Raw genomic sequence first — 115343 nt, 5'->3', positions numbered from 1 at the left:
AATGATTTTATCAGCCATCCGGTGCAGCCAAAACACGCACTAGCGTCGCATCAGCAGTAGACCAACGCCCGCACCCCCGAGCACCGCTGCACAACCGCGGTTAAAACGACGACGAAATCTGATTTCAGTAAAGCGGCGACGAAGATATGCGCCCACATAGGCATACACCGCGATGGCCAACCATTCCAACAGCAAAAACACACTGCCTAAAATCAAAAATTGCAAACCACTGGAGGCGCTGGTATCAATAAATTGTGGTAAAAAAGCGGTAAAAATCAACATTGCTTTAGGATTGCCCGCCGCCAACCAAAATTCCTGCCGCATCATCCGCCACAGTGAATGTGTGTGGCTATCAATGGCAGGCGCAACCGAGGTATCGGCATGCCACAGTTGCCAAGCCATATAAAACAAATACAGCGCACCACCTATTTTGATGATGTAAAACGCCATCACCGAGGTTTGCAGTACCACAGCCAAGCCCACAGCAGTCAACGCAATCATCATGACAAACGCAGCTAGGCGGCCTACGCCAGCCCAACAAGCTGGCAGAAAACCATAACGGCTGGCCAAGCTCACCGACAACAAATTATTGGGCCCAGGCGCCAGATTAAGCGCAAAACACGCAGGGATAAACAACAAAAGTGTGGTCCAATTCATGCTTAAATCCTCATTAACCGCCCAAAACTTTGTACTACATCATGTTATCAAACAGGGGAGACACCTGAATATCAGCATCCACCATATCCAACACCATGTCATTGACGTCTATGCTAAAAAAAGTCCAAAACGTCTCCACATTCAAGTCTTTAGGCCATTTGGCTTTTTCAATTTCCCAACCCGCCAATTCGGCTTCGAAAATAGGCTGAAAATGCTCGCCTACATAGCCTACCACTTCCTCAGGTGTATCAAATTCTGGCACCAATAGAGTGGTGCAATTGCTTTGTAATTGTGCCAAGGTAATCTCAGGCATGTCTTCGTCTGTGGTGAATAACCAGTCCAAAAAAACCTGTGTGGGTTTCAATACCACTGCACTGCGGTCAACAAAATACATCATTCGTCCCTCAACCAAAATCAGCCACCATTGTACTTGACTTAACTTCAATCTGGGCAGATTCGCAGCGATTTCAAGCAACCAGCGACCATTGGCAAGTTAGCGTACAATCCCAACCACTATATCCACGAGAACCACCATGGAAGCGCACATCCATTTGGCCGCCATGCAAGCCTGCTTGGGCGAACCCGACATCCTCACCAAGCCAGAAGACATGGCACCGTATTGTATTGACCAACGCCGGCGCTATAAAGGCAATGCTTGGGCGGTTTTACTGCCACGAAGCGTGGCACAAGTGCAAACCATTTTGCGTTATTGCCATACACATAACATCCCCATTACCCCACAAGGTGGCAACACCGGCTTGTGTGGCGGCGCTACCCCACTCGCGTCTTTAAACGGAAAGGGCTTTCTCTTGGCCATGGGCCGGCTCAACCGCGTGCGCGAAGTAAATACAGCCGACAACACCATTACCGTAGATGCAGGCATGATACTGGCTCAGGTGCAGCAAGCTGCACGCGCGGCAGACCGTTATTTTCCGCTTAGTCTGGCCAGTGAAGGAACGTGTCAAATTGGTGGCAACATAGCCTGTAATGCGGGTGGCTTGAATGTGGTGCGCTATGGCACTGCGCGAGATTTGGTACTGGGTCTGGAATATGTCTTACCCAACGGCACTTTGGTCAGCCATTTACAGCCTCTACACAAAAACACCACCGGCTATGAATTACGCCAGCAAATCATCGGCAGCGAAGGCACTTTGGCAGTGATTACCGGTGCCACTTTAAAACTCTATGCCCAGCCGCAAAGCGTGCAAACGGCTTGGATAGGTTTAAACAGTATTCAGGCAGCTGTGGCTTTATTGGGCGCAGTGAAAAACCGTTTTGCAGAACGACTCAGTAGTTTTGAATTAATCAGTGATCAAGCTTTGGCACTTTCGGCCCAATACAGTCAACACACGCCGCCCGTGGCAGCAGCATGGCACGTGTTACTCGAACTAACCGACAGTCTGCCGCAAGCGGCCTTGGACGATCCGCTTATTGAAGTGCTGAGCGCAGGTAACTGGCTCAATGCGGTAATTGCCCAATCCGACACAGAACGCCAGCACCTATGGCTGCTGCGCGAAAATATTTCGGCTGCACAACGTCATCTTGGCGCCAGCATCAAACACGATATAGCGGTACCCATTGCACAAGTCGCCGATTTCATCGAAACCTGCGCACAGGCCATGGACAAATTACACCCCAATACGCAACTGGTGATTTTTGGCCACTTAGGGGATGGTAGCCTGCATTACAACGTATTCTTGCCCCATGTCCTCAATAACGCCGTATACGATTTTGAAACAGACATCAATGCCACGGTTTATGAGCAGGTTTTGGCGCACCACGGCACCATCGCTGCGGAACATGGCATAGGCCAATTGAAAACCCATTGGCTCACTAAAGTGCGTAGCACTGAAGAAATAGCATGGATGCGCGCACAAAAAGACCATTTTGATCCGCATCATGTATTAAACCCAGGTAAGGTCATTCCAGCCACAGACTGACAATAACCAAGCTATATTAATCGTAGACAACACGCTGCTTTTCAGGCAGCCTCTCCCCCTCATTTGATGACACCACATTAACTTCATGAACAAACCCAAAGTTACCCTTTATACCGATGGCGCCTGCAAAGGCAATCCAGGCATCGGCGGTTGGGGCGCACTCTTAAAATATGGCGAACACGAAAAAGCCTTATTTGGTGGCAACCCCGACACCACCAATAACCGCATGGAACTCATGGCGGTCATTGAAGGCTTGCGCACCCTCAAGCGCCCCTGCATCATTGATATTTACACCGATTCCAAATACGTCATGCAAGGCATGAGTGAGTGGCTTGTTGGATGGAAAGCGCGCGGCTGGAAAACAGCGAATAAGCAACCAGTCAAAAATGTGGACTTGTGGCAAGCACTGGATACTGAAGCAGGCAAACACGAGATTAAATGGCATTGGGTTAAAGGCCATGCAGGCCACGATGGTAACGAACGGGCCGATGCATTGGCCAATCAAGGTGCAGCCTCCATAACCCGCCCCTGATGGCAACCAAAAAAAACCGGCTTCATTACAGAAGCCGGAACAAAACAAACACAAATTGTCGCACCACCAAAATATCCATCGAAGTCCATTTCAGTAGTACATATAAATTAATGCAAGGACCATGCCAAATAATAATTTCAACAATTTCAATACTATAATTTAAAAACATCAATAACCAAATAAAAGGCCTGCCACAAAACGTGTAGTTTCCTGCCGTAAATTGTCAGTCACCCAATGTATAACGCCAGCACAGTCGCGCATCCACCATAGGCATGATGCTATCACGCAGTCAATTCACCTACTGAGCACCAGCCTCATCCCCAAACCTCTAAAGTACAGCAACATCCCAACAACATCGCTACCGTTCATATTGAATGCACAGCAACAACACCCAAATAAAAACTCATCTTATTGTTTTTAAATTTATTTAATCCACATTTATTTAGCTATTACACCTCATTTTACAATCTACTTTGATTTTTATTAAGAAATTATATCAAAACCATTCTCAAATAGAATTTATCGGCGTATATTGATAACAGGTATCATTAATATCCAGTAGTTACAAGCTGTCTGAAACCAATTCAGGCAGCCTTTACTGGGTATTAATCCTAATATTGATTGAGTCTAACCAAATCGGGAAAAAAATGAATATTTTTCAAAAAGCAGCTATTGTTAGCGTGGCTATGGTATCTACTGCGGCCTTTGCCCAAGAATACCCTATGGGCAAACCTGTCATCAAAAACGGTATGGAAATCGCCGGTGTATATTTGCCACCGATCACCATGGACACAGATGGCATGAATCACATGAATATGCATTTGCCCGCCAACAAATCCGACGTGCACATGGAAGCTGACATTCACGCCACCGAAGGCAACCCAAATGGTTTTGCGGAAGGTGACTGGATGCCAAATTTGAATGTGGAATACACCGTAACCAAATTGGGCGGCAGCTTCAAACATTCAGGTAAGTTTATGTCTATGGTCGCCAGCGATGGCCCACATTATGGCGACAATGTTAAATTAGATGGCTTGGGCAAATACCGTGTGACATACCGAATTGCTCCGCCATCTGCTGATCAAATGGCGCGCCACATTGATAAAGAAACCGGTGTAGCCCCTTGGTTCAAACCATTTGAAGTCAGCTGGGATTTTGATTACGCAGGCGTTGGCCGAAAAGGCAGCTACTGATTGTAAATAAAAGTGAATGGGGATTATGGTCGCTTCTTTACGGTGCGGCCTAATCCCTATTAGTATTTTTGAGATGGCATTTAATAAGGAGTTTTATGTCATGAATAAAAAAATAATAACTGCCGTAACCTTAGTGGGTATGGCTTTATCTTCTCTGGCTATGGCAGATGACAAGCATACCGTAAATCTCAAAATGAAAGACGGCGATATGATGCCCCTAACTCTTTACGCACCAGCCAATAAAATTATCCGCATCAATGTCAGCAATGTTGGCAAAGGCCCTGTGGAATTTGAAAGTACCCAACTGGTGAAAGAAAAAGTACTGGCGCCTGGAGCCAGCTCAGTTGTGGTGATTGCGCCAAAAAAACCAGGCACATATATCTTTTTTGATGATTTTCATCTTAATAAGCCCAAGGGCAAACTCATCGTTAAATAAACGAGGAATCGGTAATGGGACAAGTTATATTCGTGGTATGGCGAGAATGTTTTGAGGCACTCTTGGTCATCGGGATTATTTACGCTTGGATTAAGCAAAATCCAGACAGCAAAAACGGCATGCGTTATTTATTGGGCGGCGTGGGCTTGGGTGTTTTGGTGTCAGTGATATTGGCCATGGTCATTTATGGCGTATTTAATGTATTACAAGGCAACAACCAGACTTTATTTATGATGGGCATGTCATTTGTGGCCTGCGCATTGATTGTGCAAATGGTGTATTGGATGAACAAGCACGGCCGCACCATGAAATCTTCTCTGGAGAGTGAGATGGCGGCCCATGTTGAACATCATTCATGGTGGGGTGCACTGTTTATTATTGCCATTGCCATCGCTCGCGAAGGCAGTGAGATTGTGGTATTTTTATCCGGCCAAATCATGCAGTTGAATCACACCAATTACATGAGCTTCCTATTGGCCGTGTTGATTGGCGTGGCCGTATCTGCACTGACTTTCTATGCTTTTGTACTTACCAGCCGCGTCGTGCAATGGAAGAAATTTTTTACGGTTACCGGCATTATTTTATTGTTCTTGGCTGTATCATTACTTCTGAAAGGAGTTGAAGATGGTACTAATCTGCTTCTCGAACAAGATGTAGCTGTGCCCGATTTCCTCATTAACCCAGCTTGGGATACATCTCATTTGATGGATGACAGCAGCTTGATTGGTGACTTTGCGTCTTCTTTCTTTGCTTATCGTTCACAGCCCATGTGGATTAGCGTCATTACTTTCGTGGTTTATTGGGTAGTGATGGCCTGCTTATTTTTGAGAAAAAAAACCAAATGAATCGCTCGACAACCTATTTAGGTGTGCTCTTGGCGTGTGTGCTGATGTCTCCTGTGTATTCATCGGCACACGGCTTGCGTGCGCCCATTATTAATGATGCTAATTTTGTTGCCGCCAAAGGCGACATCCCCACGCCGACCAAATACCAACCGGCTATCCGCGCCTATTTGCAAGAAGTACAGCAGCAATTAAAAAACTTGGATGATTTAGTAGGTGATGTGGTTCGATACAGCAAAGCTGGCCACCTTCAGGCAGCGCAGCAAGCTTATGTCAAAGCACACCAAACGTATGAGCGCATTCGACCGATTGTGGTTTTGTTTGGTAATGCGGATAGAACCATCAATTCACGTGCCGATTATTATATTGATGGGGTGAATGATCCACGTTTTGTGGGTTTTCACTTGGTTGAATATGATTTATTTACATTGAAAGACGCCCAAAAAGCACATGATGACGCGGTTCCACTACAATATGAAGTGGGCGATTTGCGCAAACGCATGGCCGTTGAAACCATTGAGATTGCCAAAATGGTGCAATCGTCAGCGGATTTCATGGAAATGATTCTGCAAACCAAACTATTGGGGCAAGAAAACCAGTTCAGCCACAGCGATATTGCCGATATGGAAGCCAATGTGGTTGGTTCACAAATGATCATTCGCCACTTGCGCCCGTTTATCGCGCAAGCCCAATTGCAGCCGATTGAAGAAAGTTTTGCTCAAATCCAAACCATCTTGCAAAAATATAGGCTGTCTGACCAGCAATACCGGCCTTTTGATCAACTGAGCATGGCGGATCACAATAAATTGTATTCATTGGTCACGGAACAAGCTGATCGATTGGCACAGCTACGCGCTGACCTAAATGTGGATATTTATTACAAATATCGCCGTTGAGACAAACAACATGACCAAAATTAACCAAAACTCTGTAGCACAAACGACGAGCCACAGCGATGTCGATACCCCTTCTAATTTGAGCCGCCGTCAAGGCATGAAAATGCTGCTGGCGGGCGGACTGGGCGTGGCCAGTATCAATGCGCTGGCCAAATCATCAGGCACTTCTGCCTCCAGCTGCATCCATGATTACAATCAGGCCGTTGACTATCGCGGACCGCACCAAGCTGGCGTCATTACGCCTGATACCAAAGAAGCCATTTTTATGGCTTTCAACCTCAGCATCACCACCGCTGATCAGTTGCGGCAACTATTTAAAACATTGTCTGCGCGCATTGCTTTTCTGACGCAACCACAATCATTTCCCACACAAAAAAACGACAAATTGCCACCGCCAGAATCGGGTATTTTGGGCGCCCGCTTGGAACCAGATTCCCTCACCATTACCTTGTCTTTGGGTGCACCTTTATTTGATCAGCGTTTTGGTTTAGCCAAAAAGAAACCCAAAAAATTGGTTACCATGACGCGATTTCCCAATGATCGCTTACAAAAAGAATGGTGTGGTGGTGACTTGGTGTTGCAATTTTGCGCCAATAGCCGTGAAAGTGTGATTTATGCCTTGCGTGACATTGTTCGTCACACCAGCGATCAAATGATGCCCGTGTGGAAAATTGATGGTTTTTTACCCGCACGAGACATTGATCGCCACTCTACTGCCATTAATTTATTTGGCTTTAAAGATGGTACTGGCAATGCACCAGCCACCGACAAGCAACAAATGGATGATTTGGTTTGGATCACTGAAAACAATCACGAACCTGATTGGTGCTTGGGCGGGAGCTACCAAGCCATACGCTTGATCCGCTTTAATTTGGCTTTTTGGGACAGAACCCCATTGGAAGATCAAGAAAATGATTTTGGTCGCTATAAAGACAGTGGCGCGCCCATCGGCATGAAACACGAAATGGATGATCCACAAATGAATCAGGATCCCCATGGCGACCGTATTTTATTTGATTCACACATGCGCCGCGCCGAACCACGCAATCCAGAACGACACGTAGCCAAATTGCGTCGTCGAAGCTTTAGTTATTCCTTGGGCGTGTTGCCTTCCGGCGAAATTGACATGGGCTTGGTTTTTATCTCATACCAGAATGATTTGAAAAAAGGTTTTATCGATACCCAAAATCGCTTGAATGGCGAACCGCTAGAACGCTACATCAAACCTTTTGGTGGTGGCTATTATTTTGTACTGCCGGGCGTGAATAGCACCAAGGATTATTTGGGCCGTGCTTTATTAGAAAGTTAATACTGCCAACGAGCAAAGGTTGTCTAAAATACCAAACAGCCGAGATGGAATTCATCTCGGCTGTTTTCTACATGGCTCACAGTTGGACTAAACATCCATAAACTTATTTGATTCGGTGGGTTAATACTTCATCAACCAAACCATATTTGCATGCTTCTTCAGCCGACATAAAATTATCACGATCGGTGTCTTTTTCGATTTTCGCCAATTTTTGCCCCGTGTGATCCGCCAGCATTTGATTCAATTTTTGCTTCAATTTCAGCAACTCACGTGTATGAATTTCAATATCTGAAGCCTGACCGCCTAAGCCACCGCTAATCAAAGGTTGATGAATCATGACACGGCTATTGGGTAGCGCAAAACGTTTGCCTTTAGCACCGGCAGAAAGTAAAAATGCCCCCATACTGGCCGCCTGACCCAGACACAGTGTAGCCACATCGGGCTTCACAAAATTCATGGTGTCGAAAATCGACATCCCTGCACTCACCGAGCCACCTGGAGAATTGATGTATAAAGAAATATCTTTATCTGGGTTTTCGCTTTCCAAAAACAGCAATTGTGCGACCACCAAATTAGCAGTGTCATCGGTTACGGGGCCCACCATAAACACAATGCGTTCTTTTAAAAGGCGCGAATAAATGTCATATGAACGCTCACCGCGACCGCTTTGCTCCACCACCATGGGTACCAGCCCCAAATTGTCTATACTCGGCATCATCATCGTGCTCCTGTGTATTCGATAAAAAAGCACCCAAGCAGCGACAAAACCACTTTGGTGCTTTTCAGTTTCAGGCAGCCTATTTAGGCTTGGCCTTGTTGACCCATGACTTCATCAAAAGAGAGTTTTTTCTCTTCCACTTTGGCTTTACCCAAAATGTATTCAACCACATTATTTTCTACCGCCAACGCAGTTGGGCCTTGTAGATTTTTCTTGTCACTGAAATACCAATCAACCACTTCTTGTGGGTCTTCATAGCTTTCTGCAAACTCATTCACCACAGCTTTAATCTGATCTTCAGTGGGGTCCAATTTTTCATCTTCAATCAACTGAGCCATCACCAAGCTAATGGATACACGGCGTTTAGCAGCTTCTTTAAACATGTCCAACGGCAAATCCAAATTTTTCGGATCCATGCCTTGATTGGTGAAATTTTCCTTCATTTGTTCGGCCAAATGACGCGCTTCTTGCTCAACCAAAACACCGGGAACATCAATCGGTGTTGAGGCCAATAAAGCGTTCATCACGCTTTCTTTGGTCATTTCGCCCACACGACGGTTCACTTCGCGAGACACGTTTTTCTTCACTTCTTCGCGCATTTTGGCCACATCACCATCGGCAATACCCAAAGATTTAGCAAACTCAGCATCGACTTCTGGCAATATAGCCTCAGCTACATTTTTCAAGGTAATGGTGAATACCGCAGTTTTACCCGCCACGTCTTTGCCATGATAGTCTTCAGGGAATGTCACATTGACTTCTTTAACATCACCCTCTTTCATGCCGACAACACCCGCTTCAAATTCAGGCAACATTTGACCTTTGCCCAACAAAAACGGGTAATTTTCAGAAGAGCCACCTTCAAAAGCCTCGCCGTCTACTTTACCGGCAAAATCAATGATCACACGATCACCTTCTTTGGCTTCGCGCTCCACGCGGTTAAAGCGGGTGCGTTGCTGACGCAAAATATCAATGGTTTTATCTACTTCAGCATCGCCGACTTCGGTACTGACTTTGGTAACTTCTTGTGCAGCCAAATCGCCAACCGCAACGTCAGGATAAACCTCAAATACAGCAGCAATTTTGAAATTTTTGTCGTCGTCTTGCTCTTTGTCATCCAAAGCATCCAAACGCTGCAAACCAGCGACCTTCAATTTTTCTTCCACCACGGTGTCATAAAACGCTTTTTGCGCCGTTTCATTCAACACTTCATCACGGATACCTGCACCATACATAGAATCAATCATTTTCAATGGTGCTTTACCTGGACGGAAACCGTCGATGCGCGCGCGCTTTTGTGTGTTTTGCAAACGTGCACTGACTTTGGCATTGATGTCATCCCAAGGCAAAGCCAAAACCACTTTACGCTCCAGATTGTCCAATTTTTCTACCGTTACGCTCATCGTAAACCCTTAATCTTTCCGTTAATTCAAGTGTTGGTTGATTCACCCATCGGCATAGCCGGCGCAATAGTGCCTGCCAATTCAAGCCAATGAATGCAAAAAATGAAACCGCAAGTGTACCATAAGCCGCTTTAAAAAAATACGCATTGCAGACGCCTAACGCATTCAGGCAACAACACAAACACTGCCTGTCATACCATTCAAGGTGCTTCTGTTTTCATCAGGCGCATCACTTCATGCCAATACTCATCAGCCCGTTGTTCTAGTACCGCTACCATGCCCACTGATATCGTATGCTCAACTTCGTCCCAAAGCAGTGGTTCTGCCGCTTGGCGCAACGGCGACAATTGCGCCAGCCGCGGTACCGAAGCAAACCGTAATGAAGAAATATTTTCTGGTAATTGCGTTGCCAACGCTGCCCATTCGCAACCCCAGCCACCTTGCCAAGCCAATCGATTAATGGGGGCAATAGATGGCAACGCAGGCGCAAACAGCATACCGCGCAAAACCGTGGCACGGTGTATTGGTTCGTCATGAATGCCACATGCCATTAAGGCTACCTGAAATGCTGGATGCTGCGACAAGCGCAATTGTTGTTGAATCTTCTCAATCTTATTTTCCATCGCGTCTTGTGGGTTCAAGCCCACAAAATCGCCTAAAGATCGGCCACAACCACCGTAATATTTGCAGGCCAGCTCCAAGTGATACAGAACCCCATTTAAACGCACCATAAAATCAGCAGCACCCACCGTTTGCGTAGGCGTGCGCAGCGCCAAATTGTGTGCCAACAATATCGAATGTGGTGCATGGGTAAACCAAAACGCCAATAAGGACTCAGCATACAAACCCAATCGCTGACCAAAAGGCGCTTTGGATACCAACCAATCATGCATCACAGAAGGTTCGTCATCCAAAGCCAATAAATAACGAAATCCGCCATCACCCAACAACACCGAAACTGGCAGCTCACAACCACTTAGCCACGGTGCAGGTGCCGTCAATAAGCTAGCCAAATCACGCACCATGGGTGTTTTCAAGCGCCACCACAAAGCGTCCAAAGCATAATTCATGGATTCGATACTCGGTGTTTTTCAGCCTCAAATGCCGTCACTGCGGCGTTTGCTTGATGCATGGTCATGCTTGGAAACGCTTGGCGCAATTTTTTGACGAGCTCCACGCGATTCGGCGAATAATGCTGCACGATATAGGCACGAACATGCTCTGCTGCTACAGATCCGTCATGCGACGAACGCTTTTTGGAGTGATGCGCCAGTGCACGTCGAAGCCACAACGCCACCGCTATCACCAGCAACAAGCCCATGATGAGTTTCATGCATTACCCCTCAGATAATTACATTAATGAATGGTTATTGGCTGCGCTCAACTTGTTTGCTGACGGTTTTAAAAAAACCCCGCAAAATATCAATGTCTTCTGTATTGACTTGCGCCCGGTCAAACAAAGCGGCCATGCGCCGCATCAAACGCGCTTCATTGCGTCGTTCAAAAAAGCCCAGTTCCCCCATCACATTTTGTAGGTGCGCTACCATACCTGCTACCTGTTCATGGGTAGCCAAATGAGCGGCTTGTTGGAGATAATCCATGGGCACGTCTGTGTGGCTAAACAATTCATAAGTCACCACTTGGACGGCTTGGGCTAAATTGAGTGAGAAATAATGAGGATTGCCATTGATGGTCATCAGGCGATTGCAACTTTGCACTTCTTCAATGCTCAGGCCAAATGTTTCATTACCAAACACCAGCGCTACTTGTTCCCCCGCAGCAGCAGTTTGCAGCAATGCAGGGGCCAATTCGCGCGGCGTGTGCATGGGCGCGGTTAACTCACGCTTGCGGCTGGTGAGCGCGCAAGACACCACTGTATCGGCCAATGCCTCATCCAATGAGGCCACTATGCGGGCCTCTTCTAATACGTCACGGGCGCCTGAAGCCAAGACGAAACTTTCTTCAGGCAGCCTGAAATCCTGAGCATGATCCGCATCAAACGATGGTGGTTCTGGAGTCATAGGCGTCGCCATTAAATGAGGTGAGACCAATGTTAATCGGGTTAACCCCATCGTTTTCATGGCGCGCGCCGCAGAACCGATATTGGCAGGATGGCTGGTGCGTGACAGCACCACGATAATATTGTCTAAACAAGACGGTAATTGCGGTTTTTCCATGGTCTTTCTGTCCAAATACCGTGCCCGCACTGGACACAGCAAAACGCGGTTATTGTAGCAAAGCATAGCCTGCTTCGCTTGTTCCAGAATGAGCCATTTACGTACATCCTCTTTAGCCAGCACTGAATTTCCCGTATAATTGAGCCATTATCTGCCGCGCGGCTTGGCCTGCGGCTTTTGTTCTTTAACAGCACCATCTGGCAGCACCATGCTTGCCTAAAATCACCATACGAGTACGCACCATGAATCCGATTTTGAATACCGCCTGGAAAGCTGCGCGCAAAGCAGGCCACATGATGACCCGCGCTGCGACCAATTTAGGCGCCATTAAAGTAGACAGCAAAGCCTACAATGATTTTGTTTCCGATGTTGATCGTGAAGCCGAAAATATTCTGATTCAAGCCATCAATGAGGCCTACCCCCACCATGCCATCGTGGCAGAAGAATCTGGCTTACATGGCCATGAACATGCCGAATACCGATGGATTATCGACCCTTTGGATGGCACCACCAATTTCCTTCACGGCCATAAGCAATACGCTATTTCCATGGCGTTGCAGCACAAAGGTGTGCTCACCGAGGCATTGATCTATGCGCCAGAATACAATGACTTGTATACAGCCAGCCGCGGTCAAGGCGCTTTACTTAACGACAAGCGCATACGCGTCAGCAATCGTATCGACCTACCACGCTGCTTGATTGCCACTGGATTCCCAGTTGTTGACCAAAGCATGATGGATAGCTATTTGGCCATTCTGAAAGAGGTTTTGAGTAAAACCGCAGGCGCACGTCGCGAAGGCTCAGCCGCTCTGGATTTGTGTAATGTAGCCAGTGGCCGTGTTGATGGTTACTTCGAATTCAATCTGAAGCCTTGGGATATCGCTGCTGGTGCCTTGCTTGTGCAGGAAGCAGGCGGTTTGGTGACCGATATGCAAGGCGAGCAAAACTGGCTATCCAGTGGCGATATCGTAACCGGCAACCCCAAGGTGCTGGCGCAACTGCTGCAAATCATCGCCCCATACATCAAAGCATAATCAACAGCGCTAATGGTTTTATATCCCTTGTATTCAGGCAACTCATGCTTTTAGGTTGCCTGAATATAGCCATATTTCATATTGAGTCATCGTTTTTATCAAGAGGAAAACACACAACATGAAGATCAAATCATTATTTTTCGCTGCCAGCCTGCTCAGTAGTACTGGTTTGACCCTGGCTCATGGCATGACAGCCGAGCAAGCCTGGGCCCGTTTTACGGTACCGGGTGTCACCATGGGTGGCGTGTTTATGAATTTAAATAATCACACCGGCAAAGATGATGCTTTGGTTTCAGTAAGCACGCCCATAGCCACTCAAACTGAAATACACGAAACAATCAACATCGATGGGATGATGAAAATGCGCCCCGTGCCACAAGGCGTTGCTTTGCCCAATGCCAAAATCACAGCCTTACAGCCAGGCGGCCACCACATTATGCTGATGGGTTTGAAACAACCTTTAAAGGTAGGCACCCAAATCCCGCTCACACTCACCTTTAAACACACCCACCCCATTACCATTCAGGTTCCGGTACGCAAAGAAGGCTTAGGTGCCACGTCAACGGCGCCGATGATGCATTAATCCTTACTACACCAGCCAAGCCTGCAACGATATTAGACCTTTGGTTGTGGGCCTGGCTACAACGTGCTGGTTTGCCGAAAACCGCACTCTACCGATACAATCCCTTCCCTTCATCTCAATTGCGGATACCCACATGCTTGCCATACTCAGCGGCAGCGGTTTAAATACGCTGCCTGAATTTGTGATTCAACGCCGTGAAGTCGTGCGCACGCCCTACGGTTTGCCATCCGCACCAATTTACTTTGGCCACTTGGGTGAATGGGCAGTGGCTCTGCTGGCTCGACATGGTGCCAATCACGTTTGGGCACCACATGAAATCAACTACCGAGCCAATATATGGGCCTTACACCACATGGGCGCACAGCAAATCATTTCGGTGAGTGCCGTGGCCAGCTTGGTCCATGAATTGCAACCAGGTTCGCTGGTGGTGCCGCATGATCTCATTGATTACACCCATAACCGCGCACACACTTTTTTCGAAGGCCAAAGCCAAGAAGTGGTGCACACCGACTTCAGCGAACCCTATGATTCAGCGCTACGCCAGCGCATCATTCAATTGGCCAGAGACACCCATACGGCCATTCATGCACAAGCTGTTTACGCCTGCACACAAGGACCGCGCTTAGCCACCATGGCAGAAGCCAAACGTTTTGCTCAAGATGGTGGCGACTTATTGGGCATGACCGGCATGCCAGAAGCGATTTTGGCAAAAGAATTGGGCATGGCCTATGCACACGTTTGCGGCATCATTGGCTACGCGGCCAACATCCAACCCATAGATGACCGACCCGACTTTCGTCGACAACACACCCATCAAGCAATGGCGTACATCAGCCGTTTGCTGAGTGCGTTGACGCCCGATAGCTGATTTCCCTGAACGGGTATTCCGCCATTCTTGACACAAAATTGCCTGCTATCGCCTTTTCAAGATGTTTTAATGTGGTGTACCCTCTAAGAATTGTTTCACCCATGGACCTGTTTAACCACATGACCGTATCTCATGATTTCGCTTCTCCACTCCGGTAAATTTTGGCTCAAAACCCTGGTTTACGGCAGCATTGCTATGCTACTCTTGCTGGTAGCCAGTGCAGCGACTTTGCACTATGTATTCAACCCCATTAAACTGGATCAGCACCTCAATGGCATCATCGCCCAAACGGGGCGCCAAATCCGTTTTGATCACAACATTGATCGTGGCTGGTTCCCTCGCCCAACCGTAACATTGTCTCAAGTCGACATCAGCAATCCCACCCGCACAGGGACTGACTTGCATGCAGGCAGCCTAAAAATTGGCTTAGGCTGGTCAAGCTTATTGGGTACAACCCACATTGAAAAATTACAATGGCAAGACGTAACTGCTCAAGTGCGCATCAATGCTCAGGGCAACACCAATTTTGCTGATCTACTGCAATTATGGCGAGAACCAACCCAACCAACCCAAATCAACCGCGTCCTCATCAACAACGGCGATTTCAATGTAATTGATAGCGCAGGTCAACGCCAAGAGTGGCGCCAATTACAAGGTAAAATAATTGATTTAAACGACGTCAACAGCCCTTTTGAACTCAGTGGCATTTGGCAAAAACAAGGCTGGCCAGCCATCGATTGGCAAATCAGTGGCAACCGACATCAAGATAAGCAATGGGTCTGGCAAAATCTTGCAGTCGTGGCCGAAGGCCAGTTGCCTTATTTGGGCCACACCCGTGCAAAATGGGGATTTGATGGTACCTGGCAACCGGAAACCCATCGTTTGCGCACAGGCGACGTGCAGTGGGAGTGGCAAAGCGAACGGGCGGCACTTCACGCCAGTGGCACGGGCAAAGATTGGCAGCTTAACGGGGCGGATTTCATCATTCCTCAACTCAATGCTGTTATTACTGGACAAGAACAAAACCATGCCCTCAATGCCACCATCAACCTCAACCAGCTGCGCTGGCAGCAACAGCGCTGGCAAATCGGTCAATTCCAAATAGAAAGCAGCTGGCAAAACGGCATTCGTCAAGCCGCTTTATCCTTATCTGGGCGACTGTTGTGGCCCAACAACCAACAGTGGGTATTGGATGATTTAACGTTTAGTAGCCATCAGGACACCGTTAATCGACTACCCAATCCCCGCTGGCTAAGTGAACTGAGCGGTCGTATCAGCGGCCAAGGCTTGAACAAGGCACACATGCAATGGCAGGGTACATTAGACAACCAACCGGTCCATTTGGCCGCTGATTTTCAACAACAGCCAGATGGACAACGCACGCTTTCAGGCAACCTGAGCTTAGACCAATTCAATCTGGGCCCCTACCTTCAAAACGCACAGCCACTGCAAATTAACCCTCAATGGCTTCAACGCTGGCAGCAATATCTGCACAACTGGCACTGGCAATGGCAGCTGCAAATTGGGCGCATCATCACCCCCATGATGCAATTGAGCGATATCACCACGCAAATCCAACTGGATGAGCACAGCTTAGTGGCCAATCCTTTGCGCGCTAGCCTCTATGAAGGCCACAGCGATGGCATGCTGCGCATCGACAATACTCAACCATTACAATGGCAGATACAACAAAATTTCAGTCAAGTGCAAATCAAGCCGCTCTTGCAAGACAGTTTGGGATTTCACAACCTTGATGGCCAGGGCAATGCGCAGTTTAACTTGCGTAGCCAAGGGCTCAACAGCCGCGATTGGTTGGCTCACTTAGCCGGTACTACACAATTAAATCTACAGCAAGGCAGCATGCGTGGTATCGACATCAATAACATCTTGCAAAACAATGCCCTCACCCAAACCACATTGGCCTACAACGAACTCAGCCAAACCCCTTTTCAAAGTTTGCAATTAATCATGCCTTTAGAACAAGGTCTAAGCCGAAAAAGCACCATCAGCGTACATGCCAAAAATTTCGATATCAGCGGTTTGGGGCTGGTTAATTTAGGCCAAAAAAGCATGAATTATGATGTACTCATCAACACACGCCAGCCCGGAAGCCGTAACCGCTTGCCACTAAAGATGAATGGCAGCCTCATGCGCCCTTCGTTCAGTGTTGATTACCAACGCTTAACAGCCGGACTGCAAACCCCACAGCAAAAACAACAAACACTCAGCCAAACCCTGAAAAAGCAGTGGCAATGGATGAACCAAGGCGGTGCCTCTGCACCCAAAACGTGGCCACCTAAACCATGATGGGCATCAATCAATGCTGGCACCACTGGCCCAGTATGCGCGCGTTATGGGAAGCGCATCTACAAGCACCCATGCAGCATCAAACTTGGCTTATCATCAGCGATCACTGGCTGCCTGAAGCAGCAAACGCATCACCAAACACCGCTCCGGAGCCATTGCAATCCGCGTTGCAGTTGGCTCAAACGCTGTATCAGCACCAACCTGTATTCTGCATACCCCAATTTTTGTCCCATGTTCGTTTATTGCTGATTCATCCCGATCATCTTGATGACTGGCAGGCAAATTTTGCTGCAGATGCAGCGCCCAAGCCTTGGCTGCATCTGCCTCACCCTACGCCTATGACACACGTCATGGTGGTGGGTGCTGGCATTGCGGGTGCAGCTACTGCTTATGCTTTGGCTGTTCGTGGTATTTCGGTCACCGTCATCGACAGCGGCGCAGTAGCTCATGCGGCCTCAGGCAATCGCCAAGGCTTACTCTATGCCAAAATCTCTGCCCACAACACCATTCAAAGCGAGTTACTGCTTGCGGGTTATGCATACAGCCGCCAACTACTAAGCCACATTTTACCCATGCAGCAAGAATGGCAAGCTTGCGGGGTTTTGCACTTGGATTACAACGAACAAGAACGCCGACGCAACCAAGCTTTAGCCACACAATCACATTCAGGCGCATTGTATGACTATATTAATGCAGCAACGGCCAGCCAATTGGCTGGCATCCGCATCCACCAAAATGCCTTATGGTGGCCGCAAGGCGTTTCCCTACACCCGCCTGCATGGGTACATGGCTTGCTCAAACACCCCTTGATACAGATGTTTGAGCATACCCGCATGGAACACATGAGGTGGCACAACAATGAGTGGCTGGTACACACCCAAACGCCTTCAGGCAACACACATATAGCCGCATCACATGTGGTGCTGTGTACCGGCGCACAAAGTGGCCACATCGGACCGATGCTGGGTTGGCCTTTTCAGCGCATTCGCGGGCAAACCACCGTGGCCGCAGCCCTCCCCGGCCTGAATGGCCTGCGCTGTGCCCTTAGTGGTGCCAGTTATGTCAGCCCGCCCTGGCAAGATAAAATATGTTTTGGGGCCAGCTTTGCGCCCGGGAATGACAGCGATGCAATGAGCCAAGCGGATAATACGGAAAACTGGCAACAACTCAGTCATCTGATCCCAGATTTGGCAGCAGAATGCCAAATGGCGCAGGCCAAAACATCCCCATTGGCAGGCCATGCCGCTGTACGCTGTGATGCTTATGACCACCTCCCTGTGGTTGGACCCATAGGGGATGCTGCGGCCATGCGGGCGGTATATGCAAAATTGGCGAATGATAAAAACCTACCCCTTCAATCGCCTTGCCCATTTGTCCCCAATCTCTTCGTTAACAGCGCCCATGGTAGCCGCGGCTTAGCCACTGCACCTTTATGCAGTGAAGCCCTAGCCGCGATGATGCTGGGCGAGGCCAGTCCATTGTCGGCCCGTGTACAGCAGGCCTTGCTCCCCAACCGTTTGGTTATTCGGGCGCTCACTCATCATACGTCTTGGCCGATTTAAAACCAGTTTGTCTCGGATCACCCTGATTCAACAGCGCCCCATCCGCTTGTTTTCCGGGTAAAAAAAACCGCCAGAAATGATTCTGGCGGCCAAGTCAGGACAAACGCATCTTATTTCATGGCACGGCTCAGCTGTGCCACATTGTGTCGAAACATATTGGCATAGGTATTGGCCTGAGCATTTTTGCTCAATGCATCTGAATATAATTCACCTTTGATGGCAGTGCCCGTTTCACGCGCGATTTGCTGTACTACGCGTGGGTTTTTGATGTTTTCAAAGAAAATGGCTTTGATGCCTTGCTGTTTTACTTGGCGGATGATGCTGGCGACATCTTTGGCAGAAGGTTCGGCTTCGGTGCTCACTCCTTGTGGGGCAATGAATTGAATCTGATAGCGACGACCCATATAGCCAAAGGCATCATGACTGGTGAGCACTTTGCGTTTGGCGACGGGAATGGCGGCAAAAGACTTTTGCGCATAGGCATGCAAGGATTTGAGTGTGTTTTCATAGCTACCCAAACGTTGCTGATAATAGGCTTTGCCTGCAGGATCCACTTTAATCAAAGCATTGGCCACGTTGCGCACATAGGTTTGCATCAGGACGGGGTCGTTCCATACGTGTGGGTCAAACTCACCGTGATCATGACCTTCATGGCCATGATCATGCTCCTCTTCTTCCGCTTTGGCTGCTTTGATGCCACTACTAGCATAGGCCACAGGCACTTTTGCTTGCTGGGCAGCACGCACTTCTGCGGCTTTTTCCAAACCCAAACCATTAAACACCACCAACTTGGCGGTACGGATTTTGCGCACATCTGCAGGCGTTAATTGGTAGGTGTGTGCATCTTGGTCTGGCCCCACGATCGTTTGCACCGATACTCGGTTGCCCCCTATTTGATGCACCACATCACCCAATACGCTGAAGCTGGCCACCACCGGCAGCGGTGCCGCCATCAGGCTGCCTGAAAATAGCGCAGCTACGGCGCCCAATTGCCATTGTTTCATTGTTGTCTTCCTTGTAAAAGCGGCCGACGCGCACCATGCGTGCAGCCAAATTGTGTATTGCCCACAGCCTCAGTGAACATGGCCGATCTGGAATGTCAGCGTGGCATAATTAGCAGAAAATTGACAAATCTTGGCATCTCCATATGCCGCTTTGTGCACCACCCTTACTTTCCAAAACCCTTGCCGCAGCGGAATTACACCCACTTTGCCCTGGCCATCGGTGGTAGCCGAAAAAGCTTGCGGTTCCAAATCGTGATTGTGTTCATCAGCATCACGTTGAGTGAAACCATCAAAGGTGGCGACAACGGTGGCATTGGCTAAGGGCTCGCCTTGATACAACACTTGCACCGGCAATGATTTGCCCACTTGCACATTAGCTGGGTTATCCAAAGGAACAATTTCCAGTGCTTGTCCCGTGGGCTGGGTAATAATTTTGGTATCCGCACTGTCATGGCCTACATTCAGTACATTCTTGCCAAACATACGTGTTTCTTCACAATAAGTGGCATCCGGCATTTGCTGCAAATTAGCGCGGCGCCAACCTTGTGCATTTTTAGACCAAAACGTGGGCGCATATTCTGCCAACACCAAATAGCTACCTTCTGGCAAAGGTTTTGCACTTTGATAGCTGTAGTTATGCAGTCCTTTTTGCAGCAAATTTTGCTTGCCTTGAGGCCCAATCAACTGCAATGGTTTTTTGAAAATATCTTGCCGTTCGGCACTGATGGTCATGGCAGCAGGAAAATGACCATAAGCCAATTCCGCTTTCAATGTTTCGCCGCCATGGGTGTGATCTGTATTTACCCACACTTCATGCGCCCACACTGGCACTGAACCCATCCAGCTACCCAATACTGCCACTGCTAAACTTGCTTTCCAAGCCTTCATCTGGTAACACTCCCTTAGTTTGCTTGATCACTCAGATCACTTAAAAATGATTATTTATCGGCATCATGAATTGACGTTGATGAGCTATCACCATAAACCTGGATTTCAGGCAGCCTCATGGTGGCGCCATTCATCAAATGGACATGGCCATTGTTGCCATGTCTCTACGCCCGCAGCCATTTCCGCATCTGTGAGCAAGCAGCCGTCGAACCCTGAGCGCAGCGCGGCTTCATCCATATCCATACCAATCATCACCCACTCTTGGCGCGCATCACCCACCTCTTCATCCCAATGGCTGCGAATAAACGCCAAAGATTCGGGATCTTGCGGCCATTCAGTGCGTTCCACTGCGGCCCACCAATATCCAGCCACGCCATGGCGTGCCACCGCACCAGCTTGTGACCAAGTGCCAGCCAAAGCAGGCTCGCTGGCTAACCAAAAATAACCTTTAGAGCGCACTACCCCAGGCCAATCAGTATTAATCCAATCCCATAATCGTTGCGGGTGAAATGGCCGCCGCGCCCGGTAAACAAAGTTAGTAATCCCATATTCCTCCGTTTCTGGCGTGTGCGTACCACGTAATTCTTGTAGCCACCCTGGGGCCTGTGCGGCTTCATCAAAATCAAACAAACCCGTATTCAAAACGGCGTCCAAAGACACTTGACCAAACTGAGATTCCAGAATGCGTGCCCGTGGATTCAATTGATGCAACAGCGAATGCAGGTAGCGGCGATCTGCCTCATCAATCAAGTCCGTCTTATTCAGCACCAACACATCACAAAATTCCACTTGGTCTACCAAAAGATCAACCACAGTACGCTCGTCGCCATCGCCCAGCGATTCCCCTCGAGCCTGAAGTCGATCACGACTTTCATAATCCCGAAGGAAATTGCAAGCATCCACCACTGTGACCATGGTATCGAGCTGGGCGACATCGTTCAGACAGCGACCATCTTCACCTGCAAAGGTAAATGTTTCCGCCACCGGCAATGGTTCAGCAATCCCAGTAGATTCAATCACCAGCTGATCAAAACGTCCTTCTGCAGCCAAGCGCGCCACTTCGGCCAATAAATCCTCGCGTAGGGTACAGCAAATGCAGCCATTACTCATGGCCACCAATTTTTCATCGGTGCGCGACAACTCAGCCCCACCTTCGCGCACCAGCGCCTCATCAATATTGACTTCTGACATATCGTTCACAATCACGGCCACTTTTCGGCCTTCGCGATTATTCAGAATATGGTTTAACAAAGTGGTCTTACCTGCCCCTAAAAAACCAGACAGCACCGTAACGGGCAGCTTGGTTTGGCCCGTAATGTTTTGTTTGTGCATTCGTGTTCCTACCATGGTGAAATACTGCAGTGATAATCTACCGCTGTTTTATTTATATTTATGTTATACCATAACATTATCAGGATGCAAATTATCTCTCCATCTAGCCACTCAAGGTCAGCTGGTGCGGCTAAAAATGTTATGGTGTATCATTACGCTCTAAATTTTGGTGACAAGATATTCAGCCAGATCAAAGTGCCTGAATTGAACGGGTCATTTCACTTAAACTGAAGGATAAATATGCCATCTTTATTGCTGGCAGGCGTAGGCAAACGTTTGCTATTGGCGTTGGTGTTACTGGTATTGATTTGGGGCGTGTATGCTTGGGCGGTGCAATAATGGGCATTGCCATTGACAACCTCACCGTTAGCTATCGCCACCGTCCAGCCGTGCACCATGTCAGCGCCGATTTTGGTGACAATCAAATGTGGGCGTTATTCGGCCCCAATGGTGCAGGCAAATCCACTCTACTTAAAGCCATTATGGGCCTATTGAAAGCAGACACAGGCCGCATCGATTGGCACGGTCTGCAACGCGCCGATATTGCCTATTTGCCTCAGCAATCAGATATTGACCGCAGCCAGCCATTAAGCGTCTATGAGCTCACGGCCATGGGTTTGTGGTATGAAATCGGTTATTTCAAGGGTTTGACACCGGCCTTGCGAGCACGAATTCAGGCAGCATTAAAACAAGTAGACATGCTTGATTATGCGCGCCGACCAATCGGACAGCTCTCAAACGGCCAATTCCAACGTATTCTTTTCGCGCGCATGCTGGCTCAAAATGCACGTGTTTTGCTGCTCGATGAACCATTTAACGCCGTTGATGCGCGTACCACCTACGCTCTACTCGACATTTTGCGCGAACACCAGCAACGTCAGCATTGCACCGTCATTGCCGTATTGCATGATTATGAGCAGGTGCGGGCCTATTTCCCACACACCTTATTGCTGGCGCGGGAAAAAATTGCGGCAGGAAAAACAGAGGTGGTACTCACTGATGCATACTTGCAACGCGCTGCCGATGCCATGCAACAACACGACAGCAACGAATGGTGTGCTGCCTGAAAAAGGAAATTCCATGCAATGGTTGTATCAAGGGCTGATTGAGCCTTTTGTTGAGTTCGATTTCATGCGTTACGCCTTGGCTTCGGTGGTTTTCTTGGCCTTGAGTGCGGCACCAATGGGGGTATTCCTCATGATGCGACGCATGAGTTTAGTGGGCGACGCTTTGGGACACGCCATCTTGCCAGGTGCTGCTGTGGGTTACATGGTGGCAGGATTGAGCCTGCCAGCCATGAGTGTGGGCGGTTTTGTGGCTGGGTTGCTGATGGCCTTGTTTGCGGGTTTAGCCAGCCGTTTTACCAACATCAAAGAAGACGCCAGTTTTGCTGCTTTTTTCCTCACCTGCTTGGCCTTAGGCGTGGTATTGGTGAGCCGCAATGGTAATAGTGTCGATTTGCTCAATTTACTGTTTGGCTCTATTTTGGCGGTCGACCGTCCTTCGCTGTTGCTAGTAGGCGGCGTGGCCAGCATTACATTGGTGGTATTGGCCGTGATTTACCGGCCTTTATTGTTGGAAAGTATAGACCCTTTATTTTTGCAGTCGGTTGGTGGTAAAGGTGGGCTTTGGCACATCGCATTTTTGGTGTTGGTGGTGTTGAATCTGGTCGCTGGTTTTCAGGCCCTAGGTACATTGATGTCGGTAGGCCTAATGATGTTACCTCCCATCAGTGCTCGCTTATGGGCCAAAACCATGGGCGGCTTAATGACGCTAGCGGCATTGATTGCCATGGTGTGTGGTTTGACCGGTCTGCTTTTTTCCTATTATGTTAATATTCCATCAGGGCCTGCAATTATTTTGTGTTGCGGCTTGGTATATTTGGCGTCTATCTTATTGGGATGGGAAAGTGGAATTCTACCTCGGCTTTATCGTCGCGCTCGCCACCACACCGCATAAACCTTTTTCTGATGATTCATTGACCATTGAGATAACTTGCATGAGAACCAGCTGTTTAAAACGTCTTTACTTCGGCATATTGGGTATTTTCCTTTCAGGCAGCCTATTTGCAGCACCCATACCGGTGGTGGCCAGCTTCAGTATTTTGGGTGACGTAACCAAGCAGATCGGCGGTAACAGGATTACAGTGCACACCCTTGTCGGCCCACAACAAGATGCCCACGTGTACCAACTTAAAACCAGCGACATTCGCCAACTGCGTAATGCCAAGCTGGTTTTGCTGAGCGGTTATGGCTTTGAACCTGCCGCCGTACAGCGAGCAGCGCAACAGAGCAAAGTGCCACTCGCGTATGCGGCACAAGGCATCCGTCCCATGGTGGTGAAAGATGCTGATGATCACGGCCATACACATGGCCGCTATGACCCGCACGTATGGAATGACCCCGTTCTGATGCAAACCTATGTGCGCAACGTGGCCAATGCTTTGATTAAAGTGGATCCTGCAGGCAAAGCCTATTATCAGCAACGTTTGGGTAGCTATGAAAACACGCTCAAATCCTTGCATGCCTATGCGCAAAAGTCTTTTGCCGCCATTCCAGTAGCTAAACGCAAAGTGCTCACCAGTCATGATGCCTTTGGCTATATGGGTCGGCGCTATCAGATTCAATTCATTGCCCCACAAGGAGTGAGCACCGAAGCCGAACCTTCTGCCAAAGATGTCGCCAGCATCATCCGCCAGATCAAGCAGCTGCACATCAAGGCCGTATTCAGCGAAAACATCAAAGACCCACGGATGATTAATCGCATTGCCCAATCAACAGGCGCGCACGTGTCTGGCAATCTCTATTCTGATGCGCTAAGCCAAGGGAATCCGGCCGGTACGTATGTCGATTTATTCCGACACAATATACAAGCGTTGAGTGCGGCCATGAAGTAGGCAAAACAACAAGCCGAAAAGACCATCAGAAACTCCGTCTTTCCCTCTTTTTGAGCCGTCCATCAACGACCATTGCCAACATTTATTGAAATCGCTGCTTTATGCCCACCATCACCGCAGATTCACCGCTGTGGGATCGCTTACAACAATCCTCATTTCGCCGCCGCTTCAAACTCAGCGGCCAAGATTTAATTTATGCTCAAAAAAAAGGCCCGCACGTTATCGCTGAGCACGCCGCCGATTTTATCCAACAACGTCTCGCAGCGGCAGACCCAAGGCATGATGGCAAACAAACACCTTGGCGTGGTCATCCCGTTTTTGTGGCCCAACATGCCACTGCAACCTGTTGTCGTTCGTGTATGGAAAAATGGCACCACATTCCCAAACACACTGCATTAAGCGCCGAACAACAACAGTATGTCCAAAATGTCATTATGATGTGGCTCGTTCGACAGCATGGATTTGACACGGCACCAACCACCAACCCTACCACCCAGCCTGATTTATTTGATTCATAATACACACTGGTTAAGGGTTATTGAATGCGATGTAAAGAATCAATTGGCTTGCACCACCTCAAACCCACTTCAATAGAAAAACGCAGCCACATGGCTGCGTTTCATTTTAAAAAATCTTTTCACATACGCTGCAAACGCATGATTCGATTGTCTAAAGAAGGATGCGTACTGAGCAGGGAATCACGACTACTTTCACTGGCAATCCCCAATGCCATCATTTCCTGCGGCAATTCACTGGTTTGTCCTTTCAAACGCTGCAAAGCCGCTATCATTTTAGGAGCACCCACCAATTTAGCGGCACCTGCATCAGCGCGGTACTCACGTTGGCGACTGAACCACATCACGATTAAACTGGCCAAAAAACCAAACACCAACTGCAATACCATGCTCACCACAAAATAAGTACCCTGCGATACCTCACCATTATCATTGCGCGCCACCATGCCTGAAATTAGGCGTGATAAAAACACCACAAATGTATTCACCACCCCTTGAATCAGTGTTAACGTTACCATGTCTCCGTTACCCACGTGCGCCATTTCGTGCGCCAAAACTGCTTCAACTTCATCGCGCGTCATGTTGCGCAATAAGCCGGTGCTAACCGCCACCAAAGAATTATTGCGGCTCGCACCTGTCGCGAACGCATTGGGTTCTGGCGAATCGTAAATCGCCACTTCTGGGGTTTGCAAATTCCACTGCCTAGCCAAATTTTGCACAGTATTGAGCAACCAGGCTTCCACTTCACTACTGGGCTGGGTAATCACTTGCGCGCCAACGGAACGCTTGGCCACCCATTTGGAAGTCAACAGTGAAATAATCGAGCCGGTAAAACCAACCACGGCAGAAAACACCAGCAGACCACCCATGCCACCGGATTGCCCATTCACCCCCAGAAGACTCAAGATGATGCTGATAACGAGCAATACCGCCAAGTTGGTAGCAATAAACAGCAAGATGCGTTTCACAATGTGTCCTTATTAATGAATTGCGTTTTTAGATCGTTATTCATGTTTCAGGCAACCTGTCATTATTTCAGGTTGCCTGAAAGCTTTATGGCGTCATTGTCGCAAAATCAAAGAGGACATCCCAGTAATTTTCCTGCAAATTTGTGCAAATTCGCAGAAAATAGCATCACCCTTGTTGATTCTGAATTTAAAGGCGTACTTCGCCATGCCCCAATACCACCCATTTCTGACTGGTGAGCCCTTGCAAACCCACTGGGCCACGTACATGAATTTTATCGGTGGAAATGCCGATTTCTGCACCCAATCCGTATTCAAATCCATCTGCGAAACGAGTGGATGCATTCACCATCACGCTCGCCGAATCGACTTGACGTAAAAATTGTTGGGCACGGGGATAGTTATTGGTGATGATGCTGTCGGTGTGATGGCTACCATAATGGTTGATATGGGCAATGGCTTCATCCACGTTCGCTACCACTTTAATCGACAAAATGGGGGCCAAATACTCTGTCTGCCAATCCGTTTCGGTCGCCGGCAAAATTTTGTCACCCAGTATCGCCTGCGCTTGCGCACAACCACGCAGCTCAACACCCTTAGCCTCATAAGCTACCTGCAATTGCGGCAGCCATTCGGCGGCGCGCTGCTGGTGAATCAATAGGGTCTCCATCGTATTGCACGTGCCGTATCGAGAAGTCTTAGCATTGATGGCCACCTGAATCGCCATGTCGCCATCCGCGTCCTCATCCAAATACACATGACAAATGCCATCCAAATGTTTAATCACCGGTACCTTAGCCTCGGCGCTGATGCGCGCTACCAGGCTTTTGCCGCCTCGCGGAATGATCACATCAATATATTCAGGTAATTGCAACAACATGCCTACGCCATCGCGATCAGTTCCGTAATGAGCTGGATGGCCTCTTCAGGGAGCCCTGCGTGACGCAGACCTTGGGTAATAACCGCGGCGATGGCCCGATTGCTGCGAATGGCTTCACTGCCGCCCCGCAATACACAAGCATTTCCTGATTTCAAACACAATGCTGCCGCATCAATAGTGACATTTGGCCGCGATTCATAAATGATACCAATGACGCCCAGCGGCACGCGCATCTTGCCCACCGTGATGCCTGATGTTTGCGTGCGAAAATCATCCATCTCGCCCACAGGATCAGGCAAGGCAACAATTTGGCGCAAACCTTCTACCATGGCAGCGATGGTATGCTCATTCAGTTGTAAGCGATCCAACAAGGCGCTATCCAGACCCTTATTACGCGCCGCAGCCATGTCTTCGGCATTTGCCGCCAACACAATGTCTTGCTGTTGCAATAAACCATCCGCCATAGCCAATAAGGCTTGATTTTTCTGTGTACTATTGGCACTCCCCAGTGCAAAATAGGCGGCTTTGGCCTGTTTCGCCACATTTTCGATATATTGGGCTAGCTGATTCACAGACATTCCTTTAGAGACAAAACACTTTGCTTAAACACAAGCTCGGTTTGACGCAAATATGATTGATGAAGTATGTGCATCATATTAATGCACCCAAATCCAATTGCAAAGATGAACAGCGCAACCAACCATGAAAACTGATACCACCACACCGATACTTCAATTGGCTGACACACAAAAAAACAGCACAAAATCAATTATACAAAACACTTTGCCACAATGATGGCAGTTAGGGTCGCGGTTGCTGCGCACAGCCCTTCAAACAAGGTACGGTACAAACACAGCAGAAGGTCTGCCCTCGTTACTGAACAAGACAAAGCAGCAATCTGTGTAACAATGCACTTATGGCGCGTATTCATCTTGGCTTTTTTGGCTTATCCAGTTGCAATCAGCACAGCAATATCCAAGCCGTCTTTAAGCAGGCAGTACCACCATACGTACGCAGAAGAATATCCGTGAAAATGCTACAATAAAACATCTTGTGGTTACGCTAAGGCACCCAACTCATGCTTAAAATCAGTACCCAGTTCGACGGCGGTCATGTTGATATTATTGACGCCACCGACCCAACCAATATCCAGTTGAATTTGCCCAAAGACAATGCTGCTGAATTTCATCAATGGTTTTATTTCCGCGTACAAGGCGCCGCCTATCAAAACCTGCACATGCATTTTCTCAATGCAGCCTCATCGGCTTATCCAGAAGGTTGGCCTGATTACCAAGCCACGTGCTCTTATGATCGTGTTAATTGGTTTCGCGTACCCACTGATTACCATAATGGAATTTTGAGCATCAACCATACCCCGCTAGGCAATAGTGTCTATTATGCATATTTCGAACCTTATTCATATGAACAACACCTCAACCTTTTAGGGGAAGCACAAGGCAGTGGTTTGTGCCAAATTGATGACTTAGGCAATACCCACCAAGGGCGGGACATCAATTTACTCACCATTGGCAATCAAGCGGCCAGTGATTTGAAAATCTGGGTTATCGCTCGCCAACATCCGGGAGAAACCATGGCGGAGTGGTTTATCGAAGGTTTGCTCAATAGGCTGCTTGACCACCAAGACCCCACTGCCCGTGCCTTGCTCGACCAAGCCACATTCTATATTGTGCCCAACATGAATCCTGATGGAGCGGTTTTAGGCAACCTGCGCACCAATGCCACAGGCGCCAACCTCAATCGCGAATGGCTAAGCCCCACACTGGAACACAGCCCTGAAGTGTATTGCGTCCGCGAAAAAATGCATGAAACAGGCGTTGATTTGTTTCTCGACATTCATGGCGATGAAGCCATCCCTTATGTATTTTTAGCAGGCACCGATGGCGTACCCGCATTCAACGAACATATTGCCAAACTTCAACAGTCGTTTACTCATGCCTTTAAGCTTGCTAGCCCTGACTTCCAAGATGAGCATGGTTATCCCATAGACAAGCCAGGAGAGGCTAACTTGAGTATGGCCACGGCTTATGTCGGCCAGACCTTTGGCTGCTTGGCTTATACGTTGGAAATGCCGTTTAAAGACAACCATAATTTACCCGATGATGATTTTGGGTGGAATGGGCAACGCTCATTGCGCCTTGGCGAAAGCATTTTGAGTGCCATTTATGCCGTGAGTGATGGCATTCGCTGACTGCGATTATAGAAACGATTCTTCTGCATGAAAAAAATGGGGTGTATGTTCATTCCATCCAGACAGTACGCGACTGGAATACTTATTTTATTCAAATAACACTGGGTTGCTGCTGTTGATTAGGTGTATTAAAACAGTTGTTTATAGATACATATCCCCAACAAGGTTCTACGCTTGCCAAACAGAAACCTGTTTATTTGAATCGGATGAAAAGTGAAGGCTGCCTGAAAGGCATGAAGGTTGCTTTAAGATTCACACTCATTGCTACTTGATTATTCCCCTATTCATGTAGCATCCTTAGCCTCACCACAAGATGGATTGCATACTATCCGCTATAGAAGTTAAATCGATTGTTTTTCAACACAACATACCAAACCAACAATAAAAAAAAGACACTGCATGCAGTGTCTTTTTGATGGCATAAATCAATTATTTGCTTTTACCTGAAGCCGCAGCCACAGCCAAATTTTCATGGCGACGCAAAGCCACGCTGGTAACACCTTCTGGGTAAGGCAAATCAGACAGATGACGAATTTCACCGCCATTGATGGCACTCACATCCAAGTCCAAAGAAGCTGGGATGTCTTTCGGCAATGCAGTAACTTCAACAGTTTGTGCCAACAAAGCCACACGGCCGCCTTGCAATTTTTCTGCAGGAGATGCAGCCGCATTCAACAAATGCACCGGTACACGGATATTAACCGGTTTATTGGCATCCACGGCTTGAAAATCAATATGCTGAACTTGGGGTTTAAAGGGGTGAATCTGGAAATCACGCACAATAACATCGTGCACTTTACCTGCCACGTCCAATTTGATGACCGCGGTATGGAATGATTCTTTATCCAAATCAAACCAAATATCGTGGTGATCAACGGCAATGGCCAAAGGTTCAGTAGCCTCACCGTACAATACGGCCGGTACCTTGTTTTCACGACGCAGGCGGCGGCTCGCACCAGTGCCCTGAGCTTCGCGGATTTCTGCTTTAATTTCGTATGACATAACAACTCCAAAAGTAAAAAACGTCGTCATCGGCCGCGACCAGCTTAAGACGACGGGGGTTACGGGAGAAACATGGCTCCCGGTGCGACCAAATCTTCATTGAAAAGATAGGACACAGATTCTTCATTGCTGATGCGGCGCACGGTCTCAGCCAACAAGCCCGCAATGGTTACCTGACGGATGCGGTCGCATTGCTTGGCTGCGGCAGACAACGGTATGGTATCAGTTACAACCACTTGATCGATATCAGATGACGCAATGCGGCTTACTGCCTCACCAGAAAACACAGGGTGTGTGGCATACGCCAATACCCGTTCAGCACCACGCTCTTTCAGCGCAGACGCCGCTTTGCATAGCGTATTGGCGGTATCAATCATATCGTCCACGATAAGACAAGTTTTGCCCTGAATATCGCCAATCACATTCATGACCTCAGCCACATTGGCTTTCGGACGGCGCTTATCAATAATAGCCAAATCGGCATTCAACATTTTGGCCACCGCGCGGGCGCGAACTACGCCACCAATATCGGGGCTAACCACGGTTAAATTATCAAAGCGTTGCTTTTCAATGTCGTGAACCAAAATCGGCGTGGCATAAATATTGTCCACAGGAATATCGAAAAAACCTTGAATCTGGTCGGCATGCAAATCCACGGTCAGTACGCGGTCAATGCCAGCCGAATAAAGCATATTGGCTACCAACTTGGCAGAAATCGGTACCCGCGCAGAGCGCGGACGACGATCTTGGCGTGCGTAACCAAAATAAGGAATGGCTGCCGTGATTCGGCCAGCAGAAGCGCGTTTCATCGCATCCGCCATGGTCAAGATTTCCATCAAATTATTATTGGTGGGTGCACAAGTTGACTGCACAATAAACACATCCCGACCACGTACATTTTCCAACAACTCAATGGCAATCTCGCCATCAGAAAACTGGGATACGCTGGCACGCCCCAAAGAGATATCCAAATGCTTGACCACATTATTGGCCAAATCGGGGTTGGCGTTACCGGTGAACACCATCAAACTGTCGTATGCTGCCATGTCTTCTGTACCTGCGAAATGTTTTGCATGATGTAAATGGAACATTGTGCGTGCTCGAATCTGAATGTACACAAAAATCACGATGTTGCCGTGCAGCGCGCATGATACCACTTTTGCCACGAGATGGCTGCCTGAAATTCACGCCACACTCAAATACCAAAGAAGCGTGTAAGGTATCTCACACGCTTCTTTCATTGGCTGGGGAGGTAGGATTCGAACCTACGCATACCGGAATCAGAATCCGGCGTCTTAACCACTTGACGACTCCCCAAGAGAGTCTTTATTCGTAATGCATTGATTGGCTGGGGAGGCAGGATTCGAACCTGCGCATACTGGGATCAAAACCCAGTGTCTTAACCACTTGACGACTCCCCAACACACCACACATCAAGCATAAAAAGGATGGCGATTTAAGCCAGCCACACAATAAGCCTGATGCGTAGGAAAAATGTCCTGATAAACCTTGCGCGCGGCTGTTTCGTTAGCAAAGCGCAGAAACACGCAAGCTCCAGAACCAGTCATCATTGGCTCACCATAACGAGCCAACACATCAAACGCCGATTTAACTTCAGGATATTCAAACAAAACAACAGCTTGCATGTCATTTCTGCAAGATTGTGGCGTTTGAAAGACTGGCATTATGCTGGCTTCGGAATCGCGTGTCAAGCCCCCATGATCGAAAACCACTGCCGTACTCACATGCACCGCGGGTTTAATGATGACATACCATTGTAAAGGCACAGTAATCGGCGTCAATACTTCACCAATACCCCGAGCAAAAGCAGGTTCGCCAAACACAAAAAACGGCACATCGGCGCCCAAGTGAACACCCAAATTAATCAACTGTTGCCGATTCAAGCCGCATTGCCATAACTGATTGAGTGCCATCAACATTAATGCCGCATCGGAGCTTCCACCACCCAAGCCACCGCCCATGGGAATGTGTTTTTCTAACCAAATATCCACCCCTTGTTTGCTGTGTACCGCAGCTTGCAAACTGTGTGCGGCGCGACAACACAAATCGTGCTCAGGCAGCACCCCTGCTGTGGGCGTATGCAGCCGAATTTGACCCTCCGGATTCGGCTGTAACCACAGACGATCATACAAGGCAATCAACGTAAAAACACTTTCCAATAGGTGATACCCATCTGGACGTCGACCCACTATGCGTAAATCCAGATTCAGTTTCGCAGGCGCCAAGTAAGCATGAGCAGTTGCGGGTATATTACTACTGGCCGGCACGGTCAATGCCCTTCCTCTTGGCGCAATGCACATACGCCATTCGCTTCGGCTGATGTAGACCCATATTCATCAAACACCAAGCGAATATTAAAGCGGGTATTGCTCAATTCCACGCGCTTGGGCGCGGCACGATTGGCATTCAATTCCCGCTCAATAACCCAACCGGATTGGCGGAGCCGACCATCTGGCAATAACTGATAAGGCTCACCCACCGCCCAATAGCCCTTCACCCATTGATTTAAATGATCAAAAGGCAAAGCAAAACCCAACATCCGCTCACTCAAATCCGCCACACTGGCTGCCTGAACAACGCGGCCAGCACTGTCTTGCGCAATCACACCCATCCCATCTTGACACAAAACCCCTACACTGTTTCCCAGCGGCGTTTTGACTTCTAGATTCTGCATGCCACCCATATCTTGCCAAGCAAAATTGGCATACGAACCTTTACCCTCATCTTTCACCGCCAATCGACCTTCAGCATCAAACCCTGATTCAGTAGTAGGCGCCGGACGCCAAAGTGAATCGGCCACCGCATTTTGTTTTGGAGGTTGAACCGTGCTGCAGGCAGCCAATAATACACTGCCGGCACACACCAACACCCATCGGCGCATGAAATGTTTTTTTTTAATGCGATTCATGGAGACACCTCAGCATTCACTTGTCCTACTGCTGCATCCATGGATGCAGGCTTCAACAACACACCCAAACGCCGCAAAGTGGCGCGCAAGACTCGCTGATCGCCTTCGCCATTCAAGCCTTGCTGCCAAATCACCTTGGCTTCATCCCGTTTACCCAGTTGCCAAAGTACCTCGCCCAAATGAGCCGCGACTTCTGGTTCAGGATCTTCGCGGAACGCAAATTGCAAATACGGCAACGCCCGTTCGGCATCGCCATTGAGAAAATAAGCCCAACCCAAGCTATCATTGATGGCAGGTGACTGGCTGTCTAACTGATAAGCCTGCTCAATCCATTGCTGTGCTTCTACCCAATGGGCCTTGGACAAGGACAACATAGAATACCCAAGCGCATTCAATCCGGCCGCGCTATCGGGTTTCAATTCATTATAACGGCGCAAATCAGCCACGGCTTTTTGCGGCTGACGAAGTTCATCAGCATAAATCAGCCCCCGCTGATAAAGCAAAGATGCTTCGTGACTAGCTTGCCCAGTACGCTGAGCTTCTGCCAACCAACGGTTGATCTGCGGTAACATTTGCGCAGGCTTGGTGGTTCTACTCAACAACAAAAACTGCAAACGCCACAAATCATCTTGATCAAAAAATACCCCTTTGGCCATTTTTAAACGACGCGCTGCATCCAATTGTTGCTGGGCTGCCTGAAAATGTTTTTCTTCGCCTTCCAAAGACGCTAACAATAGGGCTTTATCAAAACCATAACTGGGGTCTTTGATTTTATTGGCCCAGCCACGTGCCTCACGGGTTTCGTGCAAATCCAGTAAGCGCATAGCCGCCAAAAAAGCCGCTTTACTTTGCTGCGCGCTGTTACCTAATGCATAAGCCTTGCTTAAATAATCCAATGTTTTGGCCACAGGCTCTTTTTGATTAACCGACAAAAAGCCAGCCTGTAAGTACAAATCGGCACTGCTGCTCGTGGTCAATAGGGGTTGAATTTCTTGATAGGCTTTGGCCAACTGGTTGCTGCTCATCAAACCATCGATGTATAAGCTCTGCCACATAGGCGAAAGCGAGCGGATGTCGGTCTGGCGAAAAAAAGCCTGCAACACTTGTGGCTGACGCACATTGATCAAGCCCAATGTTAATTGAGTGGCCGGTTGCAATTGGCTATCTAAATCAGCCAAATGGCGCAACGCCACCACCGCATCCTGCTGGTGCCCACTAAGTGCAGAAAACAGCGCATCTGCAATCATTGCCTCTGGCATATCAGTATGACTACGGGCACTTTTATGGATATTGGCATAAGCCAGCTCGGCCACCGATTGATCGCGCAAACTCAATTGCGCCATTTGTAGAAAAATGCGCCGCAATGCATAATCGTTGGCTTTTTCCAAAATGAGGGGCAACCCAGCCGTTACTGATGGTATATCACCCTTCGCCACGGCAATTTGCCAGCGCATGCGCTCAAATACAGCACCCGTATCATCAGGTCAATTTGCTGCCACCTGGCCCAAATGGCATCAGCCTGGGCAATGGCACCTGCATTGACCGCAATATCCAAAGCACGTTCTGCCACTTCAGGGTCTTGTGTGCGCTCCATCATCACCATATAGGTCGACAACGCGGTACCCACTTGACCGTGCGCCAGTGCCAATTCGCTGGCATACAGAGTAAACACATTATTGGCACGTTGCGCAATGTCTAGGCGGCGTTGCATGGATGCTTCATTGGCCTTCAATACCTGCGTATCCACCTGCTTGATATTGGCATTGATATTCGGTACTGCGGCCGTATCCGAATGACTTTGCGCCCACAAAGGCGTTGCCGATAATGCCATCACCAGCGGGATAAAACGGTGTAACCAAAGGGACATCGACACATTCTCCGTAATAACCAAAAGGCAACACAGGCTGCCTGAAAAGCGCTACTTTATCACAACCGAATTTGTCTGCGTTTCGGGGTTGTGTGGTCTTTACCGCTTCTTACCCAGTCTCCTTATTAGTACCATTGGGCTGACAACTGTTCAGCTATCGTGTGTTGTGTTATGGTTGCCCCCACTCCACTGGCAGTAGAAACCGCGCCAACCATGCCTGAATTACCCGAAGTTGAAACCACCCGTGCTGGCATTGCACCACACATCACGGGGAAAACCATCCAACAAATCATCATTCGCCAAGCCCAGCTGCGCTGGCCCATTCCCGCGTCACTAACCAAGACACTACCCGGACAAACCATACTCAGCGTCAACAGACGCGCCAAATATCTGTTACTCCACACGGCGCAAGGTCATATATTGATGCATTTGGGCATGTCTGGCAGCTTGCGTATTTATGCTCATGATGCCACCCCTGCGGCACAAAAACACGACCATGTAGATTTGGTTTTCACTGATGGCACCGTGTTACGTTTTCACGACCCGCGTCGGTTCGGAGCCATTTTGTGGCATCCAGGTGCGCCAGAACACCACCCACTATTGGCGCATTTGGGGCCAGAGCCATTCAGTGATGAGTTTAATGCAGGCTACCTGAAAGCCTCATTACACAAGCAAAGCCGCGCCATCAAGCTGGCGCTAATGGACAACCATGTAGTCGTGGGCGTGGGCAATATTTATGCCAACGAATCGCTGTTTTACGCAGGTATTCGCCCCACAAAAGCAGCCCAACGGCTGACTAAAGCCGAAACTATCCGCCTAGTGGAGGCGGTGAAATCGGTGTTACAACGCGCCATTCTAGCCGGCGGCAGCACCTTACGCGACTTCGTCAACAGCAATGGCCAAAGCGGTTATTTCCAACAACAATACATGGTTTATGGTCGCAGTGGCGAAACCTGCCGCGTGTGTGGCAGCTTAATCATGAAAATCACCCAAGGCCAACGCAGCAGCTTTTACTGCCCCCATTGCCAGCATTGAGTACATCATTTTATGCAAAAACGCCCCTACACTTCTTTGACAACCCGTTTTTGGCGCCTAATCCGGATGGCCGCATGGCTGTGGTCCACCACATGGATTGTTTATGGCTTTAAGAAACGCAATAAAATTGAACGCGATCACGCCTTAACCGGCATTGCCGAACGCATGTTGCGTATCTTGAATATTCAACTGCACATCAATCAGCACGCTCAATGCCCCAGTAATGGGCCTATTCTGGCGGTGGCCAATCATGTCTCGTGGTTGGATATTTTTGTATTGATGTCGCAATACCCCAGTGGTTTTATTGCCAAAGAATCCATTCGGCGATGGCCGCTAATTGGCACCTTGGCCACCCATGTTGGCACAGTATTCATCAACAGACGATCACACCGCGACGTGGATACCGTGAACCGAGCCATTGCTGATGCATTGGCACACCAGCGCAGTGTGACCTTTTTTCCAGAAGCACGTACATCCAACGGATTAGAAACGCTGCCGTTTAAAGCCGCCTTGTTTCAGGCAGCCATTGATACTGGAGCACCGGTGCAAGCCATTGCGCTGCGCTATTATTATCCACAAGGAACGCGCACAGCCGATGTAGCCTACGTGGGACAAACGCCGTTATTGATTACCCTATGGCGTATTTTAAAGCTGCCTGAAATCCATGTGAACGTAGATTATGCGCCTTTGGTGGGTGGCGAAATCACGCGCCATGCCGACCGATTTCAACTCAAAGATGCGGCAGAACATTTCATTGGTAGTAAAGTCAACCAGCGCGACTAGGCCCTTCTCTCAATCAATAATCTGTTCATCCCGTTGCCACAGACCAGATTTGCCGCCTTCTTTGCGCAACAAAGCCACTTGTTGAATAACCATGCCTTTATCAACCGCCTTGAGCATGTCATAAATGGTGAGCAACCCCACACTGGCGGCGGTCAAGGCCTCCATTTCTACCCCTGTTTGACCCACCGTCTCCGTCTGCGCACGGATATGTATACTCCGCGCTGCCGCATCGGTTTCAAAATCCACATTCACCCGTGTCAATGCAATCGGATGACACAGAGGGATCAATAACGCAGTTTGCTTCGCCGCCTGAATGGCCGCAATCCGCGCCACACCCAAGACATCGCCTTTTTTGCTGTCGCCTGCCATTAATTTGGCAAACGCCACTTCATTGACCACAATGCGCCCTTCCGCCACGGCCACACGTTTGGTTGAGGCTTTCTCACCCACATCCACCATGTGCGCTTCGCCGCGACCATTAAAATGAGTCAATTCTTGTTGATCCATAGCTTACTTGCTCCATGACAGACAAAGAACGCTATATTACAATACCCATCTTTGTTTTGCTGCAAGGGGATGCATCATGACTGCTTCTTTGGCTACATTAAAAATCGGCTTGGTCTCCATCAGTGACCGTGCTTCAAAAGGCATTTACCAAGATTTAGGCTTGCCGGGTTTAAAAGATTGGTTGGCGCAGGCGGTGCTGAATCCCTTGAATTTCGTTGAACACCTAATCCCAGATGAACAACCGCAGATTGAACACACGCTCAAGCAACTGGCTGATGAAGATGGGTGCCCACTTATTCTCACCACCGGTGGCACCGGCCCTTATTTGCGCGATGTGACGCCAGAGGCAACTTTGGCTGTGGCCGATCGGGTGATTCCGGGTTTTGGTGAATTGATGCGCCAAATTAGCCTGCACTTTACACCTTCTGCCATTTTATCGCGCCAAGTCGGTGTGCTGCGTGGCCATAGCCTCATTCTAAATTTGCCGGGCAAACCCAGTGCCATTGCAGAAACTTTAGGCGGCGTTAAAAACCAAAACGGCGAACAAATTATCCCTGGTATTTTCGCATCGGTTCCCATTTGCGTGGATGCGGTAGGCGGTCCTTTGGTGGAAACCGACCCGGCTATTTGCCGATCCGTTAGACCCAAAAAATAACACAACACCGTGCACATAAAAAGGCCCGACAACCATCAATTATCGGGCCTTTTTTTATGGACAATGTCGCCGCATAAAACATTGCTGACATTCATCATTGGATAGGCGAGTTTACATGACTGGCGCAAGACTACCGCAATCGAATAAACCACCCCAGTACGTCAACCCAAGCCAACAGCGCGATAGCAATAAATACCATGGCTCGAATGTGCTCAGGCAGCCTGAAAGGCATTGCCTGTTGCTTTTATTCATCCAAATGGCTGCTACTGGGTGCCAATACCGTGCGGTTACCATTGCCTTCAGCCGCAGACACAATGCCATCTGCTTCCATTTGTTCAACTAATCGGGCTGCGCGGTTATAGCCTATGCGCAATTGGCGCTGTACCGAAGAAATACTGGCTTTGCGTGTTTTCACCACCAAAGAGATGGCTTCGTCATACAAAGGGTCTTGATCACCATCGTTACTGCGCGCACCATTGGCGTTGCTGAACATATCGTCCTCACTCACACCTGCGGTGAGGATATCATCGATATAATGAGGTTCCCCAAATTGTTTCAAGTAATCCACCACGCGATGCACCTCTTCGTCAGCCACAAAGGCACCATGTACGCGTTGCGGATAGCCTGTACCAGGCGGCAAAAACAACATGTCACCTTGGCCCAGCAAGTTTTCCGCACCCATCTGATCCAAAATGGTGCGGCTATCCACTTTACTAGACACTTGAAAAGCAATACGCGTAGGAATATTGGCTTTAATCAAGCCTGTAATCACATCCACACTGGGGCGTTGGGTAGCCAGAATTAAATGAATCCCCGCCGCCCGGGCTTTCTGTGCTAAGCGTGCAATCAATTCTTCAATCTTCTTGCCTGCCGTCATCATTAAGTCGGCAAACTCATCCACCACTACCACGATGTAGGCAACTTCTCCAAAGGCTCGGGATCATCGGGGGTAAGCGAAAATGGGTTGGCCAATTTTTGGCCACGCGCGCCAGCCTCTAGCACTTTTTGGTTAAACCCAGCCAAATTGCGCACGCCCATGTGGCTCATCAATCGATAGCGTTTTTCCATTTCATTGACACACCACGTCAACGCATTGGCAGCCAGTTTCATGTCCGTTACCACAGGGGCTAATAAATGGGGAATGCCTTCATAAATACTCAATTCCAGCATTTTCGGATCAATCATAATCAAGCGCACTTCTTCCGGTGTGGCTTTGAATATCATGGACAAAATCATGGCATTCACACCCACCGATTTACCTGAGCCGGTGGTACCAGCCACCAAGAGGTGCGGTGCTTTGGCCAAATCAGTGACTACCGGCTCACCAGTGATGTCTTGCCCCAGCGCCAGTGTGAGCTTGGAGCGAGATTGCTGGAACACAGGCGCATTGAATATTTCACTCAAACGAATAATCTGACGCTTCGGGTTAGGCAATTCCAAGCCCATGCATGTCTTACCCGGAATGGTTTCCACCACACGAATCGAAGCAAAACCCAAACTGCGCGCCAAGTCTTTTTCCAGATTCACCACTTGGCTACCCCGAACCCCTTGCGCTGGCTCAATTTCATAGCGGGTAATCACAGGACCAGCAAACGCATCCACCACATTGACCTTCACCTTAAATTCGGCCAGTTTCTCTTCAATGGTAATGCCGTTTTCCAGCAAAGCTTCATCAGATTGATGCGCCGTCTCGTCATACTGAGGCGGTAACAACAAATCCAATTGCGGTAGGGGTGGCTGCATTAGGGACTCAGGTTGAGCAGAAGGTGCATTATGCAAAGCACTTTGCAAAGCCATGCCCATGGCTGTTGGCGATCCCGAATGAGACGTCAACACAGAAGGTGTAGGTATAGGCGAAGCAGCTGTAGGCGCCTCTGTTGATTTTTCTAGGGCACTGGCCATCCCCGATTGCAGTAATGAATTGCCGCCAACCAAAGCGGGCTGTTGTGTCTGCTCACTCGTCACAGAAGCATCAGGCACGACACTGGGTACACGCTTGCTCTGCCAATTGGGGGCCAAAGCCGTATCCGGCGCCGTCATTGCCTCATTCAGCGTTTTCTGCCATTCAGGCACCGCCGCTTGCGCCTCATCAACAATGGGTGCGGACGGCCATGTTGTGGTTTCAGTGGCTTGGTACTGATGCTGAGATGGTGTCAATGACGATAATAAAGACCCATCCGGCTCTGCCATTGCAACATCCATACGCTCATTTGGCACAACCGATTCATCTAGCAAGGTGGCATGACATCTAAACCATCAGAATTTGCCTGCGTTTCTTCAACCCAATCAATCGGGGATGGCTGTTGTAAACGGTCATGAATCGACCACTGCGGCGCATCAGTCATGTGCAGAACAGGAGCAGCTTCTTTTTCAGGCAGCCTATGCCCCATCGCAGCACCAACACCAGAAGGCAAGGCTGCGGCGCTATTGATACCTGTTTCAGCGCCACTCAATTGGTGATCGAAAGGTGTAAACCGGGTTGAAATGGGGGCGCTCACCGCAGCCGTTGGCAGCGCCGCTTGACTGAACGCAGCTGCCACGGGGGATACATTAACCGCATGGCTTTGCCCAATGCGAGCAGCAGCCGGAATCACGCTCTCCCGCACAGTGGTTCGGCGAAATTTGTGCTTATTCACGGGGGAATCGGTTTTGGACAAATTAGCCAACACCTCATCTTCGGCAATCACCGACAATTCAACCCCAGCCGTTTTTAGCGTGACTGGTTCGGTACGCCGCCTAGCTAGGCGTTGGCGCAATAGATTGCTGCGAATATCCTCGGCGCCAATAGTATGCACACTTTCATCAGTATGCGATTCATGACGAATTGTATGAGACGGCGGCACGACCATCATCGCTGGATCAGTTTGTGCTTCGCGCAACGCCAATCGTTCCGCTTCGGTACGAGAACGAATGCGTGACAAAGCTGGGTCAGCCAAGGTGATTTCCGGTTTGATTGGTTCTTCAGGCTGACGCACGACTTCTGGCAAAGGCCAGTTCAGCTTCACCGTTTCCAATGGCGCTTTGGTTGTTGGTGTGTCATCCGCTTTAACCAAAGTAGCAACTTTGCGTGTGGCTTCGGCCAACGTAATCACTTCCCAATGGGTGGCTGGGATGGACGTCTTTTCAGAGGCGGAATGCTCATTCTGCCCTATCGCTGCTAATGGTGCTTCGGTTTCAGGCAACTGAGTAGGCGTTCCGTACGTTTGAAGGGCGCTTTGAGCAAGGACTGTATTTTCTGGCGTCAAATTTGTAGGTGATAAAAAGGGCCTACCCGCAGGCAATTGTTCATCCAAAACCGGTGCAAAAGCAGGTACGTCAGCGACCATTGGGTGGTGACCATCAGATTCATTCAGGCTGCCTGAAACCACACTCTCGGCAGGCGTATCCGCAATGGATGCCTTGGGCGTAGCGTGCATGTGTTTAAGCGGGCTCGTTACTGTAATGCCATCTGCTGCTGCGGATCCAGATTGCGCATCTTCAGCAGGTGCAGTCGTTGCGATTTCAGCCTGCGATAGGGATTCTGATTCATAGCTTTGGGCAAAAATAGGCAGTTCTGCCAATGCTTCATCGCTGGCCAAACGCTGCTTGTCTTCATCAGACAATATTGGTGCTTGTTTGTGACGCGGGTTCAATGCCCGCATTTTGGCCTGCAAACGTTCACTTAAGGCTTGGTGGTGTTGCTGATTTTGTACTTGCTCACGCATATTGGTAAGCACAGGTGAAACTTTGCGCAAGGTTGGCGCTGGCGTTTGCAATTGAGCACCTTGTGCGTCGTCTTCTTTTTGGTGGCGTGACAAATAAGTCAACTCCATGCGCCACTCGCGTTCTTGCTTACCTCGCCACCACAATAACGCAGCTATGGCCAACATTAATAAAAATAGCAATATCCACCACATAAATACGTCATCCTGCCTTGCTGTCGTTTGCTCGATGCCGCCGACCTCAACATCGGCTGCTCCGTGATTAAAAAGCGGCTGTTACTTCGATATTATCAATTAATCGGGTATGGCCCAAACGTGCTGCACCCAATACCACCAAGTGGCGATCGCTACATGCGCCACTGCCAATGTATCGGCGTGGCGTACCTCAATGTAATCCACCACCCACCCTTGCCGTTGCAATGCATCAATAGCCGCACGTTCTAGCTCAGCATAATCCCCATTGCCCGCAACAATGCCTTTGGCCACTTGAGACAGTGCCGCATACAATTGCGGCCCTTGGGCGCGCTGTGCCGCCGTCAAATACGCATTACGGCTAGACAATGCCATGCCATCTGGAGCGCGGCCCGTGTCTACCGGCAAAATTTCGATATTGGCATTCAAATCAGCCACCATGCCTCTAATGATGGTGAGCTGTTGGTAGTCTTTTTTGCCGAAACAGGCTACATCCGGCGCCACAATATTAAACAATTTGGTTACCACTGTGGCCACCCCGCGAAAATGGCCAGGCCGAAAACGGCCGCACAATTCATTTTGCAGATGAGGCGGCATGACATTGTAATCTTGCGACACATGTGGATAAAGTTCGCGCTCATCAGGTGCAAACAAAACAGCTACACCCGCATGGCTTAATTTACTGGCGTCTTCTTGTAAGGTGCGTGGGTATTGATCAAAGTCTTCCCCTTGTCCAAATTGTAATCGGTTGACAAAAATACTCACCACCACTTTATCGGCTGCCTGCTTGGCTGCCTGCACCAACGCCAAATGGCCTTCATGCAGATTGCCCATGGTGGGCACAAATGCCACACGACCGACCGTTTTCCGCCATTGACGCAAGTCATCAATGGTATGAATCAATTGCATAGTGACTCACCTTTTCGCAACACGCACAGAATGGCTGCCCAAAGACCTTCAGGCAGCCTAAGCACGCCAAAGCACGGATTATAGCACCCTCGGCGGTTTTTTCTTACCGCACAAAACCCCGGCCCAAGCTTCTGTGTATATTTATGTTAAAATACAACGAAATTGATGGATTTCGGCATTATTTTTGATAAAACAACCAGCATTTGCCAAATATCATCTGAATTTAACTTTTTACTGTGCTGAAAGGGATAGCGCCAATGAACATCAAAATCAAATTTACAGCTCTGTGTGCCGCAGCAGGTCTGGCATTGGCCGGATGCGGCGGCCAACACGAAGCGTCAAGCGCAGATGCCAGCGCAACGCCATCTGCTGGCAAAACCTATATTGTGGGCACCAACGCCGAATTTGCACCTTTTGAATCACAAGGTGCCAATGGCCAATTGACTGGCTTCGACATTGACCTAATGAATGCGCTGGCTAAAGCGGGCGGCTTTAAAGTCACCTTTAAAGATCAACCTTGGGATGGCCTATTTGCGAGCTTAAACAACGGTGATATCGACATGGTGGCCGCAGCCGTGACCATCACGGATGAACGCAAACAAACCATGGCCTTTAGTGAGCCTTATTTTGAAATTACCCAAGTTATTCTGGTGCCGCAAGGCAAAGAGCTGAAATCGGCTGAAGAATTAAAAAATATGGCACGCATTGGTGTGGCTACTGGCCAAACAGGCGATTTAGCTGCCCAGAAATTATTGGGTGCCACCAGCCCCAAAATTGCCCGCTTCGACAGCGTGCCACTGGCTTTGAAAGAATTGGAAAGTGGTGGCGTAGATGCGGTAGTGAGTGACAGCGCCGTGGTCGCCAATTATGTTAAGAACAATGGCGATAAGGGCTTTCATATGGTAACTGTGCCCGATTTTCCAGCAGAGCACTATGGCTTTGCGGTACGCAAAAACGATGAAGCTGCACTGAAAATGCTGAATGCAGCGTTAGAAAAAGTGCGGGCGTCAGGTGAATACGATAAATTACACGACACCTATTTTGCCAAAACCAAATAAGCCACTGCATAGACTTTGATGCGCGATTAAGCATTTCACATTTTATATAGGCTGCCTGAATGTGCTCGACTTGGCTTTTAACCAAGGCAGCGCTAACATGGCAGCCTTTATTGATTGAGGCAGTTCTGCTGACATTGCTTATGTCTTTTCACGTCACGGTTGAACCGGCACAGGAAACATTCACCGTTAACGCCGATGAAACCATATTGTCCGCCGCCAAGCAGCAAGGGTTGCCACTGCCGCATGCCTGTCAAAGCGGCACCTGCGGCGCCTGTCAAGCGCATTTAGACAGCGGCCATGTCAGCGTTTTACAGGTGCAACAGGCCTTGAGTGAGGCCGACCTAAATCATGGCCAAATCTTGCTTTGTTGCACTGCTGCGCAAAGTGATGTGGTTGTCACTATGCCAAAATATCAAGGTGCGCAAGCCATTGTCCCGCACATTATGCCTACCAAAATCAGTGGACTTGTCATTTATGGCAATTATGCCGTGTTGACATTGGCGTTACCCAAGAACAAATCACTTCACTTTCATCCTGGTCAATATGCAGATGTCTTACTGCGCCAACAACAGCGCCGCAGTTATTCCATTGCCGCTTATGATGAAACCAATCACACCCTCGAATTACATGTACGACGCCATGCCGATGGGGTGTTTTCGGAACCGCTATTTTCAGGCAAGCTGCCCATCAACAGCATGCTGCGTCTGCAGTTACCTCTAGGCTCTTTTGCTCTGCAAGAAAACGCCAAGCCACTGCTAATGCTCGCCACAGGCACCGGCATTGCACCCATCAAAGCCATGCTCGCCCAATTGGTGCGCACTGCATCACCGCGTCCACTTGCCCTTTACTGGGGCATGAGCCAAAACGAATGGTTTTATGACACCGCCGCCATCATGGCTTTGATGGGCGCTATGCCTCATGCGCAAATCCATTTGGTGGCCTCCCATCCTTCTGCTGCTTGGGCGGGCTTGAGCGGTCATGTGCAAGACTGCGCCATTCGTAACCATCCTGATTTACACAATCATGAAGTGTATGCCTGCGGCAATCCCCACATGATTGATGACGCTTACATGCGCTGCATTAATGAATGTGGGCTGCCTGAATCTGCTTTTTTTGCCGACCGCTTCACCCCCACCACCCACAACGCTTAAATAACCCATCTCGCCACCACCGTGGCCAACGCAGGAAACGCGCATGACAGTATCACCGAAACTTCGTTACGCCATTTGGTTGGCTTGGCTCTTGGTATTGAGCGTCGCCAGCATATACGCGCTGGCCTATCCACCCAATCCGAATCGCATTGTGGAAACTTGGTTTTTCCTAATATTGCTACACCGTTTTTGTCCTCAAATATTGGCATGGGTATTATGGTTACTGGCGGTGATCATAGCGCTCTACCACCCCACAGCAGCTTTATATGGTCGACCCAGTTTTGGTATTGTGGCCTCGCTGCTCAGCACCAGCGCCAGCGAGGCCCAAGAATATTTAAGCGCCATTGGTTGGTCAACCTACTTGGCGACTGTGGTATTGGCATTCATGGCAGGCTTCAGCGCCGTCTGGGTCAAAAAAATACCTTCTGCCCATTTTCATTGGCTGTGGAGTGCCGTCATGCTGCTCGCCATCGCCATCATGACGTTATCAACAGCAAAGAAAGGCTATACCGTAGGCGGTTTTCCGATGCGAGTGATGCCTATTGAATTTTTGGCCGATGCCTATTTTCAACCCAAAGCCTATTTCGCTGAATTAGCCAAACTCAAAGCAGACTTAGCTCAACCCGATAACTGGACCGTTACCTCTGTTCATCAACCCTATCGAAACTATGTATTGGTGGTGGGTGAAAGCATGCGCAGTGATTACATGCAGCTCTATGGTTTCAAGCAAGCAGATACACCTTTCTTGCAGCAACATGCCAACGTGGTATTGGATAATATGTATGCTGCGGGTCCCAATACCCCCATTGCTTTACTTTATGGTCTAAGCCTGAGCAACCATCAAGGCTTTAGCCTGCAAAACAACCTTATGTCTCTGGCCAACAAAGCCGGCATGCAAACCGCTTGGCTATCCAATCAGGGAGCCTTAGGTCAATACGACACCACCATTTCCGCCATCGCACATCAAGCCCATTATGTGCATTTCTTGAAAACCACTGGCTACGATTTTGGTCAGGACACCTATGATGATCAGCTGATTCCTTGGCTCAAACAAGCATTGGCGCAACCAATACAATCAGGCCAAAATAGATTAATTGTGCTGCACTTAATTGGCTCTCACCCCAATCCTTGCGACCGCATTCGCTCAGCGCCACACCATTATGTTGAAAACAAAAATAGCAATTGCTACATCGACAGCATCGCGTTTACTGATCAGGTATTAAAGCAGATTTACCAAACATTGGGTCAAACACAGCAACCATTTAGCATGCTGTATTTCAGTGATCATGGTTTAAGCCACGACAAAGACACTTACGAGAAAAACGAATTGGTGAAATCATCCAGCATCTTGCGCCACAATGACCGTTATCGGCAGAATTACCACATCCCACTGGTGGTGGTAAACAGCGATGGTCAAGGTGTCAAACACATCCGCGCAGACCGTACTGGCTTCTACTTGATGGATGGGTTGGCCGCTTGGTTGGGCTTAAGCACGCCGCAATTACCCCACAGCCAGACATTTTTTGGCGAAACCACACAAAAAGACCATATGGTTTTGAATTTTAATAAGCAAGTACAAGCTGTTGATGCGTTACCCAATGATCCATTGCCAGCTGACTTGCAATAAATCAAAACAAAAAAAAGGTGTGACTTGTCGTCACACCCAAACACACACACATCAAGAGGAAACCAAATGTTTCGGGATTCATTATAATCAAATGCCCATTCCTGACTTTGATGCAAGTCAAGATTTTGCGCTTTGTATGCTGATTTCATATTCTCAAAATTTTATGATGTATTTTACCCAAACTGGATGACAAAGATTGCCATGAACCCCTATACCGCGATGAAATTGTGTCATCTGTTTTTTGTGGTGACCACTTTTGTGTTATTTAATTTGCGTTTTGGCTTGCGTTTGGCCCTGCCACACAAGCCATTGCCACGATTTTTGCACATTCTCCCCCACATCAATGACACCCTTTTGCTGCTCAGCGGCATCTCATTGATCATCATCACCCACTACATCCCATTTGAGAATGCCAATTGGCTCGGGCTAAAGCTGATTTTATTGGTGGTGTATATTGTTATTGGTGCCATTGCCTTAAAATCGGTGCCACGCAGCGGGCGCAGCCTGATGACATATGTTTTGGCGCTCCTGTGTTTTTTAAGCATGGCTTTACTGGCCGATTTCAAGCCCCTACTGTAAATAAACCCCAACACACCCAACAAAAGAACATCATGAAATTAAAATCTTTTTTACGTCAATCCGCGTCAATATTGCGACGGCTTGATGCGTGGCTACCACCCGAGACACACGAGCCCGATTGGTCAGCGCTGGCCTATCGTTGGCAAAAAATCGGTAATAAAGGGGTGTTGATGGGATTACCCAAACCCCATACCTTTGCGCTCAGCCGCTTGGCGGCCATAGACACACAAATGCAGCAATTGGTGCGCAATACCCAACAATTTTTAGCAGGCCGCCCCGCTAATAATGTATTGATGACAGGCGCTCGGGGCACGGGCAAATCATCGCTGGTCAAAGCGCTGTTACACGAATATGCAGCACAAGGGTTGCGGCTCATCGAGGTAGACAAAAGCGACTTACTCACATTGCCTTATCTACTCACGATTTTGGCCAAACGACCGGAGAAATACCTTATTTTTTGTGATGACTTGTCTTTTGAAGATGGTGATGATGCCTATAAGGCATTAAAAACCACCTTGGATGGCGGTTTATCCGTACGTTGTGCCAATGTGTTGGTATATGCCACATCAAATCGACGCCATTTGATGCCCGAATACATGGCTGATAATGAAGCAACTACTGGCCACAAAGGTGAAGTGCACCCCAAAGAAGCAGTAGAAGAAAAAGTATCGCTGTCAGACCGATTCGGTTTATGGCTGAGTTTTTATCCATTCGACCAAACTGCCTATTTACAAGCAGTGGCAAACTGGCTGGAGGATGCTGGCTTACCGTTTGACGAAACGGCACGTCAGGCAGCTTTAAATTGGAGCCTAAGCAGAGGCAGTCGCTCCGGGCGTGTGGCTTGGCAATTTGTGTGCGACTGGGCAGGACGAGAAGTAGATCAGCGTGTCGTAGAAAAAGGACGCTAATCAAGGCCATCTGCGCATTAAAATGGTCGAACTTGTGGCTGCCTGAACGGCTTCAGGCAACCACAAATTTTCACTGCCCAGCTGCGCCAAATAACAAATACGCCCCCACACTGAATACCCCTACATCGGCCAAGGCATGGCACACAAAGCCAGGCCAAATACTGCGATAACGCGCATACAAAGCCGACCATATTGCGCCGGCCGTAAACACCCCCAAAGAAGCCAACACATTTTGCTGCCACGGCACATAGGCAGCCAAGGCTAAGGTATGGTGAACCGTAAAAAATAAAGCCGCCAACAACACCGCGACCCAATTGCCATGCCCCACAATGGTTTCGCATTGCCGATACAGAAAAAAGCGAAACACATATTCTTCCAACAATGAATTAACCGCAATCCAATATAGGCACACCCAGCCATAGCGCCAGGGATCAGTCAGACCAACTACCTGCATTTTGTGCCGCAATTGCCCCAAATCAATGTATTGCAGACCCCAAAACCAAAATCCGCCCCAGATGACCAGCACCATTACCAGGCCTAAAACAACCGCCACACCAAAGCCACCCAATTGCGGCGGTGACCAACTCCATGGTTGGCGTTGCACACACAACCACCACAGCGCCGGTCCGATAAACAGCCATAATTTAGCCAACCCCCACAACAGCGTACCCAGCTGCCCCATTTCCGCATGCAAGGCCACCATCACCCCAATACTGGGCGCCGGTACAAACAAGCATAGTGCCACCACTGCCCACAACCGCGATGAGGTCCAACCCTCATGATTGTTTGCCACAATTTGCTCCTTATCTGACTACGCTTGTGCCAATGCGGCCAATACTTGTTCTGTATCGCTCACCTCACCCAAGCGCGGGAAAATACGCGTAATAGAATGGTGATGACTGTCGGGGTGACGATCGGTCATGGCATCGACAACAAAAGCCAAGTTGTAGCCCAATACGGCCGCATCGCGCGCCGTCCCTTCCACACCCACACTGGTAGACACCCCCGCCAGCACCAATTGGGTAATACCACGGTCTTGTAATTCAGCGTGCAATGATGTGTTAAAAAAGGCCGTCCATTGGTGTTTGCGCACCAATAAATCATTTGCCGTGGGCTGTAGCGCTGGATCCAACTGAGCAAAGTCACCGGGTATATGAGGTGGCCGTGCGGACACCATTTTGCGGGTGCGCACCCAAGCACCATCAGGGATGACCGTCACAAACACAACAGGCTGATGGGCTGCCTGAAAGGCCTTCGCCAGCAATGCCGATTGATGCACAATGGTTTCGGCTGGATGCACCAATGTCCCTTGTAAAATACCGGCTTGTAAATCAATCAACACCAACGCACTATGTGCATCCAGTTTCGTCAACATAAGCATCTTCCTTTTCATCAACCAGAACATGCTGATTGCGCTCATTTAACCACCGACCGCACGCAAAAATGGCCCCTCAATATCAAATCCAGCCACTCACGTCAAAGCGTCAGGCAGCCCACCACCTCAAAAAAGCCATGAGTACAGCCACATATCCATGTTTTTCAGAGCCTGCTTTCATGGCAGCACCCAATCCAATTACAACCCCAGCATCCACTCCATGCTGTTGTCCATGGGCACACATAAACCGCTACCACAGCGCTCATAATGATCGAAAATGTGCGCCACGATCGCATCTGGATCGTCCATGACACACAACAAATCCAAATCTTTTTCATGAATGTAGCCGTGGCTCAATAATTGCGTACGTACCCACTCAATCAAGCCACCCCAAAATGCGCTGCCTACCAAAACAATGGGTCGCATTGGGCTTTTTCCTGTCTGCACCAGCGTGAGACTCTCAAACAGCTCATCCAAAGTACCGAAACCACCGGGCAAGGTGACATAGGCAATCGCGTGCTTCACAAACATGACTTTCCGCGGGAAAAAATGCTTAAATTTCACCGATAAATCTTGATACGCGCTGGCATGCTGTTCATGTGGCAATTCGATATTCAGCCCCACCGCTGGGCTTTTGCCGTAGAATGCGCCTTTATTGGCCGCCTCCATAATGCCTGGCCCACCACCCGAAATCACCGCGAATCCCGCATCTGAAAGTTGGCGTGCTAAGGTTTCACACAAGGCATAATATGGGCTGCTGACCGGTGTACGCGCACTGCCGTAAATACTCACGGCCGGTTGAATGGCACGCAGCTCTTCGCCCGCTTCCACAAACTCAGACATGATTTTGAGTAAATGGTAAGACTCGCGCGAACGAATGGTATTGACGGTTTCTTCGGGCAGCGGCGGCTGTGGCAATTTGGCCTGCAAGGTCATGATTTTCCTTTTATATTCGCGTTCAGGCAGCCTGATGCTACCCTGGGAACACACAATGCAAAAAACCTTATTACTGGTTGACGGTTCATCGTACTTATATCGAGCGTATCACGCCATGGCACAGCTCACCAGCCCCAGCGGCATGCCCACCGGTGCTTTGTATGGGGTATTGAACATGCTGCGCCGTTTGCGTTTAGATGTGGCACACGATTTTGCCTGCTGCGTCTTTGATGCCAAAGGTGAAAATTTCCGCCACACACTGTATCCGGCCTATAAAGCCAACCGTCCTCCTATGCCCGATGACTTGCGCCCGCAAGCTGAAGCCTTACCTGAATTGGTGCGGCTGATGGGCTGGCCAACCTTGGCGATCAGCGGCGTGGAAGCCGATGATGTCATTGGTACACTCACGAAACAAGGCGAAGCAGAAGGCTGGCAAGTGGTGATTTCTACGGGCGACAAAGACATGGCGCAGCTGGTTGATGATCAGGTTACGCTGGTCAATACCATGTCCAATGAAACATTAGACATCGCGGGTGTAGAAAACAAATTTGGCGTGCGCCCCGATCAAATCATTGATTATTTGAGTTTGATTGGCGATAAGGTCGACAACGTGCCCGGCGTCGATAAATGCGGGCCCAAAACCGCCGTCAAATGGCTGGCAGAATACGGCAATTTACACAATGTCATGGAGCACGCCCACGACATCAAAGGCAAGGTAGGCGAAAATTTGGTGGCCGCTCTGCCGCACCTGCCACTGTCTTATGAATTGATCACCATCAAAACCGACGTGGATTTGCATCACACCCTCCCCAACGGACTCCAAGATTTGGCACGCCAAAGTCCAGATTGGTCCAAGTTGGCGGTGCATTTTCAGGAATTGGGTTTTCGCACCTGGCTCAAAGAAGCACAGCAGCGCTTAAACGAGCCCGTACCAGCCGCCCAATCACCGATACAGGTCGATGACTTGTTCACCGCTGAATCGATCCAGCCGGTTGCACACACCGCACCTACACCAATCGCGCCAGCAGGTTTGCATTATCAAGCCATCACCACAGAAGCCCAGCTGAGCGAATTACAAGCACGTTTGCAGACAGCAGACACCATCGGTTTGGACACCGAAACCACCAGTTTGGATGCCATGAATGCGCAATTGGTGGGTATCAGCATCGCCTTTGCAGCCGGTGATGCAGTGTATATCCCAGTGGGCCACAGCCTTACCGCCGCCCCTGAACAATTGCCGCTAACCACCGTATTAGGCTGCCTGAAACCTTTTTTGGAAAGCAACCAGCTTGGCAAAATCGGCCAAAACCTGAAATATGACCAGCATGTTTTGGCCAACTATGGCCTCCAAATCAACCACATTGTGGGCGATGCTATGCTGGCTTCCTATATTGTGGAAAGCCATTTGGGCCACGGCTTGGATGAACTGGCGCGTCGGCATTTGGACTTACCCACCATCACCTACGAATCATTGTGTGGAAAAGGCGCCAAACAAATTGGTTTTGGCGATGTAGGCCTTGCGGATGCCACCCGTTACGCAGCAGAAGACGCCGATTTTGCATTGCGCATTGAGCGCCATTTACGGGCGCAAATGGATGAAGCGCAATTAACAATGTACACAAAGATGGAATTGCCGGTAGCCCAAGTTCTGTTTGTTATGGAACGCAATGGCGTACTCATCGACAAACAAGAATTGGCTCAACAAAGCCATGAACTGGGTAGCGAATTGATGCGCTTACAAGAGCGTGCCTATCAATTGGCAGACCAGCCGTTTAACCTCAACTCACCCAAGCAATTGCAGGAAATTCTGTTTGATAAAATGGGTATTCCCACCTCCGGCCTGAAAAAAACCGCTTCCGGTGGCATTTCCACCAATGAGAGCGTTCTAGAAAAACTGGCGCCAGACTATCCCTTGCCTCAACTGATTTTACAAACACGTAGCTTGGCCAAGCTCAAATCAACCTACACCGACAAATTACCGCAACTCATCAACCCCAAAACGGGTCGCGTCCACACGACTTATGCGCAAGCAGTTGCCATTACAGGGCGTTTAGCGAGCAATAACCCCAATTTGCAAAACATCCCCATCCGCACCGAAGAAGGGCGTCGGGTACGCAGGGCTTTTGTGGCGCCCGCGGGCGCTGAAGTGGTGTCTGCAGACTATTCACAAATTGAATTGCGCATCATGGCTCACTTATCTGGCGATACCACGCTGATTGAGGCCTTTAAGCACGATCAAGACATCCACCGCCGCACTGCGGCTGAAGTTTTCGGCATTAGCCAAGACGCGGTCACTTCAGAACAGCGACGCTACGCCAAAACCATCAATTTCGGCTTGATTTATGGCATGAGTCAGTATGGCTTAGCCAAATCACTGGGCATCGATGTGGCGCAGGCGAAAAACTTTATTGACCGCTATTTTGCGCGCTATCCGGGTGTCGCTGATTATATGCAGCGCACCCGCGAGCAAGCCCAATTACACGGTTTTGTTGAAACCTTGTTTGGCCGCCGCTTGTATCTACCCGGGTTAAAAAGTAAAAATGGCAATGAACGCGCAGCCACCGAGCGAGCGGCCATTAATGCGCCCATGCAGGGTACTGCGTCCGACCTCATTAAAATGGCCATGATTGCCGTGGCCGACTGGCTGCAACACAACCAATTGCAAAGCAGGCTCATTATGCAGGTACACGATGAATTGGTTTTGGAAGTCCCCAACCACGAGTTAGCACAAGTTAATACTCGGCTGCCCGAACTGATGGCAGGCGTGGCAAAATTGCATGTGCCCTTGGTGGCGGAAGTTGGCCATGGACACAATTGGGATGAGGCACATTAAACCATGAGCGCCGCCCCAATAGCACCACCCAATAAAGCACAAGCAGGCCAACGCTATACTTGGATTTCTGCAGCCATGGCCTTTGTCTTATGGGGGAGCTGGGCGGGTTACATCAATGCCGATCATGGCTTCTGGCGTGGGCTCTTTTCCGGCTTAACTCAAGGTTTGTGTAGCTTGGTGATTACCTTAATCATGACACGCGCGTTGGAATGGCAATACAATGCGCTTTCTATCCGATTTTTGAAAATCGTTTTGCCGCCCATTGCCACGGTCCTGGTAACCGGGACAAGCTTGGTTGCCATTCATTATTTGATTGGCACCCCAAATATTGCCCAAACTGTTACCCCCGCATTGAGTGTGGCCATATTGTTTGGTTTCATGACCACCGCAAGACTGGCCAAACCAACATCGGCTGATAGCCATTAACCTTTTGCTTGATTGAGCCTATCCATGAACTCAAACGAACCCAATTTATCTGGACGCCGTCCCTTAAAAGTACGTAGCAGCCGTTTAGCGCAACGATTTGCACGTTATTTGAGTGGGAAAAACATTACCCCCAATCAAATTTCTTTACTCAGCATCGTGAGTGCAGCCATCGCCGCCTTGGCTTTTTTACTGGTACCGCTGACCAGCGGTATTGGCCGCGATGCCTGTTATGTGGTGGTCGCTTTAGGGATACAAGGCCGCTTGCTGTGTAATTTGTTTGACGGCATGGTGGCGGTAGAAGGCGGCAAATCCACCCCCGCCGGAGAGCTATTCAATGACATGCCCGATCGAGTTTCCGATGCACTGATTTTGATTGCAGCAGGTTATGCGCTCCTGGACATTACTTGGGGCGGCATACTGGGCTGGCTGACTGCCATATTGGCGATACTCACAGCTTATGTGCGCACCTTGGCCACTGCCATTGGTGCCCCCACCCGCTTTTTGGGGCCTATGGCCAAACAACAACGTATGGCCTTGCTAACCGCCGCAGCCATCGGCTGCATCATTGAAAATACCTATGGCGATCACAATTGGACACTGTTTATTGCGTTAATCGCGATGGCTTTGGGCTGCTTGGCTACCCTCTATCGTCGTACACGGGCTGCCTACGAATTTCTTCAGCAGCACCCCTTATAACCCAGCCCAAACCAAATTCATCTCTTATTTTTGTGCACACGCCATCAGCCCATCAACACCACAATATCCAATACTGGTGCATAGAGAACTTCCTAACGATTGCCATTGAGCAAACAATAAGGCTGCCTGAATGATTTCAGGCAGCCTTATTGTTGAATAAATTAAACCATTTAACTTTATTTTATATTGTTTATGCAGCGCCATAACCTTACTTTAAGATAGATTCAAATGCTTTCAATCGCTTATAAATCGACAACAATTCAATAATCGTTTTCCAAGAAGTAATCAAATATTGAAATGATTCGCGCACCTTATCAAACACATTGGCAATTTGATTAATCAACCCCAAGGTCATGGTACCCGCGGCAATCGATGGAAACAAAACCAGCAAACTATACAAAACATCCAGCTGGATATACCACGTACTCACCATGTTGAAATACGCATAATGGAAATACAGCCTAAAGTAATTCACGCGCACGCGACCAAACAATTCTTTTAAGGTTGCCGGCTGAGCTCGGTCATCGTGATCTTCACCATACACAAGCTCTTTGCGATAAGCCGCTTCTACTTTTTGGTTATTGAATTCCAAACCGGGTAATTTAATGCCCACTACCATCAGCAAAAAAGTACCAAACAGCGACCAAGCAATCGCCGCCCACACCAGAGAATGTTTGATTTCCCCCACCAGCGGCAATACAGGCACATGGCTGGAAAGTTGAAACAAGATCGGCAGAAACGCAATCAACACCATAATGGCACGCACAAAACTCACCCCCAAATCTTCCATGGTGGTAGCAAAGCGCATGGTGTCCTCCTGCACGCGCTGGGACGCCCCTTCCACATGCCGCAACTGTGGCCAGTTACCAATATAGTATTGATTCATGGCGGTGCGCCAACGAAAAATATAGTGACTGACGAAAAACGAATTGAGTACAGACACCGTCACGGCCACCATGGCGATATAAAGAAATGTGAGGGTGCCATGATACAAGTCCATGATATCGCCGCCGCCACTGGCCAGCATCTTCTGAATTAAGTCCCAGAATGGGCCATACCAAGCATTGATCACCACACTCACCTGCACACCAAACCAAATATTAAACAAAATCAGCGCTGAACCCCACACCGACCAACGCTGCCAAACATGCTTGCTCAATGTACGCCAAAAAATCGCAAACAACGCCGTAGCCAACCAAAACCAAGTATAAAACCACAAAAATGGCGCCGACCAAAATCGTTGAACACCAATGGGCAGAGGCGCTTGCGCATACCCGCTGGGCCAACCCAGAACGACACCCCATGCCTCACCATGACCGACATACCACAACAACACATTGAGTGCAGCCCATACTGCGGCCGACAAAAAAAACCAGCGTGGATAGGGAAAAAACGATTTAAACAAAGTCCATCCTTTACCGAGAAAAATTACCTGAACACCCAAACAGCCTAGCAATCTAAGAATACGCCAACACCACATAAACCACGCGACCACTTTAGTGATTAGCCATGCATCATGCTACCAAGAGCCCATTCAGTGGCTATGCTGCCAGCATCGCCATCACCATTTGTGCAGAATGGCGCCCGGCAGTTTGCAAAAAGGCATCAAATGACACGCTGGCAGACTCATCGCCATTATCAGAAATGGCCCGAATCACCACAAATGGCACTGATTGTTGCCAGCACACTTGCGCAATCGCTGCGGCTTCCATTTCCACAGCAGCAACATCAGCAAAATTGGCTTTAATGGCAGCAATCCGGGCAGAATCATGAATAAACTGATCGCCACTGACAATCAAACCGCGACCAATTGTAGCCCCTGTAAAGGCCACTGCTGCCCGTTCCGCCGCCTGCATCAACGCTTCATCAGCCGCATACCGGGCAGGCAATTGTGGCACCTGCCCCGGCACATAGCCAAATGCCGTGACATCCACGTCATGATGCGCGGTTTCGGCACCAATAACCACGTCTCCCACCAATAGCCCCTCACGCAACCCGCCGGCACTACCGGTATTAATCAGCGCTTGCGGCTGAAAACGCTCGATCAGCATGGCGGCGGTCATTGCCGCATTCACCTTACCAATGCCGCTTAATGCAAGCACCACGGGTTTATCGGCCAGCCGCCCTTGATACACATGAATACTGCCGATGGTGATGTGCTGTGCATCACAGAGCTGTTGTTGCAAGGCGTCCAATTCCGGCTGCATGGCCGCAATAATGGCAATGGGATTAGATGGCATCATTCCGATTCTCAAAATATTCAGGCAGCCGCTATTGTACACAGGCTGCCTGAAAAAATTCATGGTTCATGCTTAAGCCAATTCAGCCAGTCGTGCTTGCAACGCTGCACGATCAGCACACAGATTTTGATAACCCAAGCGCGTGAGCCATCCCGTGCGCGCCAACAAATCATGCGGCTGCTGGCGCAAACCATAGACCAAAATCGGTACCTGCCGTTCCTGGTAGGCTTCCAGCAACTCTTCCATTGATTCTTCGCCCGATGAATCAATGTAAATAACCCCAGAAAAATCCAACACCAAAGCCTTTTTGGGCACGACACGCACCAATTCATCAATCAATTTCACGGCACCAAAAAAAATTGCGCCTGTCAGCGTAAACCCCACTACACCCGGTCGTGCCAAAGCATCTGGCAATACCCACGGTTCAGCCACAGTCAGACTGGAAATGCGGTAAATGAAAATCAGACAAGAAACAAAAATGCCCACTTCCACCGCCACCGTCAAATCCACCACCACAGTGAGTAAAAACACCGATAGCAAGATAATCCGGTAAGGCAAACGGAATGCCCGCAACCGAGCAAATTCACGCCACTCACCCATATTCCAAGCCACAAACATCAAAATCGCCGAAAGTGCCGCCAAAGGAATGTATTGCGCCAAAGGTGCAGCCATCAACATCACCAGCAGCAGCACTATCGCATGCACCATTCCGGCTACTGGGCTGGCACCCCCATTTTTGATGTTGGTGACAGTGCGCGCAATGGTTCCTGTGGCAGGCATACCACCGAAAAACGGCACCACCATATTGGCAAAACCTTGTGCCAATAACTCCTGATTGGGGTCATGCTTATCCTTAATCATGCTGTCTGCCACACGCGCACACAACAGTGATTCAATCGATCCCAAAATAGCCAATGTGATCGCGGGCATGATCAAGCCTTGAATGTCATGCCAATTAAAATTAGGCACTGTGAATGGGGGCAAACCTTGAGGAATGCCGCCAAAGCGGCTACCAATGGTATCCACATGTAAGCCCAGCATAGGCACCAATACCGTGGCCACCACCAATGCGACAATTGAACCAGGAATCAAAGCCAATGAACCCGATACCCGTGGCAAAACACCCGCCTCTTCAGGCAACTGAATCTTGCGCTGCATGATTTTTTGCCATACCACAATCAGTGCTAAAGACAATAATGACACCCCCACTGCCTGGGGATTCCAACTGGGTAAGGCTTGCCATAATGTGCGAACCAAAGCAAAAAATTCTGCTGGCATCTTACCGTCAATACGCAGACCCAAAAAATCCTTGATTTGCGACAAACCAATAAGCACTGCAATGCCATTGGTGAAACCAATAATGACCGCCACGGGAATAAACTTAATCAACACGCCCATGCGCAAAAAACCCATCAGCCACAGTACAATGCCAGACATAAATGTGGCCAACAGCAAACCACCCACGCCATATTGCTGCACTATTCCATAGACAATGACGATGAACGCACCGGCGGGCCCACCAATTTGAACGCGAGAACCGCTAAACAAAGAAATCAAAAAACCGGCAATAATGGCGGTGAACAGGCCCGATTGAGGCGGCAAACCCGAAGCAATGGCAAAGGCCATAGCCAAAGGCAAGGCCACCACGCTCACTGTTAATCCGGCCCCCACATCCTTAATCAGCCGAGATCGATTATAGCCTTGCATCAATTCATACAGCTTAGGATTAAATCTCGTCGTAAATTTCATGAACAGTAACTTTGCAAATATTATTTAATTTGCGTAAATTATACGACCAATTAACCATTTTTCTCAGGATAATTGCCATCCAACACAATGGATGCTCAGGAATACCCAAACTCATGGCTACCTCTTCTACCCCGTCTCGCCTCAATACCTTTGTTGCGCCACGCCCCAACCCCACGCTGATTCGTCAGATGACTTGGGTCAATCGTTGGTTGAATTTGTATGGTACCCCTTATCTGCGCGACATTCCTTACCTCAACCAGTTACCACTGATACGCGGCCTGTGCGACATCCGTGATTTCGATCTACCCCCAGAAGACGATGCGCGCTTGAAAAGCACCATAAATGGTCAACACAGTGTATTCATCACCCCCAATCACCCTGAATTTTTTACCGATTGGATGATAGACAAAGAACTGGCCGCCCGTTATGCCCCCATGACCGCCAACTGGGCCACCCACGACATTGTTAACGGCATGGGTAAACAAGTACAAAATTTTTGGTTGGCCAATCACTTAATTGCTCAAATCCCGGGGCAAACCGAGGCTGCGCAAGCCTATTCCATCCATACTGCCGAAAGTGGCACGCCAGTATTGCTTCATCCGGAAGGCAACGTCTATTGGCAAAGCGACTACATCAACCCATTGTTTGGTGGTGCCGCCAAAATGGCTTTACAGGCTGCTCACGATGGCACAAATACACGTTCGGTACTCATCCAGCCGGTGGTATGGAAACTCAAATTTCAGCGCGATGAAAGCCCCCATCTACACGCGGAGATGGCACACGTTGAAAGACAATTGGGGATAGAAGAGCAAGCGTTTTTAAGCCTGCCACTGCGATTGGCGCGCCTCTACCGCCAAGTCTTATGGTTGCGCTTTCAAAACATGGGCTTCGCGCCACCACGACACCTGAATTTTTTTGATGCCCAAAATGTACTCATGGAAAAACTATTGGCTTCGTTAAGCGTGTATGGTCATTTTTCAGGCAACCTCACCGAACAAGCCCAACACATGCTCAAAGCCATCCGCCAGTCTGAAAAAGCGGGGGAACCCATTGATCGCATGACCTGTCGCCGCCGCAAGGAACTGCAATTAATCTTGCGCAACCCTCAAGAGGTGTATCATCAACCGCGGTGGCAACAAGAAACCATTGCCGAATGTCTTAAGCGCTTGCGCTGCGACCATTTGGCTTGGGGCAGTTGGATAAATAAGATACATCGCTTTTTGCCCCGCCCAGTCGGCCCACGAACAGCCCACATTCGCGTAGCAAACGCCATTGATGTTAGTGCATTGGTACGCAACCAAGCTGAATTCAACGAAACAGCATTAACCGATTTGCTGCACCATACTTTGCAACAGACTTTGGATGCCTTAAACCAAAGCTTAAACGAGCGTCATCCACAAATTGACTATGCCAATCCTTTTTTGTTGTGACACGCTCAAAAATAGCGGTAAACCTTCACAGCAGGTTCGTATAGAGAAGTGAAACGCTGCCCAATTGGGCAGCGTCCACGCGATTGATTGATTTTGGAGAACAACACCCATGCCCGTGAACCCACAGGTTTTTTCGTTATTGTTTCACCACTATGCTGGACTACCACATTGCGTGGCTCTGGGCATACGTACAGAGAGTGAACAACAAGATAAACCTTTGATGAGCGTTCCTTGGCGTCCCGATTTGGTTGGCAATGAACATACCCAAACCATCCACGGCGGCGTGATTACCACTTTAGTAGACGTGACCTCAGCCAGCGCTGTCGCAGCATTGCTACCTGATTTTGAAGTATTGGCCACCCTAGATATGCGCATCGACTACATGCACCCCGCTACCCCACATGACCGCATTTATGCCAAAGCAGAGTGCTATCGCTTGGCTGGCCAAGTCGCCTTTGTACGCAGCCATTGCTACCAGCACGATGAGTCTGATCCGATTGCATTGGGTACGGCTACCTTTATGCGCACACCACTGGGTGAACGCGAAAAAAAAGCATTACGTGAATACCTGCACCAGGAGCGCAACACATGAATTCGCCCAGCGACCCCGATGTTTTCCAGATTGATACAACGCTCACCCAACGCGCCCACGGGCTCATGCCTTATGCTGGTTTTATTGGTCTGAAAATGGGCTTCGATGAGCAGGAACAGCCTTTATTTTGCCTGCCGTTTGCTGAACAAAACATTGGCAATATTTTTCTACCCGCATTGCACGGTGGTCTGATTGGTGGTTTTTTAGAAAGTGCTTCGGCACTGTTTTTACACCATGTGAACAACATGAACGAATTGCCCAAAATGGTGGACTTCTCGCTCGATTATTTGCGCAGCGGCAAACCGCAAACCAGCTTTGCACGCTGTATATTAACGCGTCAAGGCAGCCGCATTACCAATGTTGCGGCTGAGATGTGGCAAGCCGATATGCACAAGCCCATTGCAGTGGCCCGCGTGCATTTTAAAATGCCACAAGAGGCTGCCTGAAAGGTTCATCATGAAATTTCATACATGCGTTTATGTTTCAGCAGCCATGGTCGCCCTGACTTGTACCAATGTTGCCACGGCAGGTTCGGGCAAAAATTTTGACAGCAAAGACTGGTCATTGGCTTGCGACAACACGCGCACATGTCGTGCAGCGGGTTACAGCCATGGCGATCCAAACGAACACAGCGTTTCCCTATTGCTGACACGTAAAGCCGGTGAGCAAGAGCGTGTTCATGCTCAGGTTCGTTTTCTGAGTTTGGCAACGGCCTCTGCGCCTCACTTATGGATAGGCAAAATTGATCTTGGGACCATCCAGCAACAATCTAACCAAATCTGGCAACTGTCCGATGCACAAACTCAAGCACTGATTCCAGCATTATTGAGTATTGGTCAATCTGTGCGTTTCAGCCAAGGCGACCATCACTACCCTTTATCCAGCAATGGCGCCAATTCAGTATTGTTGAAAATGGACGATTGGCAAGGCCGCATCAATACCCCCAGCGCTTTGACGCGCCTTGGTCACAGTACGAATGCTGTCTTACCCGCTTTAGCACCGGCTAAAGTTATCTACCAAAAACCAGCTATCCAAGCTACTTGGGCGGCCGCAGCTCAATCCATTTCACGGCAGCAAGTACGCGCTGAATTGGCCCAGCAATATGCTCCCCAGCTGAGCAAAACTTGTCCTAATCTAATATCCAAATCAAGCCAAAACGACAATTTCCAACTCCATATCTTGCCGCTGTCGGCCACCAATTCAGTGGCCACTGGTTTATGCTGGCAATCCGGACGGAATCAAGGCCATGGCATCTGGCTCATCAACAACCAAGCCCCATTTCAAGCCATGCTAGTGACCACCGATGCCAATCATTATGCTAATGGGTTGATCATGGTTAGCCAAAAAGGCGATGATGCCGGCACCTGTGGGTGGCATCAAACCTTCGCCTGGGATGGTAAACGCTTTGCCCTTGCTGGCGACAAACAAACGGGGCTATGTCGCGGTTTTGCTGGCGGCGCTTGGTCTATGCCCACATGGGTAAGCACATATTCACCAGCGCACTAACCAATATTTTTCAGGCAGCCTGTTGGCTTATTCAGCAAAACGACCAGCAGTAAAAAAACCTACATGCGAAAAACGGCCACTGATCGTGGCCGTTTACCGATTAACAAACAGACTTATTTTTTGATACCACCATGACCAGAGCAAGCACCTTGAGTGGTTTTGGCAGCCGATTTGCTGCCATCTTTACAGGTAATATTGGCTGCCGTTTTTTGAGCCACTTTTTTGTCTGCTTTGGTTTTGGCCTTTTCTGCTTTGGCCGGAGTCTTTTCTGCCTTGGCAGCAACCTTAGCAACGGGTTTGGTCACGGGTTTTACGGCTGCTTTTTGAGCCGGTTTCACCACCGGCGCAGCGCTTGATGTTGCCGCTGTGGCCGCCATTGCAGACACAGAAGACAAGCCCATAGCAGCAGACATCAGCACCAGCATTAATTTTTTCATGTTCATCATCCTTAGTCAGCGACACCCATGTGGGTGTCTATGAAACATAGCTTAAATCAACAAACTTAGGCCAAACTGAGCCTGATTTTAATCTTTGCAATCCATCATTAAATTTTGTTAAATTCATGCACACTGCCTCAGCATCACCCCACGCGGTAAAATGCCAGACTACCCAACAGGTTTGGCCACAATGACACGCGTCGATTACCGCTCATGACGGCTCTTTCCAATACATTCAGCTGATTTTGCGCGCATAAACGATCAAAATCCTGCAAAGTACACCAATGGATATTGGGGGTGTTATACCACTGATACGGCATACGCTCAGAGACCGGCATATGCCCTTGCAAGCCAATTTGCAATCGATTGCGCCAATAACCAAAATTAGGGAAAGTCACAATGGCCTCTTTGGCCACACGCATCATGTCTTGCAAAATGGTTTCTGTATTCTGCATCGCTTGGATGGTTTGAGAGAGCACAATGATGTCAAAGCTCGCATCTTGGAAATGCCTCAAACCCTGTTCCAAATCTGCCTGAATCACATTGACACCTCGCTGCATGGCGGCCAACACACCATCCATGTTAATTTCAACACCATAGCCATGACACTGCTTCTGGGCCACCAAAGCGGAGAGCAATTCACCATCGCCACAACCCAAATCCAGCACGCGGCTGCCCACCGGGATCCAGTCATAAATCAGTTGTAAGTCATCGCGCAAGGGCATTGCATTGGTTTTCATGCGCCTATCTCCCGTGCGATGTTGTCAAAATAAATGCGGGCAGCTGCCAAATAGGCTGCGTCATCCATCAAAAAAGCATCATGCCCGTGCGTCGATTGCAAAGCCACATATTGCACCGATTTTCTGGCCGCCACCAAAGCATCCACCAATTCTTCCGATCGCTTGGGCGAAAACCGCCAATCACTGCTGAAACTGGCCACAAAAAAATGCGCCTGTGTACCGGATACCGCCTGAATTAAATTATTATCAAAATCGCGTGCAGGATCAAAATAATCCAAAGCTTTGGTCATCAATAAATAGGTATTGGCATCAAACACATCGGCAAATTTATCCCCTTGATAACGCAAATATGATTCCACTTCAAATTCAACATCATAGCCAAATTGATAATCATCACTTCTAAGTTGACGTCCGAATTTTTTACCCAGCCCCTCTTCCGCCAAATAAGTAATATGGCCCATCATGCGGGCAATGCGCAAGCCACGCCGCGGTAGCGTGTGCTGATCGGCATAATGCCCAGCACAAAAATCAGGGTCGGTGAGAATGGCTTGTCGCGCCACATCATTGAATGCAATATTTTGTGTAGACAATTTGGGCGCAGAGGCAATCACCAGTGCATGGCGTAAGCGTTCTGGCAAATCAATGGCCCATTGCAAAGCCTGCATCCCGCCCAAGCTTCCCCCCATTACCGCCGCCCATTGATGGATGCCCAGCCGATCAGCCAACATGGCTTGACTATGCACCCAATCTTTAACGGTGACCAATGGGAAATCAGCACCGTAAGGCTGGCCAGTAAATGGATTAATACTCAAAGGGCCGGTACTGCCGTGGCAACCGCCCAGATTATTGATGCCAACCACAAAAAAACGATTGGTGTCTAAAGGTTTACCCGGCCCCACCATGGTATCCCACCACCCTGGGTGCTTATCATTCGGTGTATGATAGCCGGCAACATGGTGGTTGCCTGAAAGGGCATGACAAACCAATACCGCATTACTTTTGTTGGCATTCAACTTGCCATAGGTTTCCACCATCAACTCAAAATGCGGCAAAATACTGCCGTTTTGCAACGGCAGTGGCGAGTCGAATGCCCATTTTTGCGGCTGGACAATGCCGACACTGTCTGACAGATTCATAGACTCACGACAAACAACAAAATGATGATTATAGCCACTTTGCGCGGATTCTGCGCTCTTGTTTCAGGCAGCCTAAACAAGCATTTTATGCCCGAGTTACGCACATGATTGGCCGCCTGATTAAATTTGCTCTGGTGGTGCTGGTATTGGTATTGGTGATTCAGCGCTTATTCAACCGAAAGCAAAAAAAAGAAGTTCATTTTTGGTTTGTGAGCATTGCAGTTGGTTTGATATTGGCTTCATTGCTGGCGCTATTAGCAGCATGGCTGCGCACACGGTATCCATAAATTAAGAATCAACAGATTAAGATTGATTTCTGCTTAGATTGTTACGCCTCGCATCAGTGCATCCTTTTTTGAACTACACGGTTTGACTTTGTGGCGTGAAATGCAAATTTTAGATTTTAGATAAAGAAAATGTGCTTGCGTAGATGATTGACACAAAATACGTATACTCTTGAATAGAACGATAGACACCTGAACCAGATTCGCTTGACCGCATGAATGAAGCCTAAAAGTATTTTTGTTTTTTGTGGAAAAATGGAGGCGAAAAACATGACTTGGCGTACAAAAGAAAAAGACGCCCTAAATGACGTCTATTGCACTATGATGACACATGTCGCTCTATATTACTCTAACTTATGAGGTTGTATGGTGCCCAGGAGAAGACTCGAACTTCCACACCCTAAACGGGCGCTAGGACCTGAACCTAGTGCGTCTACCAATTCCGCCACCTGGGCTTTCATACTCGCTTGGTTTCGGTTAAAGTATGCGTTCACCGAAGTTGAGCATTATATATTTTCCCAATAGATTGTCAATCGCCCCATGAAAAAAACCAAATCCTTGCGTGCGCAAGACCCATTTCTCACCCGTGAACAACAGCGCTATGAAAACCCACTCCCCAGCCGAGAATGGGTTATTGCCGTATTAGACAAGCGCGGGGTTCCCATGCAAGCAGGCGAGCTAGCCCGCCTTTTGGATATTCAAGAAAACGAAATGCCCTTTTTTGAACGCCGGTTAGGCGCCATGGCGCGCGATGGCCAAGTGTTGATTAATCGACGCGGTGCTGTGTGTGTAGCGGATAAATTGGCGATTGTTAAATGCCGTGTGGAAGTCCACAAAGATGACTTTGGTTTTGCGGTACCCTTAAATTCTGCTGACGGCCCCGATTTTGTTCTCTATGCACGGCAAATGCGCGGTCTCATGAATGGCGATACAGTAACGGTACGTCCGGTGGGTAATGATCGCCGTGGCCGACGTGAAGGCCAGGTGTTGGACATCATTGAGCGCGCCAATAAAGACGTGGTGGGCCGCTTGGCACTGGAACAAGGTGTCGCCATGTTGGTGCCGGAAGACAAACGTTTGGGTGCCAATATCGTGTTGCAACCTCAATCTGTGGGGGCCGCCAAGCCAGGTCAAGTGCTTGTGGCCGCCATTGAGTCCTATCCAGAGGCCAACCGCGCTGCAGTGGGCCGAGTTACAGAAATATTGGGCGACTATGCCGACAGCGGCATGGAAATTGAAATCGCCGTACGCAAACACCATTTGCCACACGAATTCAGCCAAGATTGCCTGAAAGCAGCAGCCAAAATTCCCGACCATGTCAAACGGGGCGAATTGAAAGATCGGGTTGACTTGCGCGATTTGCCTTTGGTGACCATAGATGGTGAAACGGCACGCGATTTCGATGATGCCGTATTCGCCGAAAAAATCGGGCGCAATTGGCGCTTGGTGGTGGCCATAGCCGATGTGAGCCATTATGTGCGCCCCGATGATGCCATTGATCAAGATGCTGTTGAGCGGGCCACCAGTGTGTATTTTCCGCGTCGTGTCATCCCAATGCTGCCTGAAAACCTATCAAATGGAATTTGCTCGCTTAATCCGGATGTGGAGCGGCTGTGTATGGTATGCGACATGGTGGTTACCTATGCCGGCAATGTAAAATCTTACCAATTTTACCCGGCGGTGATGCGCTCCCATGCGCGGCTCACCTACACGCAGGCCTGGGATTGGATCAGCAATGACGAGCTAGCCGACCCCATGAAGCAACATGTACTCAACCTCTATTCGCTCTACAAAATCCTATTGAAGAAGCGGCAACAACGCGGTGCCATGGAATTTGAAAGCACCGAAACACAGATGATTTTTGATGAACACGGCAAAATTGAACGCATCGTACCGGTGGTGCGTAATGAAGCACACCGCTTGATAGAGGAATGCATGCTGGCCGCTAATGTATGCGCGGCTGAATTTCTGTTGACCCACAAACACCCAGCTCTGTATCGCAATCATTTGGGCCCTACCCCAGAAAAATTGGCGACTTTGCGAGAACAACTGGGCTTATTGGGTTTGGAACTCAAAGGCGGTGATAAGCCCACGCCCAAGCACTATGCCGAACTGGCTGCACAGATTCATGACCGGCCCGATTGGGAAGTGTTGCAAGTGATGTTATTGCGTTCCATGCAACAGGCTGTATATGAACCCAAAAATGTGGGCCATTTCGGTTTGGCCTACCCTGCTTACACCCATTTCACCTCACCCATCCGTCGCTACCCTGATTTAACCGTGCACCGCGCCATCAAAGCCATCTTGGCCGGCAACCGCTACGAACCCAAATCATGGGCAGAATTGGGGGTACGTTGTTCCTTTGCCGAACGACGTGCCGACGACGCCAGCCGCGATGTGGAAAATTGGCTGAAAACCTATTACATGCGCGACAAAGTGGGTGAAGTTTTTGAAGGTACCATCTCTGGCATGGCCAATTTTGGCCTGTTTGTCACGCTTGACGGCATTTACATAGAAGGCATGGTACACATCAGCGACTTGGGGGAAGACTACTTCAACTACCACCCAGAACTGATGGCCATGCTAGGCGAGCGTAGCGGTGTGCGTTTCAGCATGGGCGATAAAGTAACGGTCAATGTGGCCCGAGCCGACCTAGACACCAGCAAAATTGATTTGGTATTGATCAGCGGAGGTGTGAAAGGCCGCGCGGGCCGACGAAGCAAATCAGCAGATGATGGCCGTCGAGCCCAAGCAAACTCTGCACGCAAGAATCAGCGTAAAGCGCAAACCGCGCCCAAACGTGCGAGCAGCAAAAGCAACGCCGCAAAAATCGCTGGCAAACCAGCTGGCGCCTCATCGAAAAGCAGTCAAAAAACGTCAGGCAACCCGCGCAAAAAACGCCATCAATCCCGCACCGCGAAGAAATAGATCAATAGAGCGGCGTTAATCCGCCGCTTCATACACCACATACACCTTGCGCGTGGTTTCTAGTACCGCCCAGGTGCCGGAAAAACCAGCCGCAATCATGAACCGATCACCAGGTTTTAAGGTATGGCTTTGGCCGTGTTGATCGACCACTTCACTCACACCACTGAGTATTTCACAATATTCATCTTCAGTGTAATCAATCCGCCATTTGCCCGGCTCGCTTTGCCAAACACCAGCGTGAAAGACGCCGGCCTGATTGGTATAGCAAGGCCACAGACTTTGTTTGGGGTTGCCTGAAATTAATTTTTCGGCGGGCAGGTAATAATCTTCGCGTGCGCTTGCCTCGCTTGGCATAGGCAATCGAATCAGTTTGGTCATGATGAATTTTGGGTAATCAATCAAACAATTGGAGCGAGACTAGCATGTGGTGGCTTATTCCTCAACCCTTCCCACTTGTTGAGAATTTGTTATGATGACGATACTTTCCTGTTTAAAGGATGCGTATGATGAAACCGTTTATTATAGGCGGCAGCTTGGCCATAGCCATGGTACTGGCCGCTTGCTCTGATAAAAAGCCAGAAGCACCACAACTGACATGCGACAACCCGGCACTGGTGCAAACACTTCAACAACAAATACAGCAAACCATCGGCAATAATGCTCGCCAGTTTGCCCAAACCGATGCGCGACAATTCGTCGATGGCGACAAAGTCATTGCGGCAGCAAGCCAATTGGGTGTCAGCATACAAAATGCGCAATTAGACAGCAATACCGCCAACCCTGCGTGTTCGGCACAATTGAATGTAGCCATCCCAACCAGCGTTTGGCAAACCACCCAAGCCAATGCGCCACTGTTATTGGGTAAACGAGATTGGCTGGCAACCATCACGCAGCAACTCAATGGCAGCGGCATCACTTTGGCCGGCAACACCTTCAGTCAAACCATACACTATGCCCCCATCCCAATGGCTGCGTCGGCCGCTCTATCTGCCAGCGCCCCCAGTGCTGGATTGCAAGGCATGGGCATCGAAACACTGAGCGGTATTTTGGCCAACGCCTTGCTCCCCTATGGCATCAAAGACATGGTGGTCATTAATGGACAAGTGTATAACCGCACCGATGCCATAGCCATGACCTTGAACCCCCAGTCCGCACCATTGAGCCCTGACGCGCAAATGGCCAGTGCAATTTTGAATGGTGCCGCAGCAGAAGCAGTGGCACCACCCACGCAAGCAGATTTTTCCGGCACTGATTTACAAGATGCCCGCGACAACAACCGCAATGCCACTGGGCAACTGAATCAAGCATGGCACAGTTTAGATGACACCATCCGCCAAGAGCTGCAAAATGACCAGCGTAAATGGGTGGGTAAAAAAACCACCCAGTGCCAAAAAGAGGCGGCGAAAGCCGAAACCACTTTACAAGCCGAATACTTACGACTGAAATGCGATACCCGATTGACCAATCAGCGCATTGATTACCTGAAAGGCTACAGCATTCATTAACATCACACGAACCGCTTTCAGGCAGCCTTCGGGTTGCCTGAAATTTTTACCAACACACAAACGCGTTGCAACCCAACGGACTTGTCTCATCATGGACACCCAACACATCCGCAAAATCATCCACATCGACATGGATGCGTTTTATGCCTCGGTAGAGCGGCGCGATAACCCAAATTTGCTTGGCAAACCATTGGTGGTGGCCGGCACAGGACCTCGCTCGGTGGTATGCACAGCATCGTATGAGGCACGCCAATTTGGCGTTCATTCGGCAATGGCCGTAACCACAGCCAAGCGGCTTTGTCCTGATGCCATCTATGTGCCACCAGATTTCCCGCGTTATCGTGCAGTGTCTGTGCAGATTCACACCATTTTTGCCCGCTATACATCACTCATCGAGCCATTGTCTCTGGATGAAGCATTTTTGGATGTCACCGACTATGCAGGGCCTTTGATTTACGCACAAGACATTGCCCAACACATCCGTGCCAGCATTTTATCCGAAACCGGCCTCACGGCTTCTGCTGGCATCGCGCCCAATAAATTTCTAGCCAAAATTGCGTCTGATTGGCGCAAACCCAATGGCCAATTCGTGATTGCGCCACAGCAGGTATTGCGGTTTCTACACCACTTGCCGGTGGGCAAAATTCCCGGCGTAGGCAAAGTAACTGAACGCAAGATGCAAGATTTGGGTTGGCATACCGTGGGCGACTTGGCTCGCATAGAGCGGCCAATATTGGTACATCACTTTGGTCGCTGGGGCCATCGACTCTATGACTTGGCGCGTGGGCGCGATGAGCGAGCGGTACAAGCACAACGACAGCGTCAGCAAATTTCGCAAGAAATAACGCTGATCCACGATGAGAATTTGGCACAAATCTGCCTTCGGCTACCAGAATTGGCCGAGCGCTTAGTGGTGCTGATGCAACGAAAACGGATGATGGGCAGCTGCGTGACCTTAAAACTCAAAACCAGCAACTTTCACACCCTCACCCGCTCGCAGACTTTTTCGCACCCGCTGACAGAGGTGTCTGCATTGTTGCAAGCGGCAGACAGCCTCATCACACGCATGCCTCAGACGGCGGCTGAATATCGACTCATTGGTTTGGGCATCAGCCATTTGCAAGCGGAACACAACCAATTGGATTTATGGTCAACCGATTCCTGCCAGCCCTAACCAGCGATGTAAATCATAGGGCCGCAGAGGCCTAGCCCTCAATACGATCAACCCACCAACACCACTACAATCGACTACAAACACTGGCGCAAAACGTCAAAATCAAGCATAATTTTGGCGATTGGCCGTACGCACTGATCGCGGCTGTTTATCAGAAAAAGTTACATCACAGGAGACGCCATGAGTCACATCAAAGTGCCTGCAGAAGGCCAAAAAATCATTCCCGGTCAAGCCATTCCCAACGAACCCATTATTCCGTTTATTGAAGGAGATGGGATTGGTGTGGACATCACGCCGGTGATGATTGATGTCATTGATGCTGCCGTGGCCAAAGCCTACGGCGGCGCGAAAAAAATTCATTGGATGGAAATTTACGCTGGTGAAAAAGCCACCCGCATCTATGGCGACAATGTGTGGCTACCTGAAGAATCTTTGGCAGCCATCAAAGAATACAAAGTAGCCATTAAAGGCCCCATGACTACCCCTGTGGGCGGTGGCATTCGTTCTTTAAACGTAGCCATTCGCCAACAATTGGATTTGTACCAATGTGTGCGTCCAGTCCAGTATTTCACGGGTGTGCCATCTCCGCTGAAAGACCCCAGCAAAGTAAACATGGTGATTTTCCGTGAAAATACCGAAGACATTTACGCGGGCATCGAGTGGTTTGCAGAAAGTGCTGATTGCCAAAAAGTCATCGATTTTCTGCAAAACGAAATGGGTGTCACCAAAATCCGTTTTCCAAAGACATCCAGCATCGGCATCAAACCCGTTTCCAAAGATGGCTCTGAACGCCTGACCCGCGCGGCAATCCGCTACGCCATCGACAATGACCGCGACAGCGTATCAATTGTGCACAAAGGCAACATCATGAAATTCACCGAAGGTGGTTTCCGTGACTGGTCATACGATTTGGCCAAACGCGAATTTGGTGCCACTGAAATCAATGGTGGGCCGTGGTGCGAATTCAAAAATCCCAACACGGGCAAGACCATCATCATTAAAGATGTGATTGCCGACGCCTTTTTGCAACAAATCTTACTGCGTCCGGCTGAATATGATGTGATTGCCACGCTGAATTTAAATGGTGATTACATTTCAGACGCATTGGCAGCCCAAGTGGGCGGCATCGGTATTGCCCCTGGTGCCAATATTTCTGATGACTACGCTGTATTCGAAGCCACCCACGGCACCGCGCCCAAATACGCGGGGCAAGACAAAGTCAACCCAGGCTCATTGATTTTGTCTGCTGAAATGATGCTGCGTCATCTGGGCTGGAAAGAAGCTGCCGACTTGGTGATTACCGCCATGGAAAAAGCCATTGGCGACAAAGTGGTGACTTACGACTTCGCCCGCTTAATGGATGGTGCAAAAGAAGTTTCTTGCTCCGCCTTTGGCAAAGCCATGATTGAACGCATGTAATATGTGATTTAGCGTCACACAAGGCTGCCTGAACCCGTTTCAAGCAGCCTTAATATATTGCCTTTCAGTTAGGTAAATTTTCTGGTTATTCCAAAGTTGAGAGGCGATGTTCGGTCTTATAAACGGCAATTTATCGAATCCATTGAAACTGCTGATATTTAAATAGTTGTCTGTGGTTATTTAAAATCTTTCCATATTTCCTATTTTAGAAATGTGGATTAGATGAATAGCCATCTTTTGTTCATGCCCAAAACCGCAAACCATGATCCCCGCATTCGTTCAACCCGATCTAACACGATCAACCCGTGTGCCGCAATAGCAGTACATGCGCATTCATGACACATTAGGCCCATCAAATGCGCCATCGCCCACATGACAGCAGAACTTATATTGTTTGCCATCGGCGTTGGATACAGAAGAGTGAAACCAAGCACATAACTCAGACCAGCTACACAACCTATCTAGGGGCTTCAGGCAGCCGCATCGGCCAACTCATGTGACTGACGCAGCATTCAGCAACAATGGTACAATATCGACCTATTCGAGATATCAAGACGGCCAAATCCGTCTTGATTTTATTTTTCTTTTCGTTTCTTGCGTTGATTGATTTATGAGCCCCATAGCCGAAGAAGTGGCGCGTCGTCGCACTTTTGCCATTATTTCTCACCCCGATGCGGGTAAAACCACACTCACCGAAAAACTATTGCTGTTCTCGGGTGCCATTTTGTCTGCTGGTACAGTTAAAGGCAAAAAATCGGGCAAATTTGCCACTTCAGACTGGATGGAAATTGAAAAGCAGCGCGGTATTTCTGTGGCTTCATCCGTCATGCAGTTTGATTACCGCAATCATGTCGTCAACTTATTAGACACGCCAGGACACGAAGATTTTTCTGAAGACACGTATCGTGTACTCACAGCAGTAGACAGCGCATTGATGGTGATTGATGCCGCCAAGGGTGTAGAAGCGCAAACCATCAAACTCTTAAACGTCTGCCGCATGCGCACCACCCCTATTGTCACCTTCATGAACAAATATGACCGTGAAGTGCGCGATTCATTGGAATTGCTGGATGAAGTGGAAAGTGTGCTGAAAATCCGTTGTGCACCGGTCACTTGGCCCATCGGTATGGGCAAAAGTTTCAAAGGGGTGTACCACATACTCAATGATGAAGTGTATTTGTTTGATGCCGGTGGCGAAAAGCTGCCACATGAGTTCGATGTCATCCAAGGCATCGACAATCCACGCTTGGATGAATTATTTCCATTGGAAATGCAACAACTGCGCGGTGAAATTGAGCTGGTTCAGGCAGCCTCCAACGAATTTGACTTGTCTGCCTTTCTGGCAGGCCAGCTGACTCCAGTGTTTTTTGGTTCCGCCATCAATAATTTTGGCGTGCAGGAGATACTGAATGCGCTCATTGATTGGGCGCCCGCACCACAAGCTCGCCAAGCATTAGAACGCGTGGTAGCGCCAGATGAGGCGAAATTTTCGGGTTTTGTATTCAAAATTCAAGCCAACATGGATCCCAAGCACCGTGACCGCATTGCTTTTTTACGCGTCTGCTCTGGCCAATTCGAGCGTGGCATGAAGATGAAGCATCTGCGCCTCAACCGTGACATCGCGGCTTCCAGTGTGGTGACGTTCATGTCACACACCCGCGAGTTGGTTGAAGAAGCGTATGCAGGCGACATCATCGGTATCCCCAATCATGGCAACATCCAAATTGGCGACAGCTTTTCCGAAGGCGAAGCACTGACTTTTACCGGTATTCCGTTTTTTGCACCTGAGCTATTCCGCTCCGTTCGCATCAAAAACCCATTGAAAATGAAGCAATTGCATAAAGGTTTGCAACAACTGGGTGAAGAAGGCGCCGTGCAGGTTTTCCGCCCCCACAGTGGTGGCGACTTAATTTTAGGCGCAGTAGGCGTGTTGCAGTTTGAAGTGGTCACGGCACGTTTGGCGGCCGAGTATGGTGTAGATGCAGTATTTGAGTCGGCCAGCATTTGGTCTGCCCGTTGGGTATCTTGCCCAGACAAGAAAAAATTGGCTGAATTCGAAAAAGCCAACATTTTGCATTTAGCCACGGATGCGGGCGGCAATCTCACCTACCTTGCCCCCAATCGTGTCAACATGGGTCTTACTGAAGAACGCTGGCCTGACATCCGTTTCCACGAAACGCGTGAGTTAACCGCTCATTTAAACGAATAGCGTTCTCGCTTCTTGACTAAACAGGCTGCCTGAAGGTTTTCAGGCAGCTTTTTATTGGCTTAATAAAACAATCTCAAATATAGAATATGAACGCCTATCAGGACCGCCCGTGAGTGCTCGAATACAAGTAAATAATATCGGTATCTATGACCGCATCAAATGACCATCAACCAATTCAAGCTTGACTCATCTTGAGGGTACTGTTCAATAACCATTTCCGAAACTGCTGATTAATTTTCTGGCGCAAAGCCAGTGCATCATAAACCAAATAATACGCTAATGTCGCCGCAATCGGAGCTGGTAACGGCACAAGCAATTGTTGCCGGCTTAATTCTCGCACAACCAAGGCCTGACGAACCAACGCCACGCCACAACCAGCCAAAGCTGCTTGTATTACCCCATTGGAATTGGTAAATACAGGTCCGCTGCGAGCATGCTCAGTATCAACATTCATTGCTTTTAGCCACAACCTCCAGTCCTCGCGCTGCTCATCGTGCAGTAAGGGCAGCTGCAATAAATCTGCTGCGCAGTTCACGCCGTTGTTTGGCGCCAACAATTGGGGACTACAAACAGGGATGAGTGGGTCATCCATCAATAATTCAGTTTGCAGACCAGGGTAAATACCGCTGCCATGCCGAATGGCAAAGTCAAAGTTTTCTGTCAATAAATTAACCATACGGTTATCCGTATTCAGTTGAATATCAACATCAGGAAACTGCTGTTCAAACTCAGGCAAATGAGGTAACAGCCACTGTGTCGTAAATCCACTGGTAGTCGTGATGGCAATGCTGCTTTTCTGTGTACTGTCGGTTATTCTATTCGTGGCTTCAGCAATGTGTTGTATGGCATGGCGAACAGATTGTGCATACATATCCCCTTCTGGCGTTAAAACCAAGCGCCGAGGTTGACGATAAAACAGACAAATACCCAGAGCCTGCTCCAATTTTGCCAATTGTTGGCTCACTGCACTCGCGCTTAAATGCAGTTCTTTTGCCGCAGCCATCACGCTCATGTGCCGCGCGATCGCATCAAAAGCAATCAAAGCATTCATTGGAGGCAATTTCATATTAACCCAATCCATGATTAAGTTTTACTAAACTATAGCAAAAAAACCCGTTTGCCATCAGCCTCAATACTGGCCACACTCTTGTTCAGACTCAATGCATCTCATTGCCTTAATAAACAATGACGCTAAGCATTGCCTGAGGCGGTCTAGGGTCATCAACCCAACTCAATTAAAGGATATTGATCATGCGCATACAAGACTGGATACGGTTATTTTTATTAGGCGCTATTTGGGGTGCCAGTTTTTTGTTCATGCGCATAGCGGTCCCGCAATTAGGGGCCATTGGTACTGCATTTTGGCGAGTACTGCTGGCCAGTATCGGTTTGTCTGTTTTACTTTTGTTCCTGAAGGCGCCCATTCATTTTGAGGGGAAATGGCGGCCCATTCTACTAATTGGTGTCATCAATTCAGGTTTGCCATTTTTACTATATTGTTTTGCAGCACAATGGCTGCCCACGGGTTATTCTTCCATTCTGAATGCCACAACACCGTTGATGGGTATTCTTATTGGTTTTCTGTTTTTTCATGAGCAAACACACCGTTGGCAATGGACAGGTGTGCTCCTCGGTTTAATCAGCATCATCGTGATTTCTACCAGCAACGAAATCAAACAAGACCCACGCACCATTGTTGGCTGTTTAATGTGTTTAGGGGCCACGGCCTGTTATGGATTGGCTGGTTTCTTAACACGGCAATGGATTAATCAGGACCGCAACCTTGATCCTAAAACCGTGGCACTCGGTAGCCAAATAGGGGCAACCTTATTCCTACTGCCCTTTTTTGCTTACACCGTTATCGCACAAGATAAATTCACTTGGCCCTCTGCTACCGTAGGGTTATCGGTATTACTTTTGGGGCTGATATGCACCGCATGGGCATACATTATTTTTTTCAAATTACTGCGGGATATTGGGCCCCTCAATACACTCACAGTGACCTTTCTGATTCCACCATTCGGTATCATCTGGGGCTATTTATTCCTAAACGAAACCATTTCATTAACATTTTTCACGGGAGGTATTTTGATTTGCCTAGCAGTTTTTCTGGTGACGCGCCCCACGCAGAGAGCTTAATAAAAATTAATGTGCTTGACTCATAATCGAATCACCATAATACGTAAAAGCAGCCTGAATATTTTCAGGCAGCCTGTGATATTGCTTATCCATAGAAAAACATCAATTCTAAATATCTTTTCGCATGTGATTAAGAATAAACAGCTAATTTAATGAAAATGGATACAATTTTGACAATGCAACAAAACCATTTTGCCAAACCAACGCGGCAAATAGCACGATATTCACCAAGACAGTCCACCAGAAAAACCGCCGAAAAGGTTGTTTTTGTGATTTATGCCGCAATACCCGTTGCGCGATTAAAGCACCCATCCAACCACCCAGCAGGCTAAAAAAGTGTAACACATCCTCTGGTGTACGCTGCAGCCCCTGCCGCGCCGCTCGTTTATCCTTCCAATACAATGCGAATGTCCCAAGGCTCATCACACCATAAAATACCATCACAACAGTCGGTATTTGATGTAGCCACTGTAAAACCAGTAGAATGAAGATAAACAATACGGGCAAACCATATGCCATCAAATTTTGCCTGTGCTGCTGATGCTGATATTGCTGATCAGCTTTGGCTCTTTTTTGGTAATCAATCAAAAATTGCACAGCAACAGCTTGCTTTCTATTTTTACCATCATTACCGACCTTGAATACCACTCGATTACCCACTTGTGGGCGGCGGCCAGCACTTTTAATTTGGTTGATATGTATGAATATGCGCTCATTCGTCTCATCCACCAAAACAAAACCAAATCCTTTATTGTCATCCCATTGTTGAATCGTACCCAGCAGCATAATTACCTTCTTTTCAGTTCAATTCCACCCACAACAAAAACCAGTCAAGCTGCATATCGCTCAATACCTCAATTGATGTTTATGAGCGAAACGATGGCAGCGCCAGTAAGCAATTTCAATCGTCAACGCATTGCCATCCTCATTTATAATGTACATTGTGTTTGTTACGCCATGATAGTTGCATTATGTCCTATATTCTCGCGCTAGACCAAGGCACCACATCCTGCCGCAGCCTGCTGTTTGACACTCAACTGCAATTACAAACTTTGGCGCAACGATCTGTTGATGTGTGCACACCACATCCAGGTTGGGTGGAGCAAGATGCGCGTGCCATCTGGATTGCGCAAATGACTACCATTCAAGAAGCGCTGAGTCAGGCCAATATTTTGGCCACAGACGTAGCGGCCATTGGCGTCACCAACCAACGTGAAACCACCATCATTTGGCGCCGTGATAACGGCATGCCAATTGCCCCTGCCATTGTGTGGCAAGACCGACGCATGCACACTTGGTGTGAAACGCAAACCACTAATGGACTCAGTGAGACCGTACAAAACCGTACCGGTCTGCGCATCGATTCTTATTTTAGTGCCGGTAAGATCGTATGGCTATTGGCGCATATCGACGGTGCACGTGCCTTAGCCGATCAAGGCTTGCTGGCATTTGGCACCATTGACTCATGGCTAATTTGGCAACTCACCCGAGGCGAGCGGCATGTGATTGATGCCTCTAATGCTGCACGCACCATGCTGATGGATTTGGCTACCGTATCCTGGTCATCTGAATTGTGTGCGCAATGGCACATCCCTTGTTCTCTGCTGCCTGAAATCGTGCCTTCTGGTGGGCTAATAGGCACCACTGCTAAGGGTTTGTTGTCGGCGGAAATACCCATTTATGCCAGCATAGGAGACCAGCAATCGGCTTTATTTGGTCACGATTGCACGCTTCCCGGCATGGCCAAAAACACCTATGGTACCGGCTGCTTCATGCTGATGAATACGGGCCGCCATATTGTTCATTCACAACATGAGCTGCTCTCCACCCTCGCTTGGCAGCAGCACCAACAAACCGTTTTCGCATTGGAAGGCAGCGTATTTATGGCCGGCGCCATTGTGCAATGGTTACGCGATGGCTTGGGCATCATCAACCAAAGCCATGAAATAGAAGACTTGGCCGCCAGCGTAGTCAACAATGGCGGCGTCACTATGGTGCCCGCCTTTACCGGATTGGGGGCTCCCTACTGGCAGGCCGAAGCACGCGCCGCCATTCTGGGCATGAGTAGAGGCAGCAGCAAGGCCCACATCGCCCGCGCTGCTTTGGAATCGATTGCATTTCAGGTCGCTGACGTTTTTGAAGCCATGGGCGAAGATGCGCCCGCCCCATTGCGCGAATTGCGTGTAGATGGCGGCGCCTGTAGCAACAATTTGCTGATGCAGTTTCAGGCTGATTTATTGGGGGTGCCGGTGTTGCGGCCTAAATTAACCGAAATCACCGCACTGGGTGCCGCCAAAATGGCGGGATTGGCTGCTGGCTTGTTGCAACCCTGCGATTTAACTGGACTTTGGCAACTGGATCGCGCCTTTGAACCCGGAATCAGTGTTGATGAACGCATGGACAAATTAAACCATTGGCGCCGCGCCGTAAACCAAGTCTGCACCAACATTTAACCTGATTTCAGTCTCTTTCCTGACCACACCCTGCAAGAGGTTTCATAAAATAATAGTAAGCTGCCTGAAATCATCAAATATTCTATTTTCCTCTTGAATCCTGAACACTGCACTTCACTTGAAACGAGACACGCAATGAAAAATACCTCTGTTATTCTGCCCTCACGCTATCCTTTGATTCAAGCGCCGATGGCTGGCGCACAAGACAGCGCATTGGCCATTGCCGTATGTGAGTCAGGCGGACTGGGCTCTTTGCCTGCAGCCATGCTCTCGATAGAAGCGCTGGATGATGCCATAAAAAGCATTCAGGCAGCCACTTCTGCGCCATTTAATGTGAATTTTTTTGCGCACACGATGCCTGAGCATCAACCTAAGCAAATTGAGCGCTGGCACCACCTGTTACAGCCCTATTTTGACCAGTGGCAAATCAATGTCGATGCTCTGGCGCCCGGTATTTTGCGCTTGCCTTTTCATGCAGAACACATGGACGTGATTCAAACCCACCGCCCGGCGGTGGTCAGCTTTCATTTTGGCTTGCCAGAGGCCAAGTTTGTGCAGGCCATCAAAGCCGCAGGTGCATTAATTTTGTCATCGGCTACCACGCTTGCCGAAGGCGAATGGCTGGCGGCTCATGGCGTGGATATGGTCATTGCGCAAGGCAGTGAGGCCGGCGGCCATCGTGCGTCATTTCTACCCGGCGACATGGCATGGCAAATGGGTACATTTGCGCTGACTACACAACTGGCTGCCAAGCTGCCCGTACCAGTGGTAGCGGCTGGCGGCATCAGCAACACTAGAGGGATTCAGGCAGCCTTTGATTTGGGTGCACAAGCAGTTCAATTGGGCACGGCCTATTTATTGTGTTCCGAAAGCCGTATTTCACCGCTACACCGCGCTGCCATTGTGGCTGCCCAACAATCCGCCAATCATGCCCACACCGCCATCACCAATGTATTTTCTGGCAAACCAGCACGCGGCTTAGTAAACCGTTTGATGTGCGAACTGGGTTATTTGAATGAACACGTGGCGCCTTTTCCTTATGCGTCCGTCGAAATCAGTGCATTGCGACAGTCCGCAGAAACACAAGGCAACACCGATTTCACGCCACTTTGGTGTGGTCAAAACCCCCAAGGTGCACAAGCCATCGACGCCAAAAAATTGACCACACAACTCACCCAGATATGGTCTGATCCGGCACGCCAATAAATACAGGCTACCTGAAATCATCAAAAAAGCCCTGCTTGATGCAGGGCTTTTGATATTGAATCATTGGATAGATATTTATGGCTGAGCTGTGCTCGCGGCATTCGGCGCAGAGGCACTGTTGTCCCAATAATCGGGCTCAGGTTCATTAACAAATTTTTTGCCATTCAGCGTGAGCTGGTTGCGACTCAGCGTGACTTGCGATTGAACAACCCCTTTATTGACCCGAACATAGCCATCTTGCGCCATGGTGCGGATGGTACTGTCCACCATCAATCGAATGGTTTCGTCAATGTCGGCCAACGCTTCTGGGCCACCAACACTAGGATCCACCGTAAATAGGTTGCGTGCCTGACTAATGGCAAAACCTTCAAGTAACTTTTGTGGCACAGCAAATTCGAACTGTGCATCGGTTTTGGCCAGCATCGTATTCAATTGTTGCATATCTGCCGCCGTGAGCCCTTTGAATGCCATTTGCCCATGCACATCCACCAAGCCATCAGGCATTTGGAAACGGAACGTGTTCAATTTCAATACGGGATCATGGGTAAACAGCCCCAACCCCTCTGTCTTGGCTGCCTGAATAATGGCCGCTTGTAACGCATCATTGCTGAGCTTTTGGGTGGTCAGTTGGGTTAATTTATTTTTCAAGGCCAATAAACTCTTCGCCTGCAAATGCTCTGCCGACGCTTCAATACTGAGTGGCCCATAGGTCTCTTTGCCATAGATGAGTTTAGCAAAACCAAAATTACCACGGCTGTTAATCCATTCGCCTTGCTCTTGCATTTCGGTACCAAAAGACAAATCATGCAATACAATTTTGGATGGGGGTACACTGCCCGTCGGATTGATAAATGCACCAATTTGCAGATTGGTCACCAAATTAATCAAATCATTCAAGCGCACATCGTAGCTGAGCGCATCATTCCACTGCACTGAAAAACTTTTTAGGTTTAATTTACTGTTACCCAAAGCCAATTCAGTTTGGCCTTCTTGAGTATGCGTATCAATAGTCAGTCCTTCATACGCAATTTGGCCTTTGTCAGCCAACACCAGAGTCAGACCAGGATTGGTGGTATGGGTATCGTATTCATGGTATCCGGAAGCATAATCCACTTGCGTTTGTAAACCTTGCCACAACAATTTGATGCCAGAAAGTTCTTCATAATTGAATTTCGGCACCACCACATTGATTTGACCACTGCCGCTCAAGAAAATGGTGTTGTGCATGGACACTGGCTGTTGCTGACCAAAAAACCGCATCAGAATTTGTTGCACTTCTGGGGTAAAGCGAAACTCAGTATCCACTTGAGCACGCACTGGCCGCAGGCTGCCTGCAAACAAACCATGACGAACATGATTCACCAAGGTAATGGGTTGCTGTAACACTTTTTTCACATTGTCCGGCAATTGTTGCTGAACACTGGCCAAAAAGCTGGGGTTAAACTGCACCACCGTGGTTTCTGTGGAACTGAACCAGCCCCGCTCATAGGTGTGCTGTTTGACCGTTAAAAAAGACGTTTTGGCCAAAATCGATTGCTGATCCTGCAAACTCTGCTCCGCCTTATAACCCATGTAATAAGGCACGGCCAACACCACCACCAACACCACTGCCACTAAGGCAGCAATCACCATACCGACGCGTTTATTCATACCGGTGTGTCTATACAAAATTCAAAGAGCTTAAGGATAACACCAAACACTTTGCTTGTCCGCCTTGCTCAAGTTAAGGCAGGAAAAGGCACACAAACCTTATCTTCGTAAAATTAGAATAAAAACTCCATATTAAGCGGTAAGCGCCATATAATGTTTTCGATTTATACGCAGTCATATCTGTCGATACGGTAGTCAAGTAAGGAGTAATGGAGTAATGATGATGCTTTCATTTTTACAAAACGGATTATTGAATTTGTCTTGGTGGGGTATTTTGTGTACTGGTCTGATACTCACGCAAACCACCATTGCTGCTGTTACCTTATATCTACACCGCAGCCAAACACACCGCGGGGTCGATTTCCACCCCGTGGTGAATCATTTTTTCCGTTTTTGGTTATGGTTAACCACGGGTATGGTCACCAAAGAATGGGTCGCCATCCACCGCAAACACCATGCTCGGTGTGAAACCGAAAATGACCCCCATTCACCGAAAATGGTGGGTTTGGATACAGTCATGTGGCGGGGCGCCGAATTGTATCGTGATGCCGCCAAAGACCACGCTATGCTCAATCAATTTGGCAAAGGCACACCGGATGATTGGTTAGAACGCCATATTTACGCCGCGCATCCCGTTTGGGGCATTGCCATCATGTTGATGGTGGATGTATTGCTGTTTGGTGTGATTGGTTTGACGGTTTGGGCCATACAAATGGCGTGGATTCCGTTTTGGGCAGCTGGCGTCATCAATGGCATGGGTCACTATTTCGGCTACCGAAATTTTGAAAATGAAGATGCCTCCACCAACTTGGTGCCTTGGGGCTTTTGGATTGGTGGTGAGGAACTGCACAACAATCACCATACCTTTGGTACTGCCTGCAAATTTTCCTACCATTGGTATGAATTTGACATCGGATGGCTTTACATCCGCATCCTCAGTACATTAAAGCTGGCCACCGTCCGCAAAACACCACCCAAACTGGCCCTACAAGCACAACATCAAATAACGTTCGATACCTTGCAAGCAGTAATCAGCAATCGTTATTTTCTGGCGGTGCGGTATACCCAGCAGATGAAAGGCGTGTGGCAGCAAGAATTAAAGCATTTACAATCACAAGCAAGCAGCATATCCATACCCAAGGCAAAAATATTGAGCACATGGCTGCAAAAAGAACCAACGTTACTGATCACAACGGAGCAACAACAACTGAAGCAACTCCTCGACAATAGCCCAGCTCTCGCCAAAATATACCAAATGCGCCAAGAGTTAAGTGCGGTGTGGGGACGATCCAACCTCAGCAAAGATGAGTTGCTGCACAAGCTGCAAACATGGTGTGCACAAGCAGAAGCATCAAATATTGAGGCATTGGCGCATTTTGCACACACGCTGCGCCAAGCACGCTTAGCTGCCTGAAATACATTCAGGCAGCCCTTCGAAACACAGAATCTTTTCTTCGATACAAGATTAACCGCTATCTAGGCTTTAATAAAAAACTGCATGCTAAGCATGCAGTTTTTAGTATTCAAACAATAAAATTAGCGCAATGCACGCGCATCGCGCCAACCTTGATTGGTGAGTACCAAAGTGGCACTCTCACGCTGCGGTTCATCCAGAATTTTGGCACTTTCTTCATCGCCTGCTTTGAGTAATTTACTGGCCCATTTTTCCGGTACCAGCTTCGCTTCGTATACGACTTTAGAGACAGTGACCCCATTGGCGGGTGTAGGCTCAGTAAACAACTCTACTTTATCTACTTTAGGTGTGCCCAAACACAACAAGCTGCCATTGGGGCTTGCCACCATTTGCTTATCTCCAGCTTGGGTACGGTAAAATACCGCAACAGGTACCGTTTTATCGCCCTGACCACTGGCTATTTCGGCCTTCTCACCTTCTTCATACAACTTGGCATCAACCAGCACCGCCATTTGCTTTAAGGCAGATTGATTGATTTTGTCACCATCGGCATTTTGAGTGGGAATACGGATTTCTTTGTCTCCCAATAACCGGCGATCCACTGATGGAGCACCTTGATCATCATGGGTAGCCAAGCCCACCGGCAAACACACTTTCTGCTCACCAATAGCATCATTGATGGCTTTTTCAAAATTACTCTTACTGGCTTCTTGCTGGCTACCGCAGGCAGCCAATAAGCCAGTCAACCCCAGCAAGCTGAGCATCGTGATTTTCTTCATGCGGTGTTACTCCATCGCCATTGCGCACAAACGCGTTAAATTGTTAGTCTAGGATACTGCCCACAAGCAGCGATGGCAATGGTCAAATGTGTGTTTTGTTTTCGGCTTTAATCATCCTGGCGGCATCGTTATAATACCTATCCCAAAAGGATTCTCTATGACACATATTTATGGCATCGCCAATTGCAATACCGTCAAAAAAGCACGGACTTGGTTGGTCGAACACCACATTGAAGTCAAATTCATTGATTTCAAGAAAGAGCCGCCTTCAGCCGCTTTGTTGCATCGATGGCTAAAAGTGGTTCCTTGCTCGGTCCTAATTAACCGCAAGGGCACGACATGGCGCAAACTCAGTCCAGAAGAGCAACAACAAGCTACCAATGAGTCAGGCGCATTGGCATTGATGCAGGCGCATCCCAGTCTTATCAAACGCCCCGTTTTGGTAACCGACCAACACACCGAAGTGGGTTTTGATGAAACGCGCTATGCCCAAATTTTCCAACAACAATAAGCCGCTACCATGAACCCGCAAACCACATTATTCATTGCCGACCTCCATCTCTCAGAACAGACGCCAGAACTCAATCAATTATTTGCCCGCTGCCTAAATCAATGGCAAGGCCAAATTGATGCTTTATATATTTTAGGCGACTTTTTTGATGTATGGATCGGTGATGATGACGACAGCCCATTTATTCGCAGCATTAAACAGCAACTGCATGCATTTAGCCAACGCACCCCGATTTATTTTGTTCATGGCAATCGCGATTTTTTATTGGGCAACACCTTTGCTGCTGAGTCTGGTATGCAATTATTGAACGCCCCGCTGAAACTGACTCTATATGGACACGATTATGTGGTGGCGCATGGGGATGAGTTGTGTACCGATGACTTAGCCTACCAACAATTCCGAGCGCAATCACGCAACCCAATGTGGCAAGCAGCTGTTTTGGCCAAACCATTATCAGAACGCCGACTACTGGCAGGTCAAATCCGCCAGATGAGCGAAACACGCAAAACAGCCGAAGGCAAAAGTGAAATTTCCGATGCCACCGAAAATGGTGTTCAATATATGATGGCCGCTTTTTCAGGCAACCCCATGCCAACTTTGATTCACGGCCATACACATCGACCAGCCATGCACCAGCATCAGTTTAACAACCATCCCTTTAAGCGTTATGTGTTGCAAGACTGGCATGGTCAACATGGCGGCTATTTGGCCGTGGATGGTGAAGGTGTGCATATCCATGAATTGAACCTATAGGCGCAATGACATGCCGCAAAAAAACCCTGCTATTGAGCAGGGTTTTTTATCTATTTCAATGTCTTGAAGCATTATTGCAATGGCTTCATGCTCATGATTTCCATCAGAAAATTGGTGAATGCAGGATTGCTGGGTTTATTGCGCATGTTTGGCCAACGTTGTTGCCATCCGCGCAAAGCATTCTGGATAAAATACTTAGATTGCTCTGTGGTAATGGCGCCACGTTGACTGTCTACAGCCGAGCGCAAATAGATGGTGTACATATCGTCATCCACAGGATTGCGGCCCACCAATTGAGTACGGAATTTATCCAAATACTGGGCTGCCTGAACCTTGGTGATGCTACCTTGAGAAACCTGATAGCTCAACCGCGTGGCTTCATCTCGGATTTTAGCCACATCAGACCAATGGCTATTGGCCAAATGATAACTGGTGGTCGGCGCAGTCGACACCGAACCACTTTGCACTGGCAAAACGGGAACGCCACCATCAACAGGCACTTTGACCACTTTAGGGACATACACCGAAGAACAGCCGCCCAAAGCAGCTGCCAAAACAATTAAGCTTAAGGTCTGTTTCATCTTTCATTCACTCAGTGTCTGACAGAACAACGCAACCAGTAAGCGAGGCTTACCGGCTGCGCCAAGGTGAAAACATTCTACAACAGTTTATGCTTGATGGTCACTGTTTTGATGAATCACACTAAATCAGCAAATAAAGGCGTAGACAAATACCGCTCACCATAAGAAGGAATCAGTACCACAATCAATTTGTCTTTGTTTTCTGGTTTTGCGGCCAACTGCAAAGCAGCCCAAACTGCGGCACCAGAAGAAATGCCCACTAAAATACCTTCTTTCGCAGCCATGGCACGAGCTGTTTCAAACGCATGATCACCTGAAACGGGAATCACACCATCATAAACATGGGTATTCAAAATTTTCGGCACAAACCCCGCGCCAATACCTTGAATCGGGTGTGGGCCTTTGGCACCACCAGATAATACAGGCGACGTTTCCGGTTCTACCGCATACACCTGCACACTGGGTTTCTTTTGTTTCAATACTTCACCCACACCGGTAATAGTGCCACCAGTACCCACACCCGCCACAAAAATATCCACTTTTTCATCGGTGTCGTGCCAAATTTCTTGCGCCGTGGTTTCGCGATGAATTTCTGGGTTAGCAGGATTTTCAAACTGTTGAGGGATGAAATATTGATCAGGATTGGCGTCCACCAATGACTGTGCACGAGCAATGGCACCCGGCATGCCTTCAGCACCCGGAGTCAAAATCAGTTCTGCACCAAATGCACGCATCAACATGCGGCGCTCTTTACTCATGGTTTCCGGCATGGTGATGATTAATTTATAACCGCGCGCCGCACACACCATTGCCAAACCGATACCAGTATTACCACTGGTAGGCTCCACAATAGTGGTGTCTTTGGTGATTTTTCCGGCCTTTTCGGCCGCTTCAATCATGGCCACTGCAATACGGTCTTTAACACTGTTACCAGGATTAAAAAATTCCAGCTTTGCCACCACTTTGCCCGGCAAACCTTCTGTCAAACGATTGAGCTGGACCAATGGGGTATTGCCAATCAAATCGGTAATACTGGATGCAATATTCATGTGATTTCCTTTACCTTTTTAGCTGTGGACTTTACTTCAATGGCACATATCTTAGTCGGTGACACATTTAAACCCAAATAATTTATGGCTACTTAGTTACAACCGACAGCTATATTGTTTTAGGCTGCCTGAAAAATGGTATCGCACCATGACTATATTGAAACAAAGAAAATCAACTCATCGTGAAACTAAGGTGATAAGCGCTCTTTATGCCACTGTCCCCCTATCCTGCGATATTGGATGCGGTCATGCAGCCGACTGGGCGCCCCTGCCAAAATTCCACACGTTCTGGCTCAATCACATAGCCACCCCAATGCGGCGGTCTTGGTACATGCAAGGGATATTTAGCACCAACCATTGCTGCCCGCGCTACCAACTCACTTTTACTGCCCAAAACTTCGCTTTGATGGCTGGCCCAAGCACCAATCCGACTGGTATAAGGGCGCGAATCGAAATATACGTCCGATTCTGCTGCCGGCAGTTTTTTTACAATACCTTCAACGCGAACCTGCCGCTCTAATTCTGGCCAGAAAAAGGTCAGGGCAGCAAAAGGATGGATATCCAGTGCACGCCCCTTGCGGCTATGGTAATTGGAAAAGAAAACAAACCCGTGTGGGTTTATTTCTTTCAGTAAAACCATGCGTGCATTTGGCCGTCCTTCTGCATCCACCGTTGCTACATTCATAGCAGTTGGCTCGTTCACTTGGGCTTTCATGGCTTCATCCAGCCACCGCTCAAATTGCACCAAAGGTGAGCCATCGCATTCTTTTTCACTCAAGGTTTGCTTGCTGTAATCCTTGCGAATACCATGCAGATCCAGTGTATCCATAATATATTGATTCTTATCATGATTAATCAGAAATAATCCAATACACGACAACGATTCAGGCATGGTCGTGCTGAATACTGCTGATTTTATGCCAAACAGACTGATGATTAAATATATCAACCATATTTACCGAATCATCCTACCACGGATACGACCCAACACGCACATTACCCATCTGTGGGGCACGCCCAATACAGCTACGCATGCCACACCACAGTCGACACCTCACCAAATAATACCCATTATGGATACACGGGCGTGAATGACCACAACATCACACCTTTTAAAATACTAACTTTAAAACTATCATTGGTTTTATTTATACGCCCTGCATGGTCAGGCCATTCGCAACGGCCAATGAAACCCAAAATAGTCGTTTTGATGTATCTATTTTCACTTCAATTAGCCGCTGTTCATACTCATCAATAAAAAGCGAGATATCACCAAATATTGACCTGGTTTTGTCACTCATCACACCACACCTATGGCGAAAGATTAAAGCAGCACCACACAAGGCTGGATTCTTGCTGCCCAAACCATCATTTTGACGTATAATTCCAGACAATTAGCAACTGAATTATGTATTTTATATTCTGGCATGCGCTTTCAATAACCATTGATTTACTGAATTAAATTCCATCCGTACTTCAGCCAAACTACCTGAGCATCATGTCTTTAACCGTTATTGGACTCAATCATCAAACAGCGCCATTGCGTGTACGCGAGCGTTTGGCCTTTCCGGCAGAAATGCTGGGCGATGCCGTGCGTACGCTGATTGACAGCCAAACAGCAACAGAAGCCATGATTTTATCCACCTGTAACCGCACAGAGCTTTATTGTGTGGGTGATGGTGATGAGGTCGTGCGGTGGCTGGCTTTGTATCACAATCTAGGTACTTCAGAAATCGCCCCTTATTTGTACCGATATACAGACAAACAAGCCGTGCAACATGCGTTTCGGGTTGCTTGCGGCTTAGATTCCATGGTGCTGGGTGAGCCGCAGATTCTGGGTCAGCTGAAAGAAGCTGTACACGTGGCACAGCAGCAATTGGCTTTACACAGTGAATTGAATGCGCTGTTTCAAAAAACCTTTGCCATGGCCAAAGATGTACGCACCCGCAGTGCCGTGGGGGAAAACTCGGTTTCTATGGCGGCAGCATCGGTCAAGATGGCCGAACAAATTTTTCCATCCATCGATAAATTAAATATTTTATTGGTGGGTGCGGGTGAAATGATCGAGCTGGTGGCCACCTATTTTGCAGCCAAATCACCCAAACGCATTACTGTACTCAATCGTACTCTGGCTCGAGCTCAAGAATTAAGCGCTCAGCTGGACGCACCCACTGCTGATGCAGGCCTACTCACGGCCTTGCCTGAAATGTTGCCTCAGTATGATGTGGTGGTGTCTTCTACTGCCAGTCCATTGCCGCTGATAGGTAAAGGTTTGGTTGAACGAGCGCTTAAATTGCGACGCGGTATGCCGATGTTTTTATTGGATCTAGCGGTACCCAGTGACATTGAAGTGGAAGTGGCCAATTTGGATGATGCCTATCTTTATACGGTAGATGACATGATGGGCATTGTACAAAGTGGCAAAGCTGCACGCGCCAAAGCCGCACAAGAAGCCGAAAGCATGGTGGATGAGAAAGTGGCCGAATTTTTGGATTGGCAAGAAGCGCGCCAGGCCGTACCCATGATTAGGGCCTTACGCGACGAAGGGGAAAAAGCCCGCCGCTACGTGCTCGAAAATGCCATGAAGCAATTGCATAAAGGCTTGCCACCCGAACAAGTATTGGAGCGATTGTCACACCAGCTCACCAATAAGCTACTGCATGCGCCTACTCGCACCCTCAATAAAGATAGTCAGCACAACCCCGATTTAGCAGATGCCATCAACCGCATCTATCACCTCGACGAACATACTGAACAACGTTAGCTGCTTATTCATAAAGGCTGCCTGAAAGCATCAGGCAGCCTGTTCCGCATTCCTTTTGGCCCACCCTATTACAGTGAATTTTGTTATGAAACCCTCTTTAATTGAAAAATTACAACAACTGAGCGAGCGTTTAGAAGAAGTCACACAATTATTGGGCGCACCCGAAGCCACCAACGATATGGACCAATACCGCAAACTCACTCGAGAACATGCGGAAATCACCCCTGTCGTAGAAACTTATCAGCAATACAGCCAAGCACAATCAGACTTAAGCGCCGCTGAAGACATGTTGCAGGACCCTGACATGAAAGATTTCGCCGCCGAAGAAATCGACAGCGCAAAAGCACGTATGGCCGATTTGGATGCGGCTCTACAAACTCAGCTTTTGCCAAAAGATGAGGATGATGATAAAAATATTTTCATTGAGGTACGCGCCGGTACCGGTGGTGACGAAGCCGCTCTGTTTGCCGGTGATTTATTGCGCATGTATACCCGCTTTGCCGAACGAATGCATTGGCAGGTAGAGATTGTATCGGCCAGTGAAAGTGATTTGGGCGGCTATAAAGAGGTTATTGCGCGCATAGCTGGTTTAGGCGCATATAGCCAGCTGAAATTTGAATCTGGCGGCCACCGCGTGCAACGCGTCCCCACCACCGAGAGTCAAGGGCGAATTCATACATCAGCCTGTACCGTGGCAGTGATGCCAGAAGCCGACGAGGTGAGCACTGTAGAACTAAACCCCAATGATTTACGCATTGACACATTCCGCGCCTCAGGCGCTGGTGGTCAACACATTAATAAAACCGACTCGGCAGTCCGCATTACCCACCTACCAACGGGTATGGTTGTGGAATGCCAAGATGGTCGCTCGCAGCACGCCAATAAGGCACAAGCTCTGCGTGTATTGGCTTCACGTATTCACGAGCAACAAAAACGCGCTGCCCATGAAAAAGAGGCTGCTGAGCGCAAAAGCTTAATTGGCAGCGGCGATCGCAGTGAACGCATACGCACCTATAACTATCCGCAAGGGCGCGTCACTGACCACCGAATTAATCTGACCTTGCACAAACTCGATTTCATCATGGATGGGGATTTAGTTGAATTGACACAAGCCCTCATTGCCGAAAATCAAGCACAGCTTTTGGCAGAGCTAAGTGCGTAATTGCCAATTTATTTAGAAGGTGAGCAAAAACTAGGTATCGTTAAAAAAGCAATCCGTGAAAATGCGGTCAAGTGGGCCGCTCAGACATCGAAAACACACCGATCCTGCTGGTTACCACCCATAAAAAATACAATTTAAGCAATTGCAGAAAACCACAAAGCCTGCTTAAAATAAGCAGGCTTTTTAATGTGGCGCGGCGGACGGGGCTCGAACCCGCGACCCCCGGCGTGACAGGCCGGTACTCTAACCAACTGAGCTACCACCGCGCATGTTTGAAACCAACAAGGCCTCAAACAAAAACTTGGTGGGTGATGACGGAGTCGAACCGCCGACATTCTGCTTGTAAGGCAGACGCTCTACCAACTGAGCTAATCACCCTTGTCTTTCCGAGCTGCGTATTAAACCACATCGCGCTTTTAACCACAAGGCCTAATCAGCAATATGCGCACTCATTTCGACTAAATCAATGTTTTTAATTTACAAATAAACAAGCGACCATTGACGCCTGCTCAGTTCACAAAATGACCCATCTTTGCCACTTTGGTTTGTAAGTAGCGCGCATTATCCTGATTTTGCCCCACATGCAAAGGCACACGCTCGACTACTTGAATACCAACGGCATTGAGCGTATCAACTTTTTGCGGATTATTCGTCATTAAGCGCAGAGCATGAATATGTAAGTAATCCAAAATATGCTTGGCCAACACAAAATCCCGCGCATCCACCGGCAAACCCAAAGCCACATTGGCCTCAACTGTATCCAAACCTTGATCTTGCAATTGATAAGCACGAATTTTATTGATCAAACCAATACCACGGCCTTCCTGGCGTAAATACACAATCACGCCACGACCGGCTGCCTGAACCGCTTTCATGGCCGCTTCCAATTGGGGCCCACAATCACAGCGCCGCGAAAATAAGGCATCACCAGTCAAACATTCGGAATGTACGCGTCCCAATACTGGCGCGCCATCATCAATATTGCCCATGGTTAACGCCACATGTTCTTGGCCGCTGCGAGTATCTTCGAAACCATGCATGGTGAATTCACCCCATTGCGTAGGTAGGCGGCAAGCCGCCACAAAGCGCAAAGGACTATTTAAAAGAGGATTGGTCATTGAATTTCTTCTTGTTGATTTAAATTGTCTGTGTGTGCATTATTATTGGGCAGCCATTCGCGCATGAAAGGACTCAGTGCCAACGCCAACCCTACCCATGGGATCATCGCTTCTGGATCACAAAATCGGCTTCGTTCATCAGCCACAAAAACCACACCCAATATCTGGCCTTCTTCATCGCTGATGGGCAGTGCCAATTGACTGATGCCGGGCTGCGGCCCAATTAAACTGCCATCAACCAACCAGTCAGCAACATCATCAATAGAAACCAGCCAGCCCGTCTGTGCCACCCGGCTGGGTAAAAACCGCAATGCAGAGTCACCACTAACCGAAATGACTGCCGGCATTGACTGCCCTTGTGCAGCCAGTCTCAATAATGAGGGCAATTGTACCAAAGGCAAGATTTGGGCATCGCCCAACCAATACACAGCAGCACTGGCCGCTGGACTGCGCTGCAAAGTGGCATCCAAAGCCAAAAAAACTTGGCGCAAAGCATGGCCTTGTTGGGCCGCCTCCGGCAACCATTCGCGCAAAACCACCTCATCTTCGGCATACCACAAAATACCGCCATCCACTTCACCTTGGCCTATGGCCAAAACCGTTTGCGCAGCCAACATGGCTACAGCCACATCATCTAAAGACAATTTCAGCCCTTGCGTTTGCAAATAATCTTTGATTACAGCCACATCTGCCATGGATACACATCCTCTGCGGGCATACGCCCATTCCATTAAAACCAAGCTGCTTTTTCAGGCAACCCGAGCATAGTCACTCCACGCGCACTACAAACGTTTGAACGCCATAGCAGGACGCCCCGCATCAGCCAGCAAGGCAGCAGCGGCCAATTGACCACTTTGCACCGCCCCTTCTAACGTACATGGATAGCGATCGTGCACATAGTCCCCAGCCAAATAAATATCATGCTGGCGCAGCCAAGCCTGAGGTATTGGCTGCCGATTCGCACAACAGCTTACGGTTGCGCGCTTTTCCGTAATCACACGCACAGCTACAGGATGGCTCAGCAAAGGACACAAGTTCAACAACTCTTGATGTGCCACTTGCGCCCAATCCACATCTCTATGAGCAGGTGCATCAGCAAGGGAAATCACAGCGGTCACCTCATTGTTGTCACCACCCAAGCGGCCTCGGCCAATAAACCATTGCACTTTTCCATGTGCCAAACCCGTTAAGGTCGCAGGCAAATCTACGTTTTGCTCATAGCGTAAATACACGGTGGTAATGGCATGATAGGCCAAGCTGGACAAGGCTGCGGAGACATCGCCCGGCACATTGCGTGGCAATAATTGGCTGGCGTGATAAGGCGCCACGGCCAACACCACCGCATCAAAATAATCATCATCCACCCATACCCCATGCCCCTCACCAGCATGGCTTAAAGCCGACACACGCCGCGCAGTTTCTACCACCACTTTTTTACGACGCAGCAAGCCTGCTACGGGTTCGACCCAACTCTGGCCCAAATCGGTTTTTGGCAACACCATGTCACTATTGGCGCGGGTTGACCATACGCCATCTTGCAGGACATTACCCAAGCGCAACAAACTGGCTTCACGCAAAGCCGTATTTAGTGCACCCCACACCAAGGGCTGCCAGAATTGCTGCTGCCATTTTTGGGCCACCTGCTCACTTTCCAGCCACTGCGCAACCGTCATGTCCTGACCATTTTCCACTGCGCCACGATGCCAAACCTGCAGTCGGCGCATGTGCTTAAGTAGCTGCCATTTTTCTCGGACCGTGGCACCACGCCCTTTGATGATGCCCACTAATAAATGCCAAGGACTACGCCAGCGAGCAGCCTGAAACCGAAAGCCATCTGCTTGGTACCAACTCATGCGTTCTCGATGCAACACCGCTTGCGCATCCACGCCCGCGCGCTGCAGCAGCCCCAAGCATTGATGATAGGCGCCCAACAACATATGCTGACCATTATCAATAAAAGAAAAGTCATGATGACTTTGACGCACAGCCCGAGCACGGCCACCCAAAACTTTCCCCGCTTCCAAGAGCACCACATCAGTTTTGCCTGCCAACGCTTCAGCTGCCGCCATGCCGGCCCAGCCGCCGCCAATCACCGCTACCTTGCGTCGATTCATGGGTGAAATCCCCAAAGCCAAGTTTTCAACGCGATACGCAATTTTCTGGGCCCTGGTATTGCCAACTTATATTGCAATACATGCCCAGCACCATCGCGGTCAATCTCCAACAATAACGCATAATAAATTGCCGCCAATATCAATCCTACTTTTTGTGCCTTGGCATCGGCTGGTGGCAACAAAGCCACAGCATCTCGATAACACTGTTGCGCTCGGGTCACTTCAAATCGCATCAGCGCATCAAATGTCGTGCCGCCAGTGGCTTGTAAAATCAAGCCTGCCGGCACGTCAAACTGCTGTAAATCGGTCATGGGTAAGTAAATACGACCGCGACGCGCATCTTCACCCACATCGCGAATAATGTTGGTAAGTTGCAAGGCCAAACCCAATTGGTCTGCGTAATCCAGCGTTTGCGGGTGCGTGAAACCCAAGATGCGTGCAGTCATACGTCCAACTGAGCCGGCCACACGCTGGCAATACACTTGCAAATCCGCATACGTGGCATACCGCGCCTGCGTCAAATCCATGCGCATGCCATCAATCACATCTTGCAATTCATTTTCAAGCAACCCAAACGAGCTAACCACTGCAGCCAAGGCCTGCATCACCGGATGTTCCGGCTGTACATTGGGCGCAAACACAGCCAACAGCTCTTGCTGCCACCAATTCAGTGTGGTCATGGCCACATTGGCATCGGAACAGTCATCCACCACATCATCCAGCTCGCGGCAATAGGCATACAACACCGTCAATGCATCGCGCTTTTGTTTGGGTAAAAAACGGAAGCCAGTTAAAAAACTTGAGCCGCTGGCGGCGGCTTTTTGCTGACAATATTCAAGTGCTTGCACAAAAACTTTCCACGCTGGGAAGACCATTGATAAGATGTGTGCATTCTACCGCAGAATGGCACAGACACCAAAAGCATCCGACCTAGGCAATGGCTACCTGTAAAACACCAACCGATTTCCAATAGGGGTTATGGGATGACCATCACGACTAAAGCAAGCCCACAGCTCAGATAAGCATAAGGCATAAAATAGGTTGGCACACCTCGTACCCCATACAGCCATGAGGTACTACAGCCCAAGCGGGCAATGTAGTCCATAAATTGCCTGAAACACAACGAGATAGTGCATGAATATAAGCTCAAACCCCGCTTTTATTGTTAGGTATTGACACCCATGGATTTAACTACCCTGATACACAAAAAAGTGCCATTTGCTGATTACGCCGACTTATTGGCGCGCCATGCCAATGCATTCAGTCCGGCTGAGGCAGCGCTACTGGCAGAGATTTTAAATGGCTTTCATTTTGATGCCATTCAAGCACAAGCTTTGGCGCAAGCGGTGTTACAACAAAGCCGTTTCGACCCCAACGCACAACATTTGATGCTCGATGACGATGAGGATATAACGGGAATTTGCCCCCATTGTTTGAATCCGCCGGTACCGCCACTGCGCGATTATTGGCAATGGCGCTTGCAAACAAGTCCACGTTAGCCACGTTATTCAGCAAGATAGGCATCACTCAGTTAAGGCAACCTTCTCGTTCAGACAGAATAAATGGCTTCATTGAATAAAGTATCAGCCCCAGCCACAGCAAGGAAAAAATGATGAGCGCATTGTGCAGCGTGATGGTGTTGTCAAAAGATGGCAACAGCCATTTGAAAAATCAAATGCAAGTTGCCGCCTCTATGATGGTGGTATTTGAAAATTACCGTTTTGATGAGTGGATGACTGGGCTGGAAGATGCACGCACACAAGCCGTGCTGCTTGATGGCAACAAACTCACACTCAAGCAATTACAAATGATTCAGGCAGCATACACACAAGGTCCTTGGCGTGCGGAAGTATCAATATATTTATGGCAGGCTGGCGGCAGCAAGGCCAACCACTGTCCTGATGCTATTCATTTGGATTACGACCACAAAGACAGTGCGGCAGTGTTGACGCACATTTGCGAAGACTTGCAACACAAGGCGCAAACGCCATTTTATTCAGCCTTAAAAACCTATGTGAACCGCCACACTGATTCATGGCACACACCTGGCCATTCCAATGGGGATTCTTTACGCCAAAGCGCTTGGGCCAGTGATTTTTACCACTTTGTGGGCCAACCCATGTGGCAAGCAGATTTATCCGTTTCGGTGCACAGCTTAGACTCGCTGCTGCATCCTCAAAGCGTGATTGCCGAAGCGCAACATCTAGCAGCTCAAGCATTTGGCGCTCGTCACACTTATTTCGCCACCAACGGTTCTTCTACAGCCAACAAAGTGATTTTACAAAGCCTACTCACTCCGGGCGACACCTTGCTGCTGGATCGCAACTGTCACAAATCCGTTCATCACGGGGTGATCCTTTCTGGTGCGCGCCCAGTGTATCTAGACAGCAGTGTCAACCAAGCTTTGGGACTCTTTGGTTTGGTGCCACAAAAAACCATCTTGCAAGCCATTGCCGAGCATCCGCATGCCAAAGCGCTCATCCTCACCAGCAGCACTTATGATGGCATGTGCTACGATCTTCAGCCCATCATTGCGGCTGCCCATGCCCATCATATTAAAGTCATCATTGATGAAGCATGGTACGGATTTGCCCGCTTCCACCCACAATTTCGGCCCACCGCATTGGAACTGGGCGCCGATTATGTTACCCAAAGCACACACAAAACCATGTCGGCGTTTTCACAAGCAGCATGGTGCACGTCAATGATACCGATCACGACGCCCATCTTCTGCGTGAAACCTTCAATATGCATGCGTCTACCAGTCCGCAATACAGCATTCTGGCGAGCTTAGATGTGGCACGCCAACAAATGGTGATGGAAGGCTATGGCCTACTCAACCATGCTTTGCGCTTCGCCAGCATGTTGCGCAATCAAATCAATACACTGCACCACTTTAAGGTATTGGATTTAACCGACCTGTTGCCTGAAGAAATCCGCCACGATCCCGTGAGCTTAGACCCCACCAAAATCACCATCGACACCCGCTGTAGTGGCTTTTCAGGCAACCAAATCCAGTATTTGCTGTTTGAGCGCTTCAATATTCAAGTCGAAAAAGCCACTTTTGCCACGGTCAGCGTATTGATTACCATCGGCACCACTGCGGAAAAAACCATGCGCTTAGTCCATGCCTTGACCACATTGGATGAAGAACAACCTCGCCGAAAAACCAAGCTGCGTCCACCCCGCTTAACTGTACCGCACTTCAGCCGCTTGGCTTGCCTACCAAGAGATGCGTTCTACCGCACAGGTGAGCGCTTGCCTCTATTGAGGCATCGCAAAGCCAATCCAGCCCTCATTGGGCGGGTATGCTGTGATCAAATTGTGCCCTATCCACCGGGCATTCCGGTATTGGTACCGGGTCAAATCATCACCGCTGAAATAGCCGCTTTTTTGGCCGATATGCTCAACGGCAACGATGACACAGAAATCCATGGTTTGGCCGCTGTGCCCGAAGGCGCAGCCATCCGCGTATTGCAGACTGATGAATATGCCGAGCTGTGTGGCTCATAAACCACCGATCTGGCCGATTAAGCGCAAATGTAATGAATCAGGCCACCAGGCAATCCCATAAGCGGTTGCCTGAAATCGGTTCATCAATCCAAAGGCATACCCAAAGCCGGTCAAACATGGTTTAATAAGCTTCTCTTATCGTTGACCTCTTCATCGGCACAAACATGCTTGCTGAAACACCCCGCCCCACCATTATTCAGTCTTTGCTGGACACCGATTTATATAAATTCACCATGCTGCAAGTGGTCTTGCACCAGTTTCCACAAGCACATGGGGTGTATGAATTTCGTTGCCGCAATAACGACCAAACCCTCTACCCATTAGCCGACATTCGCGAAGAATTGGAATGGGAGTTGGACCGGCTCTGCCAGATGCGTTTTAGCGAAGATGAGCTATTGTATTTGCGCAGCCTCCGTTTCATCAAAAGTGATTTTGTTGATTACTTGGAGCTATTCCAGCTCAAGCGTCGATTTATCCATGTCAGCACCGACGAACAGCAACGTTTGAATATCCGTGTGGAAGGGCCCATCATCCAGGCCATGTTCTTTGAAATATTTGTGTTGGCCATTGTCAATGAATTGTATTTCCGCCGCTTGGAAACGCCGCAAATTTTGGCCGAAGGAGAGCGCCGGCTACAACATAAAGCCGCCCTGCTACACCGCTACGAACATGACCAATTAACGGGTGAGCCACCATTCCTGATTTCAGACTTTGGCACCCGCCGTCGTTACCGTTTTTCTTGGCAAGAGCATGTATTGCATACTTTGTATACGGCCTCCCCCAGTATTTTTCGCGGCACCAGTAATGTCTATTTGGCCAAAAAAATGAACATTACCCCCATCGGCACCATGGCACACGAATTCATGCAAGCCTTTCAGGCGCTGGATGTTCGTTTGCGTGATTTTCAAAAAGCCGCGCTGGAATCTTGGGTACATGAATACCGCGGCGACTTGGGCATTGCCTTAACCGATGTGGTGGGCATGGATGCATTTTTGCGCGATTTCGATTTGTATTTTGCCAAGCTTTTTGATGGTTTGCGCCACGACAGCGGTGATCCTTATGTATGGGGCGATAAAGCGTATGCGCATTACCAAAAACTGAAAATCGACAGCCGCAGTAAAATGCTTACGTTCAGCGACAGCTTGGACCTAGAGCGCGCCTGGGCGTTGTATCAATATTTCAAAGACCGTTTCAAAACCAGCTTTGGCATCGGCACCAACCTCACCAATGACATGGGTATCACACCTTTAAATATTGTGCTGAAATTGGTTGAGTGCAATGGCCAGTCGGTGGCCAAAATCTCAGACACACCAGGCAAAACCATGACCGACAACGATACGTTCTTGGCGTATTTACGCCAAGTTTTTGAGATTCCCGAACCCCAAATTTGAGCTTCAGGCAACCCCCATACAGTGGAGCACACCGCAACAGGCATGAATCAACGAAATCAACACAATCAAAGCGCCATGCGTTTAGACAAATGGCTGTGGGCCGCCCGTTTTTTTAAAACCCGGGCTTTGGCACAAAGACACATCGAGCTGGGCCGTGTACATGTTAATGGCGCAAAAGTCAAAAACAGCAAAAATATTCAGGAAGGGGATATCATTGACCTGACCTTGAATGCATTACCGTATAAAATTACGGTTTTGCAACTCAACCACATGCGCCGCCCAGCAACAGAAGCGCGGTTGTTATACGAAGAAGATGCGGCCGTGGCCAAACAGCGAGAACAACAAAAAGCCTTAGACAAAGCCAGTCGCATTACCGCTGCTTATCCAGATGGCCGCCCCACCAAGCGGGATCGGCGGCAGCTGGAAAAAGTCAAACACGGCTGGGAAGAATAGTTTGTATTGGTTATTTTAGGGAGCCAGCCATGCGTTGGGACAATCAAAGAGAAAGTCAGAATGTAGAAGACCGCCGCGGCATGAGTGCCGGTAAAAAAGGCACTGGCATCATCGGCATTATTGTGCTATTGGTGGGCATGTACTATGGTGTGGACTTATCTGGTGTGGTCGGCACACCACAACTGGGTGGCACTCAAGCCAGCCAGCAATCCAGCCTTGATCAACAAGAAGAACAGCACCTGAATACATTATCACGCAAAGTACTGGCTTCAACCGAAGACAGCTGGTCAGCTTATTTCCAAAAAGTGGGCAAGCAATACACCGACCCAACATTGGTGCTGTACAACGGTGCCACACAAACCAGCTGCGGCACCGGCCAATCAGCCATGGGGCCCTTTTACTGCCCAGGCGACCAAAAAGTGTATCTGGATTTATCGTTTTATGAAGATTTGAAAACCAAGCTCGGTGCAGAAGGCGGCGATTCTGCTTTTGCCTACGTGATTGCCCATGAGATCGGCCATCATGTACAAAACCTTTTGGGTATTTTACCCAAAGTACATCAGGCACAAGCCAAAATGACGGAAGCACAAGGTAATCAATTATCGGTAAAAACCGAATTACAAGCAGATTGTTTTGCTGGCGTGTGGGCACACAACGCTGCTCAGCAAGGGATTTGGGAAGGCAATGACTCAGCACAAGCCATTGACGCTGCTGAAGCGGTTGGCGATGACCGCATCCAGAAACGCAGCCAAGGCTATGTGGTACCCGACAGCTTCACCCACGGCAGTGCTGAACAACGTAAAATGTGGTTTCAGCGCGGCTTCGAGAGCGGAGATCCCAACCAGTGCAATACTTTTGGCTGATTAGTCCATTTCTACTTTACTCATACTCATCATGTCAAAAAGGCTGCCTGAAATATTCAGACAGCCTTTTTTAAACCATGACTTGATGATTAAGCCATACCTTTGCTTTTCAACACATCCATCATGGTGCTGCCCAGTTCAGCCGGACTGCGGGTATAGGCAATACCGGCTTTTTCAAACGCCGCGAATTTTTCTTCCGCTGTACCTTTGCCACCCGAAATAATGGCGCCAGCATGACCCATGCGCTTGCCTTTAGGTGCAGTGACACCGGCAATGTAGCCCACCACTGGCTTGGTCACATTCGATTGAATGTATTCAGCAGCTTCTTCTTCCGCAGTGCCACCAATCTCGCCAATCATAATGATGGCCTCGGTTTTTGGGTCTTCTTGGAAGAGTTTCAAGCAATCGATCTGGTTCATGCCTGGAATCGGATCACCGCCAATACCAATACACGTAGATTGGCCCAAGCCCAATTTAGTGGTTTGCGCCACCGCTTCATAAGTCAAGGTGCCAGAGCGGGAAATAATGCCAATGCGTCCTGGTTGGTGAATGTGGCCCGGCATAATACCGATTTTACATTCTCCCGGCGTAATCACGCCTGGACAGTTTGGCCCCACCATTCGCGTACCATTGCCATTGGTTTCCAAATAACGTTTGGCCTTCAACATATCCAAGGTGGGCACGCCTTCGGTGATGACCACCACCAGCTTCACACCCGAATCCACGGCTTCAACAATTGAATCCAATACAAAAGGAGCCGGTACATAAATCACAGAGGCATCCGCACCCGTTTCTTTCACGGCTTCGGCCATGGTGTTGAATACAGGACGATCTAAATGGGTTTCACCACCCTTACCCGGTGTCACCCCACCCACAATTTGAGTGCCATAGGCAATGGCTTGTTCTGAATGGAACGTGCCGTTTTTACCGGTAAACCCTTGTACCAATACTTTGGTGTCTTTATTGATTAATACGCTCATGATGTCCTCCTTAGGCTTTAACGGCAGCAACGATTTTCTGAGCCGCATCGGCCAAACCGTCGGCAGGAAGCAGTTTCAAACCGGATTCTTGTAAAATTTTGGCACCCAGTTCGGCGTTATTGCCTTCCAAACGCACCACCACCGGCACCGTAACATTGACTTCTTTAACCGCTGCCACAATGGCTTCAGCAATCATGTCACAACGCACGATACCGCCAAAGATATTAATCAATACACCTTGTACCGATGGGTCTTCCAAAATCAGCTTAAATGCTTCCACCACACGTTCTTTGGTGGCACCACCGCCCACATCCAAGAAGTTAGCCGGTTGGCCGCCATACAATTTGATGATGTCCATAGTGGCCATGGCCAAACCAGCACCATTCACCATACAACCAATATTGCCTTCCAAAGCAACATAGTTCAGGTCGAATTCAGACGCTTTTAATTCACGCTCATTTTCTTGTGATTTATCACGTTGATCGGCCAATTTAGGCTGGCGATACAACGCATTGCTGTCGATGCCCACTTTGGCATCCACACAAGCCAAATCACCATTTTCGCGCACAGCCAAAGGATTCACTTCAAATAAAGCAAAATCATTTTCCACAAATGCTTTATAAGCGCCGGTGGCCAATTTCACAAAAGCATTGACTTGCTTGCCGCTCAAACCGAGCTTGAATGCCATGTCACGGGCTTGGTATGCCTGCATGCCCACCAAAGGATCGATGGTTTCTTTAAAGATTTTTTCGGGAGTTTCAGAAGCCACTTTTTCAATTTCCACGCCACCTTCAGTGGAGGCCATGAACGTGACGCGACGGCTTGAGCGGTCAACCACTGCACCCAAATACAATTCTGTTTGTACTGGATACATGTCTTCGCAAATCAATACACTGTTGACCGGCTGGCCATGTGCGTCAGTTTGATACGTCACCAAGCGAGTACCAATCAAACCCTCAGCCACTTCTTTCGCTTCTTCCCGGCTCTTCACCACTTTTACACCACCGGCTTTACCACGGCCACCGGCGTGCACTTGCGCCTTAACCACGGCAAATTTGCCGCCCAACTGGTCAAAGGCGGCCGCAGCTTCCTCACCATTGTGTGCCAAAATGCCTTCCTGCACGGGCAGGCCATAGCTTTTCAGCAATGCTTTTGCTTGATACTCATGTAGGTTCATCAGAGTTTCCTCTATTTTAAGTAAGTTGAAACAAACCGGACAAAACGGCCAGTATTCAATCAGCTGAGTTGAAGACAATCAACACCAGCCTTGTTTTCAGTCAGCCGTTAAAGTAACTAGGCTGCCTGAATCAACGCATTAACCGTGCAAAGCACGCGTATCAACAGCCAAAGCCGCCTCGTGGGTGACTTCCGATAAAGTGGGATGGGCGTGCACAATGCGGGCAATATCTTCGCTAGAAGCCTTAAATTCCATTGCCATTACTGCTTCGGCTATTAATTCAGAAGCCGCGGGCCCGATGATATGTACACCCAATACCCGATCAGTTTCAGCATCGGCTAAAATTTTCACAAAACCTTGGGCTTGCCCCATCCCCAACGCACGGCCATTGGCAGCAAAGCCTGATTGGCCTTTCTTGTACTTCACGCCTTCGGCTTTGAGCTGCTCTTCATTTTTGCCTACCCAAGCCATTTCTGGGTGGGTGTAAACCGCTGAAGGAATGGTGTTGAAATCCATGTGCGGTTGCTGGCCAGCAATACGTTCTGCCACGCACACGCCTTCTTCCGAAGCCTTATGCGCCAGCATAGGACCGCGAACCACGTCACCAATGGCCCACACCTGAGGTAAATTGGTGCGGCAAAGTTCATCAACTTTGATGAAGCCGCGTTCATCGACAGCCAAGCCCACACCTTCCACATTCAAGCCCTGCGTGTTGGGAATACGGCCAATGGCAATAATCAGCTTATCAAACGTGGCGGTTTGCTCCGCCCCATTGACTGCATATTTCACTGTTACATCGTTTTTGGTTTTAACAATTTCCTTGACGTCCACACCCAACTCGATTTTTAAGCCTTGTTCTTTAGTGAAAATCTTGAACGCTTCTTTGGCCAATTGCTGATCGGCCAAGGCTAAAAATGTGGGCATGGCTTCTAAAATGGTCACATCGGCACCCAAGCGATTCCATACCGAGCCCATTTCCAAACCAATCACGCCAGAGCCAATCATGCCCAGCTTGGCAGGAACCGCTTCCAAATTCAAAGCACCTTCATTATCAAGTACATTGATATTGTCAATCTCAGTCAGAGGCAATGGCCGCGGCACGGAACCCGTAGCCAAAATCACATGGCGCGCTTCGATCACTTTTTTATCGCCGTTGTTGTCCACTTCAATTTGCCATAAATCGCCGTTTTGGCCTTTTAAAGCGCCTTTACCAAAGATACTGTCTACTTTGTTTTTCTTGAATAAAAAGCCAATGCCGCCAGTCAATTTGGTAACAATACCGTCTTTGCGTTCAATCATTTTCTTGGCGTCAAAGCCTTTAACCGTCACATTGATGCCGTGCTCGGCAAATTCAGCTTGTGCAGCATGATAATTTTCGCTGGATTGCAACAAAGCCTTAGACGGGATACAACCCACATTCAGGCAAGTACCGCCCAAAGCCGGTGCATCACCCGCTTTATTCACACCCGCATCAATACACGCGGTTTTAAAACCCAATTGCGCTGCACGAATGGCGGCCACATAGCCACCAGGACCCGCGCCAATCACCACTACATCATATTGAGACATGATTTATTTCCTTTTGTATTCTATGAGTTCCGCTCGTCAATTTGGCTCTTGGTACAACAGGCTTTCTAAGTACTCCCACAACGCAGCAACCTGGTCTTCATTTAAAGCCTCGCCATTACGCTGCCAGCCTTTCAGGCTGCTGTCGCCCACCACCTCAATCGCGGCATTACCGTTGTCATACCAAAATGTTTGCGTTACCTGGTGCGCGGCATTACTGCCTTGCTCCATTTGTTTACGCCCTTTTGCATCAAAATAGCGCAGTTCACCCGTGGCCTCGCCGTTGGCGTACGCCTCACTACTGCGCAATCGCCCATGAGGATCATAAACATTTAACCAGCCAGTGGCTTTTCCTCGCTGAAATGCCTGCGTCTGCAACAACGAACCATCTGGTCGATACCACACCACCCAGCCATCCACCACGTCATTGTCAAAATTTCGCAGTCCTTCTGGATGTACGATCACAAATGGATCCGTTTGCTTGGTTTTGGTGGCCTGATAAAAATCCTGCGCCACCCAATTACCCGCCGCAGTTTTACCCAATACCTGTCGATAATAACCACCGGCAACTGGTGTATTACTGTATTGGCCATCAGCGGCAAAATACAAGGCTTCTTGCTGCACAGGTTGCGTGATTAGTGTCTGTACCGCAGCACGATTTTTAGCCATCGCTGCCGATGACAACTGATCTGATGGCTGATGGCTGTTCTGACAAGCAGTCAACCCCAGCAGCACAAATAAACCAACCGCTCTCCAATATCGTTTCATGGACTATCACCCCATCCGATGTTGTGGTACACACAAAATAGGCTGCCTAAATACATTCAGGCAGCCTGAGCCTCCATTAAATATTCAAAATCAAGCGTGCAGGATCTTCCAACGCATCTTTAATGGCCACCAAAGCCAATACAGCTTCACGGCCATCAATCAAACGATGATCATAAGAAAGGGCCAAATACATCATCGGACGAGCCACGATTTGACCATTTTCCACAACAGCTCGTTCTTTCGTGGCATGCATGCCCAAAATGGCGGATTGAGGCGGATTGATAATCGGGGTTGACATCATAGAGCCAAAAGTACCGCCGTTGGTGATGCTAAACGTACCACCAGTCAAGTCTTCCAACGCCAATTTGCCATCTTTGGCTTTGGCTGCATAATCGGCAATGGCCTGCTCGATTTCTGCAATACTCATTTGGTCAGCATTACGCAAAATCGGAACCACCAAACCGCGTGGGCTACCAATGGCGATACCAATATCAAAATAGCCGTGGTAAACAATATCATTGCCATCCACTGATGCATTCACCACTGGGTATTTTTTCAACGCAGCCACAGCAGCTTTCACAAAGAAAGACATAAAGCCCAATTTCACGCCATATTCTTTCTGAAATTGCTCTTTGTATTTGTTGCGTAAATCCATTACTGGTTTCATGTTGACTTCGTTAAACGTGGTCAAAATGGCATTTTCGGATTGTGACTGCAACAAGCGCTCGGCCACACGAGCACGTAAACGAGACATGGGTACACGTTGTTCGGCGCGATCACCCGCTACCGCTTGCGGTGCCGGCTTAGCAGACGCCTGTAATGTGGGTGCAGACGCCAATGCTGCGGCGGCTTTTTCCACATCTTCTTTTAACACTCGGCCATCGCGGCCAGATCCAGGAACCGCAGCCACATCAACGCCCTTTTCGGTAGCCAACTTGGCCGCAGCAGGCATGGCCACACCGGCTGCTGCTTGACTAGCTTGTGCCGCAGCAGGCGCTGCTGCTGGCACTTCCACAGCAGGCGCAGTTGTAGTCGCTGGCGCAGCATCAGCCGCTTTGGCTGAGGTATCAATTTTGGCCAGCAGTTGCCCTGCGGTGACAATCGCGCCATCGGCTTCCACAATCTCCACCAATTTGCCTGCTTGTTGCGCCGGCAATTCCAACACCACTTTATCGGTTTCTAAATCAATCAAGTTTTCGTCACGCGCGACAAAGTCACCTACTTTTTTATGCCATGTCATCAAAGTGGCTTCGGTCACGCTTTCAGGCAGCATGGGAACAGTTACATCAATAATCATCATTCTCTCCTAATGGGAGGCCACACCGAGGTGGCCTATAAAGTTGTCTCGGCGGGCTTATTTCAAATTCAATGCATCATCAACCAACTGATTGAGTTGCGCTACGTGTTTGCTCATGTACCCCACAGCAGGTGAAGCACTGGATGGGCGGCCAGCAAAAATAACTTTTTGCTTGGTGGTAGACAATTCTTCAATGCGGTGACGTAATTGATACCATGCTCCTTGGTTTTTCGGCTCTTCCTGTGCCACATGATTTCCGTGGCATTGGGATAACGACTCAACTCAGCAGCCACTTGCTCATAAGGAAAGGGATACAACTGCTCCACACGAACCAAAGCAATCTCTTTGCCCAAATCGCGTTCTTGCAAGGCTTTATGAATGTCGTAGTAGACTTGACCAGCACACAGCACCACACGTTTGACCGTGTCTTCATTGCCTCCTGTTTGATCACCGATAACAGGGCGGAACTCACTGCCTTCGGTGAAATCAGTCAACGGGCTCATAGCCTCTTTAAAGCGCAGCAAACGTTTAGACATGAAAATGGCCAACGGTTTGCGAAATGGACGCAGTACTTGGCGACGCAGCACATGGAACATTTGTGCCGCTTCAGAAGGCATCACCACTTGGATATTGTGCTCAGAACACAGTTGTAACCAACGTTCCAAACGGGCTGAAGAATGCTCTGGGCCTTGACCATCGTAGCCATGTGGCAAAATCACGGTGAGGCCACACAAACGACCCCATTTGGTTTCACCCGAAGTAATGAATTGATCAATGGCCACTTGTGCACCATTGGCAAAGTCACCAAATTGCGCTTCCCAAATCACCAGCTGATCGGGGGTGGTACACGCAAAACCGTACTCATACGCCAATACCGCTTCTTCGTTCAGAATGGAATCAATCACCATAAATGGGGCTTGGCCATCGCTCAAATTGCGTAAAGGTACGTATGCGCCAGCATCACTCTTTTCACGGTTTTGATCGTGTAAAACAGCATGACGGTGGGAGAATGTGCCGCGACCAGAATCCTCTCCTGACAAGCGCACACCAATGCCTTTGGTCACCAAACTGGCATACGCCAAGGTTTCTGCCATGCCCCAGTCAACATTCAATTCACCTGCAGCCATGGCTGTGCGATTGGCCAGCAGTTTCTTCACCGTATTGTGGGGTACGAACCCTTCAGGCAACTGTGTGAATTTTTCGGTGAGCCGCTGAATATCAGCGGCAGGCAAAGCTGTGTCTGTGGGTTGATTCCAGTGGTTACCCATATACGGCGTCCAATCAACCGCATGCTTGCGCTTGAAATCAGTGAGCGTGGTTTGCTCAACATGTTCGCCTTTGTCCAAAGCATCTCGATAGGCCTGAATAAAACCTTCCGCTTCTTCCAACGTTACCACCCCTTCGCTTACCAACCGATCTGCATACAATGATCGAGTGCCAGGGTGCTTGTGAATTTTTTTGTACATCATGGGCTGAGTCAACATCGGGTCATCACCTTCGTTGTGACCCAATTTACGGAAGCAAACAATATCCACTACCGCATCTTTGCCAAATTCCTTGCGGTAATCCATGGCCAAGCCCATCACATAACACACGGCTTCCGGATCATCCCCGTTAACGTGGAAAATCGGCGCATCAATCATTTTAGCAATGTCGGTGCAATAAACGGTTGAACGGGTATCGCGCAAATCGGATGTGGTAAAACCAATTTGGTTATTAATGACAATGTGAATGGTGCCACCCGTGGTATAACCTCGGGTTTGCGACAGGTTTAACGTAGCCTGATTCACTCCTAAACCGATGAATGCTGAATCACCATGAATCAGCACGGGCAGTACTGCTTCTCGACCATTTTCACCACGACGGCGCTGACGCGCTCGCACGGAACCTTGCACCACTGGATTCACAATTTCCAAATGCGAAGGATTAAAAGCCAAAGACACATGTATCGGGCCATTTTGGCTCACCACATCCGAACTGAAGCCCATATGGTATTTCACATCGCCACTGGGGAGCTTGGTGGTGGTTTTGCCTTCAAATTCACTGAATAAATCGCGAGGAGATTTCCCTAAAATATTCACCAATATGTTCAAACGACCACGGTGTGCCATGCCCACAATAATTTCTTCAGCACCTTGTCCACCACAATGTTGTACCAAGTAATCCATGGCCACAATGGCACTTTCACCGCCTTCCAATGAAAACCGCTTTTGGCCCACGTATTTAGTGTGCAAATAGCGTTCCATGGTTTCAGCCGCTGTTAATTGACGCAGAATGCGACGCTTCTCTTCAGCATTGTAGCGAGGAGTGGACAAATCCTGTTCCACTCGACGTTGAACCCAGCTTTTTTCTTCTGGCCGAGTGATGTGCATGTATTCCACGCCCACTGTACCGCAATAGGTTTGATCCAATTTGCTGATGATTTCAGAGAGTGGCAATTTTTGACTTTTAGAAAAATTGCTGTCGGCATAGAACTGCACCGCCATATCAGCGTCAGTCAGGTTGTGGTGTGCCGGATCCAGTTGCGCCAAATACTCTTTCGGCCGACGGTGCAACGGGTCGAGATTGGCATTGCGCGAACCCAAAATACGGTAAGCTGACATCAGTCGCAGCACCGACACCTGTTTTTGCATCAAATTAAAATCAACTTCGCCTTTGGCTGCTGCACCACCTTCGCCTTTTTCCTTGGCTAATTTAATAAAAGATTCTTGTATTGGTCGATGAGCAACATCTTTGGCGGTTTCTCCCGGCAAAGCACACACCTTCTCAAAAAAATTCTTCCAGTAGGCGTCGACCGAGTCTGGGTCTTTCAGGTAGCTCTCATACAATTCCTCAATATACGGGGCATTGGCACCGTATAAATAAGAAAGGCTGGTTTGTTCGTTCATCATGGCAAAAGCCTTTTACCTAAATATCAATGGTGGCGGGTACAGCAACACTACCCGTTGGCATGTGCATTTATCACGCGTGAATACTGAGTCATTTCTGAATCGCATGCCGATTCGGTATCACCACGCACCATCGATATGCATGGCGATACCGCATAAGCATAATTCAGGCAGCCGCACAGGCTGCCTGAATCCAGATTAACGCTTATCCAAAGACACATAATCGCGTCGTGCTTCGCCTGTGTACAACTGGCGGGGACGACCAATTTTTTGGTGTGGATCGGCAATCATTTCGTGCCAGTGTGAAATCCAACCCACGGTACGCGCCAACGCAAAAATCACTGTAAACATCGAAACCGGAATGCCCAGAGCGCTTAACACGATACCGGAATAGAAATCCACATTCGGATAAAGCTTACGTTCAATGAAATACGGGTCTTCCAAAGCAATTTTTTCTAAAGCCATGGCCAATTTGAATTTCGGGCTGTCAGTCAAACCCAACTCATCCAGCACTTCATCACAGGTTTGTTTCATAATTTTGGCGCGCGGGTCCATGTTTTTGTATACACGGTGTCCAAAGCCCATGAGACGGTAGCGTTTTTCTTTCACGCCTTGCATGAACTCTTCTACGCGTGAAACATCACCGATTTCATCCAACATTTTCAGCACAGCTTCATTGGCACCACCATGAGCCGGTCCCCACAAACAGGCGATACCGGCTGCCATACAGGCAAACGGGTTGGCGCCGGATGAGCCAGCCAAACGCACGGTTGATGTGGACGCATTTTGCTCGTGATCAGCATGCAAAATAAAAATGCGATCCAATGCACGAGCCAATACTGGATTCACCACATATTCTTCTGTGGGCTTGGCAAACATCATGTGCATGAAATTGGCGGTGTAAGATAGGTTATTGCGTGGGAAATTAAATGGCAGGCCTTTAGAATAGCGATAACACATGGCCGCAATCGTCGGAATTTTGGCAATCAACCGATACTCAGCAATACGACGATGTTCTGGATTACTGATGTCCAAACTGTCTTGATAAAATGCTGCCAACGCGCCCACCACACCCACCATCATTGCCATTGGGTGTGCATCGCGACGAAAACCGCGGAAAAACCAAGTTAATTGTTCGTGCACCATGTTGTGGCGCATCACACCGATCTCAAATTCAGCCCGCTGTTCTTTATTGGGTAGTTCACCATACAACAACAAATAGCAGGTTTCTAAATAATCACTTTCTTCGGCCAATTGCTCGATGGGGTAACCACGATAATACAATTGCCCTTTGTCACCATCAATAAAGGTGATTTTGGATTCACAAGAAGCGGTAGAAGTAAAACCCGGGTCAAAAGTAAATACATCCGCACCAGCATACAGCTTACGAATGTCGATCACATCCGGGCCTAAGGTACCTGATAATACCGGCAGTTCTAATGCGTCTTTACCCTCTATTTTCAATGTGGCATTTTGAGACATCTCTACTCCTTTTTTCTTTTCCAAAACAACAAACCAAGGCTGCCTGAACAGCAGTCCTTAAGCCTGTCTGATTTTATCCAACAAAGGAATCCACTTAGGATTGCTGGGTGGTTCTTTTTGATTCACCAAGGCCAAAAATTCCTGGTCAGGCAAATCGAGTAACGCCACAAAAGACGCCAGCCCATCATCGTCTAACTGCTCGAAGTCTTTGGCCATAAAGCGCTCTAACGCAATATCCAATTCCAACAAGCCGCGGCGGGTGAGCCAGCGAATACGGCGTTTGGCCGCGTCATCAAACTGCATTACACCGCCCGGCGCAGCATCAAATCCTTAATCTTGCCGATGGCTCGGGTAGGATTCAGGTGTTTCGGGCACACATCCACACAATTCATGATGGTATGGCAACGGAACAATCGATATGGATCATTCAGATTATCTAAGCGCTCATTGGTGCGGGTATCTCGGGTATCAGCAATAAAACGATAAGCATTCAATAAACCCGAAGGGCCAACGAATTTATCCGGATTCCACCAGAAAGAAGGACATGCAGTTGAGCAGCAAGCACACAGAATGCACTCATACAAGCCATCCAATTCCTTGCGCTCTTCCTGTGTTTGCAAGCGTTCACCTGTCGGTGCAGCATGATCATTCACCACATAGGGTTTAATCGAATGATACTGATTAAAGAATTGTGTCATGTCGACAATCAAGTCGCGAATAACCGGCAAACCTGGCAATGGACGCAAAACAATGGGTTGTTTTAAATCACGGATATTGGTTAAACAAGCCAAACCATTTTTGCCATTGATGTTCATACCATCGGAACCACAAATACCCTCGCGGCAAGAACGGCGAAACGACAAACTATCATCCTTGGATTTGAGCTTAATAATGGCGTCTAGCAATTTCACATCGGTGGGTTCAATGTCGAGCTCATAATCTTGCATGTACGGCTTGGCATCCACATCCGGATTGTAGCGGTACACTTGGAAGCGAATTTTTTCCATGGTCTGTGTTCCTTAGTAAACGCGTTTGGCCGGTTTAATGTATTCCACGCTTAGTGGCTTTGTGTGTACCGGTTTATATGTCAAACGACGATCAGCGGCATAATACAACGTGTGTTTCATCCAATTTTCATCATCACGATCTGGATGATCGTCAGAAGCATGTGCACCTCGTGATTCTTTGCGTGCTTCAGCGGACACCAAAGTAGCCTGTGCCACTTCAATCAAGTTATCCAGCTCTAATGCTTCCAATCGCGCCGTATTCCATACTTTGCTTTTATCATGAATTTGTGATTTAGCCACACGCGCACCAATCTCAGCAATTTTTTCCACGCCATCACGCAAAATTGCATCAGTGCGGAATACACCCGCATGGGATTGCACACAACGCTGCAATTCTTGCCTCAAATCAGAGACTTCTTCGCCTTGGGTTTGGGTTTCCAAACGATTCAATCGCGCCACCGTTTGTGCTTCCGCATCCGCTGGCAAATCTTTAAATTCACCATAATCTTTAATAAATTCGATCATGTGATCACCAGCTGATTTGCCAAACACCACCAGATCCAACAATGAATTGGTACCCAAGCGATTGGCGCCATGCACAGAAGCACAAGCACATTCGCCTGCCGCATAAAAACCGCGCACAGGTGCCTCCAATTCATCACCTTGGGGTATCACCACCTGACCGTGATAATTAGTAGGTATGCCACCCATCATGTAATGCGTGGTTGGTACAACAGGAATCGGGTCCTTAATTGGATCTACACCTGCAAACTGAATGGCAATTTCACGGATACCTGGCAATTTCTCCAGAATTTTTTCAGCACCCAAGTGATCCAGCTTCAACAACACATGATCTTTGTGTTTACCCACGCCACGGCCTTCGTGGATTTCCATGGCCATGGCCCGTGACACGACGTCTCGAGAAGCCAAGTCTTTCACTGTCGGTGCATACCGCTCCATAAACCGTTCGCCTTCCGAGTTCAGCAAAATGCCGCCTTCACCACGCACGCCTTCAGTAATCAATACCCCGGCACCAGCCACGCCCGTGGGATGAAATTGCCAGAACTCCATGTCTTCTAAAGGAATCCCTGCACGAGCAGCCATGCCCAAACCATCACCTGTATTCATATAAGCGTTAGTGGAAGACGCATAAATCCGCCCTGCACCACCCGTTGCAAACAACACGGCTTTGGCATGTAAAATGTAAACATCTCCAGTTTCCATTTCCATGGCAGTTACACCCACCACATCGCCATCGTCATCGCGTATCAAATCAAGTGCCATCCACTCGACAAAAAACTGAGTTTCTGCACGCACGTTTTGCTGATACAGGGTATGCAACATGGCATGGCCGGTGCGGTCAGCCACTGCGCAGGCACGTTCAACAGCCCGTTTGCCATGATCGGCAGTATGGCCACCAAATGGTCGCTGATAAATTTTTCCAGAAGGCACTCGGTCAAAAGGCATGCCCATGTGTTCCAGCTCAATCACTGCTTCAGGAGCACGACGCGTCATAAATTCAATGGCATCCTGGTCACCGAGCCAATCAGACCCTTTTACAGTGTCGTACATATGCCAATCCCAGCGATCTTCCTGCACATTCCCCAGTGATGCAGAAATCCCCCCTTGCGCTGCCACTGTATGTGAACGGGTTGGGAATACTTTTGACAGAACCACGGTATTCAAACCGGCTTTAGACAATTGCAAGGCCGCACGCAAACCTGCACCACCACCGCCCACAATCACGGCATCAAAACGACGAACAGGCAAACTCATGCTAACCCCCAAATGACTTTAACAGAATAAACCAAGCAGCCAACCAACCACAAAATGGTGGCCACATGCATAAATAAACGCAGGCCCAATGGTTTAATGTAATCCATCCATAGGTCACGAACCCCTACCCAAGCGTGCAACATCACAGCAATCACAGCAATTTGAGTAACCAAACGCACCCAAGTTTGCGCAAAGAATGACTGCCAATCAGCATATGTGTTAGGCAAGCAAATAATCGCCGCCAATAAGAACACGGTGTAAACCAACATCAGTACTGCCGTAATGCGCTGCATTACCCAATCGCGCAAGCCATAGTGTGCGCCAGTCAATTTGCGATCGATCATAATATGCACACTCCTGCAATAATGATGGTCAAGACAATGGCCGCAACAAACACCACTTTGGCTGTTATCCGCGCGGTCGGTAAATCCAAACCTTTATGTACATCCAAGAGCAAAAAGCGGATACCAGCCAAACTGTGGTGCAAATAAGCCCACAACAAACCGATGAGAATAATAATAACCAAAGGGTTGTGCACCCATTGCTGGTATGCATCAAATGCAGACTCTTGCGACAGCGTGCCCGAAAATAGCCACAGCACCAATGGCAGGCAGATAAATAGCCCTACGCCACTGACGCGGTGCAAGATAGAAACAATCCCAGGAATTGGCAGGCGTATGCTTGCCACATCCAGGAACTTCGGCCTTTCTTTTTGCATCACAATTCCTCTATTTCTGTAGATTCATTAAACTCAAAACCAGCGACCTTCTAGGGCCGCGCCAACCAATAATTTACAACCGATAACGCACTTCAAACAAGTAAATTCATGCAGGCAACATCATACCTCGGCATGCATTCCTTCCAATTGCAAAGCAATATGACCAAAACACAAAAACCGACGACGCCACTCCACCAATGCCCCATTTTCATTAGTGCTTAAACGTCCCCAGCACACGCAAGCCTCTGACTCACTATGCTTCAGCAATTTTTGCTGGTCTTTATTCAGATACTGCATCCATAGACATTGCTGCACCCCATTCAATACCATTTGGTATTGCTGCAACAAAAAGCCGTAAAAACTACCACGCCGATGGACAAAATGAATATTTAATTCAGGCAAGATCGCCATTGGCAAAAAAGCCTCATCCAAAGCCACTACTTGATAACCATTGCGCCAAAGAGCCACAATTTTCCAAACAGACTCTGCTAATCTCAACTGCAACTGCTGAGCGGTTTCCGCATCAGCGCTCTCGGCAGTTACACTTAGAATCTCCACCACTGGCCAATTGACCATCGGACTCAATTTTGACTGCGATGGCGATGGAACCAACGGATAATCCCCCCAGTCCCAGTTTTTATGTGTAACCAGGGTGCCAATACCTTGCTGGCGCTGCAACAAACCACGCAGTACCAGTTCATTTAGGCCCTTTCGAATGGTTCCTTGGCTAACCTGCCACTGCCGCGCCAAATCCCATTCACTGGGTAAATATTGACCCGGTTTTAGTTGCCCACTAGCCAATTGCTGCATAATCCGCTGCATCACTATCTGATACAGCGCCAAGCGATTCGGCAATGGCTTAGATTTCGCGCTATTGTACGTTTTTTGTGGCATGTGTAAATAAAGTCTTATATAAGATATAAGAATTATAACCTAAAATATACCTAAACATGGGAATTTGCGTACACCAGCTCGCTTTTCTATTGGCATGCACCTATTTTTTGGTATGATGTGGCGGTTTTGAAAGTGAACTCAAATATCAAAATTAAACACTTCATTTGGTGATGCACATTCACAGCCAGCCAACATGAATAATTTATAATTAGGAGATTCTGAATGAACGCACCTGTACGAGTAGCCGTTACCGGCGCAGCGGGACAAATAGGTTATGCCTTGTTGTTTCGCATTGCCAGTGGTGAAATGCTGGGTAAAGACACCCCGATTATTTTGCAACTATTGGATCTGCCTCAGGCACAAAATGCCGTTCACGGTGTGATGATGGAATTGCAAGACTGCGCTTTTCCATTATTAGCAGGCATGATCGCATCCGACGATCCAGAAGTAGCGTTTAAAGATGCAGATATTGCCATTCTAGTGGGTGCACGTCCGCGTAGCAAAGGCATGGAGCGTGCAGACTTACTTCAGGCCAATGCAGAAATTTTTACCGTACAAGGGGCTGCATTAAATAAAGTGGCTAGTCGTAATGTTAAGGTATTGGTGGTAGCAACCCAGCCAATACCAATGCTTACATTGCCATGAAATCTGCACCCGATTTACCAGCACAGAACTTTACTGCCATGCTGCGCCTAGACCACAACCGCGCACTAAGCCAAGTCGCTGAAAAAATTGGTAAGCCAGTTACCAGCATTGAAAAATTATGCGTTTGGGGCAATCACAGCCCAACCATGTATGCTGATTATCGTTTTGCCACCGCTGATGGCGCAAGTATCAAAGATGCCATCAACGACCAAGATTGGAATACAAATGTATTTTTACCCACGGTGGGTAAACGTGGTGCAGCAATTATTGAAGCCCGCGGCCTTTCTTCTGCGGCATCAGCAGCCAATGCTGCCATTGATCATATCCATGATTGGGTATTGGGTACACAAGGTAAATGGGTCACCATGGGTATTCCTTCTGATGGTTCTTATGGCATTCCCAAAGAAACCATATTCGGCTTCCCCGTTGTCTGTGAAAATGGAGTCTACAAAATCGTCGAAGGCTTACCGATTGATGCCTTCAGCCAAGAATACATCAATATTACCTTGAAAGAGCTGGAAGAAGAAAAAGCCGGCGTCGCCCACTTGATATAAAGAATACTACTTAC

At 48.7% G+C, this 115343-nt stretch carries 103 protein-coding genes, 5 tRNA genes and 7 pseudogenes; 53 read left to right on the top strand and 62 right to left on the bottom strand.

The genetic code is table 11. The annotated features are described in order from the left end of the window. Positions 1-39: 39 nt before the first annotated feature. Both A2F46_RS01080 and A2F46_RS01075 read right to left on the bottom strand, forming a co-directional pair. Positions 40-657, bottom strand: coding sequence for a LysE family translocator (locus A2F46_RS01080; protein ID WP_066565671.1), 618 nt, complete (start codon positions 655-657; stop codon positions 40-42). Positions 658-691: 34 nt separating this feature from the next. Beyond that, a complete protein-coding gene (locus A2F46_RS01075; RefSeq protein WP_066565893.1) occupies positions 692-1051 on the bottom strand; it encodes a hypothetical protein in 360 nt (119 codons plus the stop codon). A 214-nt stretch (positions 1052-1265) separates the two neighbouring features. Here A2F46_RS01075 and A2F46_RS01070 point away from each other — a divergent pair, with 214 nt between their 5' ends. The 7 genes from A2F46_RS01070 (at position 1266) to efeB (ending at position 7805) form a co-directional block, all read left to right on the top strand. Next, positions 1266-2597 (top strand): FAD-binding oxidoreductase, encoded by a 1332-nt coding sequence (locus A2F46_RS01070; RefSeq protein WP_231867675.1) that lies wholly within the window; start codon positions 1266-1268, stop codon positions 2595-2597. 85 nt (positions 2598-2682) lie between these two features. After that, positions 2683-3129, top strand: coding sequence for a ribonuclease HI (rnhA, locus tag A2F46_RS01065; RefSeq protein WP_066565667.1), 447 nt, complete (start codon positions 2683-2685; stop codon positions 3127-3129). Positions 3130-3776: 647 nt separating this feature from the next. Continuing rightward, entirely contained in the window at positions 3777-4322 is a 546-nt protein-coding gene (locus tag A2F46_RS01060; protein ID WP_066565666.1) for an iron transporter, read from the top strand. A 100-nt stretch (positions 4323-4422) separates the two neighbouring features. Then, positions 4423-4758, top strand: a complete 336-nt coding sequence (locus A2F46_RS01055; protein ID WP_066565665.1) for a cupredoxin domain-containing protein — start codon at positions 4423-4425, stop codon at positions 4756-4758. Between the two features lie 14 nt (positions 4759-4772). Next, a complete protein-coding gene (locus A2F46_RS01050; protein ID WP_066565663.1) occupies positions 4773-5603 on the top strand; it encodes an FTR1 family protein in 831 nt (276 codons plus the stop codon). Next, entirely contained in the window at positions 5600-6496 is an 897-nt protein-coding gene (locus A2F46_RS01045) for an EfeM/EfeO family lipoprotein (protein WP_066565662.1), read from the top strand. The genes A2F46_RS01050 and A2F46_RS01045 overlap by 4 nt, the downstream gene beginning before the upstream one ends. A 10-nt stretch (positions 6497-6506) precedes the next feature. After that, complete coding sequence (gene efeB / locus A2F46_RS01040; protein ID WP_082783526.1) at positions 6507-7805, top strand: iron uptake transporter deferrochelatase/peroxidase subunit; 1299 nt, start codon at positions 6507-6509, stop codon at positions 7803-7805. 103 nt (positions 7806-7908) lie between these two features. On the opposite strand, the gene clpP is transcribed toward efeB, so the two are convergent. The 5 genes from clpP to A2F46_RS01015 all read right to left on the bottom strand — a co-directional run bounded on the left by clpP (position 7909) and on the right by A2F46_RS01015 (position 12103). Further along, entirely contained in the window at positions 7909-8523 is a 615-nt protein-coding gene (clpP, locus tag A2F46_RS01035; protein WP_066565661.1) for an ATP-dependent Clp endopeptidase proteolytic subunit ClpP, read from the bottom strand. Between the two features lie 83 nt (positions 8524-8606). Continuing rightward, positions 8607-9926, bottom strand: coding sequence for a trigger factor (tig, locus tag A2F46_RS01030; protein WP_066565659.1), 1320 nt, complete (start codon positions 9924-9926; stop codon positions 8607-8609). Positions 9927-10126: 200 nt separating this feature from the next. Beyond that, complete coding sequence (locus A2F46_RS01025; RefSeq protein ID WP_066565656.1) at positions 10127-10996, bottom strand: DUF1853 family protein; 870 nt, start codon at positions 10994-10996, stop codon at positions 10127-10129. After that, positions 10993-11259 carry a hypothetical protein gene (locus A2F46_RS01020; RefSeq protein ID WP_066565651.1) on the bottom strand — a complete coding sequence of 89 codons (267 nt, stop codon included), beginning with the start codon at positions 11257-11259 and terminating at the stop codon, positions 10993-10995. The genes A2F46_RS01025 and A2F46_RS01020 overlap by 4 nt, the downstream gene beginning before the upstream one ends. Positions 11260-11293: 34 nt before the next feature. Next, positions 11294-12103, bottom strand: coding sequence for an RNA methyltransferase (locus A2F46_RS01015; RefSeq protein WP_066565649.1), 810 nt, complete (start codon positions 12101-12103; stop codon positions 11294-11296). Positions 12104-12345: 242 nt separating this feature from the next. Here A2F46_RS01015 and A2F46_RS01010 point away from each other — a divergent pair, with 242 nt between their 5' ends. The 5 genes from A2F46_RS01010 (at position 12346) to mnmC (ending at position 18457) form a co-directional block, all read left to right on the top strand. Next, positions 12346-13137, top strand: coding sequence for an inositol monophosphatase family protein (locus A2F46_RS01010; RefSeq protein ID WP_066565648.1), 792 nt, complete (start codon positions 12346-12348; stop codon positions 13135-13137). Positions 13138-13255: 118 nt separating this feature from the next. After that, complete coding sequence (locus A2F46_RS01005; RefSeq protein WP_066565643.1) at positions 13256-13720, top strand: copper chaperone PCu(A)C; 465 nt, start codon at positions 13256-13258, stop codon at positions 13718-13720. 133 nt (positions 13721-13853) lie between these two features. Then, positions 13854-14588 carry an S-methyl-5'-thioinosine phosphorylase gene (locus tag A2F46_RS01000; protein WP_066565642.1) on the top strand — a complete coding sequence of 245 codons (735 nt, stop codon included), beginning with the start codon at positions 13854-13856 and terminating at the stop codon, positions 14586-14588. A 132-nt stretch (positions 14589-14720) separates the two neighbouring features. After that, positions 14721-16895: an AsmA family protein gene (locus A2F46_RS00995; protein WP_066565640.1), complete on the top strand. Its 2175-nt coding sequence runs from the start codon at positions 14721-14723 to the stop codon at positions 16893-16895. Beyond that, the gene (mnmC, locus tag A2F46_RS00990) at positions 16892-18457 is read left to right on the top strand and encodes an FAD-dependent 5-carboxymethylaminomethyl-2-thiouridine(34) oxidoreductase MnmC (RefSeq protein WP_066565635.1); all 1566 of its coding nucleotides are present in this window, start codon (positions 16892-16894) and stop codon (positions 18455-18457) included. The genes A2F46_RS00995 and mnmC overlap by 4 nt, the downstream gene beginning before the upstream one ends. 110 nt (positions 18458-18567) lie before the next feature. Here mnmC and A2F46_RS00985 read toward each other — a convergent pair whose 3' ends face one another. From A2F46_RS00985 to zigA, 3 genes are all read right to left on the bottom strand, one after another. Then, complete coding sequence (locus tag A2F46_RS00985; protein ID WP_066565633.1) at positions 18568-19461, bottom strand: metal ABC transporter solute-binding protein, Zn/Mn family; 894 nt, start codon at positions 19459-19461, stop codon at positions 18568-18570. 69 nt (positions 19462-19530) lie between these two features. Continuing rightward, entirely contained in the window at positions 19531-20349 is an 819-nt protein-coding gene (locus tag A2F46_RS00980) for a DUF4198 domain-containing protein (protein WP_066565631.1), read from the bottom strand. Positions 20350-20454: 105 nt separating this feature from the next. Beyond that, the gene (zigA, locus tag A2F46_RS00975) at positions 20455-21681 is read right to left on the bottom strand and encodes a zinc metallochaperone GTPase ZigA (RefSeq protein WP_082783525.1); all 1227 of its coding nucleotides are present in this window, start codon (positions 21679-21681) and stop codon (positions 20455-20457) included. Positions 21682-22019: 338 nt separating this feature from the next. Here zigA and A2F46_RS00970 point away from each other — a divergent pair, with 338 nt between their 5' ends. The 4 genes from A2F46_RS00970 (at position 22020) to A2F46_RS00955 (ending at position 25095) form a co-directional block, all read left to right on the top strand. Next, positions 22020-22748: a metal ABC transporter ATP-binding protein gene (locus tag A2F46_RS00970; protein WP_197457507.1), complete on the top strand. Its 729-nt coding sequence runs from the start codon at positions 22020-22022 to the stop codon at positions 22746-22748. A 13-nt stretch (positions 22749-22761) separates the two neighbouring features. Next, a complete protein-coding gene (locus tag A2F46_RS00965; RefSeq protein WP_066565627.1) occupies positions 22762-23640 on the top strand; it encodes a metal ABC transporter permease in 879 nt (292 codons plus the stop codon). 40 nt (positions 23641-23680) lie between these two features. Further along, positions 23681-24577, top strand: coding sequence for a metal ABC transporter solute-binding protein, Zn/Mn family (locus A2F46_RS00960; protein WP_066565626.1), 897 nt, complete (start codon positions 23681-23683; stop codon positions 24575-24577). Between the two features lie 101 nt (positions 24578-24678). Further along, positions 24679-25095: a DUF4186 domain-containing protein gene (locus A2F46_RS00955; RefSeq protein ID WP_066565624.1), complete on the top strand. Its 417-nt coding sequence runs from the start codon at positions 24679-24681 to the stop codon at positions 25093-25095. A 119-nt stretch (positions 25096-25214) separates the two neighbouring features. Here the strand turns inward: A2F46_RS00955 and htpX are convergent, their stop codons facing one another. Further along, on the bottom strand, positions 25215-26060 hold the full coding sequence (gene htpX / locus A2F46_RS00950) for a protease HtpX (protein ID WP_066565622.1): 846 nt from the start codon (positions 26058-26060) through the stop codon (positions 25215-25217). Positions 26061-26247: 187 nt separating this feature from the next. Beyond that, positions 26248-27509, bottom strand: a pseudogene (locus A2F46_RS00945) (glutamate-5-semialdehyde dehydrogenase). Positions 27510-28015: 506 nt separating this feature from the next. On the opposite strand from A2F46_RS00945, the gene A2F46_RS00940 reads away from it, so the two are divergent. After that, on the top strand, positions 28016-29146 hold the full coding sequence (locus A2F46_RS00940) for a M14-type cytosolic carboxypeptidase (RefSeq protein ID WP_066565621.1): 1131 nt from the start codon (positions 28016-28018) through the stop codon (positions 29144-29146). A 429-nt stretch (positions 29147-29575) separates the two neighbouring features. Here A2F46_RS00940 and A2F46_RS00935 read toward each other — a convergent pair whose 3' ends face one another. The 8 genes from A2F46_RS00935 to A2F46_RS00900 form a co-directional block, all read right to left on the bottom strand. Then, positions 29576-30148, bottom strand: a complete 573-nt coding sequence (locus A2F46_RS00935; RefSeq protein WP_066565620.1) for a 50S ribosomal protein L25/general stress protein Ctc — start codon at positions 30146-30148, stop codon at positions 29576-29578. A 59-nt stretch (positions 30149-30207) separates the two neighbouring features. Further along, a complete protein-coding gene (locus A2F46_RS00930; protein ID WP_156471526.1) occupies positions 30208-31194 on the bottom strand; it encodes a ribose-phosphate pyrophosphokinase in 987 nt (328 codons plus the stop codon). Between the two features lie 195 nt (positions 31195-31389). After that, a tRNA-Gln gene (locus A2F46_RS00925) sits at positions 31390-31465 on the bottom strand. Positions 31466-31493: 28 nt separating this feature from the next. Continuing rightward, positions 31494-31569 (bottom strand) — tRNA-Gln (locus A2F46_RS00920). A 12-nt stretch (positions 31570-31581) separates the two neighbouring features. After that, a complete protein-coding gene (gene ispE, locus A2F46_RS00915; RefSeq protein WP_082783524.1) occupies positions 31582-32469 on the bottom strand; it encodes a 4-(cytidine 5'-diphospho)-2-C-methyl-D-erythritol kinase in 888 nt (295 codons plus the stop codon). After that, a complete protein-coding gene (locus tag A2F46_RS00910) occupies positions 32439-33077 on the bottom strand; it encodes an outer membrane lipoprotein LolB (RefSeq protein ID WP_066565619.1) in 639 nt (212 codons plus the stop codon). Before A2F46_RS00910 ends, ispE begins: the two co-directional genes overlap by 31 nt. Then, the gene (locus tag A2F46_RS00905; RefSeq protein WP_066565618.1) at positions 33074-34531 is read right to left on the bottom strand and encodes a tetratricopeptide repeat protein; all 1458 of its coding nucleotides are present in this window, start codon (positions 34529-34531) and stop codon (positions 33074-33076) included. Before A2F46_RS00905 ends, A2F46_RS00910 begins: the two co-directional genes overlap by 4 nt. Then, positions 34486-34944: a hypothetical protein gene (locus A2F46_RS00900; protein ID WP_066565616.1), complete on the bottom strand. Its 459-nt coding sequence runs from the start codon at positions 34942-34944 to the stop codon at positions 34486-34488. The genes A2F46_RS00905 and A2F46_RS00900 overlap by 46 nt, the downstream gene beginning before the upstream one ends. A gap of 213 nt (positions 34945-35157) precedes the next feature. Between A2F46_RS00900 and mutM the strand changes: the two genes are divergently transcribed. Next, positions 35158-35979: a bifunctional DNA-formamidopyrimidine glycosylase/DNA-(apurinic or apyrimidinic site) lyase gene (gene mutM / locus A2F46_RS00895; RefSeq protein WP_066565886.1), complete on the top strand. Its 822-nt coding sequence runs from the start codon at positions 35158-35160 to the stop codon at positions 35977-35979. Positions 35980-35991: 12 nt separating this feature from the next. Beyond that, a complete protein-coding gene (locus tag A2F46_RS00890) occupies positions 35992-36762 on the top strand; it encodes a 1-acylglycerol-3-phosphate O-acyltransferase (protein ID WP_066565614.1) in 771 nt (256 codons plus the stop codon). Positions 36763-36771: 9 nt separating this feature from the next. Here the strand turns inward: A2F46_RS00890 and moaC are convergent, their stop codons facing one another. Then, on the bottom strand, positions 36772-37269 hold the full coding sequence (gene moaC, locus A2F46_RS00885; protein ID WP_066565612.1) for a cyclic pyranopterin monophosphate synthase MoaC: 498 nt from the start codon (positions 37267-37269) through the stop codon (positions 36772-36774). Positions 37270-37345: 76 nt separating this feature from the next. On the opposite strand from moaC, the gene mog reads away from it, so the two are divergent. After that, positions 37346-37924, top strand: coding sequence for a molybdopterin adenylyltransferase (gene mog / locus A2F46_RS00880; RefSeq protein ID WP_066565610.1), 579 nt, complete (start codon positions 37346-37348; stop codon positions 37922-37924). A gap of 244 nt (positions 37925-38168) precedes the next feature. On the opposite strand, the pseudogene A2F46_RS13170 reads toward mog, so the two are convergent. The 3 genes and pseudogenes from A2F46_RS13170 to panC form a co-directional block, all read right to left on the bottom strand. Then, positions 38169-39997 (bottom strand): annotated as a pseudogene (locus A2F46_RS13170) (DNA translocase FtsK). A 155-nt stretch (positions 39998-40152) separates the two neighbouring features. After that, complete coding sequence (locus A2F46_RS00870; RefSeq protein WP_066565609.1) at positions 40153-41820, bottom strand: hypothetical protein; 1668 nt, start codon at positions 41818-41820, stop codon at positions 40153-40155. Positions 41821-41887: 67 nt separating this feature from the next. Then, positions 41888-42726, bottom strand: a pseudogene (panC, locus tag A2F46_RS00865) (pantoate--beta-alanine ligase). A 257-nt stretch (positions 42727-42983) separates the two neighbouring features. Here panC and A2F46_RS00860 point away from each other — a divergent pair. From A2F46_RS00860 to A2F46_RS00835, 5 genes are all read left to right on the top strand, one after another. After that, a complete protein-coding gene (locus A2F46_RS00860) occupies positions 42984-43784 on the top strand; it encodes a basic amino acid ABC transporter substrate-binding protein (RefSeq protein WP_066565606.1) in 801 nt (266 codons plus the stop codon). Between the two features lie 59 nt (positions 43785-43843). Continuing rightward, positions 43844-44935, top strand: a complete 1092-nt coding sequence (locus A2F46_RS00855; protein ID WP_066565604.1) for a 2Fe-2S iron-sulfur cluster-binding protein — start codon at positions 43844-43846, stop codon at positions 44933-44935. Positions 44936-44978: 43 nt separating this feature from the next. Further along, entirely contained in the window at positions 44979-46562 is a 1584-nt protein-coding gene (locus tag A2F46_RS00850; RefSeq protein ID WP_066565602.1) for a phosphoethanolamine transferase, read from the top strand. 201 nt (positions 46563-46763) lie between these two features. Further along, positions 46764-47141: a SirB2 family protein gene (locus A2F46_RS00840; RefSeq protein WP_197457506.1), complete on the top strand. Its 378-nt coding sequence runs from the start codon at positions 46764-46766 to the stop codon at positions 47139-47141. A gap of 32 nt (positions 47142-47173) precedes the next feature. Next, positions 47174-48049 (top strand): ATP-binding protein, encoded by an 876-nt coding sequence (locus tag A2F46_RS00835; protein ID WP_066565884.1) that lies wholly within the window; start codon positions 47174-47176, stop codon positions 48047-48049. Positions 48050-48119: 70 nt separating this feature from the next. Here the strand turns inward: A2F46_RS00835 and A2F46_RS00830 are convergent, their stop codons facing one another. The 3 genes from A2F46_RS00830 to A2F46_RS00820 all read right to left on the bottom strand — a co-directional run bounded on the left by A2F46_RS00830 (position 48120) and on the right by A2F46_RS00820 (position 50360). Next, positions 48120-48842, bottom strand: a complete 723-nt coding sequence (locus tag A2F46_RS00830) for a CPBP family intramembrane glutamic endopeptidase (protein ID WP_066565599.1) — start codon at positions 48840-48842, stop codon at positions 48120-48122. Positions 48843-48860: 18 nt separating this feature from the next. Further along, positions 48861-49424 (bottom strand): isochorismatase family protein, encoded by a 564-nt coding sequence (locus A2F46_RS00825; protein ID WP_197457505.1) that lies wholly within the window; start codon positions 49422-49424, stop codon positions 48861-48863. A 198-nt stretch (positions 49425-49622) separates the two neighbouring features. Beyond that, positions 49623-50360 (bottom strand): TIGR00730 family Rossman fold protein, encoded by a 738-nt coding sequence (locus tag A2F46_RS00820; protein WP_066565596.1) that lies wholly within the window; start codon positions 50358-50360, stop codon positions 49623-49625. A gap of 55 nt (positions 50361-50415) precedes the next feature. On the opposite strand from A2F46_RS00820, the gene polA reads away from it, so the two are divergent. Genes polA through A2F46_RS00805 form a run of 3 tightly spaced genes read left to right on the top strand, consistent with a single transcriptional unit; the run spans position 50416 to position 54315 of the window. Continuing rightward, positions 50416-53193 carry a DNA polymerase I gene (gene polA, locus A2F46_RS00815; RefSeq protein WP_082783523.1) on the top strand — a complete coding sequence of 926 codons (2778 nt, stop codon included), beginning with the start codon at positions 50416-50418 and terminating at the stop codon, positions 53191-53193. Between the two features lie 3 nt (positions 53194-53196). Next, the gene (locus tag A2F46_RS00810) at positions 53197-53619 is read left to right on the top strand and encodes a hypothetical protein (protein ID WP_066565595.1); all 423 of its coding nucleotides are present in this window, start codon (positions 53197-53199) and stop codon (positions 53617-53619) included. 24 nt (positions 53620-53643) lie between these two features. Then, complete coding sequence (locus A2F46_RS00805; protein WP_066565593.1) at positions 53644-54315, top strand: CDP-alcohol phosphatidyltransferase family protein; 672 nt, start codon at positions 53644-53646, stop codon at positions 54313-54315. Positions 54316-54523: 208 nt separating this feature from the next. Here the strand turns inward: A2F46_RS00805 and sbmA are convergent, their stop codons facing one another. From sbmA to A2F46_RS00790, 3 genes are all read right to left on the bottom strand, one after another. Beyond that, positions 54524-55720, bottom strand: a complete 1197-nt coding sequence (gene sbmA / locus A2F46_RS00800; RefSeq protein WP_066565590.1) for a peptide antibiotic transporter SbmA — start codon at positions 55718-55720, stop codon at positions 54524-54526. A 136-nt stretch (positions 55721-55856) separates the two neighbouring features. After that, entirely contained in the window at positions 55857-56555 is a 699-nt protein-coding gene (locus tag A2F46_RS00795) for a 5'-methylthioadenosine/adenosylhomocysteine nucleosidase (RefSeq protein WP_066565877.1), read from the bottom strand. A gap of 72 nt (positions 56556-56627) precedes the next feature. Continuing rightward, the gene (locus tag A2F46_RS00790; protein WP_066565587.1) at positions 56628-58304 is read right to left on the bottom strand and encodes a SulP family inorganic anion transporter; all 1677 of its coding nucleotides are present in this window, start codon (positions 58302-58304) and stop codon (positions 56628-56630) included. 113 nt (positions 58305-58417) lie between these two features. Between A2F46_RS00790 and A2F46_RS00785 the strand changes: the two genes are divergently transcribed. The 4 genes from A2F46_RS00785 (at position 58418) to A2F46_RS00770 (ending at position 61832) form a co-directional block, all read left to right on the top strand. Beyond that, complete coding sequence (locus tag A2F46_RS00785; protein ID WP_066565586.1) at positions 58418-59734, top strand: hypothetical protein; 1317 nt, start codon at positions 58418-58420, stop codon at positions 59732-59734. A gap of 109 nt (positions 59735-59843) precedes the next feature. Beyond that, a complete protein-coding gene (locus tag A2F46_RS00780) occupies positions 59844-60326 on the top strand; it encodes a PaaI family thioesterase (protein ID WP_066565585.1) in 483 nt (160 codons plus the stop codon). Beyond that, positions 60323-60772, top strand: coding sequence for a PaaI family thioesterase (locus A2F46_RS00775; RefSeq protein ID WP_066565584.1), 450 nt, complete (start codon positions 60323-60325; stop codon positions 60770-60772). Before A2F46_RS00780 ends, A2F46_RS00775 begins: the two co-directional genes overlap by 4 nt. 10 nt (positions 60773-60782) lie before the next feature. Then, positions 60783-61832, top strand: coding sequence for a DUF1176 domain-containing protein (locus A2F46_RS00770; RefSeq protein ID WP_066565582.1), 1050 nt, complete (start codon positions 60783-60785; stop codon positions 61830-61832). A gap of 113 nt (positions 61833-61945) precedes the next feature. Here the strand turns inward: A2F46_RS00770 and A2F46_RS00765 are convergent, their stop codons facing one another. The 3 genes from A2F46_RS00765 to A2F46_RS00755 form a co-directional block, all read right to left on the bottom strand. Then, positions 61946-62269, bottom strand: a complete 324-nt coding sequence (locus A2F46_RS00765; protein WP_066565581.1) for a protein YbgS — start codon at positions 62267-62269, stop codon at positions 61946-61948. A 143-nt stretch (positions 62270-62412) separates the two neighbouring features. Beyond that, positions 62413-62994 carry a methionine biosynthesis protein MetW gene (gene metW / locus A2F46_RS00760; RefSeq protein WP_066565875.1) on the bottom strand — a complete coding sequence of 194 codons (582 nt, stop codon included), beginning with the start codon at positions 62992-62994 and terminating at the stop codon, positions 62413-62415. Between the two features lie 11 nt (positions 62995-63005). Beyond that, positions 63006-64145, bottom strand: a complete 1140-nt coding sequence (locus A2F46_RS00755) for a homoserine O-acetyltransferase (protein ID WP_066565579.1) — start codon at positions 64143-64145, stop codon at positions 63006-63008. A gap of 104 nt (positions 64146-64249) precedes the next feature. Between A2F46_RS00755 and A2F46_RS00750 the strand changes: the two genes are divergently transcribed. Then, positions 64250-64432, top strand: a complete 183-nt coding sequence (locus A2F46_RS00750; protein WP_066565577.1) for a hypothetical protein — start codon at positions 64250-64252, stop codon at positions 64430-64432. Positions 64433-64796: 364 nt separating this feature from the next. Here A2F46_RS00750 and A2F46_RS00745 read toward each other — a convergent pair. Then, a tRNA-Leu gene (locus A2F46_RS00745) sits at positions 64797-64884 on the bottom strand. Positions 64885-64969: 85 nt separating this feature from the next. On the opposite strand from A2F46_RS00745, the gene rnr reads away from it, so the two are divergent. After that, positions 64970-67357: a ribonuclease R gene (gene rnr / locus A2F46_RS00740; RefSeq protein WP_066565575.1), complete on the top strand. Its 2388-nt coding sequence runs from the start codon at positions 64970-64972 to the stop codon at positions 67355-67357. 15 nt (positions 67358-67372) lie between these two features. On the opposite strand, the gene A2F46_RS00735 is transcribed toward rnr, so the two are convergent. Then, positions 67373-67735: a cupin domain-containing protein gene (locus A2F46_RS00735; RefSeq protein ID WP_066565873.1), complete on the bottom strand. Its 363-nt coding sequence runs from the start codon at positions 67733-67735 to the stop codon at positions 67373-67375. Between the two features lie 125 nt (positions 67736-67860). On the opposite strand from A2F46_RS00735, the gene A2F46_RS00730 reads away from it, so the two are divergent. The 4 genes from A2F46_RS00730 (at position 67861) to A2F46_RS00715 (ending at position 73664) form a co-directional block, all read left to right on the top strand. Beyond that, positions 67861-68862, top strand: a complete 1002-nt coding sequence (locus A2F46_RS00730; RefSeq protein ID WP_197457504.1) for a lysozyme inhibitor LprI family protein — start codon at positions 67861-67863, stop codon at positions 68860-68862. A gap of 91 nt (positions 68863-68953) precedes the next feature. Continuing rightward, positions 68954-70036 carry a DNA polymerase IV gene (gene dinB, locus A2F46_RS00725; RefSeq protein WP_066565572.1) on the top strand — a complete coding sequence of 361 codons (1083 nt, stop codon included), beginning with the start codon at positions 68954-68956 and terminating at the stop codon, positions 70034-70036. 180 nt (positions 70037-70216) lie between these two features. Further along, a complete protein-coding gene (gene icd / locus A2F46_RS00720; RefSeq protein WP_066565571.1) occupies positions 70217-71455 on the top strand; it encodes an NADP-dependent isocitrate dehydrogenase in 1239 nt (412 codons plus the stop codon). Positions 71456-72065: 610 nt separating this feature from the next. Next, on the top strand, positions 72066-73664 hold the full coding sequence (locus A2F46_RS00715) for a peptide chain release factor 3 (RefSeq protein WP_066565570.1): 1599 nt from the start codon (positions 72066-72068) through the stop codon (positions 73662-73664). Positions 73665-73839: 175 nt separating this feature from the next. On the opposite strand, the gene gcvA is transcribed toward A2F46_RS00715, so the two are convergent. Then, a complete protein-coding gene (gene gcvA / locus A2F46_RS00710; protein WP_066565568.1) occupies positions 73840-74730 on the bottom strand; it encodes a transcriptional regulator GcvA in 891 nt (296 codons plus the stop codon). A gap of 185 nt (positions 74731-74915) precedes the next feature. Between gcvA and A2F46_RS00705 the strand changes: the two genes are divergently transcribed. Beyond that, the gene (locus A2F46_RS00705; protein ID WP_066565567.1) at positions 74916-75803 is read left to right on the top strand and encodes a DMT family transporter; all 888 of its coding nucleotides are present in this window, start codon (positions 74916-74918) and stop codon (positions 75801-75803) included. Positions 75804-75947: 144 nt separating this feature from the next. On the opposite strand, the gene A2F46_RS00700 is transcribed toward A2F46_RS00705, so the two are convergent. After that, the gene (locus A2F46_RS00700) at positions 75948-76589 is read right to left on the bottom strand and encodes a cold shock and DUF1294 domain-containing protein (protein WP_066565564.1); all 642 of its coding nucleotides are present in this window, start codon (positions 76587-76589) and stop codon (positions 75948-75950) included. A 185-nt stretch (positions 76590-76774) separates the two neighbouring features. Between A2F46_RS00700 and glpK the strand changes: the two genes are divergently transcribed. Together glpK and A2F46_RS00690 are read left to right on the top strand one after the other, a co-directional pair. Beyond that, positions 76775-78256 carry a glycerol kinase GlpK gene (gene glpK / locus A2F46_RS00695; protein ID WP_066565562.1) on the top strand — a complete coding sequence of 494 codons (1482 nt, stop codon included), beginning with the start codon at positions 76775-76777 and terminating at the stop codon, positions 78254-78256. Between the two features lie 135 nt (positions 78257-78391). Continuing rightward, positions 78392-79462, top strand: a complete 1071-nt coding sequence (locus A2F46_RS00690; RefSeq protein ID WP_066565561.1) for a nitronate monooxygenase family protein — start codon at positions 78392-78394, stop codon at positions 79460-79462. Between the two features lie 75 nt (positions 79463-79537). Here the strand turns inward: A2F46_RS00690 and A2F46_RS00685 are convergent, their stop codons facing one another. Next, the gene (locus A2F46_RS00685; RefSeq protein ID WP_082783520.1) at positions 79538-81112 is read right to left on the bottom strand and encodes a YdgA family protein; all 1575 of its coding nucleotides are present in this window, start codon (positions 81110-81112) and stop codon (positions 79538-79540) included. Positions 81113-81329: 217 nt separating this feature from the next. Between A2F46_RS00685 and A2F46_RS00680 the strand changes: the two genes are divergently transcribed. Beyond that, entirely contained in the window at positions 81330-82526 is a 1197-nt protein-coding gene (locus A2F46_RS00680) for a fatty acid desaturase (protein ID WP_231867661.1), read from the top strand. A 122-nt stretch (positions 82527-82648) separates the two neighbouring features. Here A2F46_RS00680 and A2F46_RS00675 read toward each other — a convergent pair whose 3' ends face one another. Then, complete coding sequence (locus A2F46_RS00675) at positions 82649-83305, bottom strand: hypothetical protein (protein ID WP_066565560.1); 657 nt, start codon at positions 83303-83305, stop codon at positions 82649-82651. Positions 83306-83462: 157 nt separating this feature from the next. Between A2F46_RS00675 and A2F46_RS00670 the strand changes: the two genes are divergently transcribed. Together A2F46_RS00670 and A2F46_RS00665 are read left to right on the top strand one after the other, a co-directional pair. Next, a complete protein-coding gene (locus A2F46_RS00670; protein WP_066565558.1) occupies positions 83463-83816 on the top strand; it encodes an arsenate reductase in 354 nt (117 codons plus the stop codon). Between the two features lie 9 nt (positions 83817-83825). After that, positions 83826-84569 carry a UDP-2,3-diacylglucosamine diphosphatase gene (locus A2F46_RS00665; protein ID WP_066565556.1) on the top strand — a complete coding sequence of 248 codons (744 nt, stop codon included), beginning with the start codon at positions 83826-83828 and terminating at the stop codon, positions 84567-84569. A 71-nt stretch (positions 84570-84640) separates the two neighbouring features. Here the strand turns inward: A2F46_RS00665 and A2F46_RS00660 are convergent, their stop codons facing one another. The 4 genes and pseudogenes from A2F46_RS00660 to A2F46_RS12235 form a co-directional block, all read right to left on the bottom strand. Continuing rightward, complete coding sequence (locus tag A2F46_RS00660) at positions 84641-85150, bottom strand: prokaryotic membrane lipolipid attachment site family protein (RefSeq protein ID WP_066565554.1); 510 nt, start codon at positions 85148-85150, stop codon at positions 84641-84643. Between the two features lie 116 nt (positions 85151-85266). Next, positions 85267-86199, bottom strand: coding sequence for a cysteine synthase A (gene cysK, locus A2F46_RS00655; RefSeq protein ID WP_066565552.1), 933 nt, complete (start codon positions 86197-86199; stop codon positions 85267-85269). 188 nt (positions 86200-86387) lie between these two features. Continuing rightward, positions 86388-87019, bottom strand: a pseudogene (gene pdxH / locus A2F46_RS00650) (pyridoxamine 5'-phosphate oxidase). 328 nt (positions 87020-87347) lie between these two features. Continuing rightward, a complete protein-coding gene (locus A2F46_RS12235) occupies positions 87348-87500 on the bottom strand; it encodes a hypothetical protein (protein ID WP_156471515.1) in 153 nt (50 codons plus the stop codon). Between the two features lie 197 nt (positions 87501-87697). On the opposite strand from A2F46_RS12235, the gene hemA reads away from it, so the two are divergent. Together hemA and prfA are read left to right on the top strand one after the other, a co-directional pair. Then, a complete protein-coding gene (gene hemA, locus A2F46_RS00645; protein WP_066565550.1) occupies positions 87698-88963 on the top strand; it encodes a glutamyl-tRNA reductase in 1266 nt (421 codons plus the stop codon). A gap of 85 nt (positions 88964-89048) precedes the next feature. Next, positions 89049-90125, top strand: a complete 1077-nt coding sequence (gene prfA, locus A2F46_RS00640; protein WP_066565866.1) for a peptide chain release factor 1 — start codon at positions 89049-89051, stop codon at positions 90123-90125. A 189-nt stretch (positions 90126-90314) separates the two neighbouring features. Here prfA and A2F46_RS00635 read toward each other — a convergent pair. From A2F46_RS00635 to hpnD, 6 genes are all read right to left on the bottom strand, one after another. Beyond that, a tRNA-Asp gene (locus tag A2F46_RS00635) sits at positions 90315-90391 on the bottom strand. Between the two features lie 36 nt (positions 90392-90427). Next, a tRNA-Val gene (locus A2F46_RS00630) sits at positions 90428-90503 on the bottom strand. 131 nt (positions 90504-90634) lie between these two features. Continuing rightward, positions 90635-91243 carry a GTP cyclohydrolase II gene (gene ribA / locus A2F46_RS00625; protein ID WP_066565549.1) on the bottom strand — a complete coding sequence of 203 codons (609 nt, stop codon included), beginning with the start codon at positions 91241-91243 and terminating at the stop codon, positions 90635-90637. Beyond that, entirely contained in the window at positions 91240-91938 is a 699-nt protein-coding gene (locus A2F46_RS00620) for a hypothetical protein (protein WP_066565548.1), read from the bottom strand. Before A2F46_RS00620 ends, ribA begins: the two co-directional genes overlap by 4 nt. Positions 91939-92025: 87 nt before the next feature. Next, entirely contained in the window at positions 92026-93357 is a 1332-nt protein-coding gene (gene hpnE, locus A2F46_RS00615) for a hydroxysqualene dehydroxylase HpnE (protein WP_066565547.1), read from the bottom strand. Next, complete coding sequence (gene hpnD / locus A2F46_RS00610; RefSeq protein ID WP_066565546.1) at positions 93354-94205, bottom strand: presqualene diphosphate synthase HpnD; 852 nt, start codon at positions 94203-94205, stop codon at positions 93354-93356. Before hpnD ends, hpnE begins: the two co-directional genes overlap by 4 nt. A gap of 333 nt (positions 94206-94538) precedes the next feature. On the opposite strand from hpnD, the gene A2F46_RS00605 reads away from it, so the two are divergent. The 6 genes and pseudogenes from A2F46_RS00605 (at position 94539) to A2F46_RS00585 (ending at position 99577) form a co-directional block, all read left to right on the top strand. Then, positions 94539-94856, top strand: a complete 318-nt coding sequence (locus A2F46_RS00605; protein ID WP_066565545.1) for a hypothetical protein — start codon at positions 94539-94541, stop codon at positions 94854-94856. Positions 94857-94966: 110 nt separating this feature from the next. Next, a pseudogene (locus tag A2F46_RS12830) lies at positions 94967-96405 on the top strand (aminotransferase class I/II-fold pyridoxal phosphate-dependent enzyme); the annotation flags it as partial. Positions 96406-96471: 66 nt separating this feature from the next. Then, entirely contained in the window at positions 96472-96870 is a 399-nt protein-coding gene (locus tag A2F46_RS13375) for a hypothetical protein (RefSeq protein WP_369796293.1), read from the top strand. A gap of 164 nt (positions 96871-97034) precedes the next feature. After that, on the top strand, positions 97035-98261 hold the full coding sequence (gene pncB, locus A2F46_RS00595) for a nicotinate phosphoribosyltransferase (RefSeq protein ID WP_066565542.1): 1227 nt from the start codon (positions 97035-97037) through the stop codon (positions 98259-98261). Positions 98262-98303: 42 nt separating this feature from the next. Further along, positions 98304-98714 carry an RNA-binding S4 domain-containing protein gene (locus tag A2F46_RS00590; RefSeq protein WP_197457503.1) on the top strand — a complete coding sequence of 137 codons (411 nt, stop codon included), beginning with the start codon at positions 98304-98306 and terminating at the stop codon, positions 98712-98714. Positions 98715-98743: 29 nt separating this feature from the next. Further along, a complete protein-coding gene (locus A2F46_RS00585) occupies positions 98744-99577 on the top strand; it encodes a neutral zinc metallopeptidase (RefSeq protein WP_066565540.1) in 834 nt (277 codons plus the stop codon). Between the two features lie 89 nt (positions 99578-99666). On the opposite strand, the gene sucD is transcribed toward A2F46_RS00585, so the two are convergent. From sucD to A2F46_RS00515, 13 genes and pseudogenes are all read right to left on the bottom strand, one after another. Continuing rightward, complete coding sequence (sucD, locus tag A2F46_RS00580) at positions 99667-100557, bottom strand: succinate--CoA ligase subunit alpha (protein WP_066565538.1); 891 nt, start codon at positions 100555-100557, stop codon at positions 99667-99669. Positions 100558-100567: 10 nt separating this feature from the next. Further along, the gene (gene sucC, locus A2F46_RS00575) at positions 100568-101734 is read right to left on the bottom strand and encodes an ADP-forming succinate--CoA ligase subunit beta (RefSeq protein ID WP_066565536.1); all 1167 of its coding nucleotides are present in this window, start codon (positions 101732-101734) and stop codon (positions 100568-100570) included. 138 nt (positions 101735-101872) lie between these two features. Beyond that, a complete protein-coding gene (gene lpdA, locus A2F46_RS00570; protein ID WP_066565535.1) occupies positions 101873-103303 on the bottom strand; it encodes a dihydrolipoyl dehydrogenase in 1431 nt (476 codons plus the stop codon). A 36-nt stretch (positions 103304-103339) separates the two neighbouring features. Then, complete coding sequence (locus tag A2F46_RS00565) at positions 103340-104068, bottom strand: toxin-antitoxin system YwqK family antitoxin (RefSeq protein WP_066565534.1); 729 nt, start codon at positions 104066-104068, stop codon at positions 103340-103342. A 76-nt stretch (positions 104069-104144) separates the two neighbouring features. Next, positions 104145-105365, bottom strand: a complete 1221-nt coding sequence (odhB, locus tag A2F46_RS00560; protein ID WP_066565533.1) for a 2-oxoglutarate dehydrogenase complex dihydrolipoyllysine-residue succinyltransferase — start codon at positions 105363-105365, stop codon at positions 104145-104147. Between the two features lie 57 nt (positions 105366-105422). Continuing rightward, a pseudogene (locus A2F46_RS00555) lies at positions 105423-108256 on the bottom strand (2-oxoglutarate dehydrogenase E1 component). Positions 108257-108451: 195 nt separating this feature from the next. Continuing rightward, complete coding sequence (gltA, locus tag A2F46_RS00545; RefSeq protein WP_066565531.1) at positions 108452-109735, bottom strand: citrate synthase; 1284 nt, start codon at positions 109733-109735, stop codon at positions 108452-108454. A 57-nt stretch (positions 109736-109792) separates the two neighbouring features. Continuing rightward, positions 109793-110038 (bottom strand): succinate dehydrogenase assembly factor 2, encoded by a 246-nt coding sequence (locus A2F46_RS00540; RefSeq protein ID WP_066565530.1) that lies wholly within the window; start codon positions 110036-110038, stop codon positions 109793-109795. Beyond that, positions 110038-110742 (bottom strand): succinate dehydrogenase iron-sulfur subunit, encoded by a 705-nt coding sequence (locus A2F46_RS00535; RefSeq protein WP_066565528.1) that lies wholly within the window; start codon positions 110740-110742, stop codon positions 110038-110040. Before A2F46_RS00535 ends, A2F46_RS00540 begins: the two co-directional genes overlap by 1 nt. 12 nt (positions 110743-110754) lie before the next feature. Then, positions 110755-112518 carry a succinate dehydrogenase flavoprotein subunit gene (sdhA, locus tag A2F46_RS00530; RefSeq protein ID WP_066565527.1) on the bottom strand — a complete coding sequence of 588 codons (1764 nt, stop codon included), beginning with the start codon at positions 112516-112518 and terminating at the stop codon, positions 110755-110757. Next, positions 112515-112862, bottom strand: coding sequence for a succinate dehydrogenase, hydrophobic membrane anchor protein (sdhD, locus tag A2F46_RS00525; protein ID WP_066565526.1), 348 nt, complete (start codon positions 112860-112862; stop codon positions 112515-112517). The genes sdhA and sdhD overlap by 4 nt, the downstream gene beginning before the upstream one ends. Continuing rightward, positions 112859-113236: a succinate dehydrogenase, cytochrome b556 subunit gene (sdhC, locus tag A2F46_RS00520; RefSeq protein ID WP_066565524.1), complete on the bottom strand. Its 378-nt coding sequence runs from the start codon at positions 113234-113236 to the stop codon at positions 112859-112861. The genes sdhD and sdhC overlap by 4 nt, the downstream gene beginning before the upstream one ends. A gap of 120 nt (positions 113237-113356) precedes the next feature. Beyond that, the gene (locus A2F46_RS00515; RefSeq protein WP_082783519.1) at positions 113357-114130 is read right to left on the bottom strand and encodes a GntR family transcriptional regulator; all 774 of its coding nucleotides are present in this window, start codon (positions 114128-114130) and stop codon (positions 113357-113359) included. Positions 114131-114352: 222 nt separating this feature from the next. On the opposite strand from A2F46_RS00515, the pseudogene A2F46_RS00510 reads away from it, so the two are divergent. Next, a pseudogene (locus A2F46_RS00510) lies at positions 114353-115329 on the top strand (malate dehydrogenase). The last annotated feature ends 14 nt before the right edge of the window (positions 115330-115343 follow it).

Source organism: Snodgrassella sp. CFCC 13594, assembly GCF_001590725.1.
Lineage (GTDB): Bacteria > Pseudomonadota > Gammaproteobacteria > Burkholderiales > Neisseriaceae > Snodgrassella.
Note: the sequence above shows the minus strand (reverse complement) of the source record. Positions and strands in the feature narration are given on the sequence as shown.

Excerpts from the sequence above, each read along its gene's own strand:
- A2F46_RS01080 (WP_066565671.1), bottom strand. The coding sequence starts at position 657 with ATGAATTGGACCACACTTTTGTTGTTTATCCCTGCGTGTTTTGCGCTT.
- A2F46_RS01075 (WP_066565893.1), bottom strand. The coding sequence starts at position 1,051 with ATGTATTTTGTTGACCGCAGTGCAGTGGTATTGAAACCCACACAGGTT.
- A2F46_RS01070 (WP_231867675.1), top strand. The coding sequence starts at position 1,266 with ATGGCACCGTATTGTATTGACCAACGCCGGCGCTATAAAGGCAATGCT.
- rnhA (WP_066565667.1), top strand. The coding sequence starts at position 2,683 with ATGAACAAACCCAAAGTTACCCTTTATACCGATGGCGCCTGCAAAGGC.
- A2F46_RS01060 (WP_066565666.1), top strand. The coding sequence starts at position 3,777 with ATGAATATTTTTCAAAAAGCAGCTATTGTTAGCGTGGCTATGGTATCT.
- A2F46_RS01055 (WP_066565665.1), top strand. The coding sequence starts at position 4,423 with ATGAATAAAAAAATAATAACTGCCGTAACCTTAGTGGGTATGGCTTTA.
- A2F46_RS01050 (WP_066565663.1), top strand. The coding sequence starts at position 4,773 with ATGGGACAAGTTATATTCGTGGTATGGCGAGAATGTTTTGAGGCACTC.
- A2F46_RS01045 (WP_066565662.1), top strand. The coding sequence starts at position 5,600 with ATGAATCGCTCGACAACCTATTTAGGTGTGCTCTTGGCGTGTGTGCTG.
- efeB (WP_082783526.1), top strand. The coding sequence starts at position 6,507 with ATGACCAAAATTAACCAAAACTCTGTAGCACAAACGACGAGCCACAGC.
- clpP (WP_066565661.1), bottom strand. The coding sequence starts at position 8,523 with ATGATGCCGAGTATAGACAATTTGGGGCTGGTACCCATGGTGGTGGAG.
- tig (WP_066565659.1), bottom strand. The coding sequence starts at position 9,926 with ATGAGCGTAACGGTAGAAAAATTGGACAATCTGGAGCGTAAAGTGGTT.
- A2F46_RS01025 (WP_066565656.1), bottom strand. The coding sequence starts at position 10,996 with ATGAATTATGCTTTGGACGCTTTGTGGTGGCGCTTGAAAACACCCATG.
- A2F46_RS01020 (WP_066565651.1), bottom strand. The coding sequence starts at position 11,259 with ATGAAACTCATCATGGGCTTGTTGCTGGTGATAGCGGTGGCGTTGTGG.
- A2F46_RS01015 (WP_066565649.1), bottom strand. The coding sequence starts at position 12,103 with ATGGAAAAACCGCAATTACCGTCTTGTTTAGACAATATTATCGTGGTG.
- A2F46_RS01010 (WP_066565648.1), top strand. The coding sequence starts at position 12,346 with ATGAATCCGATTTTGAATACCGCCTGGAAAGCTGCGCGCAAAGCAGGC.
- A2F46_RS01005 (WP_066565643.1), top strand. The coding sequence starts at position 13,256 with ATGAAGATCAAATCATTATTTTTCGCTGCCAGCCTGCTCAGTAGTACT.
- A2F46_RS01000 (WP_066565642.1), top strand. The coding sequence starts at position 13,854 with ATGCTTGCCATACTCAGCGGCAGCGGTTTAAATACGCTGCCTGAATTT.
- A2F46_RS00995 (WP_066565640.1), top strand. The coding sequence starts at position 14,721 with ATGATTTCGCTTCTCCACTCCGGTAAATTTTGGCTCAAAACCCTGGTT.
- mnmC (WP_066565635.1), top strand. The coding sequence starts at position 16,892 with ATGATGGGCATCAATCAATGCTGGCACCACTGGCCCAGTATGCGCGCG.
- A2F46_RS00985 (WP_066565633.1), bottom strand. The coding sequence starts at position 19,461 with ATGAAACAATGGCAATTGGGCGCCGTAGCTGCGCTATTTTCAGGCAGC.
- A2F46_RS00980 (WP_066565631.1), bottom strand. The coding sequence starts at position 20,349 with ATGAAGGCTTGGAAAGCAAGTTTAGCAGTGGCAGTATTGGGTAGCTGG.
- zigA (WP_082783525.1), bottom strand. The coding sequence starts at position 21,681 with ATGCACAAACAAAACATTACGGGCCAAACCAAGCTGCCCGTTACGGTG.
- A2F46_RS00970 (WP_197457507.1), top strand. The coding sequence starts at position 22,020 with ATGGGCATTGCCATTGACAACCTCACCGTTAGCTATCGCCACCGTCCA.
- A2F46_RS00965 (WP_066565627.1), top strand. The coding sequence starts at position 22,762 with ATGCAATGGTTGTATCAAGGGCTGATTGAGCCTTTTGTTGAGTTCGAT.
- A2F46_RS00960 (WP_066565626.1), top strand. The coding sequence starts at position 23,681 with ATGAGAACCAGCTGTTTAAAACGTCTTTACTTCGGCATATTGGGTATT.
- A2F46_RS00955 (WP_066565624.1), top strand. The coding sequence starts at position 24,679 with ATGCCCACCATCACCGCAGATTCACCGCTGTGGGATCGCTTACAACAA.
- A2F46_RS00940 (WP_066565621.1), top strand. The coding sequence starts at position 28,016 with ATGCTTAAAATCAGTACCCAGTTCGACGGCGGTCATGTTGATATTATT.
- A2F46_RS00935 (WP_066565620.1), bottom strand. The coding sequence starts at position 30,148 with ATGTCATACGAAATTAAAGCAGAAATCCGCGAAGCTCAGGGCACTGGT.
- A2F46_RS00930 (WP_156471526.1), bottom strand. The coding sequence starts at position 31,194 with ATGGCAGCATACGACAGTTTGATGGTGTTCACCGGTAACGCCAACCCC.
- ispE (WP_082783524.1), bottom strand. The coding sequence starts at position 32,469 with ATGTGCATTGCGCCAAGAGGAAGGGCATTGACCGTGCCGGCCAGTAGT.
- A2F46_RS00910 (WP_066565619.1), bottom strand. The coding sequence starts at position 33,077 with ATGAATCGCATTAAAAAAAAACATTTCATGCGCCGATGGGTGTTGGTG.
- A2F46_RS00905 (WP_066565618.1), bottom strand. The coding sequence starts at position 34,531 with ATGCGCTGGCAAATTGCCGTGGCGAAGGGTGATATACCATCAGTAACG.
- A2F46_RS00900 (WP_066565616.1), bottom strand. The coding sequence starts at position 34,944 with ATGTCCCTTTGGTTACACCGTTTTATCCCGCTGGTGATGGCATTATCG.
- mutM (WP_066565886.1), top strand. The coding sequence starts at position 35,158 with ATGCCTGAATTACCCGAAGTTGAAACCACCCGTGCTGGCATTGCACCA.
- A2F46_RS00890 (WP_066565614.1), top strand. The coding sequence starts at position 35,992 with ATGCAAAAACGCCCCTACACTTCTTTGACAACCCGTTTTTGGCGCCTA.
- moaC (WP_066565612.1), bottom strand. The coding sequence starts at position 37,269 with ATGGATCAACAAGAATTGACTCATTTTAATGGTCGCGGCGAAGCGCAC.
- mog (WP_066565610.1), top strand. The coding sequence starts at position 37,346 with ATGACTGCTTCTTTGGCTACATTAAAAATCGGCTTGGTCTCCATCAGT.
- A2F46_RS00870 (WP_066565609.1), bottom strand. The coding sequence starts at position 41,820 with ATGTGGTGGATATTGCTATTTTTATTAATGTTGGCCATAGCTGCGTTA.
- A2F46_RS00860 (WP_066565606.1), top strand. The coding sequence starts at position 42,984 with ATGAACATCAAAATCAAATTTACAGCTCTGTGTGCCGCAGCAGGTCTG.
- A2F46_RS00855 (WP_066565604.1), top strand. The coding sequence starts at position 43,844 with ATGTGCTCGACTTGGCTTTTAACCAAGGCAGCGCTAACATGGCAGCCT.
- A2F46_RS00850 (WP_066565602.1), top strand. The coding sequence starts at position 44,979 with ATGACAGTATCACCGAAACTTCGTTACGCCATTTGGTTGGCTTGGCTC.
- A2F46_RS00840 (WP_197457506.1), top strand. The coding sequence starts at position 46,764 with ATGAACCCCTATACCGCGATGAAATTGTGTCATCTGTTTTTTGTGGTG.
- A2F46_RS00835 (WP_066565884.1), top strand. The coding sequence starts at position 47,174 with ATGAAATTAAAATCTTTTTTACGTCAATCCGCGTCAATATTGCGACGG.
- A2F46_RS00825 (WP_197457505.1), bottom strand. The coding sequence starts at position 49,424 with ATGTTGACGAAACTGGATGCACATAGTGCGTTGGTGTTGATTGATTTA.
- A2F46_RS00820 (WP_066565596.1), bottom strand. The coding sequence starts at position 50,360 with ATGACCTTGCAGGCCAAATTGCCACAGCCGCCGCTGCCCGAAGAAACC.
- polA (WP_082783523.1), top strand. The coding sequence starts at position 50,416 with ATGCAAAAAACCTTATTACTGGTTGACGGTTCATCGTACTTATATCGA.
- A2F46_RS00810 (WP_066565595.1), top strand. The coding sequence starts at position 53,197 with ATGAGCGCCGCCCCAATAGCACCACCCAATAAAGCACAAGCAGGCCAA.
- A2F46_RS00805 (WP_066565593.1), top strand. The coding sequence starts at position 53,644 with ATGAACTCAAACGAACCCAATTTATCTGGACGCCGTCCCTTAAAAGTA.
- A2F46_RS00795 (WP_066565877.1), bottom strand. The coding sequence starts at position 56,555 with ATGCCATCTAATCCCATTGCCATTATTGCGGCCATGCAGCCGGAATTG.
- A2F46_RS00790 (WP_066565587.1), bottom strand. The coding sequence starts at position 58,304 with ATGAAATTTACGACGAGATTTAATCCTAAGCTGTATGAATTGATGCAA.
- A2F46_RS00785 (WP_066565586.1), top strand. The coding sequence starts at position 58,418 with ATGGCTACCTCTTCTACCCCGTCTCGCCTCAATACCTTTGTTGCGCCA.
- A2F46_RS00780 (WP_066565585.1), top strand. The coding sequence starts at position 59,844 with ATGCCCGTGAACCCACAGGTTTTTTCGTTATTGTTTCACCACTATGCT.
- A2F46_RS00775 (WP_066565584.1), top strand. The coding sequence starts at position 60,323 with ATGAATTCGCCCAGCGACCCCGATGTTTTCCAGATTGATACAACGCTC.
- A2F46_RS00770 (WP_066565582.1), top strand. The coding sequence starts at position 60,783 with ATGAAATTTCATACATGCGTTTATGTTTCAGCAGCCATGGTCGCCCTG.
- A2F46_RS00765 (WP_066565581.1), bottom strand. The coding sequence starts at position 62,269 with ATGAAAAAATTAATGCTGGTGCTGATGTCTGCTGCTATGGGCTTGTCT.
- metW (WP_066565875.1), bottom strand. The coding sequence starts at position 62,994 with ATGCCCTTGCGCGATGACTTACAACTGATTTATGACTGGATCCCGGTG.
- A2F46_RS00755 (WP_066565579.1), bottom strand. The coding sequence starts at position 64,145 with ATGAATCTGTCAGACAGTGTCGGCATTGTCCAGCCGCAAAAATGGGCA.
- A2F46_RS00750 (WP_066565577.1), top strand. The coding sequence starts at position 64,250 with ATGATTGGCCGCCTGATTAAATTTGCTCTGGTGGTGCTGGTATTGGTA.
- rnr (WP_066565575.1), top strand. The coding sequence starts at position 64,970 with ATGAAAAAAACCAAATCCTTGCGTGCGCAAGACCCATTTCTCACCCGT.
- A2F46_RS00735 (WP_066565873.1), bottom strand. The coding sequence starts at position 67,735 with ATGACCAAACTGATTCGATTGCCTATGCCAAGCGAGGCAAGCGCACGC.
- A2F46_RS00730 (WP_197457504.1), top strand. The coding sequence starts at position 67,861 with ATGATGAAACCGTTTATTATAGGCGGCAGCTTGGCCATAGCCATGGTA.
- dinB (WP_066565572.1), top strand. The coding sequence starts at position 68,954 with ATGGACACCCAACACATCCGCAAAATCATCCACATCGACATGGATGCG.
- icd (WP_066565571.1), top strand. The coding sequence starts at position 70,217 with ATGAGTCACATCAAAGTGCCTGCAGAAGGCCAAAAAATCATTCCCGGT.
- A2F46_RS00715 (WP_066565570.1), top strand. The coding sequence starts at position 72,066 with ATGAGCCCCATAGCCGAAGAAGTGGCGCGTCGTCGCACTTTTGCCATT.
- gcvA (WP_066565568.1), bottom strand. The coding sequence starts at position 74,730 with ATGAAATTGCCTCCAATGAATGCTTTGATTGCTTTTGATGCGATCGCG.
- A2F46_RS00705 (WP_066565567.1), top strand. The coding sequence starts at position 74,916 with ATGCGCATACAAGACTGGATACGGTTATTTTTATTAGGCGCTATTTGG.
- A2F46_RS00700 (WP_066565564.1), bottom strand. The coding sequence starts at position 76,589 with ATGCTGCTGGGTACGATTCAACAATGGGATGACAATAAAGGATTTGGT.
- glpK (WP_066565562.1), top strand. The coding sequence starts at position 76,775 with ATGTCCTATATTCTCGCGCTAGACCAAGGCACCACATCCTGCCGCAGC.
- A2F46_RS00690 (WP_066565561.1), top strand. The coding sequence starts at position 78,392 with ATGAAAAATACCTCTGTTATTCTGCCCTCACGCTATCCTTTGATTCAA.
- A2F46_RS00685 (WP_082783520.1), bottom strand. The coding sequence starts at position 81,112 with ATGAATAAACGCGTCGGTATGGTGATTGCTGCCTTAGTGGCAGTGGTG.
- A2F46_RS00680 (WP_231867661.1), top strand. The coding sequence starts at position 81,330 with ATGATGATGCTTTCATTTTTACAAAACGGATTATTGAATTTGTCTTGG.
- A2F46_RS00675 (WP_066565560.1), bottom strand. The coding sequence starts at position 83,305 with ATGAAGAAAATCACGATGCTCAGCTTGCTGGGGTTGACTGGCTTATTG.
- A2F46_RS00670 (WP_066565558.1), top strand. The coding sequence starts at position 83,463 with ATGACACATATTTATGGCATCGCCAATTGCAATACCGTCAAAAAAGCA.
- A2F46_RS00665 (WP_066565556.1), top strand. The coding sequence starts at position 83,826 with ATGAACCCGCAAACCACATTATTCATTGCCGACCTCCATCTCTCAGAA.
- A2F46_RS00660 (WP_066565554.1), bottom strand. The coding sequence starts at position 85,150 with ATGAAACAGACCTTAAGCTTAATTGTTTTGGCAGCTGCTTTGGGCGGC.
- cysK (WP_066565552.1), bottom strand. The coding sequence starts at position 86,199 with ATGAATATTGCATCCAGTATTACCGATTTGATTGGCAATACCCCATTG.
- A2F46_RS12235 (WP_156471515.1), bottom strand. The coding sequence starts at position 87,500 with ATGAGTGACAAAACCAGGTCAATATTTGGTGATATCTCGCTTTTTATT.
- hemA (WP_066565550.1), top strand. The coding sequence starts at position 87,698 with ATGTCTTTAACCGTTATTGGACTCAATCATCAAACAGCGCCATTGCGT.
- prfA (WP_066565866.1), top strand. The coding sequence starts at position 89,049 with ATGAAACCCTCTTTAATTGAAAAATTACAACAACTGAGCGAGCGTTTA.
- ribA (WP_066565549.1), bottom strand. The coding sequence starts at position 91,243 with ATGACCAATCCTCTTTTAAATAGTCCTTTGCGCTTTGTGGCGGCTTGC.
- A2F46_RS00620 (WP_066565548.1), bottom strand. The coding sequence starts at position 91,938 with ATGGCAGATGTGGCTGTAATCAAAGATTATTTGCAAACGCAAGGGCTG.
- hpnE (WP_066565547.1), bottom strand. The coding sequence starts at position 93,357 with ATGAATCGACGCAAGGTAGCGGTGATTGGCGGCGGCTGGGCCGGCATG.
- A2F46_RS00605 (WP_066565545.1), top strand. The coding sequence starts at position 94,539 with ATGGATTTAACTACCCTGATACACAAAAAAGTGCCATTTGCTGATTAC.
- A2F46_RS13375 (WP_369796293.1), top strand. The coding sequence starts at position 96,472 with ATGCGCTTAGTCCATGCCTTGACCACATTGGATGAAGAACAACCTCGC.
- pncB (WP_066565542.1), top strand. The coding sequence starts at position 97,035 with ATGCTTGCTGAAACACCCCGCCCCACCATTATTCAGTCTTTGCTGGAC.
- A2F46_RS00590 (WP_197457503.1), top strand. The coding sequence starts at position 98,304 with ATGAATCAACGAAATCAACACAATCAAAGCGCCATGCGTTTAGACAAA.
- A2F46_RS00585 (WP_066565540.1), top strand. The coding sequence starts at position 98,744 with ATGCGTTGGGACAATCAAAGAGAAAGTCAGAATGTAGAAGACCGCCGC.
- sucD (WP_066565538.1), bottom strand. The coding sequence starts at position 100,557 with ATGAGCGTATTAATCAATAAAGACACCAAAGTATTGGTACAAGGGTTT.
- sucC (WP_066565536.1), bottom strand. The coding sequence starts at position 101,734 with ATGAACCTACATGAGTATCAAGCAAAAGCATTGCTGAAAAGCTATGGC.
- lpdA (WP_066565535.1), bottom strand. The coding sequence starts at position 103,303 with ATGTCTCAATATGATGTAGTGGTGATTGGCGCGGGTCCTGGTGGCTAT.
- A2F46_RS00565 (WP_066565534.1), bottom strand. The coding sequence starts at position 104,068 with ATGAAACGATATTGGAGAGCGGTTGGTTTATTTGTGCTGCTGGGGTTG.
- odhB (WP_066565533.1), bottom strand. The coding sequence starts at position 105,365 with ATGATTATTGATGTAACTGTTCCCATGCTGCCTGAAAGCGTGACCGAA.
- gltA (WP_066565531.1), bottom strand. The coding sequence starts at position 109,735 with ATGTCTCAAAATGCCACATTGAAAATAGAGGGTAAAGACGCATTAGAA.
- A2F46_RS00540 (WP_066565530.1), bottom strand. The coding sequence starts at position 110,038 with ATGCAGTTTGATGACGCGGCCAAACGCCGTATTCGCTGGCTCACCCGC.
- A2F46_RS00535 (WP_066565528.1), bottom strand. The coding sequence starts at position 110,742 with ATGGAAAAAATTCGCTTCCAAGTGTACCGCTACAATCCGGATGTGGAT.
- sdhA (WP_066565527.1), bottom strand. The coding sequence starts at position 112,518 with ATGAGTTTGCCTGTTCGTCGTTTTGATGCCGTGATTGTGGGCGGTGGT.
- sdhD (WP_066565526.1), bottom strand. The coding sequence starts at position 112,862 with ATGATCGATCGCAAATTGACTGGCGCACACTATGGCTTGCGCGATTGG.
- sdhC (WP_066565524.1), bottom strand. The coding sequence starts at position 113,236 with ATGCAAAAAGAAAGGCCGAAGTTCCTGGATGTGGCAAGCATACGCCTG.
- A2F46_RS00515 (WP_082783519.1), bottom strand. The coding sequence starts at position 114,130 with ATGCCACAAAAAACGTACAATAGCGCGAAATCTAAGCCATTGCCGAAT.